Source organism: Mucilaginibacter metallidurans (assembly GCF_003286435.2).
Taxonomy (GTDB): domain Bacteria; phylum Bacteroidota; class Bacteroidia; order Sphingobacteriales; family Sphingobacteriaceae; genus Mucilaginibacter; species Mucilaginibacter gossypii.
This window is the reverse complement of record NZ_CP043449.1, coordinates 3,687,835-3,800,037: the sequence shown is the minus strand read 5'-3', so window position 1 is coordinate 3,800,037 and position 112,203 is coordinate 3,687,835. Positions and strand designations below refer to the sequence as shown.

The window sequence follows — 112,203 nt, the reverse complement described above, 5'->3', positions numbered from 1 at the left end:
CAGTGCGCCGTAAAAAGCGCCGGTAGAAATAAAGCAGGTAAAGATTAAATAAACGAAGGTTTTCATGAGCTTAACAATTGGTGAACAAATGATCAGGCAAGCACATCAGCTCAAGGAAACACCTGAATTCGAGTCCTAAATATACTAAATTAATTAGTAATTAGACAAGATTTTTATCAAAAAGTTTAATTGATCTCATAAATTCTGTTGTGCTGCCGACCTTCCTGAACACGATCCCTTATAATATCAACCAGATCGGAAAAAGGAATTCCATGCAGCCAGATCACCGGATTTACCGGGTCGGTACTTTTCAGTTCAAGATCCATTAATCCAAATAGCTGCAATAGTAAAGGCCGCGTTAAAATATAATCTTTCACGCGAAAAAGCTCTACCTGGTCGATCCGTTTAAAGAACAGGCCACGGCTGATACGGATAATTTCCGGGCTGATCTCATAGCGTATGTTTCGGATATATGCAAAACGGTAACCCGCCAGCAACGTGCTCATCAGGCTGAGCCAGATCAGTAAAGGGCAGCACCGCCAGGCCAGCAGCAGAAAACCAATGGCACAAATGATGAACGGGCATATTTTGCAAAAAGCAAATACACCCGCAGGCTTTAATTGAATAATTTCAGGGGTTTCCATAATTAAGATTAAAAGTAAAAAAGGCTTCCGCCTTCAGTTCATCAAAAAAAGTCAGGTGCTTTTTGGGCTTTTCGGTACGCACACCAAAGCGGAAGCGGGCAGCTTTTTCGAAAGCATTGAGGCTGAAATTTTCCTGGTTGAAAGAAAAAGCGCGCAAACGAAACTGCACCTCCACATTTCCTTCAAGGAAGTAAATTTCTGCTGGCTGGTTCCTGATTGCCGAAGCCAGTTTCAGGTCAGCCATCGCACCTGTCAGATCCCTGCTATTGATCAGGCAGCATTCCTTATGCTGCAACTGAGCATTTACCCAAAGGATATGTTCTTGCGTTATCCCGGCACCGGTGGATACGAATAGTAAGTTGTCGAAATGAGGCAGGTATGCCGCTTTTTTGTTCAGCCAGGAAACCGCGTCAAGGGCGCAGCCGGAAATGATAACTTGTCTTACCTGCGATAAATTAAGGTTACCGGCCAACCATAGACCAGCCGATAACGGAACCCGGTGAAAGCCAAGACCGAAATGTTCAGCCTCTTTGCCATGCCAAAAAATCAAATCACCATTAGGATCACCTGAATAAAAAGGCGCAAAAAATTCCTGAACATCCGGCCTGATACCTAAACGGCTTAGATAAGCATGCATCAGCGGCTTACCGTTTCGGCACGTTCCTCATCGGCATCATTATCAGGCGTATTTTGCTGATCTACCTTAATGCCCTCCGCTTTAAGCTTTTCAATGGCCTTATGATAATTTGTGCCGGGCTCTTTTTTCTGCGGCTTGTTGAACAGGGCGTTTAAGCCTTTAAAGAGTATATAGGATACACCCCCATCTATTAAGACAGAAGCAATAAGGGCAAGCCTGTCTGAACGAACACCGTGTTTGTCTTTTGCTGAATACTGGATGGTCGTGCCATCATCGGTTTCCACTTCCTGTCCTTTACGATACTTTTCTTTCTGCTGCGGGGTAAGCGGCAATCCATTAATTTCTTCCGGCGCTAAAATCTGCTCGGTATCGGTTATGATAAACTCATTGGTGTCCCGGTCAAACTCCACCAAAACCTCTTTGGCTTTTCCATCCTTATCGACAATCACCTTGTCAATATTCACCTTCTCGCCCTTTTCCAGTTGCTCCGCTTCTTCAGCAGTCAGGTAATAGGGCGGCTCGATGTCTTTGTAAATCGGATGCACCAGCAAATCTAATTTACCCTCCGCGTTTGGCCGTAAAGAAAGCTTTGCATCCAACGCAGGAATATGAATTCCATCGGCCTGCAAATTTTCGAGCCTTAACATATCAGTTCGCCTGCCCGATAACATGGCATTCAAATCATCCTCGTCCAAACTCAGCTGGCCTTTTTTCGCAAGGCCGATACGTTCCAGGTCTGCCATTGGCAGATCCTGGAGATTATATTGTTGCCTGATCATTTTTAACGCTGCATCTGGTAAGTATTATCAATTTCTTCGGCTTCATTAATTTCTTCGGTTTCGGCAACTTCATGTTCCACGTCCATGCCGGTGCTGATCTCCTGCGAATTGTTACGGGCCTCGATCAATGAAGCGAACAAGCCGGAATCCGAGCTCATTTTGAACTTTCGCTTATCGCCCAAATCCTGCATGTTGTAAACGTTGTTTTTCAACTCGGCCAGTACTTTGAATTCTGTGCCGTTATGCGGAATGATCTCTCCCTTGGTCAAACGTTCGGGGTTAAACTTTGGCTCTTCGTGTTGCGCTTCAGGACTATCGCCCTGCTGCCTGCTTTCCGGCAAATCGTTTTCAGTTCCCAGTTCTTCCTTTTCAGCAACCTGCTGCTCAAAGCCCAAAACCTGATCGACGATCTTTTGCGCATCAGATGCAGCTTTAAATAATTCAGCCGGGTCTTCTTTCATCAGCACCGACCAACTGTTTAAATAGCCAACGTGGTCATTAAGGTCATAAGGCAGGTTAAGCTCTTTGCTGATAAACAGCGAAGCGAGGTTCGTACGCAATTCTTCGCCTACCATTTCACCCGCGCGTAAATCACCGTCGCGGTTTAAGCCTTCCTGCTGGTAGCTGCGGTGCGCCAATTGATGCAGTGCTTCGGCATAATACTGTTCCGGGCTTGCAAACTGTTCCTTGTCTGGAATGATGATGGTATCGGTCTGCCGTTCATAAAACATATCGTCGCCGCCGTTTTCAATAGCTACGCCCGCATGGTCCAGTATTTGCTGGGCACGGTCGGTTGGCGTTAAATCCATCGGCTCTTTTTCCCATTTAGGTAGCTTACGCATCTGCTCGCCGTTAAAAAGCCAGGCTCCACCTGTTTGGGTTCATCCAGCTTTACCCGTTCGGTACGCTGTTTGCCGTTATCCTTCATCACCGGCTCGCCTTTTTCGTCGACTACTTTCTGGTATTCGTAGCTGGACATAAAATTGATCAGGGTGCCGGTCGAGCCTTTTAATACGGCAGTGTGATTGCGGTTCGCCTGGTTAGAGGTGCCCCATCGTGGATCGTCCCGCTTTTGCATCAGCAGTACCAATGCAGATGGCCCGGCATAGCGGTGGCCGCTTTCGATATTAAAGGGCAGCGCTGAATTAATACTGTTGTTTGGCCGATGAAAAACTGAAGTTCCGGCTTTGATGTCCGCGATCATTTTTCCTGCGATCTGTTCGGACAGGGGTTTAAAAGGTGTACTCATTGGTTTTCTCCTTATTTTTATTTGTTAAGATTATATGATAAGCTGTTTAAGAATTTGAGGGGATTGATGGCTGCCTGCCGGTAACGGACAGCAAAGTGTAAGTGCTCACCTGTGACTCGTCCGGTTGCACCAGTAATGCCCAACGGCATCCCCGCATGAACCGAATCACCAGCCAGCACAAAGACCTGTGACAAATGGCCATACAGTAATTCGAAATCACCGCTTTTGACGCGGATATGAACGCCGGTTATCGGATCATAGCCCATAAACGTCACGCGGCCTTCCAATACAGAAAAGACCGTATCATGCCTGGCCTTAAGGTCAACGCCGGAATGAAATGCGTAGTTACCGGTAACGGGATGTATGCGATAGCCGTAAGCAGATGTTAACTGCATGTGCTTTAACGGCAGAAAGAAGCAGCAGCATAAATAAAGCACGTTCATCGCTCCGGGTATTGAGAAAGGCTCCGCCTGATCTGCTCGCCGAGGCTCTCCAGGCATAAAGGCTGAATATTTTTATTATCCCGCGCGAGTTCTAGAGCCATAAATTCCTTGTTGTCAGAACCATAGCGAAGGAAAAGGTCAATCTGTGTCAGTGATTTCAGGTCACGAAAAGTTGTTTCGTAGGCTAACTCTGCCAGGTTCGCATGGATCTGTTCCATTGGCATTAACACCAGCAACGCATCGGGTTCATACAGCGCAGGCTCATCGCCGAAGCTGACAAACACATCATCATTCGACAAATCACTGTGCGTAATACTGCCGATCTCATTTTGCTTGTTCGCCGGGTCATACGGGAGTTCAGGATGAACCAATACAAAAGTCCCTTTCAGGTCATCAGTCATCATTAATTTTTTCAGGGTTCTAATTGGATTTAGACATTTTAGCTTTTGGCAGCACCTGTACCTGCGGTATGGGTTTCCGGAAAGCAGCAACCACAGCCTCGACTTCGCTATTGATGCGCAGGAAGTTCCCGCGAAGGATTTCCTCCTTGCGGCCATTAAAATCGTAATACACCGGCAGGTCACGGTAACCGGCCTCTTCAGCTTCCAGTTCCTTTTTGGATAAGTTCACCTTACAGTTGATCGCCGAAGTTTCAAAGCGGCCGGTATAAGTTTCCTGTACATCGGCTGCAATGAGCCCTACCATCTCACCGGTATTGAGTGAAGCCATTTTACCCGCAGGTATCAGCGGTTCTAACTTTTCCTGTAAGGAAGTGGAGGTCTTGTTGCGGTCGATGGACAGGCTTTCGCCGATCTGTTTATTCTTACCAAACAAACGTTCCAGCCAGTCCAGGGTTTCTTTATTTCGGACCGAGCCGGCCAGCACATTGCCTACAACGGAAGTAATGGTAGCAGCGGTATCTTTTCCATAATGTTGATTGAATTGCGGCAGTTCCTGCAAGCCCATCAAAATAGCCACTTTATTACTCCGGGCAACTGCCAAAAGATTTTCAATTTTATAAGTGTATAAAGTTGGAATTTCGTCAATGATCAAAGCCGATGGCAGGTTGCCTTTACTGTTGATCAGTTTGGTCAGTCGGTTCATGACAACTGAGTAGCACGCTGAATTGATATTTTGGGTATTTGGATCGTTAGCCAGTACGACCATCGCCGGTGTCGCCTTGTCCGAAATCTTCAGGTTAAAATCATCACCCGAAAACACCCAAAAGGTTTCTTTCGTTGCCAACCTCGAAATGAAAATCTTCAGTGTACCGATCTGTCCTTCCAGTTGCGGAAAGGCTTTGGTAACATAGGCACTTTTAAAAGGCGACAATAAGGAAACCAGCTCCGGCTCTGAAAACAGTGTATTAAAAATATCCTCGTAGGAATGGTTAAGAAATGACAGCACATGCGGGAAACTGGAATATTTGCCGCCTTCATATTTACTAAAAAAATAAATACAGGCTGCCAAAAAATTGATGGCGGACTGCGTAAAGAACTGATCGCTGCCCCCTGATTTGTCGCCTTTCTTCATGGCTTCTACTAATCCTTCCGCACCCTCGGACGCATCGGCCAGCGAACGCAGATAGTCAGCCCGCCAGGGATTGGTACGCCGGCTGCGTTCGACATCATTCAGGTTGATCACATGAAAATCAAAACCCACACATTTACCCTGTTGTTTCGCCAGCAGATAATGGTAATAGGCGATCTTTCCTAAGTCCGGGTATTTGTAATCATAAACACAGCAGCAAAACTCTTTGGCGATCATCTGCCGGATAAAAGGATTTACAATGCCGAAGGACTTACCCGAACCCGGCGTACCGATCAGGATCGTACCCCGGAAAGGATTAACGATATTGATATAACCAGCACGAACTTTACCCTTATAATAAAACTGCATGGGAATGTTGACTGAATAAGCGGTAACAACCGCTTTTACCGGCTGCATAAAGCTTTCGCCTTCCACGTTCCAAATGTCCTTGCCCAGGCCGGAGCGTATCATCTTGGAAACATTATCCATGGAAACACTCAGCATGATCGCGCCAAAAAGCGAGCAGAGCATATAGCCTAAGTTGTACCAGGAAGTAAAAACAAACGCAAGTCCTGAATCCCTGCCATAAAGAAATGCACTTCCAAAAAACAAGATCAATCCCAAAGTCAGCGGATATAGGATATGCTTCTTCGGATCAAGTTCCTGTTTCTTCTTAGCCAGCGTGCCTATGCTCACCAGGCAGATCAGCAACAGCGTAGCCAGCTTGCTGTATAATAAATGCTGGTAAATAAATACATGGCTTAACTTTTCAATCGGGCCATAAAAAAAGCCCCAGAACGGGGCCTGCTTGTAAACAAAGATGGCGGCTTCGAGCGCAATGGACAGATAAATCAGGCACTGCATAAAACCGTGCAGCTTATGCTGCTCGTGAGTTTCCTCCATAAATTAATTGTTTTTTAATGGTATGTAGGGAGGGCTGACGCCGTTCTTCCATATCATTTGACTGCTAAAAAAGATGAAGCAAACTCGCCTTACTTGTATTAAATAAAATGGCGATTAACGGCCTAAAGCCTCGCCGGAATAGTCGATGCCGGTAACATTTGGCAACCTTAGAGGCCTGAGATTTTCCGAATGGTCCAGCGTTTTCTCAACGGTTTCGTCTTCCTTGTCGCCCGGAATAGCCTTCATTTGTGTTTCCCTGATCTTTGCCGCGATCTCATTTTCCAGCCTGCGCAGCTCAACCCGTAGTTCGGTGATCTCGGCTTCTTTCTCGAAAGTTTTCTGACTCAATTCCTTCAGGGTTGGTATTTCCTTTAACAATTCGGCTTCCTTTTTTTCATAATTTTCAAGCAAACCGCCAACCTTATCAATCGAATTCAGATAATACCGCGCCGCCAATTTTGGATTGTCTATGTTGGGATGCCCGCCGTTTGACTGGTATTTAATTCCACCTGGCCCTTCTGCATATAAATGGTTTTGCAGGCGGTACTGGAACAAACCATTTTCCTCGTAACCTTCGCGCTGCTGACGGATATATAAATTAAATCCGTAGAGCGTTCCGATCTGCTTTTCCTCGGGCTGGCCTTTTTCAGGTTTCCAACGGCGGTAGGTGTCAATGATCTTTTTGCCTAAGACTTCGGAATCAGCCGTATCGAAACCGGTTAGACTTACCGGATTCAGCTTTGTCCCATCAGGCGTATGTTTCAGTTGTTTAACATACCGCGCCTGATCTTTCTGTAAGCCGTCCAGCGTAGATCTCACATCAGCCAGTTCCTTTTCTGCGCGTTCGAGGCTATAGCGGTTCCGTGCCACCTCTTTAAAGTGTGCCGATTTCCAGCCTTCCAGCTGCGCGACCTTTTTTTCAACCTTAGCCTTGTCAAGCAAAGTGGTATCGCCTGAAAGGATAGCGATATATTCGGAAAAGTTCATGCCGCTTTTTTCATCCAGCGCACCCTCATCCAGCGTCCGTACATTCAATTCGCAGTTTTTCATTTGCGAAATAAACGTCTGCTTGTTTTTTAGCAGGTTGAACTTGTAAGCGTCGAGGGAGTTCTTGACACCATAGATAAAGTTGAGCACCTTGTTTTCATAAAACTTTTTCGCCAGCCAGTTGCCTTGTCTTGCTCCCCGGCCATCGCGCTGTTCCAGATCGGACGGACGCCAGGGCGTATCGAAATGGTGCATCGCTAAGACCCTGGCCTGGACATTTAACCCTGTACCTGCCTTGTCGGTGCTTCCCAAAAGCAACCGGATTTCACCGGCATTCATCTTTCGAAATAACTCAGGTTTTTGCCTGTCTGTCCAGTTATGGATATAGGTTATTTCATGCGGCGGAATATTGAAGTCGTTGACCAGTTTATCCCGCAGCGCATCGTAGATATTGAAAACGTTGGGTTTCGGTGTTCCAATATCACTGAACACGATCTGGGTACCTTTGTGTTCTGTACTCACGTAGTAAATTTTAGCGATCTTTCGGGCGCACACATTCAACTTATTATCGGGGTGATCTTCGTAATCCGGGTCAATCAGCCGCATATCGGCAGACATCTTTTTCGCGTAATTGGTTGCGATGAGCATCCGGGCATTGTCTTCCTCGTCCGTCAGCGGCATTCTGCCGATCAATGTCGCATCGCCGCTTTCAGCAAACTGCATCAGCCTTTTGATAAAATCCTGCTGGTCAGGTGTGGGCTGAATATCGATCAGTGTTTCTGCCAATTCCGGCTTATCGAGGTTGATATGTTTGGCTGTTTTGTAATCAGTAATTTCATTATAAAATAAGGCCAGTTCCGGCACTTTGATGAAATGGCGGAACCGCTCCTTGGCGATGATCTGGTTAGTAACTGAAAATTCAAAGTCAGTTGTCTTTTTGGCAAACACAGCGGCCCAGGCATCGAAATTGGAAATATGCTGCCGCTCCAGTTCGTTTGGCCGCAGGTATTTGAAGATCAAATACATTTCGGTCAGGCTGTTTGATATCGGTGTTCCCGATAAGAAAGTAACACACAAATCGGCATCAAATTTCTGTTGCAGGGTACGCACCGCAAAAAGCATATTTAATGCCTTTTGGCTGCCGTCCATATTTCCCAAACCTGCCACCCGATTGTGCCGGGTGGTGAATGTCAGGTTCTTAAACTTATGCGATTCATCAACGAAAAGATGATCGACGTTCATTTGCTGAAAATCGATACCTGTATCCTTCCGGTTGTCGATAGCATACAAAACGGAATTCAATTTGCTTTCCAGGTTGGTCTTGCGTAGCTCCAGGCCCTTGAGCATTGACCGGGAAATTTCACCACCTAAAGATTTAAGTGTTGACAGGTCGTTGTCGATATTATCCAGTTCCGCCTCGAATATCTGCTGTTGTATTTCCGGCGACTGCGGTATTTTGCCAAACTGGTCGTGGGTGAGGATAATGCAATCCCAATTGTTGTTTTTGATCTGGTGAAACAGCGCCTGCCGTTTAACGGGTGTAAAATCGTTTTCACCCGGCGCCAATATTTTTGCCTGCGGATAGGCTTTGCGATAAGTATCGCTGATCTGCCCGACGTTAGCTTTTAAAGCCAGTATCATTGGTTTTTGAACGATACCAAGCCGTTTCATTTCCTGCGCGGCAACAATCATTGTAAGCGTTTTACCCAAGCCCACCTCGTGGTCGATCAATGCGCCCCTGTTTTGGACGATGCGCCAGGCAGCATTTTTCTGCGAACTGTAAAGATCGTCAATGCCTAACGCTTTCCGGTCAAGTCCGGGGAAAGACAAATGGCTGCCATTATATTCCCGCAGCACATAGCAATTGAAAGTGTTATTGTATAAGTTTTCGATGGTATTTTTTTCGCTGCCCGGCAAATCCCGCAGCCATTCTTCAAAACGGCTTCTGATCGATTCGATCTTCTGATGGCCTAACTGGATGGCCTCGTTATCGGGTAGCCGGATGGCATCGTCTCCTGAACCTATCTTATAGCTGAAGTAGGGGCTGGTGTTTTCAAGGGCATGCTCCAGTAAGGCGGCACCCTTCATCTTAATACCCGATTTCGGCATGATCGCAAATTCTTCATCGGTTTTTGCGTTGCCGTGCTTATAGTTAACCTTGAAAGCATCTACCGAGGAGAAATATTCAATATGGGTATCGAGGCTGAACAGGTCGCTGGCGAACTGTTCATAATAGCGCAGCGGCATCCAGCGTTCGCCGAGGTTAAAGTCCAGTAATTCAAATGGGATCTTTTCAGGCTGCACCCGCCGGATGGCGGCAAGGCTCCGCGCGATTTGCAAATCTTCCGGGTTTTCTGCTGCTGCGCGTTCGGCAACAGCTAATTTCTGAACGACATTTCCTGATAAATAGCCATCCGTGGTTTCCCAGGCCCGGTTAGCCGGGTTCATGAGTATTTTACCATCCAGCTGCCGGATAATGGCAAGATCATCTAAGCCTGTCATCTTACCGATATAATCCAGGTTAACAAAGCCCTTATCGTTGAGGCAGCGCGCCAATGCTTCAGCCGGGTCGTCCGTGTGTAGATTTTCCTGCTGTGGAAACACAGGGCCATAAAAGATATCCGCCTTTACCCAGGCATCGTTCTCCCGGCGTTCCAAGGAGGAAAGCACTGTAAAGCCCAAAGCGGCATCCTGTAATATGCGGTTGCGATTGTTCCCTTTATTCAGGTCTCCGTACTTATTTCGAAAGTTGTCATAATTCCGGGTCAGTAAAACACGCAGCTGAGGCTGCACCTGTAAGGTTTCCGCCTCTTTTGCGTACAGTTCCATATAGCTGTCACGCAATGGAATATAGAGCCGGAACAAGTCCTTGTCCTTTTGATCCTCAAAGGGTTTAAATTCAGCCTGGCCATTCTCAATCAAGCCGGTCAGCCCGGTCTTGCCCTCATGGATCACCAGCGTATCACGGGTGTAAAATGGTTTGAGTGCAGTGAACGGCACCGGCCGGTCAGGCATCAGCTCAAATGCGGCCTCAATACTCCGGTCACCCTCATAGCGGTAATCATGCCCGAAATTCTTTAACTTGGCAGATAAGGCTTTCAGTTCATAGGTAAGCGTGTTTCCACTCACCCATTTATTGGAAAAGCTCAGTTCCTGCACATTGCTGAATAGCTTATACAGGTATTTTCCGGATTGCTTGGCGCGTGCCGTTACCAAAACAACGCTGTCATGGTCCGGGCGTGCCGTGGTGCGTATTGTACTGATCTGCCTGCCGGTGGCGGGGTCAACAAATGCCCTGTCTACATCGGATAAATAACCCTGCGCCTGGTCATTGTTAAGCGTCGGCGCATCAAATAGCCCTAACTGACCCTGCGTTGAAATGTCTGCAGCCGGAAGTTCCGGCACGGGCAGAAACGTAAAAAACCGTGCGTTGGGCACGGTTTTGTTGTGGTTTTTGCCGGAAGCTTGTTCTGCCGCCAACCACTGTTGTAAAGCCTGCCATCGTTCACGGTCAAAGTTTGCAGCCAGACCTTCGGACACTTGTTCCATTAATGGCTTTCGTAAGTCCTCCAGCGGGCCATCCTGCCAGATCATCTGGCTGGCTTTGCCATATTGGTTTCGCCCTTCGCCAATGTTGTCGGCCAACAACAATTCCGGGTGCCGGCTGATATATGCGTTGACAGAAAACTTACCGAAGCTGTTTTCCTGTTCTACCGTATCGATCAGCAATTGCTCGGCTTCCGTAAAGGACTCTTTAAAATCGTTCTTTTGTACCAATATCAGATGGCTCGGCGCTTCGGTATTCGCGGTATCCTTCATCAGGTTGTCCGGCAATACGGTGAGGCTGATAAAATCTGACGAAGTAAAAACGTGCTTCCGCGCCAGGGAATTTGATGCGGTATTTAAAAAAGCATCTGTCACCAGGTAGGCCAGTAACCCGCCATCACCCAATTTATCCAGACCTTTTGCAAAGAAATAGTCATGGATCTTGGCCGTAACCGCGCTTCCCTGATAGGCCGGGTCGAAAACCCGGAAGTTTCCAAATGGAATATTACTCGTAATAAAATCGTATTTGCCCTTCTCATCCGGCGATGTTTCTTCGAAACCGCGTACCTGAACGATGCTGGTTACCGGCAATGTCAGGGCAAGTGCCATTAACACTTTGCCCGTTAGGATATCCTTTTCGACGGCATTGATCTCCTGCAAGTCCGGAAAGGCCTTTACCGCTTCCGTGATAAATATACCGGCGCCGCTGCTCGGTTCATAAAGCTGCTTTGGCACGATGCCTTGTTCATTCATCGCAGCATACAAAGCCCCCGGCACGAGTTCAGGTGTATAAAAGGCCGTTTGGATGCTGTGTTTCATCGCATCGACCGCAGATTTATAGTCCCCCTCAGAAAGCTTTTCACGTAACAACTCATGTAACTCCACCACTAAAGGGTGAAGTCGCAAATCGTTGGCGGAAGCATTTTGCGCTACCCAATCTTCCACCGGGCCGGCACCAAACAGGATGGCTTTCAAACCGCCAAACCCGGCATAGCTTTTTAGTATTGCTACATCTTCCTCGCTGAAGCTTTCCTGTTCCGACAAGGCAAGGCGGAGGGCGGCGATATTGCCGGCCAGTTTTTTTGCACTGTTAAAAGCCATGATCTATTCTCCTTCCAGGTATTCAGCAATTGTTCCGGTGACGGCGTAGCGCAGCAGCCGGCTGTCCTCACTTTCGGGAAAGCCGAATTCTTCAAACAGATAAGCGCAGGCAGCCAGCAGGTTCAGCAGTTCGTAAACCAGGATGCCGCTCACATGAAAAGCCAGGTGCGTTTGCTCAAAATCTTCTTCGAAAACCAGCCGGAGATAGTCGTAACGCTCCCGCTCTTCAGGTTCCAGCGATTTTAATGGGTTCATTACAGTGGGATGGTGTCCGCGTCCAGCACATCCTGGTAGGTAATGTTTAGTGTAATCACCCTGCCGCTGATCTGCTTTTCACTGAGTTCGATATGCAGTATTTTATTGCCCGGAAACGTGAGCTTTTTCAGGACAATGATATTCCGGTAAGTTCTTTGAAATACGGGATTGTTAAACAGTGCAAACTCCGGATGCAATTCGACGGACTGCACGTTGGTCGCCTTGGTTATCTTTTTATCATCAATGTGAAAACGGAAGTCTTCGATACTGTAAGCCAGGTTGGTTTTGTTTTGATAACCTAGGTCAATGAAGATATAATCACCCGCAGTGTACAAATGATAAAGCGAGGCTTTCAGGTCAAAGGCCTTGGTTTTTTCAACTGCTTTTCCAGGCCGTTTACAAAACAGGTTTAGCGCAAGTTGTTTCAACTGGTTTTGCGATAAACCTATACCCGAAATATCCAGCGGCTTTGTATCGGCCGGGTCGATTGCAATTTCCGTCCGGGTGTCCCGCGCAGTAATTGAATCAGCCCGAATCACATGGTATTGCGCGATAAACTTTTCGCCGGCAATGGTAACCACCACATCCGCCGAATTGACCGAATCTTTGAGGCGAATGCGCAAAACGTTTTTAAGCGGCAAATCGCCGATAACGGATTTTGCCGAGATGTCAACATACTGTATAGGTTCCGGCGAAATAAACTGTACCGAAACATTTTCCGGAAGGTAAATAATAGGCAAAGCATTTCTTTTGACACCCTCAGCGAACGGCGTCAATTGCGCATAGCTATGCAGGGCTGCCATGCAAATGATGGCAAGACAATAAAATAATTTTTTCATGTTAGTAGTGTTGCTGCGCCTTTTCCAGCGCTTCGTTGTCAATTAAATAGAGGTAGGAATTGTACTTGATCTTTGCCTTGTCCTTGCGGATCAGCCCCGCGATTGCGGATGAGGTGGATTCAAACATCTTACTTGCCGTACTCATGGCAAACTGGCTGGCTACTGAGCCGGTTCCGCTGCCATCAATGGTGACGCCCTGCACGGTATTGGTGCCCAGATCCTTGGTAAAATCGCGGAACGCCGATTCGGGGACATATAAACCCGAAAGTCCGTCCAGATCGTAGACCTGCAATTTGACCGGAAGGATTTTATTTTGGTATAAAATGGACTTGACGGTAAGCTCTACCCGCTGCCCGGAAAATCCGGTAATCAGCGCATAAACATATGTCCCTTTGGCGATCCGGTAATTACCGGCATCAATGTCATCCAACAGCCGGAGGCGTATGCGCGAACCGGCATAACCGGTCAGGTTCTCATCGATAACCACCTTTATAAAATCAGGATGGTGTTCCGGCATTACCGTGTTGAAACCCGGCGCAGAACCATCAGCTAATTTGACTGTCAGCTTTGGTTCGTTCGCCTGTTTTGCTTCCAGCTTTGCCGCCGCTGCTAACTTTTGACGCTCCGCTTTAACGGCCGGATCGTTAGCCTTATTTATGCTATCCAGGTAGGCCATCTGCTGGCGGAAAGTTTCCATCGGGTCCTTGTCCTTTTGTATAGGTGTGCCACTACCAGCTTCAGAAGCATGCCTGTTCCGTAAACCATTTAGTGCCTGAACCATCGCCTGGTCATTGCCCACAGATTGATTGCCTAACTTAATAACATGCGCATCCGCAGCCTGGCCATATTTGGTTTTCATGGCCTGATTAATGCTGTCGAGCATGTGCTTTTCCTTATCGGAATAGGTATTGGCAAATGTCGGATTACTGCTTTTTTCTGCCGGTAAGGCATTAACCGCGGTTAAGCCATCGCCCTCTTTGTAGGTGTCGCGATAAGCATCCAGCTTATCCTCCAGCTGTTTTTTCTGCACATCGCCGGAGATCTGGCCGACCGTGCCGTTCAGGCCATTCGGATTATCCTCTGTTATTTTTTTTGCCGCAAATCCGCTATGGTACACAAAGAAGAACAAACACAGGAACGGCAGCAGGATCAGCGGCAAAATGTATTTGGGTTGTTTGAAATTGATTTTCATAATATTGCTAATGAGGTAAATTGATACGGATATGCTGCAGGCTGTCCAAGTCATGCAGCAATAGGAGGCTGTCCGTTTTTGTCAATGTCTTTTTACCGGTGATGCTATCGACCTGTCTCCTCAACCTGATCGTCTGTTTCAGCGCATTGCCCGCAGCCATGATGTTATCAAATCCGGCACTCACCGGCGCTGGCTGTGCCTTTGGAACTTTTGCTGCCTTATCCGGCGGTACCATTTTATGGTGCAATGCGACGGCCAGTATCAATGATGCAGCCAGCAAAGCAATCATCAGCCCGAAAATGAACTTCGGGTATCCGCAGATCAAAGATTTAAAAGCGCCGTTTCCCTTGTCCACGTAAACCGAAAATTCCTTTTTTAATTCACTATACAGCGTATCCCTTGGATCGCGGTTAGAATGTATTTTTTTGAACATTTTCGAGGTCTTTATTTTCAAGGGTTTTCCAGTTAATGATCAGAACGCCATGCGGATTGTTATCGCTTCGCGGGATGTCCTTCAGGTAACCCTCGGTAACCAGCGAACGGATCACCGTTGAGCTGCGCCGGTCAATTTTCAGCCTGCCATAGTATCGGAAATACCGCTTAGTCATATCCAGTGAAATGGAATCTGTTTGCAGGGTGATAACCGAACTGGACGACAAAACTGAATTGAAATAGCCGTTTTCCTTAAGATCATCGTACTGGTCAACACCGGATTGATCCACCAGGTACATGGCCTTCTTCATCTGGTATTCGATGAACTTATCATCAGGCGTAAGGGAAAAGAAAAGCGAATGAAACAGATCCACGTCCGCCCGGTATTCTGCCGGACGGTTCATAGCCACGTTTGTTTGGCTTGCCAAAAGCGGCACATTGTTATTGAGGATATAAATGCTTTTTCGCGCATCGCTGACCTGCCGGTAGGCATAAGAACAGCAAATCGCCGACAGAATGATTGAGGTTACAAAGCTGCCAAAAGCCACCCAGGTCGCCAGCCTGATTTTGGCTTCGATATTTTTTACGATCATAAAAAAAATGAATTGGGTTAAATGAAAGTACCGACAATGCGGGTTGCGCTGGCCATAGTGGTTGCACCCCTGCCAAAGTTGGAGGCGGCTGAACTGATGCCGGAAGTAGAAATGATCCAGGTAGATATGCTGGGCACGGTAAACATGCAGATCGCGCCGATCACAAAAACGATAATCACGGTACCAAATGAAAGGATGCCGTTACCGGCGAACACGGCCATTTTTGCCATATCGGCTGCCGCGCCATTGGTGCCGACCAATTCCTGGTATTTACTGATCTCGGAGGTTAGGGCATATTGCTGCATCAGGCCGCATAAGTACATGATGAGGTAAGCAATACCTGAGTATAAATTTACGGACACAAAACGTGCGATCCAGGTACTAAAGCTGTCCCGAAATGCCGGTAGAATACTGACCGCTACCGAGAACGGACCGAGGATGATGAGTATCGAAGAATAGATAATCTGGATCATAAAGATGATGTAAACTGCTATCCTCAAAATCCAAATCCCGATCAGTTCCAAAAGCTGGGTAAATAACAGCTGCATCCCGACCGTTAGCCGGTTCTTCAGTTCTAATAATGGCGACACCACATCCGCGATACCCTGTTTTACGGTACTGGTGACCGCATTCCAGGCCTGCCCGTACCAGGTATCGCTTTCCTTTTCTGCCACATCGGCCTGCGCCTGGAAGGTGTAGAGTGAATTAGCAACCTGTAACATGAGGTTAGCACGGGTGAAGCGCAACCCATCCACATCGCCCTGCACACTGTCAAACATTTGCTCAGTTTGTTCGGCAACCAAATCCGTAGGAAAAGCCACCATCTTTACAAAGCCGCCCCACCAGATAATGATCATGGCCAAACCGAAAGGCCGCAGTAACGGCATGATCTCCATTTGCTTATCGCCGACCATCATTTCATAACTCTTTATGGCAAAAAAGATGATCATAAAAATCGCAGCCAGCGCCTGTGCGTCTGAAATAAACAGATCGAAATGGCTCCAGATCGAATTTTTAAGGCCTTTTAGAAACACCATTACCCCCGTTTCGTAAACCGCATCACCCTGCAAGTATTGCAATGATTTGCGGCTGATGGCAGTATCAACGGTGCTGGTTTGGGCGAAGCCCGCCGTTCCCCATAAGGAGAACAGCAGGCATAAATACAAAAGCTTTTTCTTCATTAGTATTTTGCATTTTGGAGCACCTTATTAGCGATCTGTACATCGCTGTTGGGTGTCCAGTTAGGAATGGTGACCGTGCCTTTTTGTAACGCCAGCTGATGCGCGGCCATGTCCAAAGTCATTTGTGCCGTTGAGGTGCATATCGCCCAGACAGATGACAGGTTTTTATATTCATTCAGCATCCGGTAATAAGCCATGATGCGCGAGCCCCTGTCCATATCAGTCGTACGCGCGCCATTCAGTCGTTCTTTTAATTTATCCAGTTCTGCGGTGTACCAGCTGTAAGAGCCTTCGGAAACCAATTTAGCGCTTGCCTGTGGCGACAGGCCACCCAAAATAGAAACCGGCGAATAGTTCAATAACGGATTGAATTGCTGTTTGTAATAGAGCAGCCACAAGGGATCGGCATCGGACAATAAACCCGACTGCGAAGCTATTTGCGAGAGCGCGGTGTTTCTTGCCGTATCTGATTGCAGTTTGTAGCGGTTATCAATACCATTCATCGTGCTGACCAATGCCAGCCGCTGTGTCTGCGGCCCGGTTGCGCTAAGCGGCCGCAAGTCCGTTTTATGATAATTGGGATCAAATAATCCCCATACCAGCCAGTAGTATGGATTTAAGCTTAGAAATCCTGCCTTGGGATAAAACTTATTCTGATCCCATTGCTGGAACACCATGCGCTGGCTTTGATTATCGACAGCATCGTCCTTTATGAGGGACTGGGCCTGTATAGTGTGTGAAAAGAAAAAGAGGATAGTCAGCAGGCTGACCATTAATATTTTTAATTGTAAGATCATTGGTGTAAGTATTTAGCGTTATTAATAATTTCCTGGACGAAATATTTGTCCTTGTTGATATAGTTTTGCCAGGGGTTAATGGAGGCAATAATCCCGCGCTCTTTTGCCCAATACATGGCGCGCCAGGCACCATAAGCAAGGCCGTCCAAAATTTGCAGCGTTGTCGTTACCTTTTTGAGCAGCTGGTCGCGCCCGTTATAATCGGCCAGAATATTATTGCCGGATTTAAGCACATAGGAGGATACCGCGCTGACCAGCCCGACTGAGCGCACCTTCATTTCGGTGGCGATATTGGATGCAAACAAAAACAGGTAAGGCTCCGATTTACCCATCGCCAATGCCTGGTTAAGGTAGTTTAGCATGTCTGCCGTAATGGTGGCCATATATTTAACTTCCAGACCATCCTTTAAAGCTGAATTGACATTGGACAAGCCGTTATAGATGATGGTTTGCGCCAGCACCACCGAACCCACATTGGTATTTAGGTCTTCAATATTGTTGTTGATCTTACCCAGGTATTGGTTGTGTGTTTGTTCGGCACCCATGCGGACGGCCTGGTTCGCTTCTACGGAAACCAGGTATTTCTCGTCCAGTACGTATTGCTGGCTAAATGCCGAAAGCTTAAAGCCAAAAGCTAAGAGCAAGAAAATAAAAGTTTGTTTCTTCATTGTTTGAGATACTTGGCGTTTTGAATAATGCTTTCGGCCACGTCCTTATCCTGATCGATATAATTCTGAAAGGGATTGATCGAACGCAGCAAAGAATTTAAGTTGGAATAGGTAAGCGTGTTGACCAGGTTACCGGATAGTTCCCGTATTTCGGAAAGCTGCATCAATACATAATCAAAAAGCAGCTTCCGGTCTGAGGCCTTCATCTGGTTCACATCGCCGATGGACAGCGTTAAGCCGGTCACGTAACCAATCAGCCCCTGGGCTTTTTCAACGAATTCGATCTCCGTTTGATAGCCTAAAAAAGCGATGGCCGGGTTCTTTTCAACCAGCTTAATGATCTGCGCCTGGTTGCCCACGATTTGTTTTACTTCCGGTGTGGCATAAATCCCGATGTCGGCAATATTAATAGCTGTACCCAATGTATTGTACCTGTTCTGTAAAGTGCGGTACATATTTTTCATTTTGGTGAGCAGCGTTAAATTTACCTGTTCATTCGCCGTAACCGTTACCTGGTTATTCCTGGCATCCACCTGCTTAGTATGCTCCGACTTTGACTGATCGATCAATTGATGTATTCCGGCAATATCAAGTGTGCTTTGCTGGCAAAAAGCGGATAGCGAAAAGGACAAAGCAAAGTGCAGAAGGAAAACATGTTTTTTCATTGCTTTAAGTATTTGGCGTTATTGATGACATCATTTGCGATCTGCACATCCATGTTCTTCCATTCCTCCCAGGGATTCAGTGAAGCCCATATCCCACGCATTTTGGCCCAGTACATGGCGCGTCCCATGCCATAAGCAATCCCCCGCAAAATTTCCATTTCGCTTTCAATATGGTTGAGCAACTTGCCCCGCTCGCCGGCATCCATAAGGTTATTTCCGCCCTTAAGCACAAATGCACTGACATCTGCCGATAGGGTAACGGCGCGGGTTTCAAATTCGCGGGCACCTTCTTCGGCGAAAAGCAACAGCACCGGATCAGATTTAGCTATGGTAACGGCCTGACCGACATCATTTACAATATCCGTCCCGCAGCTCGCGATCTCCTTAATGGAGGTGAGGTTACTGATAACCGAAGCCACCTGGCTCAAACCTGTATAAATTTTGTTTTGAAGGTTGTTGATGATGACCAACTGTCCCGTAACCGCAAGCTGGCCTTTCTGGATGGCGCTTAAATTATTATTGGTCGTATTTAATTGTCCGTTGATGACTGCGCTGTTCACGGCAATAGCAGCCGAGGTAGCAGGGTCAACAACAATTTCCTGTCCAAAGGCTGCTTTAAAAATTAATAGTGGCAGGACGATAAGGAAAAGCATTGTCGTTTTCATGGTTATCATATAAATAAGGTTGTCCGTGTTGGTTAATATGGCTGACGAATTGCGACAGCGTTAATTTTGAAGTGTGGAAGTCATTTACAAAAAGATCAAGCGCCCGGTGGTAGCTGCCGAAACGCTCGATATAGACTTCCAATGCTGATTTTTCGGGCTTTTCGGTCGAGAAGGTGATGTACTGGTGTAGAGAAACCTCGACACCATACACTTCGCCAAAGCTGCCCCTGCGGATATAGACCTCCTTAAACCGCCCACGTCCATCGGTATTTTCCAGTTGGTTGATCGAAAATATTTTCTTGCGTTCCGTTTCATTGATGGATAGTAGCGAAGCAATAGCGCCGTAATTATCTTTGAACTTGGTCTGGTCAAGCAGGCAGATGGTATCTGAATTATTCAGGATGCTGTCTTTCACAACCGCATTGCCAATGATGTCGCCCAATTCCTGAGTCACTACGATAGCCTCGCCCCAAAATTTACGTACGGTTTTGTAGAGGTATAAAAGATAGCCGGCCATCAGGGGGCTCGCTATCGCTTTCCAGGCTTCTTCCACAACTAAAGCTTTCCGGCGTGCTGAGCGGAACCGCATTTTCTGGATGAAAACATCCATAATTATGAGTGTCACAATTGGAAAAAGTACCCGGTTTTCCTTTACGGCATCTATTTCAAATACGATGAATCGCTCGGTAAAGAGCGAAGCATCGGCAGGCTCATTAAGGATAGCAGCGAACTCGGCCCCCTTGTAAAACTTCTTCAGCACGTAACGAAACTCGTCTATATCAAAAGGAATACGTTCTTCCTGCTTAATTTCGGGTATTTTCCAAAGCGCGAATTCATAGAAGCTATTGAAGTTTAACTCTTTTATAACAGGGGATTTGCCCGGCATCAAATCGGATTCAGACTCAACCGGGGCTTCTCCCTGCTCAAAGTATTGCAGATAGTAGGCACCGATGACGTTACTGATCACATCGCGCTCCACCTGTGTAAATGTTCCATCCGCGCCTTTCCAAAGCAAGCCGACCAGCGTACTCAGGAAATCTCTTTTTTCAATATTGAATTCCTCCGCTTTAATCTGGAAGGGATTCATCGTAATTGGCTTCTTATCCGTGTAGGTGATATACTTGCCCTTGTAATAGGAGCAAAGTCCGGAATAAGAGTGGCCGGTATCGACAATGACCATATCCATGTTATACAACATGTATTGTTCAATCAGGCTATTCATAAAGAACGATTTTCCCGAACCGCTGGGTCCCAAAACGAACTTATTGCGGTTATTGATGCGGTTAGTCCGCATGGGCAGATCGGCAACATCAATGCCCACGGGAATACCCTGCCGATCCGTAAACCTTACCAGGAAATCCGAAGGCTCATCGAGCGGCATGGACTCTTTCAGGAAAAAGCATATCGCCGCGTCGCAGGTCGTCAGGAACCAGTCGTAATCTTTCAGCTCTACCGCATTTCCGGGCAAAGCACAGCGAAACAACTCCAACTGATTATAGCCATTTTTACTGGCGATAATACCCAGGCTGAATAAGGCGCTTTCAATGAAATTCGCTGCCCGCTGGATCTTTTCCTGCTTTGCTGCCAGCACAATATTAAAATGGCAGTTAACCAACAACTGGTTTTCCCTTGCCACATCATTCAAAAGCAGATCAATATCCTCTACGCATAGCATGTTGGCCGGGTCAGGTATTCCCGAATGACGTTTCTTTTTCAACTCCAGTTTTTTGAGCGTCATGAACTGGCTGGGAATGTCAATGACCTGGTTAAAGATAATCACCTCGAAGTCGGGCACTCTAAACAAAAACGACAGGAAATCCACCGGGAAACCACGCAAAGTTTCTTTTTCATTCATTTCAATATGCGTGGAAACCGAGGGCGGTAGATCCACATTATCAATATTGATCAACGGGATGTTCCGGATAGCCCGGTCGCCCATCTTAATCTCGGTATCATCCGGCGACAAGTTATTCAGCGCAATAGGCCCCGCCTTAAAATCCATCGCCAGGAACTGCATCACCAGTAAATTGAGCTGCTGCTCTTTCAGGATTGAAGCGCCGGTTTTCCCGGCTATCAAAATATCCATGACCTTATCCAGTTGCTGGCTGAAATCCCGCAAAACCTTTTTATCAAATACATAAAATGCGCCCTTACGCACCTGTTTGGTTAAGGTGATATAAGTATTTACTTTGATGTATTCGCGGCCTTCAAAATGCGCATTGTATTTCTGCTGAAGATATTCGTCGCTTTGCTTAAGCGGGTATTTTTCCTTACTGATCACATCAGATTTTTGAAGCAAATAGCCGTCACCCAATATTTTAACAATGTTAATCATCAGGGCGTGGAATTCATCATAAGCCGCAGTTGCAGCCGAGAAGCGGGTAACCGGGTTATTGATTTGTATGATCACTGAACATTCGCCGCCAGAACCTACCAAGATGTCCAGCCCGGAAGAATGATCTATACCGATATAAGGAATATTAAATACTTGTTTTTCGGCCATAACGGGAAAGATTTTTAAAGTTGACTTTGTGGATGAATATGCCGGTGGGCCGGGTTTTGATATGCAGGCCTTTTTTTTGTTTACCGGCGATAAAGACAAGTCCGCCTGCCACGGCCGCGATGAGTACGATCAGTCCAAGCCACATGTTAATGAGCGCCATGGTCATTGCCCCAAGCACGAGCCCGGCCAGTAAGGTTCCTACGCCCCAATAGATGTACTTGCCTTTAAAGCCCCGATATACGAGGGGCCGTTGCAGCCCCTTGTATACCTGGAATTGCCTGCCCATTAGGTAAGGCCAAAGAATGCTTTAATCACTACGGCCGAAACCACGAGGAATACGCAGGAACCTCCCCAGCCCATTAATTCTTTATTAATGTCCTGGTCACCGGAATTCCATTTCGAATACACGCGGATGGCACCAACGATTCCGACTATACCGCCGATAACCAGCGTCACGTTCGTAACCGGGGCGACATAGGTTTTAAGGGAAGTAGTAGCGGAGTTTAGACCGGTTACGCCATTCTGCGCGAAGGCGGATGCCGTGCCAACGGCAAGGACCACGGCTGTGGCCCACATTTTTTTTAGTTTGTTCATTTTAGGGGTATTAAATTTTAGTGGAATAAAAAAGGCGGCCTCCCGATTAATCAGGAGAACCGCCGGGGTTATGGAGGGGTATTAAAAAGCTACAGGCCAAAAACGGCCTTTAAAAAAACGCCGGCCAGCATCATAAAAAAGGATGCGAAGAACCATGCGGCAACCTGTTCGTCAATCCGCGGGTGCCCCATCTGCCAGTTATGATAAATGCGAACGGCACCGACAATTCCGAAAATTGCGGCCAGCACTAAGGCGCAATCCAATGCAGAAAAGAAATCGGACTTTAAGTTTTGCTGTGCCTGCTGCATTTCCGTTATACCAGGCTGGGCCGTTGCCCCCGATGACAGCAGGCAGCAGCAAAATATCAATAAGTATCTCATCGGGTTAAAAGCTTACCGAACGTGTGTAGATGATGGCTTCCTGCTTGCAGAGTTTGAAAAGGTTGTCGATGACAACGCCACCGGAACCGATCATTTCCGGCTCCTGTTTTCTTTGACGGACAGCATCATCAATTCGTGTTTTGTTGTCCGTATTGGCTTCCGCTATCGCGGTAGCGGACATTTGTGCAGGCACGACATTTTCCGCAAAAGTTAGCTGATGTACGGATGATTCCGCAGCAGCCGCCCGCCGCCCACCGGCCAGATCCATCAATATAACGGCGAGGTAATAGAGCAGATAAATCCCGCTCACCCATATAAAAAAGTGTAACCAGTTCATTCGTTGATTTTTAGTAAAAATTGTTTAACAATAGTGCGCAGTTCCGGATGCTGCCGGATCAGTTCGCTTACGGCAAAGGCAATCATCCGCTGCATTTCAATCCCCGTAGCCAGCTTTAATTGGTTCAAAAGCAAAATGGTATGATCGTCCAGCCGGACATGAACCAGGCTCCGGTCGCCGGTCTTATCGTATCCTTTGATACGATCCAATATTTCATCATACACCGGGTCGCGCTTGCCGCGAAAGAATTTCCAGCTCATATTTCAAATTTTTCTAAGTGGTTTTTGATAATCGTTTTTAGTTCGGGGTATTGCTCGAAAAGTTGCCGGATGGAAAAGCAGATGAGGCGGGTAACCTCAACGCCGGTGGCAATCTTTAAATGATGGATCATCTGGGCCGTCTGTTCGTCCACTCGGGCATGGATCAGTGTTTTGTTGCTGCTCACGTCAAGTTCGCGCAGGCGGTCAATGATTAAAGGGATTTCAGCCGGCTTCCCTTCCTTTTTTCGGTTGGGTTTTAGAGTTTTTTCCGGCGTGTCGGGCTTTGCCATCCTGCTCCTTAGCTGATCGGCCAGTGTTTTAATTTCGCTCATAAATGGGGTTGGATATAATCAAGGTAGATTTGTTCAAAAACGGGTACGATGACCGCCTGCACGGCAATGGGCGTTTGAAAGGTATTGATCCGCTGGAAGTCGATGCGGTCGCCGATTGGGCCGGTAACAAAACCAATTTGATCCAGCTGCTCGTTTACCTCCACCTTTATTTCATATTTTACATTAGCCTTAATCCGGTTCGGCACAAACAACACCTTAACATCAGGATTAATCTTCTTTAATACCAAAGCAAAAGGCACGGTCGATTCAAAGCTGAATTCGTCATAGGAAAAAGGGCAAACTGCAATGTCTGCCGCCTTAAAAACTCTGATCAAACCGTCATCATCCAGCTTGCCGGGCAAATCGATCAGCACGATGTCTTTCGGATTTTGCCGGATAGTACTTTCCATCAATGGAAAGTCCCGCAGGCCATAGGCCAGTACCTGGTAGGGTTCTTCATTCTCCAGTATCTTCGCTTTTTCAAACTTCTGCGAAATAGACTGCTGGTAATCCATATCCAATACCGTAACGGTACAGCCTTTTGTAACGGTAAGGTAATTCGCGAGTAATACGGTAAGCGTACTTTTCCCTGCGCCTCCCTTTTGGTTGCCGATAATGATGACCATAAAATAATTTGATTTGAATTTTTCGCGTCGCTAAGTCAACGGAGATTGGTTCTTGCTTTTTGCTTTCGCCGGCGCTTCATGCCTAAGATGGCCTCGTCATCGACATCTGACGCCAGGTTAATTCCGCTAAAGTGGTGGTGCTGGCGGTAAAGTTCCTCGCTGGTTTCCTGTGCCTGGCTGAAATTTTCTACCACTAAATTGTAGTCACTTTCGTTTAGCAGCTTATCCAGACCAGCATACAACCCGGCGCCGGGGTCATGGAGATAAAAGCTTTCGCCCTTCCGGTAAATCATCAATCCCTGGTGTTGCAAACCCTGCATCATATCAGGGTAATTGTGCAAGACCGCTTTCAGAATTGACGAGTAAAATTCCTTCTTTTCAGTAGTAAGAAATTTGAATGCCTTGTTTGATTCGATACTAGTGTCTGATGGTTTTTTATTACTGACAGCCTTAATCGCCAGCAATTCTTTCAGTGGAACAATTTCACCGCCTTTGAATACCTGTTTTTTATCATGATCGATAACCGTATAGCCATAAGGCGCCTTATCGACTGAAGCATGATATAATAGCTCAATGCCAAATTTCTCTTTGAGCACAACCGAAAAAGCCGAGGTATAAACCGTCCGATTTTTAGTAAGGCCGGTATCATGTAATACTGCATATTTATGAAACAGCGCCTTCAACTGAACTCTTCTCTTTTCATTAGGAGCATATTCTTTTTGGCGCTCCTCAATTGCAGCTATGGAAACTTCGCCCTGCTGCTTACCGAATTTAATAACCTGCATGACTTGGCCCGCTTCCTTCAGTACATACCCTCTACATTCTAAGAGCATCATGAATTGCGCCTTTGTCGCAAATTGATATTCAAGGGCTTTTGAAATATCCCGCTGGGTATTGTGTTTTTCATTTATTCCCAATATGATATTCATTTGTTCCTGGCCACGAATCTGTTCAAAGCTGTCACGAATCTTTTTGCCTTGTTTATCGACCCGCGTACTAACAATATGTACATGGTTATTTAGCGTATCACTATGAAAAATAATGAGGTAAGGCTGCTTTCCATAACCCATTCGCTCCAGCCATTGGGTAGCGAAATCCGTTATTTCCTGTTTGTTATAAGATTTGCCTTCAGCGGAAATGGCTACGTGAAATTGGGGTTTTGTTACTGCTTTATTGGTTGCTGATACCATTCTCAAATATTGCCTGTAATCAGATGGTCGCAACAATCCCAATCTCTGTAAAGGGCCGAAATTTGCCACTCGCATCAGTTCGCCTTTATTTTTATCCATCTTCCCGGTATTATAACTTATTGCCGGGAAATGCCCGTTGGGGCCACTGGTATAAAGGATTTTGACGATCATGGCTGTTCGGAGCGAACAAATTCGGGGAGAGCAAGTGCTGAATCAACAAGTTCAGTACGAACAAATTCGGTGCGAACAAATTCGGGGAGAGCAAGTGCTGAATAAACAAGTTCAGTACGAACAAATTCGGTGCGAACAAATTCAATGTGAACTGATTCGTACAAAACAAGTTCTCAGCGAACATTTTAGCTGCCACCTATTCGGATGATTTTTCGCAATGAAATTTCAAGCTGTTTTTGATACTGAATGTATTGCTCAAACAGGATGTTAAATCTTTCGCTGACTATTGGTGAAAGGACACCTTTCTTTTTCAGGATGTTCGCATATCGAGCCAATTGGTTGATATTGTTTCCGCACGTGCCCATTTCCGCGCCGATCTTATCTAAAAAACCGATCAGCTCTTTAGCATTTACAATAGTAAGCCGGGCATCCTGCAAAAGGCGGGTACGCACCAGATCCGTTTTACGAACACCCAGCGTCTTTTCCAACTCCAGGATGATATCATATTCATCCTGTGTAAACCTTGCATCAATTTTTTTGATCCGCTTACCTATTTCTTTTAAGGGCCGGCCTTTTGGACGCTGTGTTTTTGCCATAAGAGGAAACGAGTTGCGAGTTTCCGATACTCCCTAATGTTCCGCAGGGCGGAAGTTTAGGGCAAGACAGTGAGTGGCTGACAAATTACGAGGAACGAGTTTTTGTCGGACACGAACACATCTTGCAAGGGGAAAAACCAAAAGGGAACTTGTTCGTTTTTCATCGGTTTAGCTGGTAGTTAGTTCGCCCAGCGACGATCAGATCGTTGTAATCATTGTAGCCTGTATATATACCGGCGCGGTCTTTGGCCCAGGGTAATGCAGACGTAAAATCAAGGGTGGCCTGCCGCCCCGATGGGTCATTGTCCAAAAAAAGTGAAATATCCCGGAAGTCCTGGGCTTTGAGTATTCCTGCCTGAAGCAAAGAGAGGGAATTCAGCACGAGCACGCTGTCGGGTGCGAACGGGTTCTCCGTGAGCCAGCTCAGGTAATTAAAAAAACCTTCGAACACCGCCAGCTTCTTTTCCGAATTCGGAATAAAGCTGATCGCCTTATGGCCGAGGCAGCCTTTGAAATTCAGGTTGCGGATTTCCCAGGCTCCCTGTTCGTTTTGCCAGCCTGCTGCAAAGAACTTATTCCGCTTTTTATCTTCATCCTCAACGTAATAATAAATTTCTTTGAGCCTGCCTTCCGCCACCTGACCGACACCCCGGCTTTCTAGGTAATTCAGGATGGCGGCATTGCTGCCGAGGTCTTTAATATCCAGTATTTCATAATTTGGTTCTTTTTCAGCCGACGGCTGTCTTTTATAAACCTGTGGAGCTAAGACTGGAACTAAACCGCCGCAGGTCAATACGATCTTTTCCAATATTTCGGGAAAAGGCAAGCCTTTCCAATATTGCAAACCAAAATCTATAATGTTGCCGCCTTTGCCTTCGCCGAAATCGAACCAGGTACCCTGCTTATCATTGACCGAAAAGGAGGGCGTCGTGTCCGAATCGCGCAGCATACTCAAATAAAGCTGTTCATTGCGAACGCGCTTGACCGGCTCATAGCCCAGGTGCGTTAACAGGTCAACAAGGGAATAATTTTCTTTGATCTCTTTGGCTTTCAGTTGTTGATTTTCCATAATTTCGGGCATAAAAAAAGGGGCACATGGCCCCTTTAGGTGTTTATATATAGTTCGGAACTACTCACGTCGTATTCTACAATACGGCCTCCCGGCTGCCAATGCGCGTTCGCTTTGTTGATACTATCTCAGCTTCGCAAAATTTCCATTTCTTAGGTGGATAATGCTTCGTTCCCCAATGTCAAAGACCGTAGAATCAGGAGAACTTGTTCTTGCCTGATCGACGGTACAAAGGTTCGGAGAGTGCAGATTTTTACCGGGTTCCTTAAAGGGTCGGACCCTCAAATAATTTTCAATTAGTTGATTTTCAATAAGGTATATGGGAATCCTGGCTAATCATTTTCCTAATTAAAAAGAATAAAGAAATAATCAACCTCATCCCAGGATTGGATAGAAGTGTCATTTACATCTTATAGTGTCTCACATTTACATCATTTAATGTCACACCTATAATCGCTTTTAGCGGGACGGCGGCTACCCAATAATAAAAAAAGGTGATTTATATTTAAGTAATTGCTTAAATACTTACATTTGTCTTGGGAGAATTAAATATGAATACCTGTAAACGGATATTTGCCGATGTTGGGCAGATCAATAATTGTAAGGACATACTTCAGAAAAACAGCCAATGGTTTTCAGAACTGGCCCAGATTTTGGCTTTGGCCGGGAATGAGGTAAGGTTAAAAATATTGTACTTATTGGAAGAAGAAGGCGAATTATGTCCTTGTGATCTTTCAGATATACTGGATATGAGCATACCTGCCGTATCGCAGCATTTGCGTAAACTGAAGGACAGTAATATCGTTCAGTTCAGGAAAGCCGGGCAAACCATTTATTATTCTTTAAAGCCGGAAAACCTGAAAATGCTGCAATCATTTTTCAGGCATATCAATGAACTCAACAACAAACCGGAAACAGTATGAAGCGGTCAACATCAATGGGTAAATTAGAAGTGACCAGCCTGTTAACGGCTTTTAGTGCTTCTTTATGTTGTATCACACCCGTCCTTGCATTGATCTCAGGTGGCTCCGGGTTTGCTTCATCTTTGTCATGGCTCAACCCTTTTCGTCCTTACCTGATCGCTATTAGCATTGCTGTATTACTATTTGCCTGGTATCGGCAATTGAAACCTGCAAAAGCGGATTGTTGTGAAACAGAAAAACAATCCTTTCCGAAAAGCAAAACCTTCCTGGCTATCGTTACGGTAGTCTCCGTTGTGCTGATGACCTTTCCGATGTACCCCCGTCTTTTTGGAAAAGATGAAAATAAAATATCCATAGTTCCTGCCGCAACCCCCATAAGCGAGGTAAAGCTCCAGATCACCGGGATGGATTGCGAAGCTTGCGAACATCATGTCAACGGCGAGTTAGCCAAACTCAACGGCGTGTTGCAATATCAAACCTCATCCGCTTTGGGAACCAGTGTTATTAAATTTGATACCAGTAAAATTGCCGTTAACGCGATTATAACGGCTGTCAATGCCACCGGCTATAAAGTAATTCACCAATCACTAAAAAACTAAGTTTTATGAAAAGACTCCTTGTAGTGCTATTATTAACAGGCGCTGCCTTTAATGGTATGGCTAAACCAACTGACCCTGCGATTACCTTTTACAAAACGCCGTTGGTTTGCAATGCTGCGCCGACCATTGGTTGCGGAAGCCGTGCCAAACCTGTTTTGCTGGCTATGGAAAAGAGCCCGGCTATCAAGGAAGCCTGGTTAAACCGCGCCGGTACAATGGTAGCTGTAGTCTGGAAAGACAAACCGGAAACCCTGGCTGTAGCCAAACCTATTTTCCAAGAAAACAGTGTAAGCTTTACCGCTTTAAACGAAGCTGATGCCGCACCCTACCGGAAAACATTCCGTAAAGCCGGTTTATGGTATCATAGCGCGGAGGTAGATATGCTTAGCCGGGAAGAAGCAACCACAATTGCTAATTCAGCAGTAAAGTTTGCGCTTGAAAATAAGCTGATCACGCAGGATGAGGCCGCGAAAATAAAAACAGATGCACAGGCCTATTTTAATAAAGAGTTGGTGAAGATCAGGACTAACCAGCAATTAAACGAAGACAGCCAAACTAAGTTTAAAGCCGCAATGTATAGCATTGCTGAAAAATACATTGGCAAAGCAAGGGCGCAAAAAGCAATGCTGCTTTACCAGCAAAATTGCGAAAAGGAATGTAAAAAAACTGAAGATTGTTGCCATAAAGAAAAAACCATATAAGATGAGCGAAACAGTAATATTAACCTCTGTAATTACCTGTCCGAATTGCGGCTTCCAAAAAGAAGAAGAAATGCCGATAGATGCCTGTCAATACTTTTATGAATGCGAAAGCTGCAAAACCCGATTGAAGCCGTTGGCGGGAGATTGCTGCGTCTTTTGCAGTTACGGCTCGATTAAATGCCCGCCTATTCAGCAGGGAACATCCTGTTGCTCATGACACTTACAACTTTAAGAAGGAGCAGAAGGGTTTTAGCAACCATTATCATCCTCTTTGGGTTGATCCATATCAGCTTTGTATTTCCGGTTATCACTTTTAACATAAGTATGCTTTGGTTTATCGGTTCGGGCTTTATGCTGGTCTTTAGCGGCTTCTTAAACCTGGCAGTGGTGCAATATTGCGCTAAATCCCTGGTAGGCTATTTAACCTTAGTCAGTAATATCATTTGCCTAGGCCTATTCATTTTATCACTTTGGGTGATTAGGGAACCGCAGGTCTATATCGGCATTGCTTTGTTTTTTGTTGCGACGGTCATTTTAGTGGCCGCATTAGTCCTGATGGAAACGCGGAAATATGCAGACGACACGCAGGAAGATCGTCCCTGAAATACGAAAAAGCCGGACATTGCCCGGCTTCAATAGAACTCATTTTATTTGTTACACACTTTTTTGCATTCCCCTGAATCCTTACAGCTTTTGCTGCAATAATCCATGCAGTTCTGCCCGCAACCTTTTGCACACCTGGTACAATGGTGCATTTTGCTGTTACAACATGGGGTATTGGCGGTAGTAAACGTAAAAGAGCTAATGGAAAATAACATCATTATAATGATGAAAATAAAACGTTTCATGATTTCTAAGTTTTAATAATCGGTAAATAATACGGCCAACGAATTGGCAGGCAGATGCAGATCAATTATTAAACTTGCGGGGGATGCCAGCCGGAATCGGAATAATACAAGGAATTGCCCATCATGTAGGAAGCTATCGGTATTGGTTTGATATAACTGATCTTGGGCAGAGCAGGAATTGGGTGAGCGATCAGAAACCCGCAACTACCGCAGGATAACATCATACCACATATTCCTTTATTGCAGCAATCTTTTGTACCATGTCCGCAGCCCCCCTGATGCATCATTCCGGAACAACAGTTTCCCCGCATAGGTTGGTAGATCCCCGAGAAAGAGGAAAGAAATAACATGCCGGCTGCCAGGAAAATAGCTATGGCTTTCATAACATGAATATAACGTTCATTCCACTTAAATAGTTTGCTGACTATGTCTTATTTGTTCAGGATCAACTCATTACCCACATATCAAAATCCTGTAAAAAATTAACGGAATCCTGTAAAGCCCAAGGTTGTCTGCGCGGGTAAATTTGTACTATTAAAAAGAACGATCATGCAACCCAACATACAAACACTTACCTTTCCCGTAACCGGTATGAGCTGTGCCTCTTGTGCAGTGAGTGTTGAATCTATCCTCGGCGCACAAAATGGCGTGGATAAGGCAGAAATAAACTATGCCTCCCAGCTGGTTAAAGTTGTTTTTCATCCTGAGATAGTTGGGCCGGTTATCCTGCAACAAGCAGTACAATCCATCGGCTATGACCTGATCATCGATACTGACAATGGAAAAGCAAAACAGGAAGAAGCGCAGCAAAATCATTATAAAGAACTAAAGAGGAACATTATCTGGGCTACGGCTTTGACTATCCCGGTAGTTTTGATCGGTATGGTTTTTATGGATATACCCTACGCTAACTATATCATGCTGGTATTCACCGCGCCTGTATTATTCATTGCAGGGAAAAGTTTTTTTATGGGTGCTTTTAAGCAGGTCAGGCAGGGCAAAGCTAATATGGATACCCTGGTAGCATTGAGTACCGGCATCGCCTACCTGTTTAGCGCTTTCAATACCTTTGATCCGGGTTTCTGGTTAAGGCAGGGATTACAGCCGCATGTATATTATGAAGCGGCTTCCGTGATTGTGGTTTTTATTCTGTTGGGCAAATTGCTTGAAGAACGCGCAAAATCAAACACTTCTTCTGCCATCAAAAAACTGATCGGCCTGCAACCTAAAACAGTAATGCTGATCACCCTTCACGGGGAAATAGAAACGGCGATAGCGGATGTGCAGACCGGCGACAAATTGCTGGTTCGTCCGGGAGAAAAAATCCCGGTAGATGGTGAGGTATATGATGGTCATTCCTATGTGGACGAAAGTATGATCAACGGGGAACCCATCGCGGTCGAGAAAAAACATGGAACAAAAGTTTTCGCGGGCACATTAAACCAAAAAGGAAGCTTTCGTTTTAAGGCTGAAAAGGTTGGTGGAAGTACCTTACTGGCACAGATTATCCAACTGGTACAGGATGCACAGGGTTCAAAAGCACCGGTACAGAAACTGGTGGATAAAATCGCAGGAATCTTCGTACCTATAGTTATATTCATCGCTTTGTTAAGCCTTGGTGCCTGGATGATATTTGGCGGGCAGCACGCTTTTACCCAAGGGTTATTGGCCATGGTCACCGTATTGGTCATCGCATGTCCTTGTGCTTTAGGGCTGGCCACGCCTACAGCCATTATGGTAGGCATAGGCCGGGGTGCGGAAAATGGCATCCTCATTAAAGATGCGGAAGCATTGGAACTGGGGCACCGGGTAAACGCTGTTGTCTTAGATAAAACCGGAACTATAACCGAAGGGAAACCAGTCGTTTCCGACCTTATATGGGCAGTTAATGCTCAAGACAATCAAGATAAGCTGCAACGCATCTTCTCAGCAATGGAACAACAATCCGAACATCCATTGGCAGAAGCCATTGTGGCTTACTTAAAATCAGCTAATGTAAAGCCGGCCAATGTTTCTTCCTTTAATAGCCTTACAGGCAGAGGGGTTGAAGCAATGTTTGGGGATGAGGTTTATTTAGCCGGTAGTCATAAACTGGTGGATGAAAAAAAAATCACCATTCCAGTGGAGTTGAAAGACATCATCACTTCTTTTTTAAACCAGGCGAAAACGGTAATCTATTTTGCAGATGAGAAGCAGGTACTGGCAATAGCAGCAATCACCGATGAAATCAAAGCAGGTTCGGCTGAAGCAGTTCGGCAGCTAAAGAAACAAGGCATTGAAATATATATGCTTACCGGAGATAACGCGCAAACCGCAGCAGCCATTGCCGCGCAAGCGGGCATTGATCATTTCCGGGCGGACACACTGCCATCTGATAAGGCCGATTTTGTAAAGTCGTTACAGGCAAACGGTAAAATTGTAGCCATGATAGGTGATGGTATTAATGACAGCCAGGCGTTGGCCCAGGCAGATGTGAGTATCGCGATGGGCAAGGGTTCCGATATAGCGATGGATGTTGCCAAGATGACACTGGTATCTTCTGATTTGCAGCAGGTACCCAAAGCATTGCGGTTATCAAAGGTAACCGTCCGGACTATTCGTCAAAACCTGTTCTGGGCATTTATTTATAACCTGATCGGTATCCCTGTTGCAGCCGGTATCCTTTACCCGATTAACGGTTTTTTGCTTAATCCGATGATTGCCGGAGCAGCAATGGCTTTAAGCTCTGTATCTGTAGTAAGCAACAGTTTAAGGCTCAAATTTTCAAAACTTGATCTGTAATAAAATAATTTAATTCAATAATCATGGAAACTCTAAAATTCAAAACCAATATTAATTGTGGTGGCTGTATCGCTGCGGTAACACCCGCATTAAACGAACTAAAAGACATTCAGCATTGGGAGGTGGATACTACCGATCCTAATAAAACGCTGACGGTAAAGGCTGATGACAGCTTGACAGCAGCTAAAATCATTGGTATCTTAAAGGAAAAGGGCTATAAAGCTGAAAAAGTATAAGATGGGAATCATCGCGTATAACGTAACTTAGTCATCATGATATTGCACATTAAAAATATGGTCTGCGACCGCTGCCTGATGATCATTCGCCAGCAGCTGGAAAACCTGGGCTTTACGGTTAAGCAGATCTCTTTGGGCCATGTGGAAATAACGCCCGATCCGAATGAGGAACAAGTAGAGCTGATCGCTGCGGCCTTAAAAGTTCCGGGCTTTGAGCTGATCAATAAAGAAGCGGACAAAACCGTAGAGGCAATCAAAAATATCGTCATTGAACTGGTGCATCACACGGATCAGTCGGAGCAGAAAACATCCTACTCTGACCTGATCGCAAATCGCTTAGCAAAAGATTACACCTATCTGAGCCGCATGTTCTCGATGTCCCAGGATATGACCATTGAGCGTTTTATTATTGAGCAAAAAGTGGAAAAAATAAAAGAATTGCTGGATTATGGTGAACTGAACCTCAACGAAATTGCTTACCAGATGGGTTACAGCAGCAGTGCCCATTTGTCTACCCAATTTAAAAGCATAACCGGGCTAACACCCAGTCAGTACAGATCATCGGAACAGCAGCGGAAACCCATTGATAAAATTTAATCCGGCTTTTATGGAACATCAATCTCATCAAATGAACATGGACAAAATGAATCACATCAAGATGCATCACGGTACCGGCCAGTCGATGGATATGGCGGGGCATGACCATCATGCGATGATGATTGCTGATTTTAAAAAACGGTTTTATGTGGTGTTGCTTTTGACTATTCCGGTCATGTTGTTGTCTATGCAAATTCAGCAATGGCTTCATCTCGACATCAGTTTCAGGGGTTCAGCCTACCTGCTTTTTGTTTTGGCCTCTGTAGTATTCTTTTACGGCGGCTGGCCTTTTCTAACTGGCTGGCTAAGCGAAACGAAGGCTAAAAATCCTGGCATGATGACCCTGATCGGCTTTGCCATTTCTGTTGCTTATGCCTATAGTGCAGCTACCGTATTTGGATTAAAAGGAATGGACTTCTTTTGGGAACTGGATACCCTGATCCTGATCATGCTTTTAGGACATTGGATAGAAATGAGATCTGTTGCCGGGGCATCAAAGGAACTGGAGCTATTGGTTCAGCTAATGCCTGACGAAGCACACATGGTAATGCCGGATATGGTGCATGATGTTACGACGGATACCCTGAAAGAGAACGATATTATCCTGGTCAAACCCGGTGAAAAAGTTGCGGCAGATGGTATCATACTGGAAGGGAAAAGCTATCTGAACGAAAGTATGCTGACGGGAGAATCCAGGCCGGTACAAAAAATGAAAGGTGACAAAGTAATTGCCGGTTCTATTAACGGCAATGGCTCTTTTCAGGTAACCGTGTCCCATGCGGCAAAAGACTCTTACCTATCGCAGGTAGTAAAACTGGTTGAGGACGCGCAAAATTCAAAGTCCAAAACCCAGTTACTGGCAGACACGGCAGCCAAATGGTTAACAATCATTGCACTGGTTACCGGTATTACCACCTTTTTATACTGGTATTTAACCGGACAAACCTTAGCCTTTGCAATGGAAAGAATGGTTACCGTCATTGTGATCTGCTGTCCTCATGCATTGGGACTGGCGGTACCACTTGTCGTAGCCAAATCAACCGCTTTATCGGCAAAACATGGCCTGCTGATTAAGAACAGGACAGCATTTGAGAACGCACGAAAAATAACTACCGTTGTATTTGATAAAACAGGGACGCTTACCGTAGGAAAGTTTGAAGTATCCAAAATAGTACCCCTTCAAAAAGAACTGGATGAAAGGGAACTCATTCGCCTGGCATCTTCACTGGAACAAAACTCAGAACACCCGATTGCTACCGGCATCCTGCAAAAGGTAAAAGACTTAAAGATCACTATCCCCATGGCGGAGAACTTTAAGGCCATAACCGGTCAGGGGGTTGAAGCGACGGTAGGGGGTCAAAAGATCATGGTAGTTAGTCCGGGCTATTTAAAGGAAAACAAGCTTACTATTCCTGATGGTTTTACCGCTGACGATACGGAAACAGTCGTATTTGTAATTATCGGGAAGGAATTGGCGGGATATATTGCTTTATCTGATGAAGTACGGCCGGAATCAGCCGAAGCCGTTAAAACCTTAAAACAGGAAAATATCAAATCCATCCTGCTTACGGGCGATAACAGCAAAGTAGCTGCCAGCGTAAGTAAAACGTTAGGAATGGACAGTTTTATTGCTGAAGTTCTACCACATCAAAAATTAGAGAAAATTAAAGAACTGCAAAGCAAAGGCGAGTTTGTAGCTATGACCGGCGACGGGGTGAATGATGCTCCTGCACTGGCCCAGGCAGATATCGGCATTGCAGTTGGTTCTGGCAGTGATATTGCGGCGGAGACCGCCGGAATAGTGCTGGTCAACAGCAATCCGAAAGATATTGTCAGTTTGATCTTATTTGGCAAAGCCACTTATCGAAAAATGATCCAGAACCTGGCCTGGGCAACCGGCTATAATGTCATTGCCTTGCCACTGGCTGCCGGAGTGCTTTATAACCAGGGAATTGCATTAAGTCCGGCAGCTGGGGCCGTTTTAATGACCGTAAGTACAGTTGTTGTTGCAATCAATGCAAGCTTGCTAAAAGTAAAGGCTTAGTACAATAGGATGTAAATTTTTAACAGAATTATATAAAATTATCAAAAGGATCTATCCATACCTTAGCAGTGTAATAATTTAAAGCGCAAAGTAATTGTCGCAATATTTTAAAAAAATATAAGTTTAACAGAATAATGAAATGTCTCGCTGTTTTCCTTGCATCATGTATCCTGTTGCTATCGTCGGTTTCGGGGATGGCGAGCCCTCATCAGGGGCAGGCATCTTGCTGCAAAGAAAGTACGCATAAGGATTGCTGCAAACAACAGAAGCAAAACTCCGATAACAATTGTGCTAAAGGTGCCTGTAATACCATGTTGTCTTGTAGTACCTGCGGATTTATTCTGAATCCATCTGTTCTTCTTTCACCGGCTACGATTGATTTAAATAATCAAATAGTCCGCCCTTTTATTACAGGCGAGATATCAGATTTCCATGATAATGATTGGAACCCTCCGAAAGCTTAATAATTGATCCCATTGAACAGTCAATTCCTGACTGTAGTATTTCAATTAATTATTAATCTTTAAATTCAAAATCATGAAAAAGTTTCTTTTCATCACTATGGTGATGCTATTATCCGTTATATCCATTACTTATGCGAATACTCCTTGCTGTAACAGCAAAATGAACCATTGTACCAAATGTGCAAAGGGCTGTGACAAGCCAAACTGCCTGGATTATTGCAGCAAAAGCTGTAAGGCTTCCGGAGAATGTACGACTAAATGTAAATAATATAACAAAGCCGCCTCTTCATTGGGGCGGCTTTATAAACTATTCCACACAAAAAACGTATCAATAATTTATTATCTTCGGTCAGTGAAACGTATCGCACTTATATCATTAACAGTTATTTACCTGCTTTCGGCATCAGGTATTACTGTTAGTAGTTTTTATTGCTGCGGTAAACTGGAATCTACCAGCGTTTCTTTTGACAGTGCCCAAAAAACTGCCTGCAAAATGGCAACAGGAATGCCGGGTTGCTGCAAAACAAAAACGCAATTATTTAAAGTAAAGGATCAGCATGTTGGTTCGCAGGCTTTGAGTTTAAATGCCGGTTTGTTTCACGCCATTATTCCTGCCTGTTCCATATTTGATTTCAGCGTTTATAGTTTCAAACCTGACTATACCGCTTTTAACAGCCATGCACCGCCTGACCGGCCTCAAGCACCTGTTTATATTCTTAATTGCACCTACAGAATCTGATCTGTACTTTTCTTTATAGCCTTACGATCCGTAAAGAGGCTATCCTTTGAATTAGAATCCATCATCTTAATTTATAATCAACGCACAGGGCTTAATATGACCTGGTGCCATTTATTCAATTTTTAATTTTTATTTCCATGAAAAAAGTAATGTTGATGGCTGTTGCCATCTTATTCTCGGCCGCAACCGTTTTCGCTGCAAGTCCTACGACCGCTGCTTCTGACACGACTAAATCCAAAAAAGTTAAACCGGCCAAAGTGCAGTACACGTGTACCATGCATCCGGAAGTCTTAAGTGACAAGCCCGGTAAATGCCCTAAATGCGGCATGGAACTGGTGAAAAAAGAACCTGCTAAAAAGAAAGCTGAAAAAATGAAAATGTAATTCATTTAAGCCCGTCCGTCTGCCAGCTGGTGGATGGACGGGCTTATCAAAACCTTTAAGATGATCAATCAACTTATTACCCTGTCTTTAAAAAACAGGTATATCGTATTACTGATCGCCATTGTGCTTTTTGTATGGGGAGCCTATTCCGTCAGGGAAAACCCTATTGATGCCATCCCAGATCTCTCGGAAAACCAGGTGATCGTATTTACCGAATGGCAGGGCCGTAGTCCGCAGATCATGGAGGACCAGGTAACCTACCCGCTGGTCAGCAACCTGCAGGGTATCCCCAAAGTGAAAGCCATTCGTGCCACATCCATGTTCGGGATGAGCTTCGTTTATATCGTTTTTGACGATAAGGCCGATGTATATTGGGCGCGCAGTCGGGTACTGGAACGACTGAACTACGCGCAGCGCTTATTACCGCAGGGGATCACCCCAACCTTAGGCCCGGACGGCACCGGTGTTGGCCATATCCTATGGTATACGCTGGATGCCAAAGGCATGGACCTGGGCGAACAACGCGCCTTGCAGGACTGGTATGTAAAACTGGGTCTGCAAACCGTTCCCGGTGTTAGTGAGGTCGCCTCCTTCGGCGGCTTTGAAAAGCAATATCAAGTTACTATAGATCCACATAAACTTAACTACTATAATATCCCCTTATCGCAGGTGCTCAAATCCATCCAAAGCAATAACAACGATGTAGGTGGCCGCAAATTTGAAATGAACGGCACAGGCTACATTGTGCGCGGACTGGGCTATATCAAAACATTATCCGATGTGGAGAACATCCCGGTTGGGGTGATCAATACCATACCCGTAAAGATCAAAGATCTAGCTACCGTACAGATGGGTGGCGATGAACGCTTGGGCATATTTGACCAGAACGGCAACGGAGAAGCAGTTGGCGGTATTGTGGTGATGCGTTATGGTGAGAATGCCGACAAGGTGATCCATGCGGTCAAAGATAAAATGACCGATATTCAAAAGGGATTGCCTGCGGGTGTGAAATTCAAGATCGCCTATGACCGGAGCGAGCTTATTGAAAGCGCCATAGGTTCTGTGAAACATACACTGATCGAAGAGATGATCACGGTATCCATTATTGTGATCCTGTTCTTATTGAGTTTAAAAAGCGCTTTAAGCATCATTATTCAGATCCCTATTACCATCGCAGCCAGTTTTATCCTGCTTAATGCCTTTGGCATCAGTTCTAATATCATGTCGCTAACCGGTATTGCATTGGCTATTGGGGTGATCGTGGATAACGGTATCGTCATGGTAGAAAACTCGCACCGGAACCTATCCCTTGCACAACAAAAAGAAAAATCATGACCACAGCAGAACGCATAAAAATCATAGAAACCTCTTGCAAACAGGTGGGGCGTGGTGTATTCTTTTCCACGCTCATTATTGTAGCTTCATTCCTCCCGGTATTTTTGCTGGAAGGACAGGAAGGTAAATTGTTTGGCCCGCTGGCCTGGACAAAAACATTTATACTGGCTATAGATGCAATTTTGGCGGTAACACTGGCCCCGGTGCTGATCTCTTTTTTCCTGAAAGGGAAATTGAGAACAGATGACCGCAATCCTTTAACCAATACACTGGAAAAACTATACCGGCCAATCCTTAACTGGTGTGTTACCTGGCGTAAAACAACTATCGGGATTAACCTGGTTGCTTTATTGATCAGCATACCTTTGTTATTAAGCTTAGGCAGTGAATTTATGCCGCCATTGGATGAAGGAACGATCTTGTTTATGCCGGTTACCCAGCCTGATGTATCCAACTCACAGGCCAAACAGCTTTTACAGGTACAGGATAAGATCATTAAAAGCGTACCCGAAGTAAAAAATGTTCTGGGTAAAGCGGGTCGCGCCAATACCGCTACCGATAATTCGCCGATCAGCATGACAGAGACCATCATCCTCTTAAAACCTAAAAGCGAATGGCGCAAGGGTATTAAAAAGGAAGATATCGTCAATGAACTGAACGCTAAATTGCAGATACCAGGTGTGGTGAACGGCTGGACCCAACCCATCATCAACCGTATCAATATGCTTTCCACAGGTATCCGTACCGATGTAGGTTTGAAAGTTTACGGACAGAATCTGGATACGATCTATGCTTTGTCCAGCCAGATGAAACAGGCCCTACAAGGCATTAACGGGGTAAAGGATCTGTATGTTGACCCGATCACTGGTGGCAAATACCTGGATATACAAGTCAATAAAGAAGCCATAGGCAGATACGGCCTGAGTGTAGATGATGTGAACGAAGTGGTGGAAAGCGCCCTGGGCGGCATGAACCTGACCACCACCGTGGAGGGTAGACAACGGTTCAGTGTCAATGCCAGGCTGGCACAGGATTACCGTAGTAACCTCGATGCAATCAAAAGGACGCTCGTGCAAACCGCTAACAACGGCCCGGTCCCTTTATCGTCTGTTGCCGATATAAAAATTAGTGACGGTCCGGCAATGGTGCAATCAGAAAATGCGCTCTTGAGAGGAACAGTTCTGTTCAATGTACGCGACCGGGATCTGGGCAGTACGGTTAAGGAAGCCCAGGAAAGATTAAACACCATGGTTAAATCGCTACCCAAAGGCTATTTTATAGAATGGAGCGGGCAGTATGAAAACCTGATCCGTGCTGAGCATACCCTAAAGTTGGTATTACCTATTGTCCTGCTCATCATTTTTGCCTGTTTGTATTTTGCCTTTCATTCTATCCGCGAAGCTTTTTTCAGCCTGATCTCCATCCCATTTGCCTTGATTGGCGGCGCTTATATGGTGTACTTCTTTGGCGTGCATTTATCAGTTGCCGTAGCTGTTGGCTTTATCGCCCTGTTTGGGATCGCGGTAGAAACTGGTATTGTAATGGTCATTTACCTAAATGATGCCATGCAACAACTGATTGCCTTAAAAGGTAATTCCCGAGAAACTATCACCAGAGAAGACCTGAGAATTTATGTGATGAATGGCGCGGTGAAACGCTTGCGGCCAAAACTCATGACGGTTTGTGTAGCCCTGTTTGGCTTGGTACCTGTGCTTTGGGCAACCGGGACAGGTAGTGATGTAATGCTGCCCATCGTATTGCCGATGATCGGCGGGGTTTTAACTTCTTCCACACATATTTTACTGGTTACCCCGCTCATCTTTTTGATGGTAAAGGAGTACGAGTTAAAAAAATATGGCAAGCTGGAAGTATTAGAAGTAAAGGAGTAATAACATGAAAACGAAATATCATATTATAATTATGCTGGTCGCCTGTTTTGCATTCCTATCTGCAAAAGCGCAGGCACAGCGCCTGTCATTGGATAGTGTTGTGGCAAAGGTATCCGCCAACCCGGCATTGCTGGCTTTTGATGCGAAAGCCAGCGCGCAGGATGCTTATGCCACAGGTGCAAAAAGCCTCGATGCGCCGAAAATCAGCGCGGGCCAATACCAGGTACCCTACCAGTTTAGTCCTAATGGTGGCTCATTCATGATCCAGGCTGAACAAATGTTTACCAATCCGGCGAAGCTAAAGGCCAAAGAGGAATATATGAAAGGACAATCCAAAGTGACGACAGCTGAAAAAGACTATTTAAAAAATCAACTGATCGCGCAGGCAAAGCAATATTATTACGAGCGTGTGGTACTGGAGAAAAAGCTTGATCAATTGCGGAATACGCAAAGCCTGCTGGAGTACATGCTCAAGGACGCCAATATCCGGCTGACCTATGGCAAGGAAAAACTGAGTAATATTTATAAAGCCAAAGCGGACCTGTTTGAACTGGACAATACCCGTGATCAATTGAACAGCGAGATCAGCCAGAAGAATATCATGCTCAATACGCTGATGAACCGGGATAAACAAGCGGCTTTTTCGGTAGACACCGCTATTGTATTAAATAACTATGAGAGTACGCTAACCGACACCGCTACACTGGCAAATGCCCGGAGTGATATTAAAAGCATCAACAGGAATATTGAATTACAAGCTTTAAATGCCAAGGTTGAATACAGCAAACGCAAGCCTGATTTTGGTATCCAGGCTGCACACATGCTCAGTTATGGTGGTTACGCTAACCAGTATATCTTAATGGCTTCCGTAACGATCCCTATCGTTCCCTGGGCATCTAAAGAATATAAGGCTAACCTGAAAGGGATTCGTTACGAGGTAGAAGAATTACAGCAGCGGAAAATGGATGTGCTGAACCAGGCCCAGGGACAACTGGCCAGTATAAGAACAGATATGGTCAGCAAGAAAAAGCAGATCGGCAACTATCAACAAAATATCATTCCGGCCTTGCAGAATGGTTATAAAACAGCATTACTGGCCTATGATCAGAATACCGGCGATTTGCCATCTGTGTTAATTGTTATTAAAGATCTGCAAACATCCAGAATGAATGCCTTGGACCGTTTACAGGAGCTTTTAACCTTACAGGTTGCTTATGAACGGGAAAACGAGATCACGGCATTATCACCAAACAACCAGAACAAATGAAAAGTATTAAAATCATAATGATCAGCCTGCTATCAGGGATGTTGTTTTTCGCTGCCTGTTCAGATCAGAAAAAGGAACCGGCCAAAGCGCAGGTCAAAACTGATGCCAAATATACCTGCCCGATGCATCCGCAGATACTGGAAGATCATCCCGGCAACTGTCCGATCTGCGGCATGGCGCTCGTGAAAAAATCAGGTCAGGCCAGTGAGGGTGCAGGCATCAGCTTAAATACCGTTTTGCAGCCGGTTAATTCTTCGGTGCTGTCAACCGTTAACGCCATTGTGCCCGAACAAAAGGAAATACCGACAATAATCTCAGCCCAGGGTTATCTTGACTTTAATACGCGTACGTTTAATAATATCGCGTCCCGTTTTTCGGGCCGGATTGAAAAGCTGTACATCAAAAATGCTTTCCAGGAAATCCATCGGGGTCAACGCATCTTTGATATCTACAGCCCGGATATGGTTACTGCCCAGCAAGATTTGATCTACCTGGCAAAAAACTCCGCGCAGGAAACCGGGTTAATCAATGCCGCAAGACAAAAACTGCTATTACTGGGCATGACATCTGAACAGGTTAACCAGGTGGTTAAAACCGGGAAAGCGTTTTATAGCCTGCCGGTCTATAGCGCCTACGAGGGTCATGTGCATGATATGCCGCATAGCCAAATGGCGGTCGCGGCACCAGTACAAGCGCCTTCCGATTTTGCAAGTAACCTGCCGCTGTCTGTCAAAGAGGGTATGTATGTTGAAAAAGGGCAGAATTTGTTTAATGTGGTCAACCCTCATAAGCTTTGGGCTGTTTTGAAAATTGATAGATCCGCTATTTCCGGGCTGAAATTGAATCAGGCAGTCACCATTACGTTGCCAGACCTGCCGGATAAAACCATTAGGGGGAAGGTCAATTTTATAGAACCGACCTTGCAGGAAGGTGATAAAACCACCAGCATCCGGGTTTATATCGATAATATGGATCATGAGCTGAAAGTGAACAGTGTCATCCAAGCTACTATACAAAGCGGCACCCAAAATGGTTTGTGGGTACCGCGATCAGCACTGGTTGATCTGGGACGTACTCAAATCGTATGGTTAAAAAATGGTGCGTCATATGTAGCTCACCAGGTAAATACAGGCCTAACTAATAACAACGAAATACAAATTACAAAAGGTTTATCTGTAACAGATAGCCTGGCATCCAATGCCCAATATTTAACAGACAGCGAAAGCTTTATTAAAACGCAAGGCCATGAATAAGAAATATTTTTTAAGATTAAGTGCAACCGGTTTCTTTGCTTTTGTTGTACTGATCGCTGTACTTTTTACAGCCTGCACCCAAAAACCGAAAACTACTGCTACTGCCGCTAAGACAATGAATAAAGCTTATTATACCTGCTCTATGCATCCGCAGATCCATGAAGATCATCCGGGAAACTGCCCGATCTGCGGTATGAAGCTGATCAAGGTGGAAATGACCGGAAATAGTATGGATATGACTGAAAACAAGATCAGGTTGACAGCTACACAGATCCAGCTGGCAAGCATACAAACAGACACGGTAAGGGAAGAAAATGTAGGTAGCGAAAAGACAGTGACCGGAACAGTTACCACCGACGATAATAAATCGGAAGAGCTGAGCGCAAGGTTGGCAGGCAGGATACAGCAATTATTTGTCAAAACAACCGGTGAGAAAATAGCCATGGGGCAGCCTGTTTATTCCATCTACAGCGAAGATCTGCAGGAAGCCGAAAAGGAATATTTGCTGGCCAAACAGCAGCAAAAAGTGCTGCATAATCCGGATGTGGATTATCAACAGCTCATTAGCGCTGCCGAAAACAAGCTACAACTTTGGGGCTTGTCGCCGGCACAAATCAGGAACATAGCGGTTTCCGGCAAAGTATCCGCAACCACAACCATATTGAGTAAAGTTGGTGGAACCGTTAGTGAAATAGCGGTACATGAAGGAGATTATGTTACCGAAGGGATGTCTGTATTAAAAACACAAGCCTTAAACAGTTTATGGGTAGAAGCGCAGCTGTACGCCAGTGAAACAAACAGCTGTAAAGAAAATGACCGGGTAAGTGTTTCCTTTCCTGATCTGGGGGGACAGGTCATTAATGGTAAAGTTGAGTTTATCAACCCGGAACTGTCCAATGCCTCGAAGGTCAATTTGATCAGGATCAGCATTCCAAACCCGCAAGGCCTGGTCCGGCCCGGTATGCTGGCTTATATTTCGATTCCAGGTGGTAATAACCATACTTTAGCGGTGCCTGTTTCCGCTATTTTAACCGATGGAAAAGGCAGCCAGGTATGGGTCAAAAATTCGGATGGCAGTTTTTCAGCCAGGATGGTCAAACCGGGGGATGGTAATCAGAGCTATGTGCCTGTTCTTTCAGGCTTAAATGCAGGGGATATTGTGGTAACTAACGGGGCTTATCTATTAAACAGTGAAGCCATATTTAAAAATGGAAGTGATAACATGGCCGGAATGAAAATGTGAGTATTTAATTATGGAAATGAACAAAAGAGGACGAGTTAAGAAAAATGATATTTTCTTATCCGACTAACGCTTCAGATATCGTATATATGTTATAATCTAATTAGTTAGAGGCGTTAGGATTTTTCAAAATATAACTCAACGTAAATCTATAAAAACTCGAATATAATAATAGCTCACAAACAAAAGCGCACAGGCGCTTAGCAACTGAATTGAGCGCTTTAACCAGGTTAATTGTGCGAAGCGGGTTACAGCACTGGCAAAAACACCTACGATTAAAAAGGGCAAACCACGGCCTATTCCAAAGGCAATAGCAAGAATAATTCCTCTTAAAGGGCTGGCCTGCGCTGCCGCGACCGATATTAAAAGCAATAACGGTGCAGCTGATGTTCCTAAGCTAAAGATAAACCCATAAATAAATGTTCCCCCAAGACCTGGACTTCGCATTTTTTGCAATTGGCCTATTTTTAAACGTGGACCATAAAAGGCAATTACTGCGGCTATCAAAGAGAAAATTGCCATAGCCAAAGCCCAAAATTGCCCAAAGCTTTCTGACAGCACCATTCCCAGTCTTCCCGCTAAAGCACCTAAAAGCGTCAAACAAACAACAATTCCGGCAAAAAATACACCGGAAATTGCTAATCCACTGTTTTTGGCCTCATTATTCTTGCCGCTATTTCCAGACAATCCAGCAATCCCTAAACCAACAGGTAAAGTGCAAGGACATATACCGGTAGCGATAATACCTGCTAACAATGCGATCAGTACAGCCAGAATCGATCCATGGTCAATATATGATCCAAATCGATGAAGAAAATCTTCGAGTGTCATTACTTGTCTTTTTGTACTACCGGTTTGCCCGCCTTATAACCAGAGGCAGAAATCGCTTCCTGAATTTTTGTTGCTGAAATCTTTTGTGGGAAATAACTCACCTTTGCCTGTCTTTTTTCAAGACTTACTTCGACATTATTCACTCCCTGTAAAAATTTTACTGATTTCTTAACATGTGAAGCGCACGATCCGCAAGACATGCCTTCCACTGGAATCAGTACGGTGTTTAATCCAGCTTTGGATATTGTTTCATTGTTTTTAGGTATTAACGCTTTTTTTACTTGTTGCGAGTTGGCTACCAATCCTATCAGTAAGAATAACCATGTTAAAACGTAATGTGACGCTTTTATTTTTTCCAGTGTTAACTTTTTCATTTCTATATTCTGTTTTAATTACCATTAATTTTTTGCTCTGATTTAAAAATTTTTATTCCGATTAAAGAAAGTGCAGTTTGAAAGAGGACGAAAATAAGCAAAGCAGTATTTATTCCCATAGGAAGAAGCTGTCCAAAAAGAAAGCTTCCTATTCCAAAACCCATGAAAAGCATAAACACATTTAATCCCATTGCCTGTCCCGGCTGGTTCTTCCCAACATCGGTTACAATTCCTGCAAGTAGAGGTTGCGTAAGATCATATCCGAGTGAAAGAACTGTTATAGCCAATGCGGCAATTAGTAAAGGTACATGGAAAACCAACACCAATACCGCAAGCGCACTAATCGCCAAGCCAATAGGCAAAAGCCACCTTCTACCTTTACGGTCAGCTATCTTACCAATATAGGGCCCTAATAAAAATCCGGGTATTCCGTAACCCAGCAATGCCAATCCGATGCCCAGTTCACCTAAACCGTACCTCTCTTTAAAATACAGGCCCAGCCATGTAAAGACACCAGAATGAAAAAGGCCGTTTAAAAATACATAAAGGTAAGTCCTTAGACCCCGCCCAAGTGAAAGTAATTGAATATATCCTTGTAATACTTTTCTTAAGGTAAGTGTTCCTGCCGGTGCAGCTTTTAATCCCAGTTTGTCAAGAATGAAATAAAGAAATATTAAAATAATAAAACCCAATCCCGCCACACCGATAAACAAAAATCTCCAGCCAATTAAAGGCTCTGCAATGACGCCGAGCGTTGATCCAAAGGCAGCTCCGCCGGCCATTGCCCCGAACAGCCAGCCTAAAGGCCTTCCCCGTTCCTCGTAAGGGAAAAAACGCCCCATCAGGGCAAGTGCGATTGGTACTACGCCACTTGCTCCAACCCCTGTTGCCAGGCGCCACCAAATTAATTGTTCTGCATTGTGGGCTGTTGCTGTTAAAGCAGTTAATACGACAAAGGCCAGTAGTGAAAGCTTGATAATGACTTTCGCGCTGATCCGATCAGAAAGCAAACCATAAAATAACGTTGTAATAGCATAAGGTATAAGGTAGGCTGGAATTAAATATCCGATTGTTTGCTCCGGGACCTTAAACAAGGACGCCATTTTAGGTATCAGAGGGGCTATCATATAAGCCTGAAAGAATATAACAAAGGTAGCGGCAGAAAGCACCCACAAAAGACGCTCCCTGCCTCTAACAATATCAATATTTATTTCGTTTTTTGAATTCATTTTATACTTTTTATAGTTCTATTGCGGTAAATCCAGCTTTGTTGATTGCCTCTTTAACCTGTTCCTGTTTTACCTGATCCGGCTTAAATTCTATTAATACCTGTTTTTGCATGACCTTAGGTTTTATTTTTTGTATACCAGGTAATTGCTTAAGGCTGGTTGTAATGGATTCTGCGCATCCCTCACATACCATATTTGGTATTTTATACTCAATAGAAGAAATAACAGTTAAACCGTTATCATCCGTTGCCTCCAGATTAATAGCCCTTACCCTTAAAGTATTAATCAAAATTGTAAATATGCTCAGTATCATCATGGCGACGGCCAGTAAGGGGGTTATAAAGCCTAAGGCAGCCAAAGTCATTCCCACAATGTTAAAGATCACCGCGACCAAAACATTTCCTGTCAGAATGCGGTAACTCGCTTTACCCAGTATTAGCGCATTTAATACATCTATTAATTTATCTCCGATTAGAATTACCCCGGCGGACTCAATGGCTATATCCGTTCCGGCACCAATGGCAATGCCTACATCGGACTGGACAAGTGCAGGCGCGTCATTAATTCCATCACCTACCATGGCGACTTTTTTTCCTTTGTTTTGCAATGCCTCAATCGCAGCGACCTTATTGGCCGGAAGTAATTCAGCTTGCACCTGGCTTATACCTAAACATCTTCCTATTGCTTCGGCCACAGGAGTAGAATCCCCGGTTAGCATCACAGTATGAATATTTCTTTGGCTTAATTTTTTGACTACTTGCGCTGCATCTTTGCGTGGGGTATCCTGGAGGGCGATAAGGCCGATCACTTCATTTTCTTGAGACAAAACAATCACTGTTTTACCTTCCACCCCTAATGCGTCAATCCTTGAGTTAACGCTATCAGAAAAAATAATTCCTTTGTTTTTCACAAAAGAAGGGTTACCAATCATTACCTCGTTACCTTCCACGGTAGCTGTTACCCCTTTTCCCGGAACAGCCCTGAAATTTTTTAGGTTAAGCTTAGTGGCTCCTTCACGTAATGCGTAAAAAGCAATCGCCTGGCCCAATGGGTGTTCAGACTTTGTTTCAATTGTAGCCGCCAGTGAAAGAACATCTATAATGTCGATGCGAAAAGCTTCTACGTCGGTTACCGTTGGCCTGCCATAAGTAAGCGTTCCGGTTTTATCAAATACAATGGTATCAATTTTAGAAAGCCCATAAAAAACCTCACTTGCCTTAACCAACAGTCCAATTGAAATGCCTTTTCCTCCAGCAATTGCAGCTAACATAGGCGTAGTGATACCCAAGGCACAGGGATAACCCATAATAATGGTTGTAATCAAAACAATGGTTGCTTTCGTATAATCACCCGTTAAAAGCGACCAACCCACAAATGATATGGCAGCTACTATAAATACAACTGGCCCATAATAATTCATTAATCGGTCAGCAAGAAGTTCGATAGGTGGTTTTTTTTCTGATATTTGACTCATCAGCCGAACAATCTGGCTAAGGAAACTATCACCTCCAATTTTACTGACCTGGATTTGAAGAGCCCCGTCTAAGTTTAAAGTTCCTCCGATAACATATGATTCTATTTCCTTAGTCACAGGTACCGATTCACCGGTAAAACTTGATTCGTCAACACTCGCCATTCCGTCAAGCACTTTACCGTCAAGCGGTATACGCTCTCCCGGACGCACCTCAACAACTTCCCCTACCACCACCTCCTTAGTCAATGCTTCTATGATTTGCCCGCCCCGAAGCACTCTCGCTTTAGAGGGTTGCAATGAAAGAAGCTTTCGGACAGCCTCAGAAGCTTTTTTTCGGGTATCCAGTTTAAAGTACCCGAAAAATAAATGCAGTGACATTAACCAGGCGGCAACAGGCAAAAAATTTGGCCAGTGCGGGTTAATAAGCGACAGAGTGCCTATTATAAATGAACCCCAGGCTCCGGCCGATAGCAGTACATTGGCGTTAATCACCCTTTGCCTGATAGCCATCAACGTTTTTCTAAAAATGGGATAGCCCACCCATAACAAAACGAAAACAGCTATAATGAAACTAAACCATGTCCTGTAGTTAGCTGGTATAGAAAATATATTTAAAGGATCAATCAAAAGGTCGATAACAGAAATAATAATCCCTATCGTTCCCCGCCGCTTTATGAGCTGGAATAAATCTTCGTCGGTTTTATATTGCTGTACTTCAGTGGAGGAAACGCTGTAACCAAGCTTTTCCACAGCATTTGCAAGTTCTTCACGACTCATCTGAGCAGTATCGGCTTCGACCAGGACAATGCCATGAACCAGATTAACCATAACGCTTTTGATCGCTGGATATCTTTTAAGGGCTTTTTCTACACTCATGGTGCAGAAAGAACACATTAATCCTGATACCTTCATTTGAACTGTTTCTGTTTTCATGTGTAATTGAATAAGATATTAATAATGGGGGTAAAGGTCGTAATCAACGGGGGGTCTTCCTCAAATATAAATTTCACTTTTCCGCTAATAATTGGCAAACGACAGTTTTTTATTTATCCCTACGTATGAATTAAATAGAAACGACTAATAGCAGCATGACGAATTGTAGGATCATCGTTCCGTCCAGGTATAAGAAATAGTAATAATCGTTGAAATTCCGGTTGAAACGAAAAATTAGCCACCAGGTAAATATGATTGCTATCAACAATGCAAAAAAGTTCAAATCAAAATGTTGACTTAAAGCGAATAACAAAAGAAGATAACCTGCAAGTAAGAAAAGACAAAATCTATATGCTTTTTTTTCGCCAAATAAAACAGGGATTGTTTTAAGCCCATATTTCTTATCCTGAAATTTATCCCTGATGTCAAATGGGATGGCTATAGCAGCAAAAAATAAAAAACGATTTGCAAACAGTATCAAAGTATACCCTGCTGAAATTGTTATAGTTTGGCGAACCTGTAATTCGACAATAGGTAAGATTACACAACTTGCAGACCATACTAAAGCAATTAACAATAACTTTAAGCCGGGAACATTTCTTAAATTCATCCACTTGCCGTTAATTTTAAGCAATGGTAAATTATAAGCTATTGAGGGTATTGCCAGAAACAGCAGGAACATCCGGGATGTTGAAGAAATAAAAATTACCAGTAAAGTCAGCGAAACTACTGCAAGTGAAGTCAGGCATTTTATTAAACCGATATGATTGAATATCCAATTCACCCTTGGGAATGTAGAATTTTGAGCTTTAGCTGGATTGGATAACAAGACACCAAAATTATATACCGCTATTGTAGCGCAAAATAAGATTGCCAGTATATTTTTATCAACCTGAACCCGAAGCAGGTAATAAGTTACCAGACCTTGAGCAACGGCGCATGAGGCAATGAAAATATGGGTGTATATAAAGAAATCTAAGATTTGTTTGATGTATTTATTCATCGAATTATTTAGCAAAAAACAGATTTCCTTGCGCCAACTGTGAGCAATTCTATCAATTGATTTAAAAATGAAGAGTTTTGCAATATTTCCAATTAAATTGGGGATGAACCTGAATGTTTTTAAATCGTATTTCTGTTTTAATAGAATACCTTACTAAGTCCAAATAAACTTAGTAAGATATCGATTTACTATTTCACCATTAATTCACATGTTTCAGCACATGCTTGACATGTTTTTGCACATTCCCTGCATGCCTCACTGTCAAATTTAGCGCATTCAGCAGCGCAGTCTTTGCAGATTTGAACACAAAGGCTGCTTAATTCGTTTCGATAATTTGAATGAGTTGCACATAAACTTGCACAAGCTGTACAAGCCTCAATACAATCAAGACATAACTGGAGGCACCTTTTCATGTCCGGTTCACCAAAATGCTGAGTTAAACAAACTTTACACGCTGTAACAGCTGCATAACAGGCATCAATGCAGTTCTGCATTTTTTCATTTATCGTTTTCATAAAAAATAGATCTTAATTTCGCTAAGGTATAAGTGGCTACAGGGTGGTGTCCAAATTATGGTAGAAATTATTTCAAACTATTTTCAGGAAAACCACATTTATGTTTGGAGACGACTCCCCCTAACTACGTATTTTGTAAAAAAAATAAAAATGCTACAAAAAGATTTAACACGAGATATAAAAACCAGACTTAATATTGTCAAAGGACAATTAGAAGGCATTGTCAAAATGCTGGATGATGACAAAGATCCTGACCAGATACTAAATCAATTTAAAGCTGCTGGCAAAGGTCTCCAGATGGCAGAAGAACTTCTATTAGATGAGACGTATCGCAAATCGCTTGCCGCGAAAATATCCGAAACGCTGCAGGCCTGTCCTGGAAATTGTGGTCAGGAAGATATCATCGAGATATTGAGGATGCAATTTCCGACCCTTGAACAAAATCAACTGACAAAAAAAATGAAAGAAATTCAGGTAGCTTATGACCAAATGCAGAAAAATAAACAAGAAATGTTAAAACCATTTGGAGACCACCCCACTTAGCAGCGTTAATTTGTGTCAAAAAAAACATGAAAAGGAAAATTGAAATATTCACAGCAGGTTGTCCTGTATGTGCACCCGTTATTGAGATGGTAAAATCACTAACCTGCGAAAATTGTGATGTTCAGATTTACAACCTGGCAGAACAATCTGACCCAGAAATTTACGTCGACAAACTCAAAGAATATAAAATCACTTCTTTGCCTGCAGTAGTAGTCAATGGAATAGCTATCCCAAATTCAGAAGAAGGCATAACAAAGGAAAAATTAGTTTCAGCTGGAATAGGGCAGCTGTTTTAAGCTGAATCGAGTAGGAAGTAAGGGATTATTTCCCTTACTGTCCTCTCACATCACCGTACGTGCCGTTCGGCATACGGCGGTTCAATAAACATTAACAGTTTTCAGCGGGGTGATAATTTCTTTCAGACTTACAAACCCCACTTTCTTTAAAAGGGCATTGTTTAATGCTCTGGTAAGTATTGGACTATGAACCGTTCGCAATTAGTCGAGTATACTCCACTGTTTACCTTTATACCAAAGATAAAGATATGAAGCAATTAATAGTGTGCTGCTTATTACTATTGACGGCTTGCTGTCCATCGCCTGAAAAAACAACCCAACAGCGATCCCAAAAAGATGGTTTACCGCAGCAAAGTGCCGCACAATACGAGAAGAACCAAAAAGCGATAGCCATGATGAAAGCAGACAAGCAGGCTTTTGCCTGCAAACTCAGTTCACCGGAACTGCAAAAAAGGAAGAGTACGATGATCGCCCAATTAAAGAGCATCATTGTAGAAAAAGTAGAGTTAAGCAATGGCTTCTCTTATAAGTTCAGGAATACGGATGCCACTATTGACTTATTGGCCAGTTTTATAAAGACCGAAAGGGAATGCTGCGACTTCTTTAATTTCAATATGTTTGTGTCAAGGGATCAGTATATCCTGATGGACATATCCGGTGCTGAAGGCATCAAAACATTTATTCACGACGAGATCGGACTTTAGCTATGGTATTTATTAAATCATTCTTACTTTTTATTCTCGCAGGCCTTTTCGAGATTGGCGGCGGCTATTTGGTCTGGCAATGGCTAAAGAACGACAAACCGCTTTGGTGGGGTATAGTCGGCGGCATTGTGTTAGTATTGTATGGTGTGGTTGCGACGTGGCAGACGGCTGATTTCGGGCGCGTTTATGCGGCCTATGGCGGCATCTTTATTATCATGGCTTTGATATGGGCCTGGAAAGTAGATAACTTCCAGCCGGACAAATGGGATGTGATCGGCGCACTGGTAGCGGTTACAGGTGCCTGCATCATTATTTATATGCCAAGAAAGTAATATATTGGATCAATGAAGTTTTTAGCCGTTTTATTATTGTGCTGCATCGTTTTCCTGTCCACCTTTACGGGGACGGTAAAGCTTGTACGATCAGCGGCTAATAAAACATGCTGCAAGCGTGTCGCCGGTAAAAAGGTCTGCCACGAGAAGAAAGTGAAGAATGATGATGGTTGTACCAAACCTGGTTGTGCTACGCTGCTAACGTGCAGTTTCTGCGGTTTTCTGACAGAACAACCATTAACGTTACATCCCGGCTTCGTGCCGTTTGATTTGAAGACAGTTTCCCTCTATAAGATAGGTAAGCTATCCGCTTACCATAAGGCAGACTGGAAACCACCCAAAGCCTGTTAGATAATACCCGACAACCTAAACCAAAGTATCCGTTTATTATTTAACATTCAATTTTACAACAAATGAAAAAGATAACATTAAGCATATTGGCGATAATGATCGCCGCATCAACCGTAATGGCAGCAGATAAAACGCCTGTAAAAAAGGCAAAAGCAAAAGCCGCAACCGCAAAGACTTTGAAAAAAGATCATTGCGTTAAGGGCTCAGCAGAATGCAAGAAAAAAGGCTGCTAATGCTTTAAGCTAAATGGGAAGCCCCTTACCGGATGGTAAGGGGCTTTTTTTATTTAGTGAGCTGTTCTTAACCGCTCTGCCAGTTCATCTGGTAATTCACTATCCTCAACAGCATTTGCAGCCTTTTCTATATCATAAAAAAAGCGGACGAACTCAACCGTTATATCGCTATCCCCGGCAATATTTAGCAGCACATAACAGCCTCGAGGATCACCATCTTTAGGTTTACCAACCGAGCCGATATTAATGACGTGTTTGTTGCCTATAACCCGGTGATAAGGCTTATGGGAATGCCCCACACATAAAATATCCGCCTTAGCTTCGACCATCATATCGAGTACATAAGCGTCGTCAGTGTCTTCCAAAACATATTCATTGATACTTCGGGTACTGCCATGCGCCAATACCACATTCAGATGATCATTATTTAGCTGGTATTCCAGTTTAATGTGTGCAGGCAAGGTATTAAGGTAAGCCCGGTTATCGGCTGACACCAGTTCATAAGCATAGCCTTTTGTTTTCAGGTCATGGTTGCCGGCTAACGTAGCCATGCCCCGCCTGCGAATTTCCGCAATGACTTCGTTCGGCCAGATGTTATAACCGATCAGGTCGCCCAGGCAATAAACCGCGTCAGGTTTACGGCTATCCAGGTCTTCTAAAAAAGCTTCAAATGCCGGCAGGTTGGCATGTATATCAGAAAATAGCGCTATCCTCATTATCCGTTCCTTAACATATCTGCATATTCGTTCGGAAGCGGGCTATCTTCCACCGCTTTGGCCGCTTTCTCGATATCATAGTCAAAGCGGATAAATTCCACCTTAATGTTGTCTTTATCTTTAACAGAACTGTCTTCGTTAATGTACAGCAACACATAACCACCGCGCGGGTCTTTATCTTTCGGTTTACCAACCGAGCCGATATTGATGGCATGACGGTAATGCGTATCTTCTGTTATTTCAGTTGGCAGGATACGGTGATAAGGCTGGTGGGTATGACCAAAGCACATCACATCGGCATCGGCCCCTTCCATAATACGCAGCATACTTTTTTCGTCCCTGTCTTCAAACAGGTATTCATTTACTTTACGGGGACTGCCATGTACAAAAAGCACGTTCAGTTTATCATTATTGAGTTGAAACTCTAAACGAATATGTGCGGGCAGGGTACGCAGATAAGCCCTTTGCTCATCTTTCACCACCTCATTGGTATAGGCGATAGATATTTTGCCCATCGCTTTTTCTTCGTCTGTTTTGTAGGCGCAGCCACAATCGTCGCTGTGACGGCCAATGCCAAAATCATAGTTTCCGGTAATACAGGGGATACCCCGTTTACGGATCTCGTCAATGACCTCATTCGGCCAGATATTATAGCCCACCAGGTCACCCAGGCAATAAATGGCATCGGGCTTTTGAGTTTCTACATCAGCAAAGAAAGCCTCCAGTGCAGGCAGGTTAGCGTGTATATCAGAAAAAAGAGCAATCTTCATTATTGTATAGTAGTTAGTGTTTTGGTTTTAGAAGTATAATATTTCTTTCTGAAATAGAAAGCGAGGTTTACTAAAGCGATCAGCGCTGGCACTTCTACTAATGGACCAATCACACCTGCAAAAGCTTCGCCAGAATTGATACCGAATACGCCGATGGCAACTGCAATGGCTAATTCAAAATTGTTCCCTGTAGCGGTAAACGCAATGGATGTGCTTTTGGAATAATCTGCCCCAAATGATTTGCCGATAAAGAAGCTCAATACAAACATGATTGTAAAATAGATCACCAACGGAATTGCTATCCGCAATACATCAAATGGAATCTGTACGATCAGGTTACCTTTCAAACTAAACATCACGACGATGGTGAAGAGCAAAGCGATCAAAGTAATGGGCGAAATGAACGGTACATATTTTGTTTGGTACCATTCTTCCCCTTTTATTTTTATCAGTGCATACCGGCTAATAACACCGGCTGCAAATGGGATTCCCAAATAGATACCTACGCTCTTGGCTATCTCCCCAATGGTAATATTAACGGCTAAACCTTTCAGGCCAAACAGCGGCGGTAATACGGTAATAAATACATAAGCGTAAACACTGTATAACAGCACTTGAAAGATGCTGTTTAGAGCAATCAACCCGGCGGCATACTCCCGGTTACCTTCAGCCAGTTCATTCCATACTACCACCATTGCTATACAACGGGCCAGTCCGATGAGGATCAAACCCACCATATAGGCCGGGTGATCCCGCAGCAATGTTATCGCTAACACGAACATCAATATGGGGCCAACTATCCAGTTTAAGATCAGGGATGCACTTAGTACTTTGGTATCCTTGAATACCTCACCCATATTCTCATATTTCACTTTGGCTAATGGCGGGTACATCATTAAGATCAGGCCTATAGCGAGCGGGATATTGGTTGTTCCGCTGGAGAAAGAATTGATGAACCCCGATGACGAGGGAATAAAATAACCGATACCGACACCTATGGCCATTGCTAAAAATATCCATAAGGTTAAGTACCGGTCAAGAAAACTTAGTCTTTTTCGTTCGGCCACCGGGGCGCAGTTGTTTGCTGACATATTTGAAGTTCGTGTTTTAATGTGAAGTGAATATTAATAGTTCCAGTTATCTTTTATCTTATTGGCCACAAAGATCATTTCTGCCGCGATCAGTTTTTCCTGTTGCTGGATTTGTTCATCTGTTGCTCCTGTAAGACCAGGGTATTTTAATTTAACCGAGAATTTGTCCGGGCTGCTCAGTAAAGACGATGCATCCTCATTCAGCAGCACATGCACCGCCTGCGGATTAGAGGCTGAGCTTTCAAAGGTAACCGAGCCACCCTGGTCATTATATTTCGCATTCAGGCCGCCATCCGTACCTACCTTGAAGCCCAGTTTGGTCAAGGCTGGTGCTAATTTTTCCGATGGGGCAGCGCCGACGGTAAATACTTTGACATCGTTAATGCCATTGTTCGCTAAAGCTGCTTTTAAGATAGCTTTCGCAAAAGGAGCGCTAAAGCCGTCATTACTGATCAGTTCGATCAAAACCGGCTTCTTCTGACCTTTTGCTACAATGCCCATCTGCTGTATGCCGGTCAATACGTCCTGTCGTTCATATGAAACAGGGCTGCTCTTTTTGATTTGTTTGAAAGATTGCACCAGTTCAGGATAAATAGAATCTGCCACCGGGGCGAAAGCGGAGCCTGCTATCAGCAGGCCTGCTAAAAATACGTTGAATAAGGGTTTCATAATTTTAGGTATTTTGGTTATTTGGTTTTATTTCTGCGGTTCATGACTGGCTATTTCGCTGATAAATGTGCTTAGATGACCTGTCATCGATTTAAAAAGTTCATGGTTCAACTGGTAAAAAGTATGGCCGTCACGGGTCATTTTCCTGATCAGTTTTACTGCTTTCAGGGCGTTCAGATGCTTTTCTGTTACCTCAGCAGCTAAGGGTAATTCATTAAACCGGCTGTTATCCACCCAGTCCTCCTGTTCCATGAGTATCCTGATGATGGTTACCCGCGCAGGTAAGGCCAGTGCTCTGGAAAAATTCGCCAGTTCAACATCCGGCAGATCAAATTTGTATTTAGCCTGTCCCATTACTTTAATTTTAAATCATTGCTTTATTGCTATTTAGCGATTAATATGATTCTAAAAAAAGCACAGTTTTCCTGTCTGTGCAAACCTTTCAGTTCTTTACATGATCCTGAACAAAGTCGGCTGCATAGACCTTGATCAGATCTCTTACCCGCCTGAACTCATCCATAACCCCTTCCTGTGTTCCTGTCGCCTTGGCCGGATCAGGAAAGTTCTCATGAAAACGCTCCACTTTGCCCGGAAAGAACGGGCAGGCTTCGTTTGCATTATCGCATACGGTGATTACCTGGTCAAAGGGGATTCCGATATATTCATCCACATGATTAGAAGTGTGTTTCGAAATATCAATATGATCCTCTGCCATAACCTGGATGGCTTTGGGATTAACACCGTGCGTTTCTATCCCGGCGCTGTATATATTCGCCTTGTCACCTGCAAAATAGCGCAGGTAACCTTCAGCCAGCTGGCTGCGGCAGCTATTGCCGGTACATAAAACCAATATATTCTTCTTACTCATTTCAGTGTTTTCTTCATAACGATAGCAGATACCGGGCAAACATGGCTGAACTCTGATGAAGCTCTGACTTCCGCAGGCACATCGTCCCTGGTTATTTTTAAATAGCTTTTACGTTCGAAGTAGGCCGGAGCAGTTTCTGTTAACAGGTATAATTCAGTCAGGCCTTTCAACTTACACATCGTATCCAGCCGGGTCAACAGTTTACCGGCAATACCTAAACCTCGCTTTTCAGGTTGTACCGCTAAAGACCGGAGCAACCCGTAGTCTCCATAAACTTCAACGCCTCCGACACCGATTACCGTACCATCCTGTATGGCGACAATAAAGTTATCCAGCGTTTCGGGCAGGTCAGCTATAGGCAGCTTTTCAGCGGCCAGCAGTTCGATGATTTTGTCTTTATAAGGTTGAGCCTGGTCTATAATCATATCTGTAAAAAATTAGCAGCAGCCTCCCCCAGGTGTACAGCAAGCTTCAGCAGCTACCGCCAGGTTTTTTAATTCTATTTTTGGTTTTTCCGCAACAGGTGTACAGCATTCTTCCCCTTTATCGTTGGTACCACAGCTTCCGCCGCGAGTAATGGCCTTACATTGTACTGCATCAGGACGCAGATCAACGATCAGGTTTTCCCCATCAATGATCATTTCATTAGGAAACATCTGGCGGGTATCAAACTCAGAATTGCCAAACTCGATCTTCACCGTGCCGTTCGGATTAAGCGGCAGCATTTTTTCTACAATATCAACAATAGATAAAGCTTTCTTTACTTTCATGGAACGCAATTGGTCCTGATCTTCCGGTACCCAAAGCTGCACGATGATCTCAGTCCAGGCATTCATGACACCGCCGCAATCTACCGATGTGATTGGCGCTTGTTTGATCTCTGTAATATGGTAAGCTGCATCAACCAGCTTGCCTTCTGCATATTGGAATTGCAGGTCAAGGTCGGGATGCAGTAATAGGGTGTCTTTAAAGGTTTTCCAGTTGATCGCTTCTACTTTATTCATGGCATTTATTCTATTTTATTATTGCAATATTGCGATTAATTAATTCAAATTTTTTTAGCAGCAAGTAGCTTTTAGATCATAAGCTGCAAAGAAGCCACTCATTTGCTCTCTTAATTCATTCCATACCGGCGGGTTGATGCAGTAACATACACTTACACCTTCAATTGTACCCTGTATCAAACCGGCCATTTTTAATTCTCTTAAATGCTGTGAAATGGTTGGCTGTGCCAGCCCCAGTTCATCAACCAGGTCACCACAGATACAGGTATTGGAATTGATGATATACTGTAAGATAGCGATCCTTGCAGGGTGCGCTACTGCTTTCAGCATAACAGCTAACCTGTTCTGTTCTTCGGTAAATATTTCTGTTTTTGTTAATCCCATAATTTTATATTGCAATATTACGATTAATGTTTAGAAAATTCCAAATTTTATTTTTATTATACTCGACATTTATGGTTTAAAGTCCAAAAAAGCACCCTTTTAGAAAAAAATGTCATTTAAGTGTAAATAGTACAATAATACCGATTATACAAATTTCCCAGTGGTGTTAAAATTAATTAAATTTAATGTTTAAACATTTACTAAAAGACATCACTATGAAAACAAACATCAATTTCCAAAAAGCAAGCTTTAAAGATTTCGAGAATATTCCTGATTTAAACGCTTTTCAACGAGCAGAGGTATTTCAGGAGTTTACCAATTATATGGAAGAAAGCGGGCAAATGAATTTTCGCTTTATGACCAGTAAAAAGGGAAGCGGCCCTGAAATGTGGGTTACCTCACCATTTAACAAAATTCCAAAAAAGTGTGTAAGCCTTGTATCCAATGATTATCTAAACTTTACCCAGCATCCAAAAGTGAAATTGGCGGCGATTGAAGGAATAGAAAAATATGGCACCGGTGCCGGGGCATCACCACTGATCGGTGGTCATCATGAATACCATGAAATGTTACAAACTAAAATCGCTTCCTTTTTTAACCGACCGTCGGACTCAGCACTAATATTTACGACGGGTTACACTGCTAACAGTGCAGCGATTTTAGCTATCCTGAAAAAAGAAGACGTAGCAATTTTGGATATGGCTGTACATGCGAGTGTTTATGAGGGGTGCAAAGAAACTAATTTAAAAATGTTCCTTCATAATGACCTCGAATCCTTAGAACGCATTTTAAAAGACGCCCAGGACAAATTCCGGACAAGACTTGTAATAATTGATGGTGTTTATTCCCAGGATGGCGACCTCGCCAAAATGGAAGCAATCCTGAATCTGACTAAGCAATACGGCGGTTTTTTAATGGTGGATGATGCACACGGAATTGGTGTTTTGGGTAAAAATGGCCGTGGGGCGATGGAGATTTTTGGTCTCACAGACAAGATTGATATTATTTCCGGCACATTGAGCAAAGCCTTTGGTCATATTGGAGGTTTTGTTATTTCTACACCTCAAATCATCAATTTTTTAAAATTTCAATCCCGGCAACAGGTATTTTCATCGACTTCCACTCCGGCAGCTGCAGGACTATTAAAAGCCATAGATCTCATTGACGAAGAACCTCATTGGCGGCAAATGCTTGCAGACAATGTTACATATTTTAAGAAAGGCTTGACTGATTTAAAGTTGAATATTGGAAATACTGAATCTGCTATTATTCCTGTAAAAATTGGTGATGCCCATAAGACGGGAGATGCCGGACGTTTATTGCTGGATGCCGGTATTTATGCCAATACGATTGTATATCCGGGGGTTGCACGAAAGAATGCCAGGATCAGAACCAGCCTTATGGCGACCCATACCCGTGAGCACTTGGATAAAGCTTTAAATGCATTTGAATATGTTAACCAAAAATTGCATATTTCCAGTATATAAATACTGAAATTATGGCTAAGAAGACTTATCATGGAGTAACAAACGACAAAGAGCGATCTAAGCAAAAACTCGTTGATGCTGTAGGTGTCATTATCAGATCACAAGGTTACACAGGTTTAAACGCGTCTAACGTGGCTAAAAATGCTGGTGTAAACAGGAGATTGATTAATCTTTATTTTGGCAACTTAGATGCTTTAGTTGAAACTTATGTAAGAGGAAAGGATTACTGGGTTGCTGCATCGGGTAATGCAGGGGAATTAATGGAAGAAAATAAGGGAAACGACACCCGGCAAATTCTGGAAACCCTGCTTGTTAATCAGCTTGATTACTTTTTCAAGGAAGAAGAAATGCAAAAAATTGTGTTATGGCAGATTAGCCAGCGAAGCCAAATCATGTTTGAAGTAGCCGAAGAAAGGGAAAAATTAGGAGCAGTATATTTTGATTTGGCAGACCCCTTTTTCAAAGGAACCGATGTGGATCTTCGGGCGGTAGCCGGATTGCTGGTAGGAGGAATTTATTATATGGTTTTACATGCCAAATCTAATGACAGCTTATTTTGCCAAATTGATGTAAATTCACCGGAAGGCTTAGACCGAATAAAAAAAGCAATAGGATCGATACTTGAGGATACCTTCAGAAGGGCCGAAATTGCCAATAATAAAAATTAACATTCAAATAATTAAATATGACTTTCAATGACATAGTTGACCAACTTAAAAATAACGTAGCGACTGCAAAAGAAAAACTAACGGTAGCCCAAGACCCCTTTAACGAATATGCTGAAAAGCCATATTTTCAAATTATGGCCCAGTTTTGGGCACAAAGGAGCTTAGATAAAGCCGAGGACGATTTAGAATTCTTTGTTGGGTTTTTAAATGAACATCAGTTTGACCTGAAAACTGAAACTGGTGGTATCGAGGCGTTAATCTTAAATTTGGATAGGAATATATCTCAGCAGTAAATATGATTATTAGAGAATTATTTGAAAAACTTGGCTTAAAGGAATCTTCCATTGGCCAGATAATTTTGGATATAAAGGAATATAATCAACTTAATGTTAGCAAGGCTGTTCCTGTAATAGAGTTAAATACATCTATTGATGAACTCACCATGAGCCAGACACCCTTTATAGGCCGGATATTGGGAAAACAAAGAAATCGTGAATTTTTAGACGATGAGAAGCTATTTCCACTAAATATTGACGTTAATGCAATGCGTTATGCGGCGTTGGAAATGGACATCTATTTTCGTAAAGGCAATCTATAGTAAGTAATATTTTATTGGGTTTTACTCTTGCTAAGTAGTATCTCTACCTTTTCACGCTCACTTTTTAGCAAGCTTTCGTAAAGTTCAATTATTTTTTCGACCGGATTATTAATAACAGTCGTACATTCGAAACCATTGTTTACGGAAGAGTTATTTACAGCCTCATAAAAGTTATTTGTATTATTTAATACATTTTCATCATTGAATTTTTTTAACCCATCTAAAGTAACGCCTAAAATACTTGAAATTTGTATTAGCCTACCTTCTTCAATTGTGTCACTTTGTTCAATTTTAGAAAAGGCTTGTTTTGAAATTCCCAAACTCGAAGCAACCTCCTCTTGCGTCATGCCACGTAATTTTCTAACTCTCTCTATCTTTCTTCCGATAAATGCTGGTTTCGTCAGGGTGCTTGTTTCCATTTATATACAATGAATATTTATCGTTTTAATAATTCGTTTTTTTCACGCTCACTTGCCAATAATCTTTCATAAAGTTCTGCTATCTTTTCTATTGGATTGAAAACAAAATTGTTTGTAGCATTATCCTTTATTTCGTTGTTGTAAATGTTATATTGATGATTAATTACCTGCATAATTTTATCCTCATCAAAACTTCTAATTACATCAGGAGTTACCCCCAAAATATCAGCAATTTGACTTAGTAATGATTCTTCAATTTCCTCCTGCTGTTCAATCTTAGAAACTTGTGGCTGAGATATACCAAGTCTACTGGCTAAATATTCTTGCTTTATTCCTTTAAACATTCTTACACGCTCAACTTTTTGTCCAATTGTTAAAGGTGCCCTTGTGTATAGTTTTTCCTCCATAGTGCTTAAAATACGCTTTAAAGTTATAAAAATCAACCGAATTAAAATAATAGTCAACTGTATAATTTTCTCACTACTGAGAAAATTGATTTACTTCGGACTATAAAGTTATGCGCAATTTAATCATTACCCAGTATCAACACATAAAAGTTTTCAGGGAATTGCTGTCACATAATTTTAGTCAAGATTTTTACCCTAACTCTTTTAAGCCAGAATATACCATAACGGCTAATGGAAACCTGGTTAATGGCTTTGCACCACGCAAAGCCATTTCTTACCCCTTACAGAATCCAATTAAAAACATAATATGCTGTCCCGAATGATTAAGGTATAAAACGGCAACCGAAGATCAGTTTTTAGTTAATTCTTTTTTCAGGTTGCCGTTTACCTTTTATAGTAAACGTTAGCCCTCTAATTAACCACCCCCATTTTCATGAAAAAAACAACGATCAAAATCGTAATGGCTTTGCTATGCCCAAAGCATATTTACCTTAAACAGAAAATTCCGGTTATAATACTAATGTTATGCGGGATTTTAAACTGGCATCCACTATTTGGACAAATAAACACTCCTGTAAAATTAATAGGTACAGTTAAAGCTGGTGATGATCTAAAACCATTACCGGGAGCAACCATAAAAATCGGCAAAAGCGGCAATGCGGTTACCAGTGACCAAAATGGAAAATTTCAGATTTTAACACGGGATACGTCAGGTGTTTTGTTTATATCTTTTATTGGGTATCGCACGGCAATAATCCCATTTAATCAAACAGAAAAGGGGCCTTATAATATTATTCTTGCATCTGATCCCTCAGTTTTAAAAGAAGTAATTGTTTCTACAGGTTACCAGACTTTACCAAAGGAACGTTCTACTGGTTCTTTTGCGCAGATAGATAATCAACTACTGAACCGAAGGGTTAGCACTGATATTGCCAGTAGACTGGAAGGAGTTGTACCTGGACTTTTGTTTAACAGGAATACTGTTAACGGATCAGCAGGAAATGTTGATATTAGTATTAGAGGCACCAACACACTATTTGCAAATAGCCAGCCGCTGGTAATTGTCGACGGATTTCCCTATGATGGAGACATAACCAATATTAATCCAAATGATATTGAAAGCATTACCGTCCTAAAAGATGCTGCCGCAGCCTCTATTTGGGGAGTAAAATCGGGCAACGGAGTTTTAGTTCTGACAACCAAAAAGGGTTCACCAAACCTGCCTTTAAGCATTGACTTTAATGCCAATCTTACCATTGGAAATAAACCAGATTTATTTTACAGCAGAAATTTTATTAATTCATCTGACATGATATCACTTGAAGAAAATCTATTTAACAAAGGATATTTTGACAGCAATCTCAAAACCGGATACGTGCCGGTATCGCCTGTCATACAATTATTGGCCGGGCACAGGGATGGAACTATTGCTGTAGATCAATTGGCTGCCGGATTAAGCTTATTGGCTAATAATGATATTCGTAAAGATGAAACCAAATATTTATATCGACATTCTGTTAACCAGCAGTATTCCTTAAATTTCAAGGGCGGCGGCGAAAAAAGTGATTACTTTTTGTCTTTAGGGGACGACCAGGATAAAAGTTTTTACCAGGGAAATAAAAACAGCAGAATTACAGTCAATTCCCGGCTAAACTTTTACCCTATTAAAAACTTACAATTTTCAATAGGTGCGAATTATGTACAGTTAAATGCGACTACCAATAACCCCCTCTATAATTATGGCAATCTTGCTTTTGGTTCCAACAATATTTACCCTTATGCTCAACTAAAAGATGCCAATGGAAACGCTGCTGCAATTCCCAAAGATTATGCGAAAAGTTATACAGATACCGTAGGCAATGGTAAACTTACAGACTGGAACTACAAACCGTTAGATGAGCTTCACAACGCGGATAATACCCTCCGTACAATAGACAACCGTGTAAATCTCGGGTTGAACTATCGCTTTTTGAAAGACTTCCGTGCAGACATAAAATATCAATATGAGCACTCAGCCGAAAGCGGTCTGAATTACAATAGTTTGGCAACTTACTACTCCCGAAATCTTATCAATATATATAGTCAAATCAATCCTAATGGCACTGTGACTTATCCTATACCAATTGGTGGTATTTTACAACAATCAGATAGCTATCTGACCTCGCAACAACTTAGAGGTCAACTGGAATATAATCATAACTGGAATGATAAAAATGAATTAACGGCAATTCTGGGCAGTGAAATAAGTTCGACCGAGAATGGCTCTAACAGCAATACCGTTTACGGATATGACCAGGAAACGGGGGCCAGCTATGCAAATATTGATTATGCTACAAGTTATGGGCTTAATCCAAATGGCGCGGCAACCATTCCAAGTACCCTCGGATTTGGAAAAACTACAGACCACTTTTTGTCCTACTACAGTAATGCTGCCTACACCTATGACCACCGCTATACAATTTCTTTAAGCGGGCGAATTGATAAGTCTAACTTATTCGGTGTTTCGACAAATCAAAAATCAGTTCCACTTTATTCAACCGGTGCCGCATGGAACATCAGCAAAGAGGGTTTTTACCATTTAACATGGCTCCCTTATTTAAAACTCAGGGCGACTTTCGGTTATACTGGTAACATTAATAAAAGTGCTACTGCAGTTGCCACAATAAGACAACTGAGTAACAATTATTACAGCGGGGATACCTATAACCAAATCGCCAATCCCGGCAACCCCGACCTAAGATGGGAAAAAAATCGAATGACAAATATTGGATTAGACTTTACCTCCAAAAATCAGATTGTTTCAGGAAGTATTGAATACTATAGCAAAAAAGGTATAGATCTATTTGGCAATTCCTTATTGGCACCTTCTACCGGGCTTTCAACATACTTCGGAAACACTGCTGATACAAAGGGGAATGGTTTGGATTTGGTTTTAAACACCAGAATAATTAACGGAAGTAAATTCAAATGGAATAACAATTTTATTCTAAGTCATGCTACAGATATTGTGACCAAATACGATGTCACTTCTACCTCCTCCAACTATATAGCCTTTAGCAATTCAAGTAGTATCATTCCACTAACAGGTAAGTCACTTTATGGTATTTACAGCTATTCATGGGCTGGTCTAAATCATCAAACAGGTGATCCGCAGGGATATATTGATGGAAAAGTAAGTACCAACTATTCCGGAATTTTGGCAAATACCAACATCAACAATATGGTATATAATGGATCTTCGAGGCCAACTACCTTCGGGTCATTCAGAAACACGTTCACATACAATGATATTTCCCTTTCATTCAATATCGTTTATAAGCTTGATTATTATTTCAGGAAGACTTCCTTAACCTCGTCAGGATTACCGTATTCTGGAAATGAAGATTATTATAAAAGATGGCAGAAACCGGGCGATGAATTAATTACAAGCGTCCCATCACTACAATACCCCCCTTATACATCCGGCAGGGATCAGTTTTACCAATACTCAACTGCATTAATTGATAAAGGCGACCATATCCGTTTACAGGACATTAGTTTAAGTTATGACCTGTATAAATCGAACATTAAAAACTTGCCTATTAATCATCTGCAACTATACGGTTATGTCAACAATGTAGGGATTTTATGGAGAGCAAACCATGATGGGCTTGACCCGGATTTAAGTGGCAATACTGCCTCGGCAGCATATCCACTTCCACGAACATTCGCATTAGGCATCAAAGCAAACTTTTAAAACCCTTTTTCATGGAAAATTTATTTTACAAAACCCTTTTTTATACAGTTGTGTACTATTTGCTCCTATGCAGTGGTTGTAAGAAAGAAACCGACTTTTTAAATGCGAAACCAAACGAAGCATTAGCTGTACCATCAACCCTGAACGACTTAAAATCCTTGTTGCATAATCAGGGAATATTAAATCAGCATTATCCGGCATTAGGGCAAATTTCATCGGATGACTCCTATGTAACAACTTCTTTTTACAATACCACCACAACTACTGAAAGGAACGCCTATATCTGGGCTAAACAAATCTATGATCCCGGAGCAAATGTTGGTGACTGGAGTGATTCCTATAATCAAATTTATTACGCGAATACTGTTTTGGATGCATTGCCACATCTTACAAATAGCTCTAATCAGCAGGGTCTGGCAAATGAAATTAAAGGCGTAGCATTATTTTATCGATCTTTTGCTTTTTACAATCTTGTGCAAACCTTTGCTTTGCCCTATGACCCATCAACTTCAAAATCAGATCTTGGTATTCCGCTAAGACTTACTTCCAATCTGAATGTTAAATCTGTCCGAGCAACTGTACAACAATCTTATGACCAGATTATGAATGATCTGCAAATCGCTGCAACATTGCTTCCCCTGACAAACACAGATCAAACTGAACCAACCAAAGCTTCGGTTTTGGGATTGTTGTCAAGGGTTAAGCTTGCACTTGGAAATTATACCGGGTCTTTACAAAATGCAACAGACTGTCTTGTAATCAATAACAAGTTACAGGATTTTAATCAGCTTAACCCTAATGCTTTTCCAATTTATCCGAACTTTTCAATGGAGGAACTCTTTCATAGTTCTTTTGAAGGCTATGGTCTAATTGGGTTTAATGCGGTGGTAGATTCTACTTTATTCCAATCTTTTAATGATCCCAATGATTTACGCCCCTCTATATTTTTCTACAATAGCGGGGGAATTATTGGATTTAACAGCCAATTTGACAAGCATAATAATATCTATTGTGGCATTTCAATCAATGAGATTTACTTAAACAAAGCTGAATGTGAGGCCCGGACAGGTGATTTTAAATCTGCAATGGCCGATTTAAACACCTTGCTTATCAAGCGGTGGAAAACAGGATCATTTAAACCCTTCACTGCACTAAACAGCGACAGTGCCTTAAAACAAATCCTTGCCGAAAGAAGAAAGGAACTGGTATTTACTGGGATAAGATGGACGGACCTCCGGAGATTAAATAAGGATGTTCGGTTTGCGGTTACCCTAACCCGGATCATTGGGGGTAAAACCTACACACTGCCTCCCAATGATCCAAAATATGCCTTACCCATACCTGATAACGAAATTGTATTAAGCGGCATTCCTCAAAACAACAGATAAGATTATGAGCTTAAAAAAAATATTTACAGGAATAACGGTTACGATGCTGCTAATATCCTCTCTAAGTACTTTTGGCAGGCAAGGATTTGCCTCTATTTCGGGAAATTATAAATTTATAAATGACGGCGATATAGTAACCCTGACAACAAACAGGTTTGGAAATGTAAGTTTTGGCGACGGAGAGGAAACCTATGTTTGTACGGTGATTAAGCATGCATTTCATTTTAAAATTAACTGCACTAATGAGCCACTGTATTTTAAGTTGTCAATAAGAGAAAAAAATGGCAGTTATAAAAGCCTGAACGAATATAGAAAACTTGGATTATTCGGATATTATCTTGAGTCTGGTGATCGGGTATGGCTTACTAAAAAAAACAATACCGTAAGGTTTAGGGGAAATGGTGCAGGAAAATTCAGAGTTATTCAACAATTGGGCATATTAAGACAGCAATTCGGTAAACATTCCTGGGGCATTCCTGAAAAGGCAGATTTGTATTTTATGAGCCAAGACTCCATGACCATAAAAAGCATGGCGTTTTTGTCAAACCAAGAGCAATCCTTAAGTACAAAAATCCGGGGTTTATTAAAATCAAGCATTATAGGAACCTGGTACCTAAAGGCAAATGTTTTAGAACCAATGACAGATTCGATGCGGACTATTGCGGTTAAATCTCTCCGCAGTTATAAAAATCCATATAGTAAAATCATTCTTAATTATATAGAATCACAGTATAATCCGCTGTTTTCATGTACTGACGAATTCGCCCAGGGCATTATTGAGCAGTACAAAAATGATAGCTGTTATATGGTTTTTAAAAAATTCGATACAAAACGCTGTTATGATTACCTGTTAAGGAACTTTTCCGGGGACTTCCTTGACAGGTTAGTAACTACGCTTTTATATGATCGCAGGGTTGAACCTGAAGATAATTCTGGACTCATCGTCGATGCGCTGGATCGCGTAAGAAACAGTGATTATAAAAATGTTTTATTGCAATTAAAGGCTTCCAATCTGGTTGGTGCAAAAGCTTACGATTTTTCATTATCAGATAGTCTTGAAAGCATCCATACACTTTCAGAATTTAAGGGCAAAGTAGTATTTATCGATTTTTGGTTTACAGGCTGTGGTAATTGTATTAAGGTAAATCCCCTCCTGGCCCGTATTGAAAAAAAGTTTGAGGGAAGGCAGGTAATATTTCTAAGTGTAAATCTCGATAAGGCAAGAAAAACATGGATTAAAAGCATTCAGTCAGGGAAATATACAACTCCTTATGCAACCAACTTATACACTGATAACCTGGCATTTAATCATCCAATAAGTAAATTTTATAATGTTACAGATGGGCCGACCTTGATAATGATAGATAAGTATGGTAAAATGATGATAAGACCAATAGACCCACGAAAAGACGAAGGACGAAATATTGAGTATCTGATTAATAAAGCAATTGCAAATTAAAATATGAATAAAGCTGCCGGAATTGCCCGGCAGCTTTACAGGTAAACTATTTATAAAATTCACCTGCTGAACCATTCTGTATATTTGAATTTGGCGGCAGGGCATTTACAGTTCCTAATACTACTGATTGGGAAGCTGTAGAAGTTATGGTACAGGCAATGGCACTGGCATCTGCCTGGCAGCTTGTTCTTGCCGGCGGAGTTAATGACCATTTGGCATCCGTACCGCTTTTATAGCCGTAATAGGTAGTTCCACTTACCTTTTTTGGATGATTTAACGCAAATGCACCGCCAATCCCTGTTACGGTCGCAAGGGCTATCAAGCCCATTTTGATTTTTTTCATAATGTTGTAAATAAATGTAAATTAATCTTAACCGATTTTTACATCAGGAACCGGTTTTCAACCTGATTTCGCGCGTGAAATATTTTTATTTACCATGGTTCTGTTAACACCGGTAAAGTTTATTTTCTCTTATTTTTCTATTTATCTGAAATGCTACAACAGCGAGAATTAGGAAGAAAAGGTTTAAAACCAAATGCTGTCCCCAATTCAATTTTCTTATGATCCCACCACAGGAACAAGGAATGTTTTTGAAGAGGCTTAACTTAATAGCCGTAACGTATAATGTAAAGAGGCTCATTAACAATATATAACTTCTTAAAGCCAACATCCTTGACTTTTCAAAAATGAGGGCAATTACAATAATGATTTCCAATGGAGGAATTGTGCCGATTAAGAAATCTGAAAACCATGCTGGAAATGGCTGATTATGCATGGATTTTTTAAAGTATTCAAAATCAGCATATTTGCTAAAGCTTGCATAAAGGAATAGCGCAACTAATACCGCGACTATCAATTCTAAGATTAACTGCTTTTTCATGTTATTCGCCCAATTCATTTACAGTGGAAAACTTACCTTATGGTGATTTAGATACCTGATTAAGAAATGAATAATGCCCGAATTCCCATATATAAAACCTCCTGTTGGATTGGTTTCATTACCGTCAAGCCAATAGGCTGAAAAATTGGCTGATCGCCGAACACAATGAAGCAACAGGTTTACAATATGATCAGCTCTTTGTTTCCATTCCTCATCCTTGAAGATATTATATGCTTCGAGATAAACTTCTCCCAGGCCGCTTAATCCATTACCCAGGCACAAATAATTACTTGATATATACTTGGGATGGGTTAATAAGGCAAATGTTGCAGCTTCTTTATATTTCTTTTCCCTGAAAATTTCAAAAGCTTTAATAAACGTCAGAGCAATACCCGAAAACCCGAATTCAATCCAGGGATCAATACTTGAATTGATCGAACTTATTGGCCATGTCAGATTACCGTTGGACAATTGACGTTGTTTTAACAGCCAGTTCAGTGATTTTGACACTGCATTTTTAACCCTTTGATCTTCATATTTAGCATAATATTCGATTAGAAAGTAATTGATACCTGCTATTCCGTAAGAAAATCCAAACAACTTAATTCCTTTTAATTGACTTTCATCTTTTTTTATCCTCCACGAACCATCAGAATTCTGTTCATTAAGTAAAATATTTACAATTGAAAAAAGCTGATCATAAAATGAGGGCAACTGGGTGTTATTTGAACATTTTAACATAGCAAGACCCTGGCCAGCTAATCCATCCGCGAGATTGATGCTTTGGCATTTATGGTTCAACCACTGATAAATCAGGTTATGGTTGTTAATGGAATTTTCCAAAAGTCCGGAAATAATCATTGCATTGGCGGCAACTGCAACTCCCGTATTACCCTCGTATAAGCCTCTCTCAACCCTCTTTAGCAACTGACTATTCGTGTTGATCAGTTTATAGTTTTTAAAGATTTGATTTTGAATGTCCACAGTATTAAAACCGGTCTTTTCTGCAATGGCTAAGAGATAGATTATGCCACATATACCATTGGCAAAACCGGGTTCCCATTCATACTTGATTAATTCATTGGAGATGATTGCGTCTGATTGTACACATTTGGATAACCAATAGCCCTCATCATTTTGAAAGTAAGCTGATGAAAAGGCGTTAATTCCCATTTGAATCACCTTCTTAATTTCTGATTGCTCTAAATTCGGTTTGGTAAAAGAAGTTTTTTTTGAAGTATTAGTCAGTAACAAAACATCATAAACCTCTAAAGCGTGACAGATTGATTTGAGCGATGGCCTTAACAACCTATCATACTTTAAGCATGAATTTATCATTGAGGCAACAGAACTGTTTCCTATAAAAAAAACTAAATTTTTAAATAGTTCCTCTTCGGATGCTGCAATGAATTTACCCGGCGAAATACCTGTTAGAGCTTTTAAAATTAATGCACCAAGACTGTAAATATCATCCTCTATGTCTGGCTCCTGCATTTGTTGCTGCTGTGGTGAAATGTAACCCGGTGTTCCAAAAGTATAAGGAGGTAAAGGCTCATTAGAACAAAAATCATAAGCTAATTCTATATCAATAGCGACGATGGTTCCATCTTCGCGAACCATGAAATTTCCAGGGTTAATATCCCTGTGTACTAATCCACTACCATGAAACGTATCAATAATACCAGTAATCTCAATCAGGTATTTTAAAAGCTTGCGTTGCGACTCTATAGGAATCGCTGGCCAAAATGTACCCTGGTGCAGCGATTCAATCCTTTCATTTAAACTAACGCCTTCAATAAACTCGGTTACCAGGTAGGAATCGTTATCATGTTCGAAATAGCTGATCGCTTTAGGCAAAGGAAATGAAGCCTCATAATAATTTAATAGTTCAAACTGCCATTTAAGACGATCTTTAATAGTTCTGCCATAATTATCGGCACACTGATGAGCCAATCCCTGCTTTATGACACACCATTGGATATTTAGCCAATTATTCAGATTAAGGCATTTTAATACTTTTCCTTTGGCATCCCCTTTGATCTGTTTAACAACAAGATACTGCTTTATCCATTTTTTTTGTTTTGGGTTTCTCTTATTAATAATATTCCCAAAAGGCCACCTTTCCGATTTGATACCGGATTTAGAAAATTGTTCTTCTACCAAATTAGTATATAAATTCCCTCCAAGCGGAAATGCAGATGGTATTACCGGGCCGGAATATGTTTTGGTTAACTCGATAAATTGCTCGGCGATAATAATGGCATCTGTGTAATTCTTTGGATAAATAGTAACTATTTTTCCTATTTGATGATACCCCAAGCCCCCGTCCAGTAGCATAGAGTGAACACCACTGCTCTCAGGTATTGAAAATTTTGTTTTTAAATTTGAAAGTAAAGGAAAGATTATCTTTAAAAGAGGGATAATCTGTTGCCTGATTACCGAAATGTGAAAAATCCAGTTATAATTAGGCTCGTCATTGGCACTAACTAAATAATAACCACTTTTAACATACATAATAGCGGCTTCATTTAAAATGGAATCATAATTCAATAATTCTTCAGTCAAGGAATCATTGCGGTTTTTAATTTCGCAATCATTTATTAAATGATCTTTTTTGCTGAATATTGATTCGTCCATTACCCCGATTTAATTATGAGTTAAATCTAAGGCGGTAATGGAATAGATAGGATTAATCTACCTTACAAAATTCTGAATGTACCTTACAAAATTTAAGGGAATACCTTAAATTTTATTGAATTTAATTTAACAAATGAGTTAAAGTACTTTCGATCAAGTGATGGCAAATTTAAAATGCCGGAGAACGGTGCGCCTGATTTTCAAAAATTTGCAAAAAAAAACAAATATCCAAAATTAGACTGTTTAATGGCTTTTTGAGTTAATGTACCTTAACAAATAAAGTAAATACCTTAACAAATTAGGAATGTAGATTAAATGATTTGTTAAGGTAGATTAATAATCCAGTCCCTTATTAATTCGGCTGAACGTTTGTTTTGTGACATTCAAATATGAAGCAGTCATAAAATGAGGTATGCGTTTAAGAATATAATCCTCATGTTCTGATAGAAAATCATAACGGTTTTTAGCGGATGGAATCCTTAACAGTTTTTCACGGTATTGGGCTTCCGAAGCACTTTCATTTATCAACAGTGTTATGAGTTCCTGCACCTCCGGATAGGTCTTTAATGTTTTTTGAATATGTATTACCGGAATGGTCAAAAGCGTGGTTTTTAATACCGCGCTTATGTATTCATCACTTGTTGTTTGATTAAAGAGCCCCTGTGGTACAATTAAATCTCCTTCCTTTTTAAACCAGGTTGTCGCCTTTTCTTTTCCCACATCCACAGCCCCCCTCACTATTCCTTCTTGAATAAAGTATAATGAACCAGCATAATTGCCTGGTGAAATAAAAATCTCCATAGGCTCAAACCTGTTAATTCTCAATCCTTCCATCAGGGCACTGGTAACTCTTTGTGATTGGATTTTAATAGAATTCAGACGATGAATAAAGGCGAAGGAATCAATCATTTTACTACTGTTTTAGACAAATAACCATAATCCGAAGGCTCAGGTCAAGTGGCTAAGGGTGGCAATAAAAATGTCATCATTTTAAAAAACGCAGATTTTTGTTAAATTTTACTTTAAAGCAAATCAATTTTCTCAATGGTGAGAAAATTGATTTATCTTTGTTAAATGCAGATAGTATAACAGAGGGCGATTATTCAGAACTATATATTATAAAATATAAGTTTTGGCAGAACATTATTATGGCCGCAGCACTGATAAAAATCAAAGGATTTGTACAAACCTACACGGGTTACAATTTTGAGAATATCACCGATCTTGAAATTGAGGAACTGAAGGTGTTCCTGGCTGAGGCTTTTCTTTCTGTGAGGTGGGAAATTGAAAGTGAATTTGATAAAGTACCAGACTTTTCAAATAAAACCCAGTACATACATAATCTGCAATTACAATTAACACATCTTGCGGGTGGCCTAACTGGTTTTGATCAGGAAAATGATGACTCAAAGCAACTTTCCTGGGTATTTGAATGGGTGTTAAATGGCGTATTTGAGTTGTTTGAATATTTGCGTACCTATTTTAAGGCTTATTTCAATTATGAAGCTGACCTGCCAGTAAAATTTATTGAACGCGCCAAGAATACCTACTTTACTACGCCACAAGACCTTACTGATAAACTTACAGAATTAAAGGTTGATAAGGACCTCGTAAACCTGCTAAAGAATTTCAGTGAAGCTTCCAGGGATTCGGAGAAATTCAATTTACGTACCTGGCGGCAATGGGATTACCTGGTAGGTACCGTTATAATTATTTATGCTTTTCTGGATGATTCTATTAAAGGTGATATTAATCTTGAATTATTGAAACTGCTGATCAGCCAGGAGTTTAACAGCATACAGGTTTATGCATATTTTATAAAATATGTAGAGCGCATCACATTAGGCGAAGCTATATTTCAGGAACAACAGCAGGAATTACTTTATTTAATAAAGGTGTTCCGGCAGGTAAGGATTGATGCTGAATTCATGTATGATTCAAAGGTTCAGTCTTTAAAAAGTTCTGTGTTAGAAAGTCTAGAAGCTGAACTGGCTTATTTGGAACAAAAGGAAAAATTACTCATTCAAAGCTTAAAAGCTACGGAACCAAATGGGCCTTCTAAGTTCTATTTTACGGTCGCGATAACTTTAGCGGAACTTATGTTTTTCTTTAGAATTATGCTGGAGGTAAAAGTGATATTTACAAAATTTAACTCCTACTTGTATGAATTTGTATCAAATCACATCAGGACACAAAGAGCAGAAAATTTATCCAAGCAGAGTCAGCGCAATCATCTTAGTAATAAGCTGTTCCCGGATCGGACTGTTAAAAATGTTAAAGGCTGGCTGGAAAAGATGATAAATCATATCAACTTATATTACGATATATAATCAAGTTTAAAAGGTTTAGCTTTTTCTTTCCAGCAGGTGCAGTAACCCTTTTTTATCCAGGAATCTAATGACCATATTAAACCTTACATAATCAAACGCCTCCTGTCCCCGTAACCATTTCCAACCCTTACCGATAAATTCCTGAAGATTACTGATACCGAGTTCCTTTAAGTTTGATTTACACTCAGCGTTTAGATCTAACTGTTCGATTGGGGTTTGAAGGATTTTTTCTTTAGCTGCTTCCATAAAAAAATAGCGTGGGTCACCAGTTTTTCTGTTACAAGAGGTACGGCTAAGAACCTACACACAGGGTAAACCAATGCCCACGCATAACGTGGACGATCAGTCTATTACCCCCTTGTGTTAATTTTGAATTTAGCCGATTCCTTGTAACAAGGTTAATAGTGTCGTTAATATATTTTATATCATTTTAATTTCTACTTCATGCATCAAAGTTAATCATAGCCCTAAGTATATCAAATAGAGTTTTTTTGGAAAAAAAATAAAAAAAATGATAAAAATGGGTTACAACATAATTCTGGATTCTAAGCTTGTATCATCACAGAAAATCAGTTAGATGGCACTTTATTATGTCATCTTAGCCACTTTACACCAAAGGTCTTTTACCCCAAGTTTGTCGCAGGTATTAAAAAATGGTGTCAAAAATGGTTTAAAGTTATGATAATAGAAGAAGCAAAAGCACGCTTAGTGCAACTTGATGAAGACCTGGAATTATTTGATGAAATGGGAATTCCAGCCGGGCAAAAATTGAATGGCAAGCTAAATAGTATCAGGCAGGCAATTGGCGACCTGAAAGCGTTGTTAAACCAGCAGTCCTTTTCCTCAATAGAAGATGAAGTCCAGTTTTTTAAATATGTAAAACCGCAGTTCATCGCGCGGCAGATATTTGCTTTTGATGTTTTTACCATCGAAGCAGGTAAACCAGTTGATACAGCCGAAGTGATAAAAAATTACTTTGAACAGGAATTAAAATATATGAGGAAATTTTACGATCAGAATAAATTTATGCATCAATATTATTTGCTTGATGGCACTGAACTTGATGTTTTATTATTTGTCCGCAATGCTCAGACGCCAAGTTCGCTGATTCCTGACGTGCAGGGTTTTGACCCTGAATTTTCAACTGCCGGGGATTATGTATTTGCAAGGTTTATAGCCAATGAGCGGGTACAGGAATTTTTGACAGATCACTTGTATAGCCCACAAGAAGCCGAAACTTTATCTGGCATGACTAAGAGGAGAGTGACATTAAAGTGGACAGGCGATGCGATTAACCTGGCAGAAATGGCTTATGGTATTTGGCTGACAGGACAGGTCAACCATGGCAACGCTGGGATTGCTGAAATTATGGGTTGGCTGGAAGTAAACTTTCAGGTAAACATTGGGCGGCCATTCAGAAGGTGGCAATCTATCTCTAGCAGGAAGCGGGTGAGCCAGGTTAAATATCTCGATCAGATGAAGGCAGCGATATTAAAGCGTTTGGATGACGAAAATGCCTAAAATAAAAGCCGGGGTGACCGGCTTTTATTTTACCTTTTGGGCTTTTTTGCGGTGCCTTCCATGAGCTGCATAATGTCCTCATAATTGTAATAAATGATGTGCCCGATCCTCGTGAATTTCAAAGTGCCATTTGCGCGCAACGTGTGTAAGGTTCCCCCGGAAATCTTCAGCATATTTTTTACCTGGTAACTTTTTAAGTATTTCTGAGGTTCCTCGGTTCGTTTGGTTAAAAGTAATTTGAGATCCTGCAACATGGATTGCCTGAATTGCTCTAAATCATCCTTTGTTATTAGTTCTACTGTCATCTGTTATAAATTAAAGAAGACAAATCTATCTAATCTGTTTAACGCTGATTGTGTCCTTTCGGGGTGGCACCCTCAAATTTTAAGCACTTACAGCTAATCGCAGAGGGCCGTTATTTTCATATAGTTTATCATGCAAGGCCTTCATATTGTTACTGATCTTCCTTTTGGTCATCTTTGCATAAATTTGAGTTGTCCTGATATCCTTATGACCTAGCATTTTGCTGACAGTTTCAATAGGTACATCGTTTTCTAAAGTAATTGTTGTTGCAAACGTGTGCCGGGCGGTGTGCGTGGTCAATAGTTTATTGATATCGCAGATGTCAGCCAGCTCTTTCAGATAGGAATTAAACCGCTGATTACTATTTACCGGCAACAATTTGTTTTCATTGACGCAATAAGGTTGACGTTTATATTTTTCGATGATCTCCAATGGGATAGGCAGTAGGGGTACGGTTTCTTCCGTACCTGACTTGGCCCGGTCTTTAGTGATCCACAAGCCGCCATCCACACCGGTAAAGATATTTTCCGGTTCAAGCGCATACACCGTTTCAAAGGCATAGCCGGTAAAGCAGCAGAACACATAGACATCCCTTACTTCAGCGATCCGTTGGCAGCTTATTTTCTTGCTGTACATTTTAATGATTTCATCCATTTCCAGGTAATCGCGATCCGGATCTTTGTAGGTACACTTAAAGTTGTTGATAGCACTTTGGGCGATCATACCGTCATTCACGGCCTTTGTCATTACCTGCTTTAAAGTTTTTACGTATTTCATCGCTGTGTTTTCATCGATGTCCTGCATCAGCAAATAATGATAAAAGCCGGATGCGAATGAATACTGGATTTGATCAAGGTTAATGTCTGTCGCTTTGAACTTCTTTTTCAGGTAGGCTTCTACTTTTCGCTGCAAGCGTTCGTAGCGACCCAGCGTACCCTTTGTTCCTTTTCCCTTGTCTACCTTTTCTGCAAACTCATCGTTATGCACTTTAAATGCCTGCATTAGTGTCGGTTTGGGCTCCGGTTTGAACAGGTAAGCGTCCTTGACCATTTTGGCGGTAACGTCTTCATGTTCTTCACAAAGCAGGTTATAGCACTTTTCCAGTTCCCTGGTGGTATAAGTGATATAGGTATTAATGGTAGCGGCATCTTTGCAAGCCCTAATGGCAAACCCGGTTTCATCATTCCAGTGATCTGCCATAATTTTCTTTCCGGATGAGAACTGATCTCTTAATCCGTTGACGGTGATGCGTACATAGATGGGGATCATCCCATCTGAGGTTTGTTTGGCTTTCCAAAGCCAGAACAGAATTGAAAGCTCCTGATTTACTTTCATTTAGCGAGTTATTTGAGGTTAAACCATGGCCCCACCACAACCCCAAATTGAACTGTCGAAATAAATTCGGTATACTAAATTCCGGTTTTTTGATAGTATACCGAATAGTATACCGAACGGCTTAAACTGTTTTGACCCTGCCTGAATGAAAAAGTGCTTTAAAATCGATTTAAAATAAGAAAAGCCTTTCTTTCGAAAGGCTTTATCTCCGTTTAAACGGTTCTTGTGATCCCGCTGGGACTCGAACCCAGGACCCCAACATTAAAAGTGTTATGCTCTACCGGCTGAGCTACGGAATCATTCTTTAAATTTTTCGCTTACTAAGGCGTGGCTGTTTAAAGGCAGCTTTTGTTTTTAAATAAAAAAGCCTCTTTTCAAAGGCTTTGTGATCCCGCTGGGACTCGAACCCAGGACCCCAACATTAAAAGTGTTATGCTCTACCGGCTGAGCTACGGAATCATTCTTTAAACTTCTTTGGTTCGGTTAACCGTTTCCGTTTAAAGTGGTGCAAATATAGGGTTCTTAATTATTCCCTGCAAGCTATTTTTTAAATTAATGTTAAGGTTTTTTTAAGCCGTTAAAAACCAGTAAACTACAATTTTAGAACGGCTATTTTACCACTATTCCCGGCTAATAATACAAGCTTACCGTGTTTTGCCTTACGGCAAACGTTAAAACTTGTGTTATCTATTTGTTTCCATGTTTGGCCGCCGTTTGTTGTAATATTGCTCCCGGGTGTGCCTGTAGAAAGAAACATTCCGGATTTTATGTGCTCAACACTTGATTGAAAACCTGCCGGCCCTGTTTGTGGTGGTGTAAATGTGAGAGCAGGGTGAACCGGCTGGATAGTTGCCACTGAATCTGTTTTTTTATCACTGGCATAATCACCCCCAACAATGATACCGGTATTTTGCCCTATCGATATTGAAAAAGCGCCTTCACTGCTTTTACCATGTGTAAGTGGAAGGTTTGAATACTGCCATTGATTATTGTGAGGCTGTAAGGAAATAAGCCTGGCGTTACTACCCCCTGAAACGATGTATATCGCCTCTTTGTCCGATACTCTGAGGCATGTGCCACTTGCGGCAAACGATGCCTCTCCAGGCAGTGCATTTGGGGCATTATTCGACTCGTTCCAGGTTTCACCGCCGTTTTTGGTTTCCAGTAATAAAAATTTATTGTTGATCGGGTCGCCCAAGATGTAGCCATGAAGGTTATCGGCAAAATCCATAGCGTCTAAAAAATAGGTGGTATCCGTTTTTCGATATTTTTCCTGCCAGGTTTGTCCGCCATCAATTGTTTTTAAGATGAGGGACGGCGTGCCCGAACTCATGATTACAGCCTCTTTGTCGTTGAAAGCTTCAATATCCCGAAAGTCGGATTTTTCATAGCCCTTTATTTGTTGCCAGCTCCAGGTTTTGCCGCCATCGTTTGTTTTGGCCATGTATCCTTTGCTGCCGCTTATCCATGCCGTATTATCATCAACTACAGATAAACCACGGATGCTTGTTGGCTTATCCTGTTGTAAAACGGTAATAGTTTGTGCTTTCAGGACAGAATTGAACCACAAAGAACAAAGTAAGATACTTGATATAAAAATGCGGTTTAGTTTCATTACGTTTGATATAAAGAGTTTTATGAAACCTAAGTTAGATTTTCAAAGGCCGTTAAACAACATAATATTGATTTTTTAATTTATTAAGTTGCAATTTGCCGGAAACGATTATATTTGCACGCTTGTTAATAAAACGATAAGCCCGGATGGCGAAATTGGTAAACGTTGCGGTCTCAGAAGCCGTTGAGAATTGTCTCTTGAGAGTTCGAGTCTCTCTTCGGGCACGCCTTTTTTAAGGTAAGAAAATTAGAATGTGAGAATTGAAAGATTCTCACATTTTTTAAAAGCCCAGGTGGCGAAATTGGTAGACGCACCATCTTGAGGGGGTGGCATTCGTAAGGATGTACGAGTTCGAATCTCGTTCTGGGCACACCTCTTAAACAACTTATTTAAGATCTCTTCCCCTCTTTTAATCCACGGACTTCCTGCTGTAATACATTAACTTGTCCTTCCAGTACTTTTAACCTGATCTCATTGATCCTGCTTTGTGTTTCCTGCGATGAGCGGATATCTTTAATGTCGCCTTTCAATTGAAAGTATCCTGACATTACAGATACAACAATGCTTACGGTGCTCGCTATGGTGACTATCATATTCTTTATGGTAATGCCCCTGATCTCTCTGTGTTCAAATGTTGTCATGATGTAGATATTATAAATTGGTTGGGAAATGCGCAGGTGTTTAATTGTTTGCGCTATAATGATGGTGAGCAAAATCTCAAAATCCCCATTAAAAAATAAAACGCCTGGTAATATTTTTTAACGCGATTTTGATAGGTATGGTAAATCATAAAACCCCAAAAAAAGATTTAATCGGGCTTTAAGATTCAGAGAAATTCAATTAACATAGCCTTTTATGAGCCTGCGCCAATTAAAATATCCTGCTTGACTAAGGTGGATACCATCAATCGTAAGATCAGGGTCTATCTTATCTCCTTTTAAGAACTCGGGATACAAATTAATAAACGTTACATTAGAACTATCGCAAATACTTTTGGCATCCTTATTATACCTTACAATTTTTGTATTTAAAGTGTCTAACGACGTAGGGAGAATCGATTCAACAAATATGCCTGTACTCGGTGATTTCGTTTTTATTAAGTTTATCATTGTAACAAGATGAGCGATAACAGTATCTGAAGGTATCGCATATCTAAAATCATTTATCCCAAATTCAATAAAAAGCCTTTTCGGTTTACGATAAATCAGCCTGTTAATTACTTCTATACCATTTTCTGATATACTACCAGCAAAACCCATGTTCTTAACAAATGGATTATCAAATCCTCTTTCAACATTAAATCCTTCCGTAATGCTTGTTCCTAAAAAAACAATTTCATTTTTATTGGGCTTTGATTTTAAAAAATTCGACCAACGCTGTTCGGTATCTGATGGCTTTTGGGGATGAAAAAACAGCCAATTGCCATAATACAGCCGTTTACCCACAAAAAACAATACAAATAAAATATTGAGTGATAACGAAGCTATCAACAAACGTTTTTTAAACTTATTATTAAACATTAATTATCTACAATTCTTATGCGAATTTATAATTATAAATTAAGTTAGTGTTACTTCTTTAAACATGTTGATTCGCCATGAGAGTAGCTTATAAAGCGCATTGCGGGAAACTATACTCATTAAACTAACGTAACCTGCTTCCACGCCTGCCAAGAACCATATCCAACCCTTACAAACTCATTCGTTACAGAATCATAAGAGGATAGTGTTTGTTTAACGGTACCAATACTCGATCTATGAGTTATCACCATTCCATTAATCGGCCACCCATCAGAGGATAAAACAAAATCGGTACATATCCCAGTCGGAAACGCAGATGGCGATTTAGAAAGTGTTATCCCACCTGGAGTACCGTCATAAACGAGTGCAGTTGGAACCGGGGATAAAATGTAAAAAGACTGCCAGCCCGATACTGACCATCCTACACGAACGTATAACTTACCGTTGTTAGTTCCATCGAACGAGGCTAATTCTTGCCTATACATATCATTACTAAGATGATGAGTTATAAGAAATCCGCTAATAGGCCACCCGTTAGACGATTCAACATATTCGTATGTAATACCCTTACGATACGCAGATGGTAACGCAGAAAATAAACGTCCTGATTGCCCGGCATCAACAACATCAGGGGCTCTAAAATATTCAGGGAATAAAACATCAAATGTCTTATTAGCAATTGCTACATAAAGCGGGTCTTGCGGGTGAACTAATTCGTTTGGCAGTGATATGTTTATGGCTGTTAGGTAATCCTGCCCATGCACACTATCCTGAAAAGTACCGTATATGTCTTGAAAAATACATTGGTACTTTCGCGCCAATGCTCTTAGACCGTTATTAACAAGCTCATTAAAAATCTGGCCTTGATGTCCATTAACATCGTCTGTCGTCGGATTTTGCGATTGAAGAATAATAGCTAAATGCTGATAATCAAACCCCGTTGTACTCCTGATGGTAGACAGTCCAGTATCCAAACGCCCTAAAAAAGCAATAGCATTAGCTTCGGGAGTACCTCCAACCCACGAATCATTTATTCCCCAACGTAAAATGTATACGTCAGGATTTTGGGCTAAATCTGCCGGTAAAGCAGTCGATAGCCAGTAGGCAGTACTTTGCCCTCCTACACCGCTGTTAATATATGTAACGTTATCTATGTGATTATTTAAAGTAATTTGATTAAGAAGTATATCCGGATGATAAGTATTTGAGCTTGCACCAGTTCCCGCGGTTGTGCTATCTCCTGAAAGAATTACCTTAACAGCTGTTTTAGCTAATAGCTTTTTGTGAAATGAAGATAAATACTCCTCACCGAATACTCTTTGGTATTTATCAGCATAGCTATTTATTTGCTGTTTTAGATAGGTGGTTTGTTTTAAAATTTTAACGTCGCCCTCTATAGTTACCCCCTTTGTATTATCAAAAGCAGTAACCGAGAAATCGCCATTGTCAAATATTCTCTTATTGGCAGCTAAAGCATTTGCAACCGCCGCCGTATCATCCGTCACACCATCCCCAACAGCTCCATAATCAACCCTGAAAGATTTAATCTGCCCGGATGGTTCAGACGAGCCGCCCCCGCCACTACCAGAAGGCGCATTAATCCAATGCAAATCACCATCAGTATTGCTGTTTTTTGCCAGGATCTGCCCACTTGCCCCTCCCGAAGGAATCTTAAATAGACCGGTAATTTGAGCCTGCAGCTTCCCTAATGCCTGTAAAATGCTATCGGTTGCTGATATTGCCGAGGCGCTTCCGAATCCGATACCTGTAAGTACAGCGTTTAAAACCCTCGATACCGTGAAATATTTGTTTGTTGCACCTTCTGGCACAGCATCGGTGGTGCCGGGCGACGCGACAATTTGGATGTATGCCGATCCGCTCCACCTGTATTCATTGTTGGTATCGGTAGTGATATAGATTTTTCCGGTTTCCCCGGTCGCCGGTAGCGATGAATAATTGGCAATCTCCAGTACATCATCAACATAGCCGGGGAGTTGTGCTGCCGCAATCTTTCCGCTGCCATCTAAACCCGCATAGCCGTTGGGTGTGTTTTTGTTCGCAGTTTCCTCAAATTGTACGCCCGAAACTATCAATGAAATTCCGCTGCCCCAGATACCGGCGGTCTTGGGGCCGAAAAAGTAGTATGAGGAAGTATTGATATAAAAATCGCCGTCGGTGCCCAGGCTGTTTGCCGGATTGGTTGTTCCGTTTAATATGGTTTTGCCGTTTGTACCATTGGTGCCATCCGTTCCGCTTGCCCCTTGTGGTCCCTGCGGACCTGTTTGCATAGAGAATACCTGATTCCATGCTCCGGCGGTCTTTTTGTAAAATATGCCGCTTACGGTGTTTATAAATGTATCGCCATTATTACCGGTTGACGTACTGGGGCTGGTTGTGCCGTATAGCACGGTGGTATCGCCGCTGCTTCCGGTGGCTATGGTGTAAACAATTGTCCAAACACCTGCTATTTTTTGCGCAAAGGAGCCTGCTGCAGTGTTTATAAATACGTCCCCGTTTTTACCGCTTATGTTTTGCGGAAGCACCGGGCCGAAGGTTAGGTTAGCTCCGGCGTTTAGCCCTGAATTGATAAATTGAAGCAGGGTGGCAAAATCGAATTGATAATCGGCATTGTTGCTGATCAGGATTGATCTGTCTTCGGTATTTATAGTTTCTGCTATCGGGAGCTCGCTTATTTTTTTATCGTTCGCCATCAGTTTAAAAATTCGGTTATTGGTAAATTGTAATTGTTAATTGTGCCCGGATAGTTGAAATCATTTTTGTCGATACCACGGATCCGCGGACCGGACTGGCGGCTGCTTTTATTCTTTTCGTTGTAGCGCCAAAGCGGAAAGTTTTCCTGATTATCTCTTAAAAATTTTTCTATATCATTGGTATAAGCATTGGCTATACTGCGTTGCTGCTGCACCAGTTTTACAATCTCGGGCGATGAAAGGGCATCGCCGTTATCGTGGCGTTTAATAACTGGTCCAGTTGCAGTGTAGTGTACAGCGTCGTTTTCAATAAAGCGGGCAAAGGTGAAATAAACCAGGGCGGGAGCGAGGCCTTCATACAAAACGATGCGGCCATACTCGTCAAGATATTCGCTGCCGTTTAACAGATCTTTATAAGCCTGCGGCGCATCATCTTTTATAGTGCCGTCATCATTGCAATAGGTTATTAGCTGGTAGTACAAAGCATATCCTAAAAATGGTTTTAGGTCGAGCTCCTGGGCCTTTTTGATAAATACTTTGAGCCGTTCGGGTTTAATGTTTACGTTAATATCTTCATATTGTTGAAATATGGTTTGATTAATTAAATAGATCATGGCATGGCCTCCTAACTCCTGTTAAGGGATTTGAAAATGTTATTTACGATTGTGTTGATTGACCTGGAAGTCGAAAGTCTTAAGTCTAAGGCCTTGAGACAGTATTTCTTTATACTTAGAACTTACAATTAAAGACTTATGACTTAAATTACTGGCACATAGCTTCGGCTTCTGCTTGCTTAAAACCGTAGGCGTATATTAAAGCGGCTATTTTGCTTTTTTGAGGAATGGCCGATTGCAGGAGCCCGTTGATGGCGTTTCCGGCCTTGATACCCGGGCTATCATCGGCTGCTATCGCTGTTACGGGTACGATGTTCCAGTTATTACCGGGATTTATATTTCTGTAAAAACGATTGAAAATTTCAGCTAAAGTTTCTGACAGGTCAAGCCTGTCGGCCGCGGTATTGTCATTGAACTCAAGAATAGCCTGCTTCTTTTCGCTGCCGTTGCTTAATCCTGATGATTTTTCGGCGTTGATCAATTCTTTTGGCACCGAAAAGCCTTTAATGATGCGGGCTTCGACAGATCGTTCCGTCGTTTCAAACAGCTTATCGTTATTCTGAATAGGGTAGGCTTTGAATTCCGGTTTTGAGTTTTCATCTTCATATTCAATTACGATGATCTTTTGCGCGCTTTTTGCGCCCTGGAATGCGCCAAGGTCTTTTTCAAGCTGTGATGGGATATTGACCCCTGAGTACTCATCGGCATCAGGCCTGATGTTTTCGGCCTCCTCGCGGCGCGACTGCATAAAAAGCATGGTTGATGGCAGAAACCCGGTGGTTACCTCCCTGTTGTTGAAAATCTTGATCCCGGCCTCGGTTTCAAAATCTTCCCATACCGAATCTGCTTCAATTAACGGGTAATCATCAACTTCCGGATTAAAATAAAACAACTGTCCTTTGTAATGTTCCCATCCGCCGGCCCGGGATACCTGTTCCCGGATTAATTCCGGATTAGGATTATACCTGTCTAAAAACGTGATCTTGCTGCGCATGATGTTTTTCCAGGTTTTGCGGCCCCAATCTGAGTAAAGCGCATATTTGTCGGTCGTTTCCGGGCTATCGGTATCGCCCATGCGGATATCCTCGAATTTTACGTAACTCACCGATACGATCTTGAAATCAGCATTGTAATTTACGTGAATGCCGAAACCAGTGAAAAGTGCTTTGTCGGTAGCCAATGCCTTTAATAGTTTGGCAATGGTTAAACCTTTACAGTTAATTACCTGTTTGCCGAGGTTTCTTTCTTCAAACCCGTTACCTGCAATAAATTTCGTCCTTTTGTTCCAGCAGTCTTTTGCGGTAGGTGATCCGGCTACTAACTCAAGCATGCGCTGCGGATAAGCATTATCCAGGTCATAGTTAAGAATACCATAGGTTTGGTTTGGCCTTACAAGTATTCGCCTTTCAATTTGCGGGAGATAGGTTTTCATACAAAACCTCCTTTGTTTAAAACTTCATCTTCTGATATTTTACGCTCATCGTTGGCCTGCACTGTCCCACCTCCTTCAGGAGGCCGGGGGGCAAACAGTGCTTCAATATGTGGATATCGTTGTAAGTACCATTCTGCTTCTTCATCGCTCAGGTTTTCATTGCAATGTATTGCTGCCGAGCCGGGGACAAATTGATGAAAGCCAGGTTTAAGGATATATTTTTTTGTTATTACGTCATTAGTCATTTGGTCATTAGTTTTAGGTTAGAAAAATGAGATCTTAATGGTCATTAGCCATTATACAATGACTAATGACCTCATGACACAATGATTATGCTGTAACCAGCGCCTCGAGGGCCGCTAAAGTGCTGGCATAAGTGGCGCTGCCGGTGCCGGGAGCAATGGATACCGCACGGGGAGGGTAGGGCTCTTTCATTTTATCCGGATTAGTGAGCTTCAGCTTGTAGCCGCCGTCAAGTGATTCATCAGCGGCATTACGTTCGGCATCGGTTAGGATCAATCCGTTTACCGCGCCAAAAAGTTCAATAGCCGAATCACTTGATTTATAGTTATTAACCGCTATGGCGCGTACGCGGCCATATCCCATGGCCATAAGCTGGCCTTTGATATCAACAGATAAGCCTGCGATATTGAAATCTATCTCCTCGGTATAACGCGGGCCAACCTGGGTTTTTGTTTGTTTGGAAGTAGTATTGAAACTGTTATTTGTTCCTTCAAATTTGTAAACTTTAGCATTGCTTACTGCCGTTAAGCCTTTAACAATAAGCGGGTTGGTAGTATCATAAGTGAGCACAACATCATCCGCATTGAAAATATAGATCACATCCTCAATACCCGAGGTAATAGGTTCATCAGTGCCCAGGCTAAAGCCGGCGTTTATTTTATTATAAATTGACATGTTATTATTGGTTGATTAAGTTAATGGTTGATTAAGTTGATTGGGTTAGTTAGGGATAGGGTAAAGGGTCAATAACCACTGACCTAACTAACCCAATCAACAATTCACTAAGCAGAGAGGTAGAACAGTTCGTTGGCAAATTTGAAATTTACAGCCGCTTTCATACGGGCTTTCATGCGTACCACGTTATCGTTGGTGTAAGGCTTCAGGTAAACGGTTGATAGCTCAGAAGCATCACCTAACAGGTCGACACCGAGGAACAGGTTTGACGACCTTGCACCTAAAATGGTATTAGCCTGCCAGTGGTTCATGATCTGGAGCGGAATACCCAGGTAGTCCATCTTTTTCATATCGGTAAAAGCGTTGATAACGTTTAATGCCTTGTTTGCCTGCGCCTGGGCATACGCATAACCCACATGTAAAGGAATCTGTAAGTTAAAATCCTCCTGGATCCTGTCGGCAGGGTCAAGCTGGGCGTAAACGCTGCCCAGCACCTGCAATACATTGCTTACGTTAATGTAGTTTACTATAGCCGCGGTAGCTGTGCCGCTAAAAGTTGCTGGCTTACGGCTGTTAACTTCGTTGTAGTTACGCACCAGCTTAAACGAGGTGGCGCTCGCTACCTGAATAAAGTAAGATTGGCCCTGAACAGCGATACCTGGCGCGCCATTGGTAGTATCCTTGCTGGTGCCGGTTACCGCGGTGATTGTAACAACATCGCCATCAGCGAGGATTGAGGTATCGGCCACGGTTACAATGCCATTCGCATCAATTGCGGTGGCTGCTAATGAGGTGGCAGGTTTACTTAAACCTACCTTATAAACGCCTGAAGCCGCAGCTATTGATGGGAGCAAGCCGGGGAAATCGGCGGTAAAGGCTGCTTCTTTAGTGGCACCTTTGCCAAGCCAGTACAAGCGTTCGTTAGCAATCTGGATTTTTGTTAAATAACGCTGCACCATAAAGTCCGACAGGTCAACCACACCTTCGTAATCCATAAAGGCACCGGGTTTAAGGGCCTGAGCTTCCCAGCTTTGGGCCAGCTTATCCCATTGTTCTTGTTTCATAAATTCGTAAACCACGGGGTCAAGATAGCTTTCGGTTTGGTGAGCGGTTGTACCCTGATCGGTAAAGATACCCGAAGGGTTTTGCAGTACAACGTCGTCATCAACATCAAGGATCACCTTGCGGGCTTTTACGTCGTTAATTACGGTGAGCAGGCCACGCTTAACCGAATCTGCTTCGAGTAATGTGCTTGCCATAAATCCTGCCAGCGCTTCGCCGGCGTAGGTGTTGTTTGTAAATGTAAATTGAGCCATAAAGTTTAGCCCCCCGGCCCCCTAAAGGGAGAGCTTTTGATTGTTTTAAACGTATAGGGATAGTGAGAATGGGTTAATTAGATATGAGAAGGATAAGGTAATGTGGTGGTAGTTTTAGGAAGCTATTGCTTTTTTAACCGCGTTTTTCGCGATTTCAGTTTGCGGGGCAAAAAACGGAGCGGGCGCTGAGTGGGTTTTATTGCTGCGCTTTGAGCTTTCGGGTATAAAGGTTGATTTGATTTCGTTCTTTACTTCAGTACGTGTTTTCTGCAGGCGGTTGTTGGCTTCCTCAAGCGCGCTACGGGCTTCTGTTAACAGTGCGTTTTGCGCGTGTAAGCGGGCTTTTAATTGTTGCATACGGTTTTGCACATCGGCAGGCTTTTTAGCTGATTTAGATTTGCTTTCCGGCAGATCCTCGTCTTCGTCTTCTGCTTCCGGTGCATTTTCGGGATCGGCAGGTGTTACTGTCTGAATCTTTCCCTGTTTAACGTCCAGTTGTTTGCCATCGGCGCAGGTATAAGTATCACTTATGGCAGGTGTAGTCATGTCTTCGTCCTGATAAACCTCGGCGCCTTCTTCAATTTGGCCTCCGTGATGAAGCGTACCTTTATCCGTGATGGTTTGCTTGTTTACCACTTTTTTAAAAAAGTTCATAATCTTGTCTAATACCGATGTTGTTTTCTCAATGAGTTCTTTGTTCTCGATGTTCATGCTGTTGTTATTTATGTTTAAGATTTTGTTGATGCATCGCTGGTAAACTGCTGGGGCAGCGTTTGTGTAGTTTTTAATAAGCGCGCTGTTGGTAATCTCTGTTTGATAATCTTCTATTTGGTCGATAAAGCCGAGATCAAGGGCCTGATCGGCAGTCATCCAGGTTACGGAGTTGATCAAACTGTTTACGGTAACTCCGTCTAACCCGGATTTGTCCATGTAGATCTGTGCCAGGCGCTCTTGAACTACATTTAACATTTGTACATCTTTTAAGAGTTCATCGGCGTTGCCGCCTGTGCCAACCATAGGTTTATGGATCATGAGTAATGCATATTTGCTCATCACTACCTCGTGGCCACCCATCGCAACAACTGAAGCTGCCGAGGCGGCCAGCGCGTCGATATAGGTAGTAACTTTACCGGGATACTTTTTAAGCAGATCATAAATAGCGATGGCATCAAATGCACTGCCGCCTACCGAACTGATGTGTACTTCAACGTCATCGCCCGCTGCCGCCTCAAGTTGGGTTTGTATGTAAACTGATGATAAATTACCCGAACCAATGCAGTCGGTTTCGGTATCGTATAAATAAATTTTGTAGCTCATATTATGTTGTTTTTTGTCCGAAAGTCGGGGAGTCAGAAAGTCCGGAAGAAGGACTGGGGTTTATTAGTTGGCCTGGAATAGCCGAAGTTTTTTTAGTGCCTTGTAATGCCGGTTGGCATATATCAAAGGTCGTGGTTATTATTTATTTTGATGGTGACAGTGTTTTGTCAGTTGTGGTCTGAACTCGAATTTGTTGAATTATTTGAATGGACTGGATTTGCTTTGGCTCGTCCTAATCTCAGTAATTCTTTAGGTTCGATTGATTGACATAACAAATGTCGGAACAAATTTCTTTTAACCTGGTGACAGTATTTTGTCAGTGGAAGAATTTTTAAGCTGCTTTTTCAGAAAAACAGTTGAGTGCCCGCCAAATAGTGCGTTCGTCCTTATTAAACTTGATTTCGGCTTCAAGTACTGCCTGATTTTTAGAAATACCGCGCGTTTGTTGTTGGGCATTTACCCATAAATAAATTTCGCGATACACGAATACTTTAGTAGTGATGAACCCTGCTTTATACATGGCCGAGAAAATGCCTTCATCAAACAGGGTATTGGCTATTTGGATATCCATTTTTTTAGAGATTAGAGATTAGAGATTAGAGATTAGAGATTAGAGATTAGAGATTAGAGATTAGAGATTAGAGATTAGAGATTAGAGATTAGAGATTAGAGATATGCTTTCTGTGATGATTGGCATAGTTTATTTATAAATTTACTCTGTTTATGGTTTGAGCGAGGATATTTTGCTGGTTGTTTATATCCTTAACATCTACATAAACAGGAGGGAAGTTATTGATCATCTGGTAAGCGAGGGTATTGGCCAGGTCTTTAACGTCGTTAACAGGTTGATTATAATACCTGTTGGCATTACCTCCATCGGTGAATATACCGCCGATAGCATAACCCCGGCCTGGATTGGGTATCGAAAAATCACGGCCACCGTGAGCCACATTGATAGCACTAACCAGGTTGCGGGCCCATGGGTTCCGCATAGCTTCTGATACAACAATAGCTTCGCCTGAGCGAAGGTAGGCATTGGTGTTATCTGTACGGCTATAGCCGGAAAGTAAAGCCCCGCGACCGTCAGACTGATAATGTAAGCCGCCTTTGGCGTATTGCGGCGGTTTCTGGGCTATAATGGTTGCAACCTGCATGGCGGTAGAAGCAATTATACCAGGTATTACGAAAGGAGCCAGCACACCGGTTTGAGAAGTAGCCTTGGTAACAGCCAGCGCTCCATTAATAACGGCTTGTAATATTGAAGCTTTTTGTTCGGCCTTAAAAGCTTTGACTTTTTCAGCAGCTTCCTTTTTTTGATATTTATCTTCAATGGCTTTTTTCTGTGTGTTTGTCAGGTTTTTATTGCCCAGTTCGGCTGCTTTGTCTTTTTCTAACCCCTTGATTTTGGCATCGCTTTGATTTTTAATGTTATTTTGAATGATTGAAAAAGCTTTGTCTGATACTTGTTGTGCCGCTTGTAGTGCAAATTCTTTGCGTTGCTGCTCGTATTGCTGTGTTAAAGTTGTAATATCCTTTTGCTTTTGATCTTCTAAGGCTTTGATCTTGTCGGCATTGCCGGCAGCCAGTTTTATTTCATAAGTGTATTTGTCGTCAATGAGTTGTTTTTCGGCTTCTAATTTTTGACCCGGCAGCAGGGCTTTATCAACTTTTTTCTCATCCTTTGCCATGGTATCCTCGTGCTGATGGGCATCTATTACGGCCTGCATTTGCTTTTTGGCTTCATTAAAATCATTTTTATTGAAGAACTGAATTTTATCGCCAATGCCAAGGTGAAATTTTTGCTGAAGCTGCTCGCTTTTTTTGTCGTAATCTTCCTGGCTGATCAGCTTTTTATCGAGCGCGTCGTTTAACGCCGTAAGTTCGGTATCGTAGTTTTGTTTATCAAGTTCAACTTGCTTGGTAAAGTCAATTGCTTTAGCTTGTAGCATCTCAGTACTTCGTGAAGATGCTGTCTTTTTTCTTCGTTTAGCATGTTCTTCTTCGCTTATATTTATTTTAACAGATGTACCGTAATTAGACGAGTTTTTATTACTGTCCGAATCTGTTTCGATACCATTCAACTGATCAAGTTGCTTTTGTAAGTTTTGCAAGTTTACAAATGTCTTTGAACCTATGACACCTGCATCGGTCTGTTTTTTTAACTCCTCAATCTGTTTTTTTATTTTATTAATTGGGCTTTGCTGATCAAATTTGGCCCATTTTGTCTCAAGGTCTGCGGCAGCTGCCAACAATTCATTAGCTTTGTCTTCATAAGGCTTTGCTGCGTCGTTTCTGTTTTTTTCTGCACGTTTCTGATAAATCTTTTTTATTTTAGGGTCACTTGAGTTGGCTAACCCACTGTCCCAATAGTTACTGCTTTCTTCATCGGATTTTGCCCTTTCTTTTGCAGCCAAAACCTGATTCTCAGCGGCTTCTTTAACAGCGGCCATCGCTGCCGCCTTGTACATCATTGATTTAATATAGTTTGCAGAATTGTTTTTTAATATAGTTTCAACCTCATCAAGGGTTTTAACCTGCCCAATGGTTTGCCCGATGGTGCTATTATATTCTTTTACAACTTCTGATTTGTCAATCATTTCCTTCCTTGCAAGTCCCACTTTGATGCGAAGCATATCAACATTTTCGATAGCATGTGAATAGTCAGTTGATGCTAATCCCTTGTTAAGATTGCTTAAACTAAGCGTGGCAACATCAATAGCTTCTTTTCCTTTAAAAAGAGCCATTGCCCAGTTAATTATTTCGGGGCCATATACCGCCAGGATAGCCAAACCTCCTGTCAATGCGCCTTCAAAAAGTGTGAATGCTCCCTCAGCCAGTTCTGAGCCTTTTTTAATTAAGTCCAGTACGTCTTTCCAGTTAAGAAACGCGCTAATCACATCAGGGATCTTATTGGCAACTTTGTCGCCTGAATCAGCCAGTTTGAGATTTTGAGTATTTAATTTGTCAATGGCATCAGTCAGTTTAGGAAGATCGGAGCTTAGAGTATTCAAAGGTTTTGACATATCAGCTATAGCATTGCGGAAGTTGACAAAGGCTTTGGTATATAGGTCGAGCTGTCTTTGTCCATCGCTGTTAACCTTAACATCGACGGTTATTTTTTTTTCATCTGGCATATAATGTAAGTTGTTTTAATTGGTTGATCGTTGTTGGAAATAGGAATGAGGGGTAGGAGGTGTTGGAAAGAGCTACTGTCGGTATGCGTTTTGCAGGATGGAAAGAGGATTTTCTGTTTGAGTTAAAGATGTTAATGTCGTTTTTGCTTGTAAGCCAATTGTTTGTGACTACTGAACGGGTTTTATGCTTATGAATGTAGTTCCATATGGCATATTTGTTACGCCGTTGAATACATCAAGTTTGGTGGTTTTTTAGAAAATTTGCCATCTCAAGTTATGGCTTATTTGACGGAAGAAGTAAATTGGAATGAACAAACAAATAGCATGGATTAACCTGTAGTGTGACCATAGCCATTTACTATTTATAAGATAATATCCTATAATTACGTACACTAAATCATTTAGCCAGCAGTTTTTCTTAACGGTTTAAATCATGGCCGTTTGGTTATGCTTTGAATATTAAATTTAAACGTAGGGCTGTTAAAGCCTTCATGTAAATCGATGATATTATCAAAATCAATATTGTTTACGATATCCCTTACAAAGGTTCCTGAAATAATTACTCTGTCTCCGTCTTTCATTTCTTTCAAGGCATTTTTTACTGCGCCTGCGCTATCAATTTGAGCATCAAATATTATTGTACCAAATTCAGGAACTTTTTCGTCTAAATAATTATTCCTCGGAATCAATAATCTTACGCTGGTATCATAATCATCGTCTACAAGCGGTGTCGTTTTTATTGTCTCTATAACCGCTAACCATTGTTTTACATTCCCCTGCAAAGTATCTTGTACAAATTTTAAAATAGCTGCTTTATGGTATTTGACGGCATCGCCTTTTTTGATTGGGTTATCGTTAACTACTTTAGCGGAGTCGGCAATTTCAACTCTTTTAATGAGGGCCAGTTCCGGAGCAGGCATGTTTTTCAATTGGTCTCCCTGTTGTGTACTATCACTACAAGCAGCAAGGCAAAACAAAACGGGAATTAATCGTGATAATTTCATGATGTAGGTTTATTGATTTATTGTACAATAAAATGCTAATTTTTTTGGTAAATATACCATTTATATAATATCATGCAAATGCTATTTAACAATTAATAATTATCATCCCAACTTCACCAATTCAACCTTCGTCGGCTGTCCTTTTCGCCAGCTATCAATTTTGTTGATGTAGTAATAGCAACTATCCTGTTCAAGATAAACAGGAATAAGTAAATCGAGCTCAAGGATATCGCGGGGTGTAAGCAAAAAATATCTGACTACCTTTTTGGTTTGCGTAAGTATTTTTTCGAGCTGCGGATAATACTTTGTTTTTAAGCCAGACTGTATGCTACCGTTAACTCCCGGTTTATCGCTAAAGCAAAGGTTAAATTCACCATCGGGTTTATAAAAATAAGGCACCGATACTACGTCATTTACCTCAACAGTCTTTTCGCCGTCGGTAAATTTTACCGTAGGATAATCTTTAAGATTGAGCATGTTTAACTTTTGATCAATCAATATTCTTGGTGATGTGCTGATGCTGAAATCGTTGGTATCGCTATCAGGATCGAGCTTTTTAATTTGCGCTATGGTTCCACCGGTAAATGCCCGGTTAAGGGTAGGGGCAAACTGGCTTTCGAACAGGTCGGCACTTGCCGGCAGGGTCTTATCTTTAACTATAATTTCAGAATCGGCCAGTTTTTTGGGTAATACGTTATCGTCATCCTTGTATTTCATGTAATTAACCTGTGCATATCCGCCGAGTTGAAAACTTATGGTTTTACCCTGATCAATACACTTGCTTGTCCAGTTTTTTGCGATAGGAATATTGGCAACAATATCTGCAAAAGAGTTAAAGGACACGGTCCGGGTACTGTTGTCTGTTTGGCAAACTATCCCAAATCGTTGCAGCGTATCCTTCAATAAATCTTTCTGACTTATATCCGGAAAAATGCGTTCGCATTGTACCTGCTGGCCATATAAAACTGGTTTTTGGTTAACGTCAAACCTGAATACGGCGCCTTTGTGAATAAATACCGTGGTGTTATAACGATGCAGGTGATAAGTGATAAATACAGAATCGCCTATATTAAGTTCAAAATCGTATGTGAGTTTTAGATTCTTAACCGGTTCTGTGCGCTCACGTGTATTAGGTGGGTAAGCCTTGTCTGTAAAGTTGATGGTTTGCCTTGTTACCTCACTTGAGTGGCCGCTTGCTTCACGGTAATTTATGATGAGCTCAAAATACCCATTATCGCCGGTATTGGCCACGCCATGCATGTCTAAGTCGAGAATGAGGCTTGCTGTGCCGTTAACCCGCTCTGTTGCGTGGTATTCCTGAAACCCAATTGGTAAAGTTCTGTCCGTATTATCATTGGCATGCATACCTAACTGCCCGCCATCAATTACAAGCTCGTTATTTGTAACGTACAACATCGATGCTGATTTACTCAAACCTTCAACTGAATTCTGAAAATCAGTACCATGTTCAAACTCGTCATTGGCAAACTGGCAAATAAGTTTAGGGTACAATTCGTTTTTAAGCAAGGAACCTGTTGCTTTGTAACCTGTGTTTTTGATCATTAGTTCGATGGCTGTTTTAATGAAAAAGCCGGGGCGCATGGTGTACACATCTAAGGGTTTATCAAAATCAACCTCGTTTATTGATCCATAGTCCACAACGGGCCATATCCAGCCCTCTTTCTTTTTTTGTGATGCAACAACGGTTTCCAAATTCCAGGTATGATCATACACCTGCCATGGCAGGTTCTTTCCTAAATTTGATATGAGACTGTTGCTATCGCCCATATCATAAATCTTACCTTCCAACGCGTCAAAAAAATCAACATTGCCACTTAATATGGTGATGTTGGCCATATCCTGTTCAATGCTGTTAAGCACAGCTAACCCATAAGGGATGATTTCAAGCCCATCCTGTATAATTTTAGCCTGATAATTATCATAGGGCAGGTTTGTAGTAAAAGCTACCTCATCCGGAAAACCCAGAATTTGACGGTTACGTTGCGTTAGCGGGAGCTTAAACTGGTTGCTGGTGTTTCCCTGCTGGTTTTTAACTTCGGCCAGGTTATTGATCTGGAAGGTGAGCGCAATAGGGCTGTCATCAGTTAAATCAACCAGTTGGTCATTAATATAAAGTTGTATCTGATTCATGAAATTAGCAAATATTAGTTGTTGACCGTTGTTTAAAACAATTGGTTTATTATCAATAATTTATTTAAGTTTATAATCCCGGCCAATTAACCTGAAACAGCATTCAATGCATGTAAAGTATCTTTTGATAATTGCCATATTGGTATGTTGCCTGGTATCATGCAAAAAAGATGATAAGGCTGCTAACCCTGCAGTTACTATTACAGGTAAATGGTACCTGAAAAAATATCATACCCGCAGTTATAAAAACAATGTACTGTTGAGAGATACTGCCCGTACAGATTACTCGGCTGCTGATTTTGAAATTTTTAATAATGATGGTTCAGGTTATACCTCAAACCGCACTCCGTCGGGCGAAACAGCTCTTATTAAATATCAATACACCTTGAAGGATAAAATATTAATCATAAGTAAAACAACACCGGCATTTTATGAAGGCACTTATACCGTTAATACACTTACCGAAAATGCACTTGAAGTAAGTTATGAAAGTAGTATAACTGTTGATGGTGATTATTACTATGGGGTTGATAACATTAGTTTTACGAAAGAATAGGACGGTTATTGGGTTTGAATATTTATGGATGGCATGTTGAACGTTATGCTAAACGGGGCCTGCCCGTTGCGGGTTTCATATTCGCTGTAGGTAGCGGTATTTATCACAATGGTTTGCCACCTGACGGGATTTTTATTTACCAGCATTTGTACCTTCGGCGAATATTTAATTGACTGCAGCCCGCGGATATCATTTACAGAAAGATCTTCGGCCATAACCTTCATTTTTTGACCTGCGCTTTTGCTGATCACTTCTTCAATTCCTTCCTGGGTTTGCCAGTTTTGTACAAAGTTTTTAATTATAACAGCATTTTGAACATCCAGACTTATTTCCTGGTTAAATACAAAACGATAGTAATTCCAGGAACCACTAAGCCCGATCCATCTCAGGTATACTGAATTATCATCAACAGCATCATCTATCCGTACAGTTTGTGCTTTGGTTAACGAATGCGAACCATTTTCATCATCATACCTGATCTGGATATTAAAGTAATAGGCCACGGCCGGGAAGTTTGCATTAACCATAAGCCGGTGCAAGCCGGCTGGACCTGTTAACGGCATGATAAAAGATGTTTGGTTACCGATGCTAAACTTGCTGCCATCTTCATTCAGGATCCACGAATCATCCTCATTTTGCAAATAATCGGGTTGTGAACCACCGGGTAGCGGGTTCCGGTTAATATCAAGCAAAGTAAGCAGGCAATAGGGTTGGAGGCCGGCCATCTCATCGGTGCAGATGAACCCAATATCAAATGGGTATCCGGCCGAATATGCAGACTCTTTAAAGTCCGTTATCCATTGTGCGGGTGAGTTGATATTGGGAACATAAGCAGCAAGATTGCCGCCATACTTATCTCCGAGTTGTTTGGCCGCATAAACTACACAGTACGGATACTGAATTTGACTGAAGCTGCTTGTAAATCCTTCGTTTGAACCATCATCATAATGCTGGGCGTACTCAACCGTATAAGCGGCACAGAGATTGGTATCGCGATGATCAACCTGGTTATAATCGTTGCTGTCGGCCGGGCATTTATATACTACTTAGACCCTATTTTCATGTTAAAATCTTGTGTTTTGTTATGCTATTTTGAATTATTAACTTGTGCTTTTATCAATTTTAGCTATAAAATGGACTTAACAGATGAACAAGTTTTAGCACAACTAAAAGTGCGTAGGGTGAAGCTAAAAATGGAGTTAGACCGGGTTGAAGTGGCGATAAAAGCGTTTGAAAATATAGGCGAGATAAACATACTGGATGCTATGCCCTACATGATGGAGGATTTAGAAGTTGATGAGGATTTGTTAATATCAACATTAATGTACAATCCTAAGATGACGGCAGAGAAGAAAGTAATATTTACTTTGAGTAAGATAGGTAAAGGTGATGCAAGTGATATAACAGAGTATATATTGAGGATTGACGGCCACATTAAAGACACTAAGAGAGCGTTTGAGCGTATCACCTATGTATGTAGCCGAATGTTTAAGAGCGGTAAGATAACCGCTGAGAGAGTGGGTAAAAAGAATGTGTATATGTTAAGATAATTTTAGTTATCAACATATTATAGATGAAAACTATTTAAAAACATATAATTTGTTGAAAACTTTTTTAAAATCTATTGATGTGGAATAGTATTTGTTTAGATTTGCATGATTAAAACTTAATCCTAACCTCTCCATGTCTGATAACGCATCAAACCAACCATCACTTGATGAAGTTGTTAATAGCTTGTCTAAAGCTGTTGTTTATTTAATTAAAGATATTACTGCTACTCGAAAAACCCTTTCCGATGGCCTCAATAAAATAGATGACAACTTTAAAGAAATCAATAAAAAAATAGACGCTTTATCAAAAGATACAGGTGAAAACTTTGTAGATGTTCACATGAACTTAAAAAGCATTAAATCTGAAATTTCTAAAATAAATAAAGTGACTGGCTATGAGGAAACAATGAAAAATCTTTCCATTGTTCATAACAAATCGAAACAGCAATAATTTATTTATTTTCGTTTTTAACTGTTTTCGTGGGTTGGGCTAATGATTGCATCATAGTATTAAAGTCAATGCCCAATCCATCCATTTTTTGATTTATCTTATCGGTTTTAGGTTTAGGCGTTTGCTTGCGTTTCTTTTGGCTCATACGTTAATACTTTGTAAGTAATCTTATAGTTAGACAAAGATATTAATTTATCGAACCTTTGCGCCTCGGTTAGTTCTCTTGAATTAAAACGGAATGCAAATTCCTCTAAATATTGGTGAACGTGTTTAGGACTGATAAAATGGTACGTACCATAGACACCACGTTTAAGCAATGACCAAAAGTTTTCAATGGTATTGGTGTGTACTTCACCCCGAACATATTCTTTAAGCATGTGCTTAATAGTTTGATGCTCGTAAACTCTATTCATAGTGTTATAAGCTACATGTTCATCTGTCATTAACTTTGTGCCTTGATGAACTGATTTAACTAAGAACGGTATAACGTTTTCATGATCCGTGGCTTTAAGTGGTTGTAGCTTTACTTTCCCTCCCCTTTCAATAGCCCCAATTACGCCAATTTTACTACTTGAACCTTTTTTCTCAATAGCCTCGGCCTTATGCTTGTGCATATTGGCAACCTTACCACCAATGTAAGTTTCATCAACTTCAACAACGGCTTTAACCTCGTTACCCTTATTATCGAATGTAGATTTGCCAATTTTCTCATTACTCTCAAATGATTTCATCTTAAAGGCATATCTAACACGCTGCATCATAAACCACGCTGTTTTTTGCGTTACGCCAATGTCACGGGCAATCTGGACACTACTAATACCTTTCCGGTGGGTTGATAAGATAAAGATAGCCATGAACCACTTGCTTAACTCAATAGGGCTGTTTTCAAATATAGTACCCTTAATAGCTGTAAACTTCTTACGGCATTTGGCGCATTTATAGCCCTTGTAAGCACCTTTTAACTCATATACTTTATCATGGCCACAATGAGCGCATTTAACATTACCTGCCCAACGTAATTGAGTTAAATACTCAATACATACAGCTTTATCTCTAAAGTGAATAGCTATATCATTTATGGTTCTAAATGGTAGTGTTTTACCTAATGGTGGGTGCTCCTGCTCCATGATAAATAGTATTGACTAATTAATTTGTATAATTTAATTATCCTACTTACCTTTGAAGTAAGTAAGAGAGCTCCCGCTCGGATTCGAACCGAGATTAAAACCGTAGCAGGGAATTGTTCTATCCATTGAACTACGGGAGCTTAACCTTGAAATCTTTAAAACCGCTTCGCTTGCATGCCTCGGAAACATCAGTGAAGCGGTTTTTTATATCACTATTTTTGTCTTTAGCTGAACTGCATCATCGCTATATTTATGTTCAGGCAATGGAAATCCTTGTTCATCTATCCATGTAGGACTACCATAAAAAGTATTGCTATTATTTGTGCCAACTTGAACTTTAACAATAGAACCATCTTTTAATAAGATGTTCTTAGCACTACTCAATGATGCTTTAACCTCTTCAACTTTAGATTTAGGCTCAAACTCCATAACTAATGAAGTCATTTCATTAATACTCAAAAACCTATTAGTTAGCTTTAAAAGGCCTGCAATCTTTTCTTTATTACTTGCATCCTTTTTATATGGACGTTCATATACCAAAGCCTCAATACCACTATAAGCAGGTATTTCTTCTTCATCCAAATTAACCCCATATAACTTTAGCATAGCATCAATATGCTTTAATTGCTCAAGGACATTTAGCCTTTGAGCCCTTAGTTCTGAAATAAATTGATTGTTGTACATAATGCCTCGGATTGATGACGTCAAATATACAGGATTGAGAAGCATAACTCCAAATTTATTTTAGAGAAAAATTAGAGGTATATTTAAATATACATAACAGGGTGTATTACGACATAATGTAACTTAATGTGCAGTAAATTAACGTAATTAGATGTATTGTAAGCTACATTTGTTCCTATAGGAATAGAGGTGACACAATACTGTCACTTGACACTTGACAAGATAAAAGTACATACTTATACTTGTTCTATCTATCATTTTAATATCACCATCTTTATCTCTATTATCATAACTGCATAAAAAAAGCCTAATTACTTAGGCTCTAATTTCTTTGTTTAACTTTATGCTGTATCTCATCCCGGAATATCCTATCACCATGTTTATTAACAACTGCTCGTAATAGTGTATCTTCCCAAAGTACAAACACACTACCAACATTACTACCAAACCTAACAGCAATAGTTTAACCTGCATCTGTATTAACCGATCCTCGGGCGTTACAATCAAATACTGCCTTGTGATAGCATAAGCCACATAAAACCACAGCAAATAGCCTATAAGCATTAGTACACGCTCTATAAGCCAATGGTAATCTAATACTATCATCACTAACTAATCTTAATGAAATTACCTAACAGCCCTAAGTACGTGCTGCCAAAGTTTATATATACACTACATACAAAGAGATTACATTCCCGGCGAATACCATACTGGCTACGGTTACCAATGTGATCTTTGAATGTATTAGGTGAGGGATTGGTGATTAAGAAAAGTAATGCAACACATATTGTTATCCATTGCTTACGGGCCAGTTCAGGTAATTTCATTTGTTGTGGTAATTGTGTGATGGTATTAATAAAAATAGGCGTAACTAATATCACGCCATCACAAGGCTTACCACGGCCTAACAAAGCAAAATGATACAGTTACGCCATAACAGCGTACTATTATCATTCTCCTTTGCTTTATTCTAACGTGTGGTAATTTAGTGAAGCAGAGAATTAAATACTACAATATTTTAATCACCACTAAAATAGAAAGAAAATTGAATTTAACAGGTATATTGTTAGCCTAAACTTTAAATCATGGGATTACCAATTAATGTAATAAGGGCTATTGTTAAGAGAAAAACGGCCAATAACCTACCATCATCCAGCCAAACAGAAATACTTATTCCAATAGAAAGTATTGCAGCCTATAAACATTTGTCGGGTGTTGATTACCAACTCTATCTAAAGAAAGATTGTGAAATTAATTTAGGATACGAAATAGAAAGTATAACAGGAAAAATTAAATCTCCTCACATTCAATTTTTATAGGTATTTCCTCAAATACTATAGCCTTTGCCTTACTTAACACTCTTTCACACTCATAAGCAGTAAGCCCGTTAAGTAGTGGTAATATGCTATTGGCTATTTTTTCAACTTTATTACTTAACTCAATAGCGCCTTGGTCTATTGTTCTAACAATTTCATTGCCCATATTTTAGCAGCATTATTACGCCTATTCAAAGCTATTACTTATTTCAACACATTTTTAACACACTACATAACAATAAACCTTTGGGTCACTATTGTATATAGCTACCGTCGGCCGGGCGTAGCAAGCTCTGTAAAAAGTTTGACAGGTCTGCTTTTACTAAGCCGGTATTATCCGGCCGGTTTACTGATTTTATGGTTGATTGTATACCGGTGAGCGGATCGGTATAAGTAATCCGTGTATGCAACTCATAATACGGGTACATGCTGTTGATATTGATAAAGCCGGTAGTTTCACCGTTTATAAAGGGAGTATCAATCACTATGCTATTAGTGCCTGTTACTTTTTCAATGGTATAAACTCCTTTATAAGCGTTTGACTTCAGATAGATTTTATCCCCTTCCTTGACTTTAACCAGCCCCGTATTGGTATCTTTAAAATTGGCGTTAACACTGATGCTGGCATGTCCTTTTTCGCTGTCGGCTGTTATGCTTTTAATCGTGAAATCTTTTCTTTGATAGGTAAACACAATAGGATTGAATGCTGCGCTCCAGCGTGATACATATCCATCGGGGAGCATTACCGAAGGATCACCGGTTAACAGATTGGTGGATGTTGAAATACTAACCTCCGCGGTATCTGTACAGCCTAAGGGGTTACTGTCTTTTACAAGTATGTGTTTTAACCCTCCGCTTAGGTTTGTAAAAACAGGAGACGCCTGCCAGTTTGCACCCAGATCGATACTATACAATATGGATGCAAAACTTGAGGTCGCGTTAACTGTAATCTGAGCGTCGGCAGCTCCCGGGGCTGACTCGATCTTATTGATAGCTATATAATTTATCTTCAGATCACAAACAGAGGGATTGGGGGAAGGATTGTCACCGGCTTTGACAGCAATTATGCTGAATGATATATAATTGCTCCGGATCATATCTCCCTGAGGACTGTATTCATAGTCTCTGATAATGCCCGAATAGAGCAGGAACGATTGCCCGGCTACCGTAACAGTATAGTTGCTTGTATACCCATTTTCGTTACGCTGATAGGTAACCTCGCAGTTATTGCCATTGGTAGTCTGCCTGGTATCAGCATCAATGATGCTGATGAACACATCGCCCTGGTCAATTTGCCCCCCATTTTGATCGGGGTAGGTTGTTGAGCTGATGGTTTCATTAATGGTGGCTGTTATATTCATTTTTTTATTAGTTAGAATGAGGGTTTAAAAAGCATCAAAATACATGGCCGATAACGCTATGGTTAAACCAATACCGGTGGTGTTAACATCAAATTTGTTATAAACCGGCACACATTTGGCTTTTTGTCCTGCTTTAACCCTGAAGTACCGCCCTTCGCCTTCCCTGTATTTTGAGGCTTTTACCACAAATTGATTAGCCATTTGCAGTGCCTGCGATATATAGGTTTCATTTTCGGCGGTGAACTGTCCAAAATCTGTTTTGAGCAAAAACTCCATATAAACGGTAAACATATTATCAACCGAGCCATTAACCTGCGGACTTACCTCAATAGGCTGAAGGGGGTAAAGAAATACACAGGGAAAGGTGATATCATCTGCAAGGGTATTCAGTTCGGCATGGGTGCCATAGGCAAATGCCGGGTTGCCATTAAGTGTTTGTACAATAGCTTCTATTTGGTTACGCATAATAATTCAGGCCCCGATCCCTGGATTTGGGGTGGTTAGATGTTTTTGCCTTGCAGGGATAAGGCACTTTAAGTTGTAGTTTGAGATAGCTCGCTATATCGTTTTTGATATTCAGCTTCGGTTTTGTTAAGCAGCAGTTTGGTAAGCAAGCGCTCATATGGCATACTCATGATCAAGTCCCATTTGGTAATATCGCCGCCTGCTAATGAGTTTACAGTGTTGATGTATTTAAATTTTTCGAACGACTGGATCCCTGCCCTTTTTTCAAGTATAGTAGGAGCCGATGCCAAAAGCTTATTCTCGGCATCGATAAGCTGGGATAACAGGTAAAAAAATGCTTTGAGATGGGCAGTGCCTCCGTTACCCGTAGCTTTTTAACTTCATCCATAAAGCTCTCTACCTCATATTCGTCATATTTTTTACCTGTTGCCCGGCAATAGAAGTATTGCGCCAATACCTGACAGCACGCATTTAATGAAGGATTAAAATGTTCCTGCCAATCATCTTCGCCATGGGTTTTTATATCAGCATTTATTTCTTCGGCTATGATATCGCGGGCTGCCATAAAAGCGCCGGCAGGCTCAACCGAAAGGTTTTGCATTACTTTTACCTTTGTTTTTTGGAATGGTGCCCCGCTGTCCCGGGATAACATAAAAATTACCTCTTTGGGGATCTCGTTACTGTTGTACAGGTGTTTAATCTGGTAGGATAAAGAAAGCACGGCATCGCCAAACTGGTGCAGGTCATCATAGTTTTTGATGTTATGAAGCTCAGCAATCGGTATGCCCGAAAGTATGCTGATGGCCTCAAGATCTGTTATATCGGGCCGGGCTTGCAAATCCATTAGTTGGCCGAGGGTTACTTCATTTAATTGCGTTGGTATCCGGACCCGTAACTTGCCCTGGGTTGTTTTTAATATTTGTTCTGTCATATCTATTAAGCCTGTATCGGTTTTGTGGTTTTTGATTATGGATGTTTAGATCAGCCCGTATAATGCCCCTGCTTGTTGAATACTTTGCTTGTGCGGCAGGCGTGATTGAAGTTTTCCGGTGCCGTTTATTTTTAATTTATTAAGGGCGATATATCTTAAGGGATCTATCAAATGGTTCCATGAGTCAACCGGTTCATTGATGGTTTTGCCTGTTACATCTACGCGCCATTTATAACGGTTAAGCTCGTTGCGCAGGTTTGTACTATTGCGGGTTATATTTATTTTGTAGCGTTTAAGGATATCAATAGAGTTTTTAACACTATCGGCGCCTTTTTTTGCAGCTGTAACACGCCATCCCAGGCGTTTTAATTCTTCTATTGATTTGGGTTCTGCACTATCTGCAATAATTTCGCAGTTAAAACCTACACCGGCCTCTTTTAATTTTGAGGATATATCTGTGTTGGTTAGGCCTGTTTTGTAGAGTAACTCGTTTACCCACAATTCACCGTTTTGCTGATATACTTCAATGCATCCGGTTTCATCATTAGTAAAGCCAAAATCTAACCCCAGGGCTATCAAACGGGCATCGGCCGGGATAGATTCGCAGATATACCAGTTGTCAAATATAAGCCCGGTTATTTTGCCGGTTAAACCACGGGCGTATACTTTCCATAGTTCAATATCAACAGTTTTTAACGCTTCTATTTTATCACGTACTTCCTGACCTAAAAACGGGTTATGCCGATGGTCGGACACTATAAGTTGTACTCCTGGTTTACCAATTAAGTGCTCATGTACCCAAAAGCCGGTATTGGGGTTATAGTCAATAAAAATGCGCTTTTTAGTGCGCAATGCCAGTTCTGTATATACATCCCATGTAAGGCCATTGGCTTCGTTGATAAACAGGTAGTCGCGCTTTCCGGATTTTGCGTCCTGGCCGTTGTCGTAGCTTTTAAACTCAATTATGCTACCGTTGAGAAACTCGAAAATACGGTCGCTTTTATTATAGCTTTTAATTTTTGCCTGTAATACTGGCGAAGAGCTGTGTATATTTAGAGCATCGCGCAGGGCGCCTGCTTTAAGGTTAGGGATATCCTGTCCAACTATGGTGATCACCTGTTTGGGGTTTTCGCAGGCAAGGCAAAACAGCGCCTGCTCAATGGCAAATGTTTTACCGCTGCTGGTGCCTCCTTGGTTAATTACCACATGCGCGGTTGAAAGATAATTTTGTTTGAACAGGACAGAGCAGTGAAAACCTTCCGGCTCTTTAAATGTAATGTCGGTGATTACTTCTTCATCGGTCATTGTTACTGATTTTAATCTGATAGCTGAGGTTGCAAACGGGTACCGGGGTTATAGTTTTACCTCTTTTTCGCTACCGGCAGGAGGAGGGCCGGAGCTAAAAACCTTTACTGTTAAAATGTTCCCTGCTTCTGTATCTGGTAATGGATCATGTTTTTCGTTCCACCCCATATTTTTTAGCGCGAACATTGCCCCGGTTACATTTTGGTGCAGATGGGCTTCATAGCAGGCTTCTACGCGTAAAACGCCCTGTTTAACTGCCTGTGAAAAGGGGCCGTGCTGTACATATGTATAAAACTCCTGCCGGCTGCTAAAGCCAAGGGCAAGGGCCAGCCCTGATAATGTTGCAGGTTCGGGTTCACGGTCCCAAACCTTTTGTTCAATAGTTTCTGCATTGTCTTTACTGTTTTTTACCGGTTTTTGTTCAATATGATATTTCCCCTTTATATAGGCGAAATATTTGTCAATAAGCCGCTCAACCTGGGCGGCGTTATTAAAGGAAGATATATCAGGCTTCATTATGTTTTGAATGCCGATTGGCATAAATGAATAATCAAATGTCGGGAATATTTTTCACAATTACTAATTTTATTGGTAATTTTTTATTTAAGCAGATGTAGGCGGATGGGCATAGTGGTGGAATGAATAAAATGTAAATATTTTCTTTTTTAATAGAAAATATTTACATTTGTGTATGAGCAAAGCAATTAAACGTAATACAGCTATTGAAGGCCGGCAAGGGCAGGCTGCATCCCGCCCTTATGTATTTACCGATGCGCCTATGCAGGTTTTTAATGATCTGCTGATGCCTTATGAAACCTATTTTAAATCGCCTTTGGCTAAGCTTGGGGCTATAAAACAAGGGTTGCGTTCAAATTCCATCACTGATTTATTAAAGGTAACCGGTGCTACTCAAAGTGATATTGCCAAATGGTTGCATATAACCGAGCCTACTTTGCGTAAGCATTTGCAAAGTACACATGAGCTAAACCAGGGGCTGAGTGAGCACATCATTCAACTGTTTGAGCTTTTTGACAAAGGCCTGGATACCTTTGGCTCCCTTGATGAGTTTAAAGGCTGGCTAAAACATTATAATCCGGGTATTGATGCTATCCCATTTGATTTGCTCGATACCATAACAGGCATTGGTATTGTAATAAGTCAGCTTATCCGTATTGATTACGGTGTGCTTGCCTAAAAATAATTATTGAATTAATGATTTAGTGAATTATCGATTGCATTTTTAACGCAAATTTATGATCACTAAATAGGTTATTAATCTTTCCTTCTATCTTTTGAACGTTTACCGGATAAGTCAAACCAAGTATGCCCATGACCGCAAAGGTTCAGGAATTGACGGCCGATGGAATTCATTGGGGCAATATATGATCTATACAGGCGGTTCACTTGCTCTTTCATGCCTTGAAAAACTGGCGCACTCGCCTGGTACTGCTTTATATGCCGGAGATTTTTCGGTTATTATATTTCAGATACCGGATAACCTGCCTGTTTTTGAAATCACTGTAAACAAACTCCAAAAACTTAATGCCAACTGGCACAAGGTAATTAACTACCCGGTTACTCAATTGCTTGGTGATACCTGGCTTCGTAAAATGGAAACGGCCGTATTAAAAGTGCCATCGGCAATTATTGACCTGGAGTATAATTACCTACTTAATCCGGCCCATCCCGATTATAACAAAATAACTATCAGCAGTGTAAATAAGTTCACTTTTGATCCGCGGCTTAAAGCGCAATAAAATCTTGTACAAACAAATAACTTAAATAATTATTTTATAATTGCACGGATAAACCTTTACTTTTCCTGCATCGAATAATTATAATGGGTATTAATAAAACAAGCATTTTAATTTTTGCAGGCTTGCTCATAAGTATCAGAGTACACGCCCAGGATAAAAGATACATCCCGATAGGGCACACTAAATATAAAGATACAATACTGGTTACCCATCCCGACACTACTTTTGAAAAAGATATATTTGACGTTATAGGGTCCATTTTTGGTGAAAGCAAGAAGCCCGGCAAAGTTGATTCTGTAACTTCAAAACCGGTAATATCAATTATTCCGGCTATAGGTTACACTTTACAAACAGGGCTGGCGGGTACTATATCGGGCAATGTGATTTTCAGGTTAGCACCCGATACCCGGATCTCCACTATAACGGTAAACCCTGCTTACACTCAAAATAAGCAGGTGATCGTCCCCATCCAATCAAACATATGGTCGAAAAATAACAAATATGATTTTATAGGCGATTTCAGGTTTTACAAATATCCGCAAAGCAGTTTTGGCTTAGGCAGTAATTCTGACAGGGATAATGAAAATCCCCTGGTTTACAGTTTTTTTCGTTTCCATGAAACTGTTTTGCGCAATATATCCGGAAATTTTTACGCCGGTTTGGGGTATATTTTTGATGACAGGTGGAATATGTACGAGAAAGGTCAGTTAAACGGAAAAACGTCCGACTATGAAAGGTACGGCCCCGTTAGCCGCGCTATATCAACCGGGATAACGTTTAGCGGGCTCTATGACAGTCGCGACAACCCGATTAATGCATCGCGCGGATTCTACACCTCATTACAGTACCGGGATAATTATACTTTTTTAGGCAGTACAACTGCCTGGCGCTCTTTAATTGTTGATGTGCGCAAATACTTCAGGTTTCCGGAAAGCTCGGACAACGTGCTGGCCTTTTGGTCATACAATTGGCTGGTAATTAATGGTCGGCCGGCATATCTCGACCTGCCCGCTACAGGGCATGACCCGAGCTTTACTACCGGACGCGGATACATACAGGGTAGGTTTAGAGGGGCGCAAATGGTTTACCTTGAAAGCGAATACCGGTTTAAAATAACCCGTAATGGTTTACTTGGAGGGGTAGCTTTTGTAAACGGCGAGTCGTTTTCGGCGGCACCGGGTACGGCTTTGCAAACTGTGCAGCCTGGTTTTGGAGCCGGTTTAAGAGTTAAACTGAATAAGGTATCCAAAACAAACATAGCCATTGATTATGGTTTCGGGCGCGAAGGGTCAAAAGGCTTGTTTATTAATGTGGGCGAAGTGTTTTAATTGGCCGATATTGATTTGATTAACAGTATATTGTCTGTAATTTGTATTTTAATTTTTACATTTTGGATGGTGAAAATTCCTGAAAATAGGCCGTAGCTTGTCCGTTTTTTGCATTTTTATTAAAAGTGCATTACCGCGCATAAACCGGCAACTTTAGCATGACTATTGACGTATATTCATATAAAGGTTAAAAAAAGTTAAAAAATTAATTCGTTTAACCATATTTAATGAAATTTGTAATTATTTATTGCTATGTTTATTCGCCAGTAAGCCTATGATACGTACCAGTTTTACTAAATGGTTTGTTTTACTAAGTTTATCCATTTCGGTGGCTTTAACTTCCTGCCAAAAAGACGAGGAAGTGAAAGATATCAGCGCGGTTAAAACATCAAGCAGTAAGGACAGCGTATCGTCAGTAAACATTATCAATACTCCGGGTAATTTTCTTGCAGGCAAAGGTACTTTAAAAGTTACCATCGAAGATTCAACTTACACTTTCGATGCCAGCCAGGATTCAATTGCATTCATAAACGTGCATAATGGCGATAACAAATACTTTGGCATCACAGCTATCAATAAAGCGCATAACATGAGTTTTGGCATCAGTTCGTTAGGATTGGCTTCGGTGAAAGCCAGCAGCGACGTAGCCGGAAGCCAGTTTCTGTTTAAGGTTGATGAAAAAAAACCATTACTTCAATATACCCTGACCAAATATGCCGGGCAACAGGATTTTGGTAAGATTGATATAGATCAGTATAATCACGAAAATATGATTGCTAAAGGTACTTTCTTTACCTTTTTAGCTAAAGACGATAAGTCTGACTCTCCTTTTTACCGCGTTGAGGGAAGCTTCGAGCTACAACTCAAATAAAATCCGGTTCTGTTTTTAACATTTGGTTTGGAAATTTTATTCAGTAATATGAAGGTAAAAAAGCCATTACCTGATGATCATTAGTGCTGGGCGAGGCAGGAATCCGGCTCTTTTTTTGTACCTTTACGCAAATTTTAAAAACATTGATGAAAGTATTTATTGCAGGTCTTCCTTTAGAAGTAGATGAGGCCGAATTAACAGCTGTTTTTGGTGATTTTGGGCCGGTTAAATCGCTCAGGATTATTAAAGATCGCGAAACAAAAGAGAGTAAGGGTTTTGGTTTTGTGGAGATGGTTAACGAGGATGAAGCGAAAGAAGCGATACGTTGCATGAATGGAGCAAGTTATTATGGCCGCAGGATCACGGTTAACGTAGCCGAAGATAAAGGTCCTGGCTTTAACGGCGGTGGCCAAAAAGGTGGCTTCAGACGTAATTAATACCAACTAAAACATTATTCTTCTTTTTAAAAATATTAGCCGGCTTAGTCCGGCTTTTTTTGTTTTTGGCGATGCCGGATTTTGTAATTTAAATCATTTAAACTAATTTGTTGCTTTCCAAATAACAGCCCTGAAATTGATCTGTTTACGTGCGCAATTTAATGGGCACGTGCTGCCGGCCGGGACTTATTATTACGTGGTTGATCTTAAAGATGGTAAGAAACCGCTGTCGGGGTATGTAACACTTTTAAAGTGATATATGCAAGCCGGCGCAATTAAGTAACTTATTGTTTATGATGCTTGTGCCAGTGAATTGTTAACATCGAGGTTACTAAGTAAGCTGTCAAGCTTGAGGTTAAATTCTTTCAATTTGATATCGCCTTTTTCAAAAGCCCCTGTTAAGCGTGTCAACTCCTGTTCAATACTTGTTACAATGGCATTGTTGGTGTTAGTAGCATTCTTTTGTAAATCTTCAATTACTTCTATTTTATGTTCTGCAGCTTTAAGCAGGTATAGTTGTTGCACATCGGCGGTTATATGACTACTATCGCCAGCTTTTGTGTTTTGCCGTTTGTTAAATTCAACTAAAATTATGGCAGCAATAATAGCCGCGATTACCAGTATCATGATAGGTTCCATCTTCTTCTCTTTTTATTACAACTTTATCACTCCGGCAGAGGCCTGCGGTTTATAATTACTATAAATATAATTGAATAAAAAATAAACTAAAAAGGCATTGTTGATAAAATGCCCATTTGTGAATAACTATTGAGAAATGCTTGTAAGTTTTGTGTAAATGTGTGAAGTTTTGAATAGATGTAAATAGCTTAACCCTGCCGGGTCGCTGTTATAGGTTGTTATTGTTTGTTATTGAGTCGTTTTTCGTAGCACAAAAATCTTAAGCCCGGCCTTATATCTAAGCTAATCTCGCCCGCCAAAACATAGCCCATCTTTGGGAACAGCTTTTGCGTTGCGTGGTTCGCAATATTGGTGTCAATTCGTAATATATTTATTCCGCGCTGTATAGCTTCATGTTCGGCCTGCTTAAGAAGTGCTGTGGCGACGCCCCGGCTCCGGTAGTTAATGTTTACAGCAAGCCGATGCGTAACTATGGCAGCTTCGTCGATATCAAGCCCGGCCTGTGCATATTCTGCATCCTGATCGGTAGTTATGGCAGCCACACCTGCTATTGCTCCTGTAACTTCGGCTACCCAAAGCAGGTTAAGGTTAATATCTCTGGTAAATACTTGTTTATTGGGGTAGTCATCATCCCATTGAAAATTACCTGCTGCCTTCATGCCAGGTATTGCGTCAGCTACAAAAGCTAATATCTGCGGTATATCATTGAGGGTAGCCAGCCGGATTATCATTTTATCTGTCAAGCAAATTGTAATTAAAAATAACGAAGTTTTAAGCTATGATAGCTTGATTTTTGTAATAAATAATCGGCTTATTTCGCTGTGGGCCGTTTTATAATACTGTTTGGATGTTAATTTATAGGTATGATAACCGCTCACCGGGCAGGCAACAATGGCGGTGGAATTTGTTGTTCTTTTAATAAATTCTACCGCCATGCTGGTTAATGGTTATGCTTTTTGTGGATGTCTTTAACAAGGCAAAGTTTTTTGATGTCGGCTACTTTTATAATAAATGGGGCATATTTGAGCCGGTTGCCAACCATTTCGGTTGTATTATCTGAATGTGCAATTACTTCATCAGGGCTATCCCCTGCAAGCAGGCGTTTATACATTCGGTAATCCCCCCACTCGATGTAATAAACCTCGCCGGGTAGGATCTTTTTGTCATGAATTATTTTTAGTGCAACCCAGCAGCCGTTTTCAAGATATGGGTACATACTGTGCCCCCAAACCGGAAGTGCGAAATCGCAATCCTCAATGCCCGGGAAATTCATATGACCAACCGGCTGTGAATCATTAATGTCGTTATATACTTCTACGCCTGAAGCGGTTGCAGAAATTTCATACATAGGTATGCCCTCACTGTGTTTGGATACAGGCTTTGATTCAGAGAAATTCTGTTTTTTGTCTCCGATTATGTATTCTTTGTATTTTTCTTTAAAAATACGGAGTTTTTCTGGGTCTATGTTCTGTCGGCTCTTTATTATTTCAGTGATCGAGCTTGGCGAGTTAAAGCCTAACGCTTCAGCTAATTGAGCATTTCCGTTAAAAGCTTTTCCCTTAAGCTGATTGTAAAGTATGATAAACTCCAATGTTTCGGGCCGTACAATCTTTATTTTGTTTGGTTTTATCTCGTCTTCCATGATGAAAATAATTTAAAGATTTTTCTTGATTATAATAAAGATTATTCTGTATATTTGTTTCGTTGATAAACGCTAATGTAAGTCATATTATTTACAAAT

At 41.8% G+C, this 112,203-nt stretch carries 119 protein-coding genes and 5 tRNA genes (1 of these 124 only partly in view); 41 read left to right on the top strand and 83 right to left on the bottom strand.

Features of this window, described 5'->3' with window-relative positions; genetic code table 11:
- From DIU38_RS16280 to DIU38_RS16130, 31 genes are all read right to left on the bottom strand, one after another.
- On the bottom strand, positions 1-66 hold the beginning of the coding sequence (locus DIU38_RS16280; RefSeq protein WP_112654594.1) for a hypothetical protein. It extends 162 nt beyond the left edge of the window; only the first 66 of its 228 coding nucleotides appear in the window; the start codon lies at positions 64-66; its stop codon lies off the left edge, out of view.
- A 119-nt stretch (positions 67-185) separates the two neighbouring features.
- On the bottom strand, positions 186-644 hold the full coding sequence (locus DIU38_RS16275; RefSeq protein ID WP_112654595.1) for a PH domain-containing protein: 459 nt from the start codon (positions 642-644) through the stop codon (positions 186-188).
- Complete coding sequence (locus DIU38_RS16270) at positions 631-1,281, bottom strand: hypothetical protein (protein WP_112654596.1); 651 nt, start codon at positions 1,279-1,281, stop codon at positions 631-633. Before DIU38_RS16270 ends, DIU38_RS16275 begins: the two co-directional genes overlap by 14 nt.
- On the bottom strand, positions 1,281-2,060 hold the full coding sequence (locus DIU38_RS16265) for a DUF4099 domain-containing protein (RefSeq protein ID WP_112654597.1): 780 nt from the start codon (positions 2,058-2,060) through the stop codon (positions 1,281-1,283). Before DIU38_RS16265 ends, DIU38_RS16270 begins: the two co-directional genes overlap by 1 nt.
- A gap of 2 nt (positions 2,061-2,062) precedes the next feature.
- Entirely contained in the window at positions 2,063-2,902 is an 840-nt protein-coding gene (locus DIU38_RS16260) for a zincin-like metallopeptidase domain-containing protein (protein ID WP_112654598.1), read from the bottom strand.
- Positions 2,860-3,309: an ArdC family protein gene (locus DIU38_RS16255; protein ID WP_112654599.1), complete on the bottom strand. Its 450-nt coding sequence runs from the start codon at positions 3,307-3,309 to the stop codon at positions 2,860-2,862. Before DIU38_RS16255 ends, DIU38_RS16260 begins: the two co-directional genes overlap by 43 nt.
- Before the next feature lie 17 nt (positions 3,310-3,326).
- Entirely contained in the window at positions 3,327-3,704 is a 378-nt protein-coding gene (locus tag DIU38_RS16250; RefSeq protein WP_167516200.1) for a M23 family metallopeptidase, read from the bottom strand.
- 44 nt (positions 3,705-3,748) lie between these two features.
- Positions 3,749-4,153 (bottom strand): hypothetical protein, encoded by a 405-nt coding sequence (locus DIU38_RS16245; protein WP_112654601.1) that lies wholly within the window; start codon positions 4,151-4,153, stop codon positions 3,749-3,751.
- 19 nt (positions 4,154-4,172) lie between these two features.
- Positions 4,173-6,185, bottom strand: a complete 2,013-nt coding sequence (locus tag DIU38_RS16240; protein WP_112654602.1) for a type IV secretion system DNA-binding domain-containing protein — start codon at positions 6,183-6,185, stop codon at positions 4,173-4,175.
- 114 nt (positions 6,186-6,299) lie between these two features.
- On the bottom strand, positions 6,300-11,819 hold the full coding sequence (locus DIU38_RS16235; protein WP_112654603.1) for a helicase-related protein: 5,520 nt from the start codon (positions 11,817-11,819) through the stop codon (positions 6,300-6,302).
- 3 nt (positions 11,820-11,822) lie between these two features.
- Complete coding sequence (locus tag DIU38_RS16230; RefSeq protein WP_112654604.1) at positions 11,823-12,074, bottom strand: hypothetical protein; 252 nt, start codon at positions 12,072-12,074, stop codon at positions 11,823-11,825.
- Positions 12,074-12,913: a DUF4138 domain-containing protein gene (locus DIU38_RS16225; protein WP_112654605.1), complete on the bottom strand. Its 840-nt coding sequence runs from the start codon at positions 12,911-12,913 to the stop codon at positions 12,074-12,076. The genes DIU38_RS16230 and DIU38_RS16225 overlap by 1 nt, the downstream gene beginning before the upstream one ends.
- 1 nt (position 12,914) lies before the next feature.
- Complete coding sequence (gene traM / locus DIU38_RS16220) at positions 12,915-14,105, bottom strand: conjugative transposon protein TraM (protein WP_112654606.1); 1,191 nt, start codon at positions 14,103-14,105, stop codon at positions 12,915-12,917.
- A 7-nt stretch (positions 14,106-14,112) separates the two neighbouring features.
- A complete protein-coding gene (locus tag DIU38_RS16215; RefSeq protein WP_112654607.1) occupies positions 14,113-14,538 on the bottom strand; it encodes a hypothetical protein in 426 nt (141 codons plus the stop codon).
- The gene (gene traK, locus DIU38_RS16210; protein ID WP_112654608.1) at positions 14,516-15,130 is read right to left on the bottom strand and encodes a conjugative transposon protein TraK; all 615 of its coding nucleotides are present in this window, start codon (positions 15,128-15,130) and stop codon (positions 14,516-14,518) included. Before traK ends, DIU38_RS16215 begins: the two co-directional genes overlap by 23 nt.
- A 17-nt stretch (positions 15,131-15,147) precedes the next feature.
- Entirely contained in the window at positions 15,148-16,311 is a 1,164-nt protein-coding gene (locus tag DIU38_RS16205) for a plasmid transfer protein (RefSeq protein ID WP_112654609.1), read from the bottom strand.
- On the bottom strand, positions 16,311-17,108 hold the full coding sequence (locus tag DIU38_RS16200) for a hypothetical protein (RefSeq protein ID WP_243770733.1): 798 nt from the start codon (positions 17,106-17,108) through the stop codon (positions 16,311-16,313). Before DIU38_RS16200 ends, DIU38_RS16205 begins: the two co-directional genes overlap by 1 nt.
- On the bottom strand, positions 17,105-17,776 hold the full coding sequence (locus tag DIU38_RS16195) for a hypothetical protein (protein WP_112654610.1): 672 nt from the start codon (positions 17,774-17,776) through the stop codon (positions 17,105-17,107). The genes DIU38_RS16200 and DIU38_RS16195 overlap by 4 nt, the downstream gene beginning before the upstream one ends.
- On the bottom strand, positions 17,773-18,441 hold the full coding sequence (locus tag DIU38_RS16190; RefSeq protein WP_112654611.1) for a hypothetical protein: 669 nt from the start codon (positions 18,439-18,441) through the stop codon (positions 17,773-17,775). The genes DIU38_RS16195 and DIU38_RS16190 overlap by 4 nt, the downstream gene beginning before the upstream one ends.
- A complete protein-coding gene (locus DIU38_RS16185) occupies positions 18,438-19,106 on the bottom strand; it encodes a hypothetical protein (RefSeq protein ID WP_112654612.1) in 669 nt (222 codons plus the stop codon). Before DIU38_RS16185 ends, DIU38_RS16190 begins: the two co-directional genes overlap by 4 nt.
- Entirely contained in the window at positions 19,057-21,609 is a 2,553-nt protein-coding gene (locus DIU38_RS16180) for a TraG family conjugative transposon ATPase (RefSeq protein WP_112654613.1), read from the bottom strand. The genes DIU38_RS16185 and DIU38_RS16180 overlap by 50 nt, the downstream gene beginning before the upstream one ends.
- Positions 21,587-21,895 carry a plasmid transfer protein gene (locus DIU38_RS16175; protein ID WP_112654614.1) on the bottom strand — a complete coding sequence of 103 codons (309 nt, stop codon included), beginning with the start codon at positions 21,893-21,895 and terminating at the stop codon, positions 21,587-21,589. Before DIU38_RS16175 ends, DIU38_RS16180 begins: the two co-directional genes overlap by 23 nt.
- Entirely contained in the window at positions 21,895-22,185 is a 291-nt protein-coding gene (locus tag DIU38_RS16170) for a DUF4134 domain-containing protein (protein WP_244311299.1), read from the bottom strand. The genes DIU38_RS16175 and DIU38_RS16170 overlap by 1 nt, the downstream gene beginning before the upstream one ends.
- Positions 22,186-22,292: 107 nt before the next feature.
- A complete protein-coding gene (locus tag DIU38_RS16165; protein ID WP_112654616.1) occupies positions 22,293-22,583 on the bottom strand; it encodes a DUF4134 family protein in 291 nt (96 codons plus the stop codon).
- 4 nt (positions 22,584-22,587) lie between these two features.
- Positions 22,588-22,920 carry a hypothetical protein gene (locus DIU38_RS16160; RefSeq protein WP_112654617.1) on the bottom strand — a complete coding sequence of 111 codons (333 nt, stop codon included), beginning with the start codon at positions 22,918-22,920 and terminating at the stop codon, positions 22,588-22,590.
- Entirely contained in the window at positions 22,917-23,180 is a 264-nt protein-coding gene (locus tag DIU38_RS16155) for a hypothetical protein (protein WP_112654618.1), read from the bottom strand. The genes DIU38_RS16160 and DIU38_RS16155 overlap by 4 nt, the downstream gene beginning before the upstream one ends.
- Positions 23,177-23,512, bottom strand: coding sequence for a hypothetical protein (locus DIU38_RS16150; protein WP_112654619.1), 336 nt, complete (start codon positions 23,510-23,512; stop codon positions 23,177-23,179). The genes DIU38_RS16155 and DIU38_RS16150 overlap by 4 nt, the downstream gene beginning before the upstream one ends.
- On the bottom strand, positions 23,509-24,138 hold the full coding sequence (locus DIU38_RS16145; protein ID WP_112654620.1) for a ParA family protein: 630 nt from the start codon (positions 24,136-24,138) through the stop codon (positions 23,509-23,511). Before DIU38_RS16145 ends, DIU38_RS16150 begins: the two co-directional genes overlap by 4 nt.
- A 35-nt stretch (positions 24,139-24,173) precedes the next feature.
- Positions 24,174-25,499: a relaxase/mobilization nuclease domain-containing protein gene (locus DIU38_RS16140; RefSeq protein WP_112654621.1), complete on the bottom strand. Its 1,326-nt coding sequence runs from the start codon at positions 25,497-25,499 to the stop codon at positions 24,174-24,176.
- 185 nt (positions 25,500-25,684) lie between these two features.
- Positions 25,685-26,095 carry a plasmid mobilization protein gene (locus tag DIU38_RS16135; RefSeq protein WP_112654623.1) on the bottom strand — a complete coding sequence of 137 codons (411 nt, stop codon included), beginning with the start codon at positions 26,093-26,095 and terminating at the stop codon, positions 25,685-25,687.
- 160 nt (positions 26,096-26,255) lie between these two features.
- Positions 26,256-27,164 carry a toprim domain-containing protein gene (locus DIU38_RS16130; RefSeq protein ID WP_167516199.1) on the bottom strand — a complete coding sequence of 303 codons (909 nt, stop codon included), beginning with the start codon at positions 27,162-27,164 and terminating at the stop codon, positions 26,256-26,258.
- Between the two features lie 551 nt (positions 27,165-27,715).
- Here DIU38_RS16130 and DIU38_RS16125 point away from each other — a divergent pair.
- The 16 genes from DIU38_RS16125 to DIU38_RS16050 all read left to right on the top strand — a co-directional run bounded on the left by DIU38_RS16125 (position 27,716) and on the right by DIU38_RS16050 (position 44,466).
- Positions 27,716-28,087: an ArsR/SmtB family transcription factor gene (locus DIU38_RS16125; RefSeq protein WP_112654625.1), complete on the top strand. Its 372-nt coding sequence runs from the start codon at positions 27,716-27,718 to the stop codon at positions 28,085-28,087.
- A complete protein-coding gene (gene merTP, locus DIU38_RS16120; RefSeq protein ID WP_243770734.1) occupies positions 28,084-28,686 on the top strand; it encodes a mercuric transport protein MerTP in 603 nt (200 codons plus the stop codon). The genes DIU38_RS16125 and merTP overlap by 4 nt, the downstream gene beginning before the upstream one ends.
- A gap of 5 nt (positions 28,687-28,691) precedes the next feature.
- Positions 28,692-29,387 (top strand): hypothetical protein, encoded by a 696-nt coding sequence (locus DIU38_RS16115; protein WP_112654626.1) that lies wholly within the window; start codon positions 28,692-28,694, stop codon positions 29,385-29,387.
- Between the two features lies 1 nt (position 29,388).
- Positions 29,389-29,604 carry a GDCCVxC domain-containing (seleno)protein gene (locus DIU38_RS34700; protein ID WP_112654627.1) on the top strand — a complete coding sequence of 72 codons (216 nt, stop codon included), beginning with the start codon at positions 29,389-29,391 and terminating at the stop codon, positions 29,602-29,604.
- On the top strand, positions 29,565-29,990 hold the full coding sequence (locus DIU38_RS16105; protein WP_167516046.1) for a hypothetical protein: 426 nt from the start codon (positions 29,565-29,567) through the stop codon (positions 29,988-29,990). The genes DIU38_RS34700 and DIU38_RS16105 overlap by 40 nt, the downstream gene beginning before the upstream one ends.
- A 794-nt stretch (positions 29,991-30,784) precedes the next feature.
- Positions 30,785-33,016 (top strand): heavy metal translocating P-type ATPase, encoded by a 2,232-nt coding sequence (locus tag DIU38_RS16100; protein ID WP_112654629.1) that lies wholly within the window; start codon positions 30,785-30,787, stop codon positions 33,014-33,016.
- A 23-nt stretch (positions 33,017-33,039) separates the two neighbouring features.
- On the top strand, positions 33,040-33,252 hold the full coding sequence (locus tag DIU38_RS16095; RefSeq protein ID WP_112654630.1) for a heavy-metal-associated domain-containing protein: 213 nt from the start codon (positions 33,040-33,042) through the stop codon (positions 33,250-33,252).
- 36 nt (positions 33,253-33,288) lie between these two features.
- Positions 33,289-33,849: a helix-turn-helix domain-containing protein gene (locus DIU38_RS16090; protein WP_112654631.1), complete on the top strand. Its 561-nt coding sequence runs from the start codon at positions 33,289-33,291 to the stop codon at positions 33,847-33,849.
- Between the two features lie 10 nt (positions 33,850-33,859).
- A complete protein-coding gene (locus DIU38_RS16085; protein ID WP_112654632.1) occupies positions 33,860-35,893 on the top strand; it encodes a heavy metal translocating P-type ATPase in 2,034 nt (677 codons plus the stop codon).
- An 816-nt stretch (positions 35,894-36,709) separates the two neighbouring features.
- Positions 36,710-37,096 carry an HYC_CC_PP family protein gene (locus tag DIU38_RS16080; RefSeq protein ID WP_112654633.1) on the top strand — a complete coding sequence of 129 codons (387 nt, stop codon included), beginning with the start codon at positions 36,710-36,712 and terminating at the stop codon, positions 37,094-37,096.
- Between the two features lie 137 nt (positions 37,097-37,233).
- Positions 37,234-37,479 carry a heavy metal-binding domain-containing protein gene (locus tag DIU38_RS16075; protein WP_112654634.1) on the top strand — a complete coding sequence of 82 codons (246 nt, stop codon included), beginning with the start codon at positions 37,234-37,236 and terminating at the stop codon, positions 37,477-37,479.
- 60 nt (positions 37,480-37,539) lie between these two features.
- Positions 37,540-38,814: an efflux RND transporter permease subunit gene (locus DIU38_RS16070; RefSeq protein WP_112654679.1), complete on the top strand. Its 1,275-nt coding sequence runs from the start codon at positions 37,540-37,542 to the stop codon at positions 38,812-38,814.
- A complete protein-coding gene (locus DIU38_RS16065) occupies positions 38,811-40,703 on the top strand; it encodes an efflux RND transporter permease subunit (protein WP_112654635.1) in 1,893 nt (630 codons plus the stop codon). The genes DIU38_RS16070 and DIU38_RS16065 overlap by 4 nt, the downstream gene beginning before the upstream one ends.
- A 4-nt stretch (positions 40,704-40,707) precedes the next feature.
- Positions 40,708-41,970 (top strand): TolC family protein, encoded by a 1,263-nt coding sequence (locus tag DIU38_RS16060; protein ID WP_112654636.1) that lies wholly within the window; start codon positions 40,708-40,710, stop codon positions 41,968-41,970.
- Positions 41,967-43,223: an HlyD family efflux transporter periplasmic adaptor subunit gene (locus tag DIU38_RS16055; protein WP_112654637.1), complete on the top strand. Its 1,257-nt coding sequence runs from the start codon at positions 41,967-41,969 to the stop codon at positions 43,221-43,223. The genes DIU38_RS16060 and DIU38_RS16055 overlap by 4 nt, the downstream gene beginning before the upstream one ends.
- Positions 43,216-44,466 carry an efflux RND transporter periplasmic adaptor subunit gene (locus tag DIU38_RS16050; protein WP_112654638.1) on the top strand — a complete coding sequence of 417 codons (1,251 nt, stop codon included), beginning with the start codon at positions 43,216-43,218 and terminating at the stop codon, positions 44,464-44,466. Before DIU38_RS16055 ends, DIU38_RS16050 begins: the two co-directional genes overlap by 8 nt.
- A gap of 135 nt (positions 44,467-44,601) precedes the next feature.
- On the opposite strand, the gene DIU38_RS16045 is transcribed toward DIU38_RS16050, so the two are convergent.
- The 5 genes from DIU38_RS16045 to DIU38_RS16025 all read right to left on the bottom strand — a co-directional run bounded on the left by DIU38_RS16045 (position 44,602) and on the right by DIU38_RS16025 (position 50,307).
- A complete protein-coding gene (locus DIU38_RS16045; RefSeq protein ID WP_112654639.1) occupies positions 44,602-45,294 on the bottom strand; it encodes a cytochrome c biogenesis CcdA family protein in 693 nt (230 codons plus the stop codon).
- A complete protein-coding gene (locus DIU38_RS33560; RefSeq protein ID WP_208057791.1) occupies positions 45,294-45,668 on the bottom strand; it encodes a heavy-metal-associated domain-containing protein in 375 nt (124 codons plus the stop codon). The genes DIU38_RS16045 and DIU38_RS33560 overlap by 1 nt, the downstream gene beginning before the upstream one ends.
- 14 nt (positions 45,669-45,682) lie before the next feature.
- Positions 45,683-46,897, bottom strand: coding sequence for an MFS transporter (locus DIU38_RS16035; protein ID WP_112654640.1), 1,215 nt, complete (start codon positions 46,895-46,897; stop codon positions 45,683-45,685).
- Positions 46,898-46,907: 10 nt separating this feature from the next.
- On the bottom strand, positions 46,908-49,304 hold the full coding sequence (locus tag DIU38_RS16030; RefSeq protein ID WP_112654641.1) for a heavy metal translocating P-type ATPase: 2,397 nt from the start codon (positions 49,302-49,304) through the stop codon (positions 46,908-46,910).
- A 130-nt stretch (positions 49,305-49,434) separates the two neighbouring features.
- On the bottom strand, positions 49,435-50,307 hold the full coding sequence (locus DIU38_RS16025) for a UbiA family prenyltransferase (RefSeq protein WP_112654642.1): 873 nt from the start codon (positions 50,305-50,307) through the stop codon (positions 49,435-49,437).
- Between the two features lie 665 nt (positions 50,308-50,972).
- Between DIU38_RS16025 and DIU38_RS16015 the strand changes: the two genes are divergently transcribed.
- The 5 genes from DIU38_RS16015 (at position 50,973) to DIU38_RS33555 (ending at position 53,281) form a co-directional block, all read left to right on the top strand.
- Positions 50,973-51,365 (top strand): metal-sensitive transcriptional regulator, encoded by a 393-nt coding sequence (locus tag DIU38_RS16015; protein WP_112654644.1) that lies wholly within the window; start codon positions 50,973-50,975, stop codon positions 51,363-51,365.
- Between the two features lie 26 nt (positions 51,366-51,391).
- A complete protein-coding gene (locus DIU38_RS16010; RefSeq protein ID WP_112654645.1) occupies positions 51,392-51,661 on the top strand; it encodes a thioredoxin domain-containing protein in 270 nt (89 codons plus the stop codon).
- Between the two features lie 248 nt (positions 51,662-51,909).
- On the top strand, positions 51,910-52,365 hold the full coding sequence (locus tag DIU38_RS16005; protein WP_112683095.1) for a hypothetical protein: 456 nt from the start codon (positions 51,910-51,912) through the stop codon (positions 52,363-52,365).
- 2 nt (positions 52,366-52,367) lie between these two features.
- On the top strand, positions 52,368-52,697 hold the full coding sequence (locus tag DIU38_RS16000) for a YnfA family protein (RefSeq protein ID WP_112654647.1): 330 nt from the start codon (positions 52,368-52,370) through the stop codon (positions 52,695-52,697).
- 413 nt (positions 52,698-53,110) lie between these two features.
- Positions 53,111-53,281 carry a hypothetical protein gene (locus DIU38_RS33555; RefSeq protein ID WP_167516368.1) on the top strand — a complete coding sequence of 57 codons (171 nt, stop codon included), beginning with the start codon at positions 53,111-53,113 and terminating at the stop codon, positions 53,279-53,281.
- A gap of 53 nt (positions 53,282-53,334) precedes the next feature.
- Here DIU38_RS33555 and DIU38_RS15995 read toward each other — a convergent pair whose 3' ends face one another.
- The 9 genes from DIU38_RS15995 to DIU38_RS15955 form a co-directional block, all read right to left on the bottom strand.
- Positions 53,335-53,997: a metallophosphoesterase family protein gene (locus DIU38_RS15995; protein ID WP_112654649.1), complete on the bottom strand. Its 663-nt coding sequence runs from the start codon at positions 53,995-53,997 to the stop codon at positions 53,335-53,337.
- On the bottom strand, positions 53,997-54,767 hold the full coding sequence (locus DIU38_RS15990; RefSeq protein ID WP_112654650.1) for a metallophosphoesterase family protein: 771 nt from the start codon (positions 54,765-54,767) through the stop codon (positions 53,997-53,999). The genes DIU38_RS15995 and DIU38_RS15990 overlap by 1 nt, the downstream gene beginning before the upstream one ends.
- Positions 54,767-55,858, bottom strand: coding sequence for an ACR3 family arsenite efflux transporter (gene arsB / locus DIU38_RS15985; protein ID WP_112654651.1), 1,092 nt, complete (start codon positions 55,856-55,858; stop codon positions 54,767-54,769). Before arsB ends, DIU38_RS15990 begins: the two co-directional genes overlap by 1 nt.
- Positions 55,859-55,891: 33 nt before the next feature.
- The gene (locus tag DIU38_RS15980; protein ID WP_112654652.1) at positions 55,892-56,527 is read right to left on the bottom strand and encodes a hypothetical protein; all 636 of its coding nucleotides are present in this window, start codon (positions 56,525-56,527) and stop codon (positions 55,892-55,894) included.
- A 27-nt stretch (positions 56,528-56,554) separates the two neighbouring features.
- Complete coding sequence (locus DIU38_RS15975; protein ID WP_112654653.1) at positions 56,555-56,881, bottom strand: hypothetical protein; 327 nt, start codon at positions 56,879-56,881, stop codon at positions 56,555-56,557.
- A gap of 88 nt (positions 56,882-56,969) precedes the next feature.
- Positions 56,970-57,395, bottom strand: a complete 426-nt coding sequence (locus DIU38_RS15970) for an arsenate reductase ArsC (protein ID WP_112654654.1) — start codon at positions 57,393-57,395, stop codon at positions 56,970-56,972.
- A complete protein-coding gene (gene arsN2, locus DIU38_RS15965; RefSeq protein ID WP_112654655.1) occupies positions 57,392-57,820 on the bottom strand; it encodes an arsenic resistance N-acetyltransferase ArsN2 in 429 nt (142 codons plus the stop codon). Before arsN2 ends, DIU38_RS15970 begins: the two co-directional genes overlap by 4 nt.
- Before the next feature lie 12 nt (positions 57,821-57,832).
- Positions 57,833-58,399 carry a DUF6428 family protein gene (locus DIU38_RS15960; RefSeq protein ID WP_112654656.1) on the bottom strand — a complete coding sequence of 189 codons (567 nt, stop codon included), beginning with the start codon at positions 58,397-58,399 and terminating at the stop codon, positions 57,833-57,835.
- A 54-nt stretch (positions 58,400-58,453) separates the two neighbouring features.
- Positions 58,454-58,783 (bottom strand): ArsR/SmtB family transcription factor, encoded by a 330-nt coding sequence (locus DIU38_RS15955; RefSeq protein ID WP_112654657.1) that lies wholly within the window; start codon positions 58,781-58,783, stop codon positions 58,454-58,456.
- Positions 58,784-58,998: 215 nt separating this feature from the next.
- Here DIU38_RS15955 and DIU38_RS15950 point away from each other — a divergent pair, with 215 nt between their 5' ends.
- The 4 genes from DIU38_RS15950 to DIU38_RS15935 are packed head-to-tail and all read left to right on the top strand — an operon-like array spanning position 58,999 to position 61,536.
- A complete protein-coding gene (locus DIU38_RS15950; RefSeq protein ID WP_112654658.1) occupies positions 58,999-60,270 on the top strand; it encodes an aminotransferase class I/II-fold pyridoxal phosphate-dependent enzyme in 1,272 nt (423 codons plus the stop codon).
- A gap of 11 nt (positions 60,271-60,281) precedes the next feature.
- Positions 60,282-60,938 carry a TetR/AcrR family transcriptional regulator gene (locus tag DIU38_RS15945; protein ID WP_112654659.1) on the top strand — a complete coding sequence of 219 codons (657 nt, stop codon included), beginning with the start codon at positions 60,282-60,284 and terminating at the stop codon, positions 60,936-60,938.
- Between the two features lie 17 nt (positions 60,939-60,955).
- The gene (locus tag DIU38_RS15940) at positions 60,956-61,231 is read left to right on the top strand and encodes a hypothetical protein (protein WP_112654660.1); all 276 of its coding nucleotides are present in this window, start codon (positions 60,956-60,958) and stop codon (positions 61,229-61,231) included.
- 2 nt (positions 61,232-61,233) lie between these two features.
- Complete coding sequence (locus DIU38_RS15935) at positions 61,234-61,536, top strand: hypothetical protein (RefSeq protein ID WP_112654661.1); 303 nt, start codon at positions 61,234-61,236, stop codon at positions 61,534-61,536.
- Between the two features lie 11 nt (positions 61,537-61,547).
- Here the strand turns inward: DIU38_RS15935 and DIU38_RS15930 are convergent, their stop codons facing one another.
- Together DIU38_RS15930 and DIU38_RS15925 are read right to left on the bottom strand one after the other, a co-directional pair.
- Entirely contained in the window at positions 61,548-61,955 is a 408-nt protein-coding gene (locus DIU38_RS15930; protein ID WP_112654662.1) for a helix-turn-helix domain-containing protein, read from the bottom strand.
- A gap of 17 nt (positions 61,956-61,972) precedes the next feature.
- Positions 61,973-62,362 (bottom strand): helix-turn-helix domain-containing protein, encoded by a 390-nt coding sequence (locus DIU38_RS15925; protein ID WP_112654663.1) that lies wholly within the window; start codon positions 62,360-62,362, stop codon positions 61,973-61,975.
- 433 nt (positions 62,363-62,795) lie between these two features.
- On the opposite strand from DIU38_RS15925, the gene DIU38_RS15920 reads away from it, so the two are divergent.
- The 3 genes from DIU38_RS15920 to DIU38_RS15910 are packed head-to-tail and all read left to right on the top strand — an operon-like array spanning position 62,796 to position 68,945.
- Complete coding sequence (locus DIU38_RS15920) at positions 62,796-66,098, top strand: SusC/RagA family TonB-linked outer membrane protein (protein WP_112654665.1); 3,303 nt, start codon at positions 62,796-62,798, stop codon at positions 66,096-66,098.
- 11 nt (positions 66,099-66,109) lie between these two features.
- A complete protein-coding gene (locus tag DIU38_RS15915) occupies positions 66,110-67,486 on the top strand; it encodes a RagB/SusD family nutrient uptake outer membrane protein (protein ID WP_112654666.1) in 1,377 nt (458 codons plus the stop codon).
- 4 nt (positions 67,487-67,490) lie between these two features.
- Positions 67,491-68,945, top strand: coding sequence for a TlpA family protein disulfide reductase (locus tag DIU38_RS15910; RefSeq protein WP_112654667.1), 1,455 nt, complete (start codon positions 67,491-67,493; stop codon positions 68,943-68,945).
- A 46-nt stretch (positions 68,946-68,991) separates the two neighbouring features.
- Here DIU38_RS15910 and DIU38_RS15905 read toward each other — a convergent pair whose 3' ends face one another.
- From DIU38_RS15905 to DIU38_RS15890, 4 genes are all read right to left on the bottom strand, one after another.
- The gene (locus tag DIU38_RS15905) at positions 68,992-69,288 is read right to left on the bottom strand and encodes a hypothetical protein (RefSeq protein WP_112654668.1); all 297 of its coding nucleotides are present in this window, start codon (positions 69,286-69,288) and stop codon (positions 68,992-68,994) included.
- 103 nt (positions 69,289-69,391) lie between these two features.
- A complete protein-coding gene (locus DIU38_RS15900) occupies positions 69,392-69,826 on the bottom strand; it encodes a MauE/DoxX family redox-associated membrane protein (protein ID WP_146750341.1) in 435 nt (144 codons plus the stop codon).
- An 18-nt stretch (positions 69,827-69,844) separates the two neighbouring features.
- Positions 69,845-72,463, bottom strand: a complete 2,619-nt coding sequence (locus DIU38_RS15895) for a lanthionine synthetase LanC family protein (protein WP_112654670.1) — start codon at positions 72,461-72,463, stop codon at positions 69,845-69,847.
- Between the two features lie 333 nt (positions 72,464-72,796).
- Positions 72,797-73,372, bottom strand: coding sequence for a Crp/Fnr family transcriptional regulator (locus DIU38_RS15890; RefSeq protein ID WP_112654671.1), 576 nt, complete (start codon positions 73,370-73,372; stop codon positions 72,797-72,799).
- Between the two features lie 239 nt (positions 73,373-73,611).
- Between DIU38_RS15890 and DIU38_RS15885 the strand changes: the two genes are divergently transcribed.
- Positions 73,612-74,793: a hypothetical protein gene (locus tag DIU38_RS15885; protein WP_146750340.1), complete on the top strand. Its 1,182-nt coding sequence runs from the start codon at positions 73,612-73,614 to the stop codon at positions 74,791-74,793.
- A 15-nt stretch (positions 74,794-74,808) separates the two neighbouring features.
- Here the strand turns inward: DIU38_RS15885 and DIU38_RS15880 are convergent, their stop codons facing one another.
- A complete protein-coding gene (locus DIU38_RS15880) occupies positions 74,809-75,039 on the bottom strand; it encodes a hypothetical protein (protein ID WP_112654673.1) in 231 nt (76 codons plus the stop codon).
- A gap of 432 nt (positions 75,040-75,471) precedes the next feature.
- Between DIU38_RS15880 and DIU38_RS15875 the strand changes: the two genes are divergently transcribed.
- The gene (locus DIU38_RS15875) at positions 75,472-76,314 is read left to right on the top strand and encodes an RteC domain-containing protein (RefSeq protein WP_112654674.1); all 843 of its coding nucleotides are present in this window, start codon (positions 75,472-75,474) and stop codon (positions 76,312-76,314) included.
- A gap of 29 nt (positions 76,315-76,343) precedes the next feature.
- Here the strand turns inward: DIU38_RS15875 and DIU38_RS15870 are convergent, their stop codons facing one another.
- The 5 genes from DIU38_RS15870 to DIU38_RS15850 form a co-directional block, all read right to left on the bottom strand.
- A complete protein-coding gene (locus DIU38_RS15870; RefSeq protein WP_112654675.1) occupies positions 76,344-76,619 on the bottom strand; it encodes a MerR family transcriptional regulator in 276 nt (91 codons plus the stop codon).
- 79 nt (positions 76,620-76,698) lie between these two features.
- The gene (locus DIU38_RS15865) at positions 76,699-77,952 is read right to left on the bottom strand and encodes a site-specific integrase (protein WP_112654676.1); all 1,254 of its coding nucleotides are present in this window, start codon (positions 77,950-77,952) and stop codon (positions 76,699-76,701) included.
- 226 nt (positions 77,953-78,178) lie between these two features.
- A tRNA-Lys gene (locus tag DIU38_RS15860) sits at positions 78,179-78,251 on the bottom strand.
- Between the two features lie 87 nt (positions 78,252-78,338).
- Positions 78,339-78,411 (bottom strand) — tRNA-Lys (locus tag DIU38_RS15855).
- Positions 78,412-78,544: 133 nt separating this feature from the next.
- The gene (locus DIU38_RS15850; RefSeq protein ID WP_112654215.1) at positions 78,545-79,567 is read right to left on the bottom strand and encodes a WD40/YVTN/BNR-like repeat-containing protein; all 1,023 of its coding nucleotides are present in this window, start codon (positions 79,565-79,567) and stop codon (positions 78,545-78,547) included.
- Positions 79,568-79,707: 140 nt separating this feature from the next.
- Here DIU38_RS15850 and DIU38_RS15845 point away from each other — a divergent pair.
- A tRNA-Leu gene (locus DIU38_RS15845) sits at positions 79,708-79,791 on the top strand.
- A 62-nt stretch (positions 79,792-79,853) separates the two neighbouring features.
- A tRNA-Leu gene (locus tag DIU38_RS15840) sits at positions 79,854-79,937 on the top strand.
- 19 nt (positions 79,938-79,956) lie between these two features.
- Here DIU38_RS15840 and DIU38_RS15835 read toward each other — a convergent pair.
- The 13 genes from DIU38_RS15835 to DIU38_RS15775 all read right to left on the bottom strand — a co-directional run bounded on the left by DIU38_RS15835 (position 79,957) and on the right by DIU38_RS15775 (position 95,684).
- On the bottom strand, positions 79,957-80,208 hold the full coding sequence (locus DIU38_RS15835; protein ID WP_112654214.1) for a hypothetical protein: 252 nt from the start codon (positions 80,206-80,208) through the stop codon (positions 79,957-79,959).
- Between the two features lie 195 nt (positions 80,209-80,403).
- Positions 80,404-81,087, bottom strand: a complete 684-nt coding sequence (locus tag DIU38_RS15830) for a GDSL-type esterase/lipase family protein (protein WP_091163218.1) — start codon at positions 81,085-81,087, stop codon at positions 80,404-80,406.
- A gap of 119 nt (positions 81,088-81,206) precedes the next feature.
- Complete coding sequence (locus DIU38_RS15825; protein ID WP_146750464.1) at positions 81,207-83,798, bottom strand: SGNH/GDSL hydrolase family protein; 2,592 nt, start codon at positions 83,796-83,798, stop codon at positions 81,207-81,209.
- The gene (locus DIU38_RS15820; protein WP_112654212.1) at positions 83,798-84,412 is read right to left on the bottom strand and encodes a DUF6712 family protein; all 615 of its coding nucleotides are present in this window, start codon (positions 84,410-84,412) and stop codon (positions 83,798-83,800) included. Before DIU38_RS15820 ends, DIU38_RS15825 begins: the two co-directional genes overlap by 1 nt.
- Positions 84,413-84,560: 148 nt before the next feature.
- Positions 84,561-85,844 (bottom strand): hypothetical protein, encoded by a 1,284-nt coding sequence (locus tag DIU38_RS15815; RefSeq protein ID WP_112654211.1) that lies wholly within the window; start codon positions 85,842-85,844, stop codon positions 84,561-84,563.
- Positions 85,841-86,089 (bottom strand): hypothetical protein, encoded by a 249-nt coding sequence (locus DIU38_RS15810; protein WP_112654210.1) that lies wholly within the window; start codon positions 86,087-86,089, stop codon positions 85,841-85,843. The genes DIU38_RS15815 and DIU38_RS15810 overlap by 4 nt, the downstream gene beginning before the upstream one ends.
- Before the next feature lie 85 nt (positions 86,090-86,174).
- The gene (locus DIU38_RS15805; RefSeq protein ID WP_112654209.1) at positions 86,175-86,762 is read right to left on the bottom strand and encodes a hypothetical protein; all 588 of its coding nucleotides are present in this window, start codon (positions 86,760-86,762) and stop codon (positions 86,175-86,177) included.
- Between the two features lie 107 nt (positions 86,763-86,869).
- Positions 86,870-88,078 carry a hypothetical protein gene (locus DIU38_RS15800; protein ID WP_112654208.1) on the bottom strand — a complete coding sequence of 403 codons (1,209 nt, stop codon included), beginning with the start codon at positions 88,076-88,078 and terminating at the stop codon, positions 86,870-86,872.
- 114 nt (positions 88,079-88,192) lie between these two features.
- The gene (locus DIU38_RS15795) at positions 88,193-89,395 is read right to left on the bottom strand and encodes a head maturation protease, ClpP-related (RefSeq protein WP_112654207.1); all 1,203 of its coding nucleotides are present in this window, start codon (positions 89,393-89,395) and stop codon (positions 88,193-88,195) included.
- 331 nt (positions 89,396-89,726) lie between these two features.
- Entirely contained in the window at positions 89,727-89,966 is a 240-nt protein-coding gene (locus DIU38_RS15790; protein WP_112575215.1) for a hypothetical protein, read from the bottom strand.
- A gap of 133 nt (positions 89,967-90,099) precedes the next feature.
- On the bottom strand, positions 90,100-92,529 hold the full coding sequence (locus DIU38_RS15785; protein WP_112654206.1) for a hypothetical protein: 2,430 nt from the start codon (positions 92,527-92,529) through the stop codon (positions 90,100-90,102).
- A 431-nt stretch (positions 92,530-92,960) separates the two neighbouring features.
- Complete coding sequence (locus tag DIU38_RS15780; protein WP_146750371.1) at positions 92,961-93,533, bottom strand: hypothetical protein; 573 nt, start codon at positions 93,531-93,533, stop codon at positions 92,961-92,963.
- A gap of 102 nt (positions 93,534-93,635) precedes the next feature.
- Positions 93,636-95,684, bottom strand: coding sequence for a hypothetical protein (locus DIU38_RS15775; protein ID WP_112654204.1), 2,049 nt, complete (start codon positions 95,682-95,684; stop codon positions 93,636-93,638).
- A gap of 106 nt (positions 95,685-95,790) precedes the next feature.
- Here DIU38_RS15775 and DIU38_RS15770 point away from each other — a divergent pair, with 106 nt between their 5' ends.
- Positions 95,791-96,240 carry a hypothetical protein gene (locus tag DIU38_RS15770; protein WP_112654203.1) on the top strand — a complete coding sequence of 150 codons (450 nt, stop codon included), beginning with the start codon at positions 95,791-95,793 and terminating at the stop codon, positions 96,238-96,240.
- 5 nt (positions 96,241-96,245) lie between these two features.
- On the opposite strand, the gene DIU38_RS15765 is transcribed toward DIU38_RS15770, so the two are convergent.
- Positions 96,246-96,965 (bottom strand): hypothetical protein, encoded by a 720-nt coding sequence (locus DIU38_RS15765; RefSeq protein ID WP_112654202.1) that lies wholly within the window; start codon positions 96,963-96,965, stop codon positions 96,246-96,248.
- A 222-nt stretch (positions 96,966-97,187) separates the two neighbouring features.
- On the opposite strand from DIU38_RS15765, the gene DIU38_RS15760 reads away from it, so the two are divergent.
- Complete coding sequence (locus DIU38_RS15760) at positions 97,188-97,790, top strand: hypothetical protein (protein WP_149354112.1); 603 nt, start codon at positions 97,188-97,190, stop codon at positions 97,788-97,790.
- Between the two features lie 133 nt (positions 97,791-97,923).
- Positions 97,924-98,241 carry a hypothetical protein gene (locus tag DIU38_RS15755; protein ID WP_022833677.1) on the top strand — a complete coding sequence of 106 codons (318 nt, stop codon included), beginning with the start codon at positions 97,924-97,926 and terminating at the stop codon, positions 98,239-98,241.
- Between the two features lie 113 nt (positions 98,242-98,354).
- Here DIU38_RS15755 and DIU38_RS15750 read toward each other — a convergent pair whose 3' ends face one another.
- The 3 genes from DIU38_RS15750 to DIU38_RS15740 form a co-directional block, all read right to left on the bottom strand.
- Positions 98,355-99,368 carry an IS1595 family transposase gene (locus tag DIU38_RS15750; protein WP_112658802.1) on the bottom strand — a complete coding sequence of 338 codons (1,014 nt, stop codon included), beginning with the start codon at positions 99,366-99,368 and terminating at the stop codon, positions 98,355-98,357.
- 68 nt (positions 99,369-99,436) lie between these two features.
- A tRNA-Ser gene (locus DIU38_RS15745) sits at positions 99,437-99,508 on the bottom strand.
- A gap of 64 nt (positions 99,509-99,572) precedes the next feature.
- Positions 99,573-100,052, bottom strand: a complete 480-nt coding sequence (locus DIU38_RS15740) for a hypothetical protein (RefSeq protein ID WP_022833680.1) — start codon at positions 100,050-100,052, stop codon at positions 99,573-99,575.
- 1,085 nt (positions 100,053-101,137) lie between these two features.
- On the opposite strand from DIU38_RS15740, the gene DIU38_RS15735 reads away from it, so the two are divergent.
- Entirely contained in the window at positions 101,138-101,371 is a 234-nt protein-coding gene (locus DIU38_RS15735; RefSeq protein WP_112683133.1) for a hypothetical protein, read from the top strand.
- Here DIU38_RS15735 and DIU38_RS15730 read toward each other — a convergent pair.
- From DIU38_RS15730 to DIU38_RS15705, 6 genes are all read right to left on the bottom strand, one after another.
- On the bottom strand, positions 101,343-101,534 hold the full coding sequence (locus DIU38_RS15730; RefSeq protein ID WP_112658800.1) for a hypothetical protein: 192 nt from the start codon (positions 101,532-101,534) through the stop codon (positions 101,343-101,345). The genes DIU38_RS15735 and DIU38_RS15730 overlap by 29 nt on opposite strands.
- 88 nt (positions 101,535-101,622) lie before the next feature.
- Positions 101,623-102,729: a hypothetical protein gene (locus DIU38_RS15725; protein WP_112659016.1), complete on the bottom strand. Its 1,107-nt coding sequence runs from the start codon at positions 102,727-102,729 to the stop codon at positions 101,623-101,625.
- 24 nt (positions 102,730-102,753) lie between these two features.
- Complete coding sequence (locus tag DIU38_RS15720) at positions 102,754-103,194, bottom strand: hypothetical protein (protein ID WP_112659018.1); 441 nt, start codon at positions 103,192-103,194, stop codon at positions 102,754-102,756.
- A 211-nt stretch (positions 103,195-103,405) separates the two neighbouring features.
- Complete coding sequence (locus tag DIU38_RS15715; protein ID WP_112659020.1) at positions 103,406-104,125, bottom strand: hypothetical protein; 720 nt, start codon at positions 104,123-104,125, stop codon at positions 103,406-103,408.
- 45 nt (positions 104,126-104,170) lie between these two features.
- The gene (locus tag DIU38_RS15710) at positions 104,171-105,430 is read right to left on the bottom strand and encodes a PBSX family phage terminase large subunit (protein ID WP_112659022.1); all 1,260 of its coding nucleotides are present in this window, start codon (positions 105,428-105,430) and stop codon (positions 104,171-104,173) included.
- Positions 105,431-105,478: 48 nt separating this feature from the next.
- Positions 105,479-105,946 (bottom strand): terminase small subunit, encoded by a 468-nt coding sequence (locus DIU38_RS15705; RefSeq protein WP_167516198.1) that lies wholly within the window; start codon positions 105,944-105,946, stop codon positions 105,479-105,481.
- Positions 105,947-106,121: 175 nt separating this feature from the next.
- On the opposite strand from DIU38_RS15705, the gene DIU38_RS15700 reads away from it, so the two are divergent.
- The 5 genes from DIU38_RS15700 (at position 106,122) to DIU38_RS15680 (ending at position 109,823) form a co-directional block, all read left to right on the top strand.
- Positions 106,122-106,625: an antitoxin Xre/MbcA/ParS toxin-binding domain-containing protein gene (locus tag DIU38_RS15700; protein ID WP_091163237.1), complete on the top strand. Its 504-nt coding sequence runs from the start codon at positions 106,122-106,124 to the stop codon at positions 106,623-106,625.
- A gap of 97 nt (positions 106,626-106,722) precedes the next feature.
- Positions 106,723-107,187, top strand: a complete 465-nt coding sequence (locus DIU38_RS15695) for an RES family NAD+ phosphorylase (RefSeq protein ID WP_167516197.1) — start codon at positions 106,723-106,725, stop codon at positions 107,185-107,187.
- An 83-nt stretch (positions 107,188-107,270) separates the two neighbouring features.
- On the top strand, positions 107,271-108,515 hold the full coding sequence (locus DIU38_RS15690) for a BamA/TamA family outer membrane protein (protein ID WP_112659026.1): 1,245 nt from the start codon (positions 107,271-107,273) through the stop codon (positions 108,513-108,515).
- Between the two features lie 274 nt (positions 108,516-108,789).
- Entirely contained in the window at positions 108,790-109,386 is a 597-nt protein-coding gene (locus DIU38_RS15685) for a hypothetical protein (RefSeq protein ID WP_112659028.1), read from the top strand.
- A 146-nt stretch (positions 109,387-109,532) separates the two neighbouring features.
- Positions 109,533-109,823 (top strand): RNA recognition motif domain-containing protein, encoded by a 291-nt coding sequence (locus tag DIU38_RS15680; protein WP_090523751.1) that lies wholly within the window; start codon positions 109,533-109,535, stop codon positions 109,821-109,823.
- A gap of 291 nt (positions 109,824-110,114) precedes the next feature.
- On the opposite strand, the gene DIU38_RS15675 is transcribed toward DIU38_RS15680, so the two are convergent.
- The 3 genes from DIU38_RS15675 to DIU38_RS15665 all read right to left on the bottom strand — a co-directional run bounded on the left by DIU38_RS15675 (position 110,115) and on the right by DIU38_RS15665 (position 112,104).
- Positions 110,115-110,462, bottom strand: coding sequence for a hypothetical protein (locus DIU38_RS15675; protein ID WP_091163240.1), 348 nt, complete (start codon positions 110,460-110,462; stop codon positions 110,115-110,117).
- Positions 110,463-110,680: 218 nt separating this feature from the next.
- Positions 110,681-111,193: a GNAT family N-acetyltransferase gene (locus tag DIU38_RS15670; RefSeq protein WP_112659030.1), complete on the bottom strand. Its 513-nt coding sequence runs from the start codon at positions 111,191-111,193 to the stop codon at positions 110,681-110,683.
- Between the two features lie 209 nt (positions 111,194-111,402).
- A complete protein-coding gene (locus DIU38_RS15665; RefSeq protein ID WP_112659032.1) occupies positions 111,403-112,104 on the bottom strand; it encodes a S24 family peptidase in 702 nt (233 codons plus the stop codon).
- Positions 112,105-112,203 lie beyond the last annotated feature (99 nt).

Excerpts from the sequence above, each read along its gene's own strand:
- DIU38_RS16140 (WP_112654621.1), bottom strand. The coding sequence starts at position 25,499 with ATGATCGTCAAAATCCTTTATACCAGTGGCCCCAACGGGCATTTCCCG.
- DIU38_RS16200 (WP_243770733.1), bottom strand. The coding sequence starts at position 17,108 with ATGATCTTACAATTAAAAATATTAATGGTCAGCCTGCTGACTATCCTC.
- DIU38_RS15680 (WP_090523751.1), top strand. The coding sequence starts at position 109,533 with ATGAAAGTATTTATTGCAGGTCTTCCTTTAGAAGTAGATGAGGCCGAA.
- DIU38_RS15760 (WP_149354112.1), top strand. The coding sequence starts at position 97,188 with ATGCTGGGCGTACTCAACCGTATAAGCGGCACAGAGATTGGTATCGCG.
- DIU38_RS15755 (WP_022833677.1), top strand. The coding sequence starts at position 97,924 with ATGTCTGATAACGCATCAAACCAACCATCACTTGATGAAGTTGTTAAT.
- DIU38_RS15940 (WP_112654660.1), top strand. The coding sequence starts at position 60,956 with ATGACTTTCAATGACATAGTTGACCAACTTAAAAATAACGTAGCGACT.
- traK (WP_112654608.1), bottom strand. The coding sequence starts at position 15,130 with ATGATCGTAAAAAATATCGAAGCCAAAATCAGGCTGGCGACCTGGGTG.
- DIU38_RS15715 (WP_112659020.1), bottom strand. The coding sequence starts at position 104,125 with ATGACAGAACAAATATTAAAAACAACCCAGGGCAAGTTACGGGTCCGG.
- DIU38_RS15970 (WP_112654654.1), bottom strand. The coding sequence starts at position 57,395 with ATGAGTAAGAAGAATATATTGGTTTTATGTACCGGCAATAGCTGCCGC.
- DIU38_RS16130 (WP_167516199.1), bottom strand. The coding sequence starts at position 27,164 with ATGGAAAATCAACAACTGAAAGCCAAAGAGATCAAAGAAAATTATTCC.
- DIU38_RS16065 (WP_112654635.1), top strand. The coding sequence starts at position 38,811 with ATGACCACAGCAGAACGCATAAAAATCATAGAAACCTCTTGCAAACAG.
- DIU38_RS15910 (WP_112654667.1), top strand. The coding sequence starts at position 67,491 with ATGAGCTTAAAAAAAATATTTACAGGAATAACGGTTACGATGCTGCTA.
- DIU38_RS15895 (WP_112654670.1), bottom strand. The coding sequence starts at position 72,463 with ATGGACGAATCAATATTCAGCAAAAAAGATCATTTAATAAATGATTGC.
- DIU38_RS15990 (WP_112654650.1), bottom strand. The coding sequence starts at position 54,767 with ATGAAGATTGCTCTTTTTTCTGATATACACGCTAACCTGCCTGCACTG.
- DIU38_RS15675 (WP_091163240.1), bottom strand. The coding sequence starts at position 110,462 with ATGGAACCTATCATGATACTGGTAATCGCGGCTATTATTGCTGCCATA.
- DIU38_RS15955 (WP_112654657.1), bottom strand. The coding sequence starts at position 58,783 with ATGGGATTAACAAAAACAGAAATATTTACCGAAGAACAGAACAGGTTA.
- DIU38_RS15820 (WP_112654212.1), bottom strand. The coding sequence starts at position 84,412 with ATGATCTATTTAATTAATCAAACCATATTTCAACAATATGAAGATATT.
- DIU38_RS15805 (WP_112654209.1), bottom strand. The coding sequence starts at position 86,762 with ATGTCAATTTATAATAAAATAAACGCCGGCTTTAGCCTGGGCACTGAT.
- DIU38_RS34700 (WP_112654627.1), top strand. The coding sequence starts at position 29,389 with ATGAGCGAAACAGTAATATTAACCTCTGTAATTACCTGTCCGAATTGC.
- DIU38_RS16125 (WP_112654625.1), top strand. The coding sequence starts at position 27,716 with ATGAATACCTGTAAACGGATATTTGCCGATGTTGGGCAGATCAATAAT.
- DIU38_RS15975 (WP_112654653.1), bottom strand. The coding sequence starts at position 56,881 with ATGGGACAGGCTAAATACAAATTTGATCTGCCGGATGTTGAACTGGCG.
- DIU38_RS16205 (WP_112654609.1), bottom strand. The coding sequence starts at position 16,311 with ATGAAGAAAAAGCTTTTGTATTTATGCCTGCTGTTCTCCTTATGGGGA.
- DIU38_RS15770 (WP_112654203.1), top strand. The coding sequence starts at position 95,791 with ATGCATGTAAAGTATCTTTTGATAATTGCCATATTGGTATGTTGCCTG.
- DIU38_RS15900 (WP_146750341.1), bottom strand. The coding sequence starts at position 69,826 with ATGAAAAAGCAGTTAATCTTAGAATTGATAGTCGCGGTATTAGTTGCG.
- DIU38_RS16170 (WP_244311299.1), bottom strand. The coding sequence starts at position 22,185 with ATGTGGGCCACAGCCGTGGTCCTTGCCGTTGGCACGGCATCCGCCTTC.
- DIU38_RS15750 (WP_112658802.1), bottom strand. The coding sequence starts at position 99,368 with ATGGAGCAGGAGCACCCACCATTAGGTAAAACACTACCATTTAGAACC.
- DIU38_RS16160 (WP_112654617.1), bottom strand. The coding sequence starts at position 22,920 with ATGAACTGGTTACACTTTTTTATATGGGTGAGCGGGATTTATCTGCTC.
- DIU38_RS15880 (WP_112654673.1), bottom strand. The coding sequence starts at position 75,039 with ATGGAAGCAGCTAAAGAAAAAATCCTTCAAACCCCAATCGAACAGTTA.
- DIU38_RS16275 (WP_112654595.1), bottom strand. The coding sequence starts at position 644 with ATGGAAACCCCTGAAATTATTCAATTAAAGCCTGCGGGTGTATTTGCT.
- DIU38_RS15920 (WP_112654665.1), top strand. The coding sequence starts at position 62,796 with ATGAAAAAAACAACGATCAAAATCGTAATGGCTTTGCTATGCCCAAAG.
- DIU38_RS15785 (WP_112654206.1), bottom strand. The coding sequence starts at position 92,529 with ATGCCAGATGAAAAAAAAATAACCGTCGATGTTAAGGTTAACAGCGAT.
- DIU38_RS15865 (WP_112654676.1), bottom strand. The coding sequence starts at position 77,952 with ATGAAAGTAAATCAGGAGCTTTCAATTCTGTTCTGGCTTTGGAAAGCC.
- merTP (WP_243770734.1), top strand. The coding sequence starts at position 28,084 with ATGAAGCGGTCAACATCAATGGGTAAATTAGAAGTGACCAGCCTGTTA.
- DIU38_RS16260 (WP_112654598.1), bottom strand. The coding sequence starts at position 2,902 with ATGCGTAAGCTACCTAAATGGGAAAAAGAGCCGATGGATTTAACGCCA.
- DIU38_RS15945 (WP_112654659.1), top strand. The coding sequence starts at position 60,282 with ATGGCTAAGAAGACTTATCATGGAGTAACAAACGACAAAGAGCGATCT.
- DIU38_RS15730 (WP_112658800.1), bottom strand. The coding sequence starts at position 101,534 with ATGGGCAATGAAATTGTTAGAACAATAGACCAAGGCGCTATTGAGTTA.
- DIU38_RS16165 (WP_112654616.1), bottom strand. The coding sequence starts at position 22,583 with ATGAGATACTTATTGATATTTTGCTGCTGCCTGCTGTCATCGGGGGCA.
- DIU38_RS16265 (WP_112654597.1), bottom strand. The coding sequence starts at position 2,060 with ATGATCAGGCAACAATATAATCTCCAGGATCTGCCAATGGCAGACCTG.
- DIU38_RS15790 (WP_112575215.1), bottom strand. The coding sequence starts at position 89,966 with ATGGATATCCAAATAGCCAATACCCTGTTTGATGAAGGCATTTTCTCG.
- DIU38_RS16060 (WP_112654636.1), top strand. The coding sequence starts at position 40,708 with ATGAAAACGAAATATCATATTATAATTATGCTGGTCGCCTGTTTTGCA.
- DIU38_RS16155 (WP_112654618.1), bottom strand. The coding sequence starts at position 23,180 with ATGAGCTGGAAATTCTTTCGCGGCAAGCGCGACCCGGTGTATGATGAA.
- DIU38_RS16225 (WP_112654605.1), bottom strand. The coding sequence starts at position 12,913 with ATGAAAAAATTATTTTATTGTCTTGCCATCATTTGCATGGCAGCCCTG.
- DIU38_RS16075 (WP_112654634.1), top strand. The coding sequence starts at position 37,234 with ATGAAAAAAGTAATGTTGATGGCTGTTGCCATCTTATTCTCGGCCGCA.
- DIU38_RS16230 (WP_112654604.1), bottom strand. The coding sequence starts at position 12,074 with ATGAACCCATTAAAATCGCTGGAACCTGAAGAGCGGGAGCGTTACGAC.
- DIU38_RS15885 (WP_146750340.1), top strand. The coding sequence starts at position 73,612 with ATGGCCGCAGCACTGATAAAAATCAAAGGATTTGTACAAACCTACACG.
- DIU38_RS16050 (WP_112654638.1), top strand. The coding sequence starts at position 43,216 with ATGAATAAGAAATATTTTTTAAGATTAAGTGCAACCGGTTTCTTTGCT.
- DIU38_RS15700 (WP_091163237.1), top strand. The coding sequence starts at position 106,122 with ATGAGCAAAGCAATTAAACGTAATACAGCTATTGAAGGCCGGCAAGGG.
- DIU38_RS15800 (WP_112654208.1), bottom strand. The coding sequence starts at position 88,078 with ATGGCTCAATTTACATTTACAAACAACACCTACGCCGGCGAAGCGCTG.
- DIU38_RS16195 (WP_112654610.1), bottom strand. The coding sequence starts at position 17,776 with ATGAAGAAACAAACTTTTATTTTCTTGCTCTTAGCTTTTGGCTTTAAG.
- DIU38_RS15930 (WP_112654662.1), bottom strand. The coding sequence starts at position 61,955 with ATGGAAACAAGCACCCTGACGAAACCAGCATTTATCGGAAGAAAGATA.
- DIU38_RS16135 (WP_112654623.1), bottom strand. The coding sequence starts at position 26,095 with ATGGCAAAAACACAGCGTCCAAAAGGCCGGCCCTTAAAAGAAATAGGT.
- DIU38_RS16055 (WP_112654637.1), top strand. The coding sequence starts at position 41,967 with ATGAAAAGTATTAAAATCATAATGATCAGCCTGCTATCAGGGATGTTG.
- DIU38_RS16015 (WP_112654644.1), top strand. The coding sequence starts at position 50,973 with ATGCTACAAAAAGATTTAACACGAGATATAAAAACCAGACTTAATATT.
- DIU38_RS15795 (WP_112654207.1), bottom strand. The coding sequence starts at position 89,395 with ATGAGCTACAAAATTTATTTATACGATACCGAAACCGACTGCATTGGT.
- DIU38_RS15950 (WP_112654658.1), top strand. The coding sequence starts at position 58,999 with ATGAAAACAAACATCAATTTCCAAAAAGCAAGCTTTAAAGATTTCGAG.
- DIU38_RS15665 (WP_112659032.1), bottom strand. The coding sequence starts at position 112,104 with ATGGAAGACGAGATAAAACCAAACAAAATAAAGATTGTACGGCCCGAA.
- DIU38_RS15980 (WP_112654652.1), bottom strand. The coding sequence starts at position 56,527 with ATGAAACCCTTATTCAACGTATTTTTAGCAGGCCTGCTGATAGCAGGC.
- DIU38_RS16145 (WP_112654620.1), bottom strand. The coding sequence starts at position 24,138 with ATGGTCATCATTATCGGCAACCAAAAGGGAGGCGCAGGGAAAAGTACG.
- DIU38_RS15735 (WP_112683133.1), top strand. The coding sequence starts at position 101,138 with ATGGGATTACCAATTAATGTAATAAGGGCTATTGTTAAGAGAAAAACG.
- DIU38_RS15685 (WP_112659028.1), top strand. The coding sequence starts at position 108,790 with ATGATACGTACCAGTTTTACTAAATGGTTTGTTTTACTAAGTTTATCC.
- DIU38_RS16090 (WP_112654631.1), top strand. The coding sequence starts at position 33,289 with ATGATATTGCACATTAAAAATATGGTCTGCGACCGCTGCCTGATGATC.
- DIU38_RS16185 (WP_112654612.1), bottom strand. The coding sequence starts at position 19,106 with ATGAAAACGACAATGCTTTTCCTTATCGTCCTGCCACTATTAATTTTT.
- DIU38_RS16115 (WP_112654626.1), top strand. The coding sequence starts at position 28,692 with ATGAAAAGACTCCTTGTAGTGCTATTATTAACAGGCGCTGCCTTTAAT.
- DIU38_RS15995 (WP_112654649.1), bottom strand. The coding sequence starts at position 53,997 with ATGAGGATAGCGCTATTTTCTGATATACATGCCAACCTGCCGGCATTT.
- DIU38_RS16175 (WP_112654614.1), bottom strand. The coding sequence starts at position 21,895 with ATGGGCAGGCAATTCCAGGTATACAAGGGGCTGCAACGGCCCCTCGTA.
- DIU38_RS15815 (WP_112654211.1), bottom strand. The coding sequence starts at position 85,844 with ATGAAAACCTATCTCCCGCAAATTGAAAGGCGAATACTTGTAAGGCCA.
- DIU38_RS15850 (WP_112654215.1), bottom strand. The coding sequence starts at position 79,567 with ATGAAACTAAACCGCATTTTTATATCAAGTATCTTACTTTGTTCTTTG.
- DIU38_RS15875 (WP_112654674.1), top strand. The coding sequence starts at position 75,472 with ATGATAATAGAAGAAGCAAAAGCACGCTTAGTGCAACTTGATGAAGAC.
- DIU38_RS15720 (WP_112659018.1), bottom strand. The coding sequence starts at position 103,194 with ATGCGTAACCAAATAGAAGCTATTGTACAAACACTTAATGGCAACCCG.
- DIU38_RS16215 (WP_112654607.1), bottom strand. The coding sequence starts at position 14,538 with ATGTTCAAAAAAATACATTCTAACCGCGATCCAAGGGATACGCTGTAT.
- DIU38_RS15925 (WP_112654663.1), bottom strand. The coding sequence starts at position 62,362 with ATGGAGGAAAAACTATACACAAGGGCACCTTTAACAATTGGACAAAAA.
- DIU38_RS15835 (WP_112654214.1), bottom strand. The coding sequence starts at position 80,208 with ATGACAACATTTGAACACAGAGAGATCAGGGGCATTACCATAAAGAAT.
- DIU38_RS15710 (WP_112659022.1), bottom strand. The coding sequence starts at position 105,430 with ATGACCGATGAAGAAGTAATCACCGACATTACATTTAAAGAGCCGGAA.
- DIU38_RS15705 (WP_167516198.1), bottom strand. The coding sequence starts at position 105,946 with ATGAAGCCTGATATATCTTCCTTTAATAACGCCGCCCAGGTTGAGCGG.
- DIU38_RS16245 (WP_112654601.1), bottom strand. The coding sequence starts at position 4,153 with ATGACTGATGACCTGAAAGGGACTTTTGTATTGGTTCATCCTGAACTC.
- DIU38_RS16045 (WP_112654639.1), bottom strand. The coding sequence starts at position 45,294 with ATGACACTCGAAGATTTTCTTCATCGATTTGGATCATATATTGACCAT.
- DIU38_RS15825 (WP_146750464.1), bottom strand. The coding sequence starts at position 83,798 with ATGGCGAACGATAAAAAAATAAGCGAGCTCCCGATAGCAGAAACTATA.
- DIU38_RS16100 (WP_112654629.1), top strand. The coding sequence starts at position 30,785 with ATGCAACCCAACATACAAACACTTACCTTTCCCGTAACCGGTATGAGC.
- DIU38_RS15905 (WP_112654668.1), bottom strand. The coding sequence starts at position 69,288 with ATGAAAAAAATCAAAATGGGCTTGATAGCCCTTGCGACCGTAACAGGG.
- DIU38_RS15740 (WP_022833680.1), bottom strand. The coding sequence starts at position 100,052 with ATGTACAACAATCAATTTATTTCAGAACTAAGGGCTCAAAGGCTAAAT.
- DIU38_RS33560 (WP_208057791.1), bottom strand. The coding sequence starts at position 45,668 with ATGAAAAAGTTAACACTGGAAAAAATAAAAGCGTCACATTACGTTTTA.
- DIU38_RS16070 (WP_112654679.1), top strand. The coding sequence starts at position 37,540 with ATGATCAATCAACTTATTACCCTGTCTTTAAAAAACAGGTATATCGTA.
- DIU38_RS15870 (WP_112654675.1), bottom strand. The coding sequence starts at position 76,619 with ATGACAGTAGAACTAATAACAAAGGATGATTTAGAGCAATTCAGGCAA.
- DIU38_RS15725 (WP_112659016.1), bottom strand. The coding sequence starts at position 102,729 with ATGAATATAACAGCCACCATTAATGAAACCATCAGCTCAACAACCTAC.
- DIU38_RS16010 (WP_112654645.1), top strand. The coding sequence starts at position 51,392 with ATGAAAAGGAAAATTGAAATATTCACAGCAGGTTGTCCTGTATGTGCA.
- DIU38_RS15830 (WP_091163218.1), bottom strand. The coding sequence starts at position 81,087 with ATGTTTAATAATAAGTTTAAAAAACGTTTGTTGATAGCTTCGTTATCA.
- DIU38_RS16255 (WP_112654599.1), bottom strand. The coding sequence starts at position 3,309 with ATGAGTACACCTTTTAAACCCCTGTCCGAACAGATCGCAGGAAAAATG.
- DIU38_RS16190 (WP_112654611.1), bottom strand. The coding sequence starts at position 18,441 with ATGAAAAAACATGTTTTCCTTCTGCACTTTGCTTTGTCCTTTTCGCTA.
- DIU38_RS15780 (WP_146750371.1), bottom strand. The coding sequence starts at position 93,533 with ATGAAATTATCACGATTAATTCCCGTTTTGTTTTGCCTTGCTGCTTGT.
- arsB (WP_112654651.1), bottom strand. The coding sequence starts at position 55,858 with ATGTCAGCAAACAACTGCGCCCCGGTGGCCGAACGAAAAAGACTAAGT.
- arsN2 (WP_112654655.1), bottom strand. The coding sequence starts at position 57,820 with ATGATTATAGACCAGGCTCAACCTTATAAAGACAAAATCATCGAACTG.
- DIU38_RS15890 (WP_112654671.1), bottom strand. The coding sequence starts at position 73,372 with ATGATTGATTCCTTCGCCTTTATTCATCGTCTGAATTCTATTAAAATC.
- DIU38_RS15810 (WP_112654210.1), bottom strand. The coding sequence starts at position 86,089 with ATGACTAATGACGTAATAACAAAAAAATATATCCTTAAACCTGGCTTT.
- DIU38_RS33555 (WP_167516368.1), top strand. The coding sequence starts at position 53,111 with ATGAAAAAGATAACATTAAGCATATTGGCGATAATGATCGCCGCATCA.
- DIU38_RS16240 (WP_112654602.1), bottom strand. The coding sequence starts at position 6,185 with ATGGAGGAAACTCACGAGCAGCATAAGCTGCACGGTTTTATGCAGTGC.
- DIU38_RS16180 (WP_112654613.1), bottom strand. The coding sequence starts at position 21,609 with ATGGCCGAAAAACAAGTATTTAATATTCCTTATATCGGTATAGATCAT.
- DIU38_RS16235 (WP_112654603.1), bottom strand. The coding sequence starts at position 11,819 with ATGGCTTTTAACAGTGCAAAAAAACTGGCCGGCAATATCGCCGCCCTC.
- traM (WP_112654606.1), bottom strand. The coding sequence starts at position 14,105 with ATGAAAATCAATTTCAAACAACCCAAATACATTTTGCCGCTGATCCTG.
- DIU38_RS16270 (WP_112654596.1), bottom strand. The coding sequence starts at position 1,281 with ATGCATGCTTATCTAAGCCGTTTAGGTATCAGGCCGGATGTTCAGGAA.
- DIU38_RS15690 (WP_112659026.1), top strand. The coding sequence starts at position 107,271 with ATGGGTATTAATAAAACAAGCATTTTAATTTTTGCAGGCTTGCTCATA.
- DIU38_RS15775 (WP_112654204.1), bottom strand. The coding sequence starts at position 95,684 with ATGAATCAGATACAACTTTATATTAATGACCAACTGGTTGATTTAACT.
- DIU38_RS16005 (WP_112683095.1), top strand. The coding sequence starts at position 51,910 with ATGAAGCAATTAATAGTGTGCTGCTTATTACTATTGACGGCTTGCTGT.
- DIU38_RS16150 (WP_112654619.1), bottom strand. The coding sequence starts at position 23,512 with ATGAGCGAAATTAAAACACTGGCCGATCAGCTAAGGAGCAGGATGGCA.
- DIU38_RS15670 (WP_112659030.1), bottom strand. The coding sequence starts at position 111,193 with ATGATAATCCGGCTGGCTACCCTCAATGATATACCGCAGATATTAGCT.
- DIU38_RS15765 (WP_112654202.1), bottom strand. The coding sequence starts at position 96,965 with ATGGCCGGCCTCCAACCCTATTGCCTGCTTACTTTGCTTGATATTAAC.
- DIU38_RS16250 (WP_167516200.1), bottom strand. The coding sequence starts at position 3,704 with ATGCAGTTAACATCTGCTTACGGCTATCGCATACATCCCGTTACCGGT.
- DIU38_RS16035 (WP_112654640.1), bottom strand. The coding sequence starts at position 46,897 with ATGAATTCAAAAAACGAAATAAATATTGATATTGTTAGAGGCAGGGAG.
- DIU38_RS16095 (WP_112654630.1), top strand. The coding sequence starts at position 33,040 with ATGGAAACTCTAAAATTCAAAACCAATATTAATTGTGGTGGCTGTATC.
- DIU38_RS16000 (WP_112654647.1), top strand. The coding sequence starts at position 52,368 with ATGGTATTTATTAAATCATTCTTACTTTTTATTCTCGCAGGCCTTTTC.
- DIU38_RS16085 (WP_112654632.1), top strand. The coding sequence starts at position 33,860 with ATGGAACATCAATCTCATCAAATGAACATGGACAAAATGAATCACATC.
- DIU38_RS16105 (WP_167516046.1), top strand. The coding sequence starts at position 29,565 with ATGCCCGCCTATTCAGCAGGGAACATCCTGTTGCTCATGACACTTACA.
- DIU38_RS16025 (WP_112654642.1), bottom strand. The coding sequence starts at position 50,307 with ATGAATAAATACATCAAACAAATCTTAGATTTCTTTATATACACCCAT.
- DIU38_RS15915 (WP_112654666.1), top strand. The coding sequence starts at position 66,110 with ATGGAAAATTTATTTTACAAAACCCTTTTTTATACAGTTGTGTACTAT.
- DIU38_RS15960 (WP_112654656.1), bottom strand. The coding sequence starts at position 58,399 with ATGAATAAAGTAGAAGCGATCAACTGGAAAACCTTTAAAGACACCCTA.
- DIU38_RS15935 (WP_112654661.1), top strand. The coding sequence starts at position 61,234 with ATGATTATTAGAGAATTATTTGAAAAACTTGGCTTAAAGGAATCTTCC.
- DIU38_RS16030 (WP_112654641.1), bottom strand. The coding sequence starts at position 49,304 with ATGAAAACAGAAACAGTTCAAATGAAGGTATCAGGATTAATGTGTTCT.